General features: G+C 70.1%; 100 protein-coding genes, 1 tRNA gene, 11 pseudogenes and 1 riboswitch (1 of these 113 running past the window's edge). Of the genes and pseudogenes, 59 read left to right on the top strand and 53 right to left on the bottom strand.

Annotation, left to right across the window (positions count from 1 at the left end; translation table 11 throughout):
- On the top strand, positions 1–1676 hold the 3' portion of the coding sequence (locus tag ABT186_RS17195; RefSeq protein WP_351229894.1) for a DEAD/DEAH box helicase. The gene continues 838 nt to the left of window position 1, outside the view; only the last 1676 of its 2514 coding nucleotides appear in the window; its start codon lies off the left edge, out of view; it ends in the stop codon at positions 1674–1676.
- 19 nt (positions 1677–1695) lie between these two features.
- The gene (locus tag ABT186_RS17190; RefSeq protein ID WP_351229892.1) at positions 1696–2568 is read left to right on the top strand and encodes an acyl-CoA thioesterase; all 873 of its coding nucleotides are present in this window, start codon (positions 1696–1698) and stop codon (positions 2566–2568) included.
- Positions 2569–2614: 46 nt separating this feature from the next.
- Here ABT186_RS17190 and ABT186_RS17185 read toward each other — a convergent pair whose 3' ends face one another.
- Together ABT186_RS17185 and ABT186_RS17180 are read right to left on the bottom strand one after the other, a co-directional pair.
- Complete coding sequence (locus ABT186_RS17185; protein ID WP_351229890.1) at positions 2615–3664, bottom strand: DUF6397 family protein; 1050 nt, start codon at positions 3662–3664, stop codon at positions 2615–2617.
- Positions 3665–3800: 136 nt separating this feature from the next.
- On the bottom strand, positions 3801–4214 hold the full coding sequence (locus ABT186_RS17180) for a roadblock/LC7 domain-containing protein (protein ID WP_351229888.1): 414 nt from the start codon (positions 4212–4214) through the stop codon (positions 3801–3803).
- A gap of 94 nt (positions 4215–4308) precedes the next feature.
- Between ABT186_RS17180 and ABT186_RS17175 the strand changes: the two genes are divergently transcribed.
- Positions 4309–4737: a PPOX class F420-dependent oxidoreductase gene (locus ABT186_RS17175; RefSeq protein WP_351229886.1), complete on the top strand. Its 429-nt coding sequence runs from the start codon at positions 4309–4311 to the stop codon at positions 4735–4737.
- 4 nt (positions 4738–4741) lie between these two features.
- On the opposite strand, the gene ABT186_RS17170 is transcribed toward ABT186_RS17175, so the two are convergent.
- The 5 genes from ABT186_RS17170 to ABT186_RS17150 all read right to left on the bottom strand — a co-directional run bounded on the left by ABT186_RS17170 (position 4742) and on the right by ABT186_RS17150 (position 9752).
- Positions 4742–5347, bottom strand: a complete 606-nt coding sequence (locus ABT186_RS17170) for a GTP-binding protein (protein WP_351229884.1) — start codon at positions 5345–5347, stop codon at positions 4742–4744.
- Positions 5348–5542: 195 nt separating this feature from the next.
- Positions 5543–5956 (bottom strand): DUF742 domain-containing protein, encoded by a 414-nt coding sequence (locus ABT186_RS17165; protein WP_351229882.1) that lies wholly within the window; start codon positions 5954–5956, stop codon positions 5543–5545.
- 19 nt (positions 5957–5975) lie between these two features.
- Complete coding sequence (locus ABT186_RS17160) at positions 5976–6413, bottom strand: roadblock/LC7 domain-containing protein (protein ID WP_351229880.1); 438 nt, start codon at positions 6411–6413, stop codon at positions 5976–5978.
- The gene (locus tag ABT186_RS17155) at positions 6410–8932 is read right to left on the bottom strand and encodes a sensor histidine kinase (protein ID WP_351229878.1); all 2523 of its coding nucleotides are present in this window, start codon (positions 8930–8932) and stop codon (positions 6410–6412) included. The genes ABT186_RS17160 and ABT186_RS17155 overlap by 4 nt, the downstream gene beginning before the upstream one ends.
- Before the next feature lie 46 nt (positions 8933–8978).
- The gene (locus tag ABT186_RS17150) at positions 8979–9752 is read right to left on the bottom strand and encodes an MHYT domain-containing protein (protein ID WP_351229876.1); all 774 of its coding nucleotides are present in this window, start codon (positions 9750–9752) and stop codon (positions 8979–8981) included.
- Positions 9753–9904: 152 nt separating this feature from the next.
- Here ABT186_RS17150 and ABT186_RS17145 point away from each other — a divergent pair, with 152 nt between their 5' ends.
- Positions 9905–10504, top strand: coding sequence for a class I SAM-dependent methyltransferase (locus tag ABT186_RS17145; RefSeq protein ID WP_351229874.1), 600 nt, complete (start codon positions 9905–9907; stop codon positions 10502–10504).
- 3 nt (positions 10505–10507) lie between these two features.
- Here ABT186_RS17145 and ABT186_RS17140 read toward each other — a convergent pair whose 3' ends face one another.
- Positions 10508–11266: an alpha/beta fold hydrolase gene (locus tag ABT186_RS17140; protein ID WP_351229872.1), complete on the bottom strand. Its 759-nt coding sequence runs from the start codon at positions 11264–11266 to the stop codon at positions 10508–10510.
- 106 nt (positions 11267–11372) lie between these two features.
- Here ABT186_RS17140 and ABT186_RS17135 point away from each other — a divergent pair, with 106 nt between their 5' ends.
- The gene (locus tag ABT186_RS17135; RefSeq protein ID WP_351229870.1) at positions 11373–11906 is read left to right on the top strand and encodes a PadR family transcriptional regulator; all 534 of its coding nucleotides are present in this window, start codon (positions 11373–11375) and stop codon (positions 11904–11906) included.
- Here the strand turns inward: ABT186_RS17135 and ABT186_RS17130 are convergent.
- The gene (locus tag ABT186_RS17130; RefSeq protein WP_351925630.1) at positions 11883–12788 is read right to left on the bottom strand and encodes an oxygenase MpaB family protein; all 906 of its coding nucleotides are present in this window, start codon (positions 12786–12788) and stop codon (positions 11883–11885) included. The two genes, ABT186_RS17135 and ABT186_RS17130, sit on opposite strands and share 24 nt — an antisense overlap.
- Before the next feature lie 99 nt (positions 12789–12887).
- Here ABT186_RS17130 and ABT186_RS17125 point away from each other — a divergent pair, with 99 nt between their 5' ends.
- From ABT186_RS17125 to ABT186_RS17115, 3 genes and pseudogenes are all read left to right on the top strand, one after another.
- Positions 12888–13184, top strand: a complete 297-nt coding sequence (locus tag ABT186_RS17125; RefSeq protein WP_351229868.1) for a hypothetical protein — start codon at positions 12888–12890, stop codon at positions 13182–13184.
- Positions 13185–13315: 131 nt separating this feature from the next.
- Positions 13316–14161, top strand: a complete 846-nt coding sequence (locus tag ABT186_RS17120; protein WP_351229866.1) for a hypothetical protein — start codon at positions 13316–13318, stop codon at positions 14159–14161.
- 227 nt (positions 14162–14388) lie between these two features.
- A pseudogene (locus tag ABT186_RS17115) lies at positions 14389–14882 on the top strand (tannase/feruloyl esterase family alpha/beta hydrolase); the annotation flags it as partial.
- Positions 14883–14900: 18 nt separating this feature from the next.
- On the opposite strand, the gene ABT186_RS17110 reads toward ABT186_RS17115, so the two are convergent.
- Entirely contained in the window at positions 14901–15083 is a 183-nt protein-coding gene (locus ABT186_RS17110; protein WP_351229864.1) for a tail-anchor membrane protein, read from the bottom strand.
- Between the two features lie 247 nt (positions 15084–15330).
- Positions 15331–15498: a hypothetical protein gene (locus tag ABT186_RS17105; RefSeq protein ID WP_351925637.1), complete on the bottom strand. Its 168-nt coding sequence runs from the start codon at positions 15496–15498 to the stop codon at positions 15331–15333.
- An 84-nt stretch (positions 15499–15582) separates the two neighbouring features.
- Between ABT186_RS17105 and ABT186_RS17100 the strand changes: the two are divergent.
- A pseudogene (locus ABT186_RS17100) lies at positions 15583–15774 on the top strand (esterase-like activity of phytase family protein); the annotation flags it as partial.
- Positions 15775–15851: 77 nt separating this feature from the next.
- On the opposite strand, the gene ABT186_RS17095 reads toward ABT186_RS17100, so the two are convergent.
- Together ABT186_RS17095 and xylA are read right to left on the bottom strand one after the other, a co-directional pair.
- Positions 15852–16388 carry a hypothetical protein gene (locus ABT186_RS17095; RefSeq protein WP_351925628.1) on the bottom strand — a complete coding sequence of 179 codons (537 nt, stop codon included), beginning with the start codon at positions 16386–16388 and terminating at the stop codon, positions 15852–15854.
- Positions 16389–16520: 132 nt separating this feature from the next.
- Positions 16521–17687, bottom strand: coding sequence for a xylose isomerase (xylA, locus tag ABT186_RS17090; RefSeq protein WP_351233998.1), 1167 nt, complete (start codon positions 17685–17687; stop codon positions 16521–16523).
- A gap of 199 nt (positions 17688–17886) precedes the next feature.
- On the opposite strand from xylA, the gene xylB reads away from it, so the two are divergent.
- The 6 genes and pseudogenes from xylB (at position 17887) to exaC (ending at position 24932) form a co-directional block, all read left to right on the top strand.
- On the top strand, positions 17887–19332 hold the full coding sequence (gene xylB / locus ABT186_RS17085) for a xylulokinase (RefSeq protein WP_351234000.1): 1446 nt from the start codon (positions 17887–17889) through the stop codon (positions 19330–19332).
- A 17-nt stretch (positions 19333–19349) separates the two neighbouring features.
- Positions 19350–20558 (top strand): ROK family protein, encoded by a 1209-nt coding sequence (locus ABT186_RS17080; RefSeq protein WP_351234002.1) that lies wholly within the window; start codon positions 19350–19352, stop codon positions 20556–20558.
- 306 nt (positions 20559–20864) lie between these two features.
- Positions 20865–21074: pseudogene (locus ABT186_RS17075) on the top strand (acetamidase/formamidase family protein); the annotation flags it as partial.
- Between the two features lie 59 nt (positions 21075–21133).
- Positions 21134–21778 carry an N-acetylmuramoyl-L-alanine amidase gene (locus ABT186_RS17070; RefSeq protein WP_351234004.1) on the top strand — a complete coding sequence of 215 codons (645 nt, stop codon included), beginning with the start codon at positions 21134–21136 and terminating at the stop codon, positions 21776–21778.
- Between the two features lie 186 nt (positions 21779–21964).
- Positions 21965–23242: a GAF domain-containing protein gene (locus ABT186_RS17065; protein ID WP_351925611.1), complete on the top strand. Its 1278-nt coding sequence runs from the start codon at positions 21965–21967 to the stop codon at positions 23240–23242.
- 166 nt (positions 23243–23408) lie between these two features.
- Positions 23409–24932 carry an acetaldehyde dehydrogenase ExaC gene (gene exaC, locus ABT186_RS17060; RefSeq protein ID WP_351925609.1) on the top strand — a complete coding sequence of 508 codons (1524 nt, stop codon included), beginning with the start codon at positions 23409–23411 and terminating at the stop codon, positions 24930–24932.
- Here the strand turns inward: exaC and ABT186_RS17055 are convergent.
- Positions 24906–25771, bottom strand: a pseudogene (locus tag ABT186_RS17055) (integrase core domain-containing protein). The gene exaC and the pseudogene ABT186_RS17055 sit on opposite strands and share 27 nt — an antisense overlap.
- A 134-nt stretch (positions 25772–25905) precedes the next feature.
- A complete protein-coding gene (locus ABT186_RS17050; protein ID WP_351232941.1) occupies positions 25906–26388 on the bottom strand; it encodes an SRPBCC family protein in 483 nt (160 codons plus the stop codon).
- Between the two features lie 101 nt (positions 26389–26489).
- Here ABT186_RS17050 and ABT186_RS17045 point away from each other — a divergent pair, with 101 nt between their 5' ends.
- Positions 26490–27203 (top strand): TetR family transcriptional regulator, encoded by a 714-nt coding sequence (locus tag ABT186_RS17045; RefSeq protein ID WP_351232943.1) that lies wholly within the window; start codon positions 26490–26492, stop codon positions 27201–27203.
- A 112-nt stretch (positions 27204–27315) separates the two neighbouring features.
- Here the strand turns inward: ABT186_RS17045 and ABT186_RS17040 are convergent.
- A pseudogene (locus tag ABT186_RS17040) lies at positions 27316–27630 on the bottom strand (transposase); the annotation flags it as partial.
- A gap of 762 nt (positions 27631–28392) precedes the next feature.
- On the opposite strand from ABT186_RS17040, the gene ABT186_RS17035 reads away from it, so the two are divergent.
- From ABT186_RS17035 to ABT186_RS17000, 8 genes are all read left to right on the top strand, one after another.
- On the top strand, positions 28393–29397 hold the full coding sequence (locus ABT186_RS17035; RefSeq protein ID WP_351925607.1) for a substrate-binding domain-containing protein: 1005 nt from the start codon (positions 28393–28395) through the stop codon (positions 29395–29397).
- Positions 29398–29482: 85 nt separating this feature from the next.
- Entirely contained in the window at positions 29483–30265 is a 783-nt protein-coding gene (locus ABT186_RS17030; RefSeq protein ID WP_351232945.1) for a TIM barrel protein, read from the top strand.
- 94 nt (positions 30266–30359) lie between these two features.
- Positions 30360–31415, top strand: coding sequence for a Gfo/Idh/MocA family oxidoreductase (locus ABT186_RS17025; RefSeq protein WP_351232947.1), 1056 nt, complete (start codon positions 30360–30362; stop codon positions 31413–31415).
- Positions 31416–31995: 580 nt separating this feature from the next.
- On the top strand, positions 31996–33021 hold the full coding sequence (locus ABT186_RS17020) for a LacI family DNA-binding transcriptional regulator (RefSeq protein ID WP_351232949.1): 1026 nt from the start codon (positions 31996–31998) through the stop codon (positions 33019–33021).
- Positions 33022–33329: 308 nt separating this feature from the next.
- Entirely contained in the window at positions 33330–34058 is a 729-nt protein-coding gene (locus tag ABT186_RS17015) for a TetR-like C-terminal domain-containing protein (RefSeq protein WP_351925605.1), read from the top strand.
- A 40-nt stretch (positions 34059–34098) separates the two neighbouring features.
- Complete coding sequence (locus tag ABT186_RS17010; RefSeq protein WP_351232953.1) at positions 34099–35253, top strand: MAB_1171c family putative transporter; 1155 nt, start codon at positions 34099–34101, stop codon at positions 35251–35253.
- A 329-nt stretch (positions 35254–35582) separates the two neighbouring features.
- A complete protein-coding gene (locus ABT186_RS17005) occupies positions 35583–36023 on the top strand; it encodes a helix-turn-helix domain-containing protein (protein WP_351232955.1) in 441 nt (146 codons plus the stop codon).
- Positions 36020–36598 carry a toxin gene (locus tag ABT186_RS17000; RefSeq protein WP_351232957.1) on the top strand — a complete coding sequence of 193 codons (579 nt, stop codon included), beginning with the start codon at positions 36020–36022 and terminating at the stop codon, positions 36596–36598. Before ABT186_RS17005 ends, ABT186_RS17000 begins: the two co-directional genes overlap by 4 nt.
- Positions 36599–36608: 10 nt before the next feature.
- Here ABT186_RS17000 and ABT186_RS16995 read toward each other — a convergent pair whose 3' ends face one another.
- The 3 genes from ABT186_RS16995 to ABT186_RS16985 all read right to left on the bottom strand — a co-directional run bounded on the left by ABT186_RS16995 (position 36609) and on the right by ABT186_RS16985 (position 41504).
- Complete coding sequence (locus ABT186_RS16995) at positions 36609–40097, bottom strand: aminotransferase class I/II-fold pyridoxal phosphate-dependent enzyme (RefSeq protein WP_351925603.1); 3489 nt, start codon at positions 40095–40097, stop codon at positions 36609–36611.
- On the bottom strand, positions 40094–41035 hold the full coding sequence (locus ABT186_RS16990; RefSeq protein ID WP_351232961.1) for an NAD-dependent epimerase/dehydratase family protein: 942 nt from the start codon (positions 41033–41035) through the stop codon (positions 40094–40096). The genes ABT186_RS16995 and ABT186_RS16990 overlap by 4 nt, the downstream gene beginning before the upstream one ends.
- Before the next feature lie 157 nt (positions 41036–41192).
- On the bottom strand, positions 41193–41504 hold the full coding sequence (locus ABT186_RS16985) for a hypothetical protein (RefSeq protein WP_351925601.1): 312 nt from the start codon (positions 41502–41504) through the stop codon (positions 41193–41195).
- Between ABT186_RS16985 and ABT186_RS16980 the strand changes: the two genes are divergently transcribed.
- The 3 genes from ABT186_RS16980 to ABT186_RS16970 are packed head-to-tail and all read left to right on the top strand — an operon-like array spanning position 41503 to position 44082.
- Positions 41503–41988, top strand: coding sequence for a sigma-70 family RNA polymerase sigma factor (locus ABT186_RS16980; RefSeq protein ID WP_351925599.1), 486 nt, complete (start codon positions 41503–41505; stop codon positions 41986–41988). The two genes, ABT186_RS16985 and ABT186_RS16980, sit on opposite strands and share 2 nt — an antisense overlap.
- The gene (locus ABT186_RS16975) at positions 41985–42416 is read left to right on the top strand and encodes a hypothetical protein (protein WP_351232963.1); all 432 of its coding nucleotides are present in this window, start codon (positions 41985–41987) and stop codon (positions 42414–42416) included. Before ABT186_RS16980 ends, ABT186_RS16975 begins: the two co-directional genes overlap by 4 nt.
- Positions 42409–44082 carry a dolichyl-phosphate-mannose--protein mannosyltransferase gene (locus tag ABT186_RS16970; protein ID WP_351232965.1) on the top strand — a complete coding sequence of 558 codons (1674 nt, stop codon included), beginning with the start codon at positions 42409–42411 and terminating at the stop codon, positions 44080–44082. Before ABT186_RS16975 ends, ABT186_RS16970 begins: the two co-directional genes overlap by 8 nt.
- A gap of 324 nt (positions 44083–44406) precedes the next feature.
- Here ABT186_RS16970 and ABT186_RS16965 read toward each other — a convergent pair whose 3' ends face one another.
- Both ABT186_RS16965 and ABT186_RS16960 read right to left on the bottom strand, forming a co-directional pair.
- A complete protein-coding gene (locus ABT186_RS16965; protein WP_351230495.1) occupies positions 44407–49002 on the bottom strand; it encodes a cation-translocating P-type ATPase in 4596 nt (1531 codons plus the stop codon).
- A gap of 49 nt (positions 49003–49051) precedes the next feature.
- Positions 49052–49702 (bottom strand): hypothetical protein, encoded by a 651-nt coding sequence (locus tag ABT186_RS16960; RefSeq protein WP_351925597.1) that lies wholly within the window; start codon positions 49700–49702, stop codon positions 49052–49054.
- On the opposite strand from ABT186_RS16960, the gene ABT186_RS16955 reads away from it, so the two are divergent.
- The 3 genes from ABT186_RS16955 (at position 49692) to ABT186_RS16945 (ending at position 52383) form a co-directional block, all read left to right on the top strand.
- A complete protein-coding gene (locus tag ABT186_RS16955; protein ID WP_351230491.1) occupies positions 49692–49940 on the top strand; it encodes a hypothetical protein in 249 nt (82 codons plus the stop codon). The two genes, ABT186_RS16960 and ABT186_RS16955, sit on opposite strands and share 11 nt — an antisense overlap.
- Before the next feature lie 250 nt (positions 49941–50190).
- Positions 50191–51285, top strand: coding sequence for a PP2C family protein-serine/threonine phosphatase (locus ABT186_RS16950; RefSeq protein WP_351230489.1), 1095 nt, complete (start codon positions 50191–50193; stop codon positions 51283–51285).
- A gap of 192 nt (positions 51286–51477) precedes the next feature.
- On the top strand, positions 51478–52383 hold the full coding sequence (locus ABT186_RS16945) for a lysylphosphatidylglycerol synthase transmembrane domain-containing protein (RefSeq protein ID WP_502973225.1): 906 nt from the start codon (positions 51478–51480) through the stop codon (positions 52381–52383).
- A 243-nt stretch (positions 52384–52626) separates the two neighbouring features.
- Here the strand turns inward: ABT186_RS16945 and ABT186_RS16940 are convergent, their stop codons facing one another.
- From ABT186_RS16940 to kstD, 5 genes and pseudogenes are all read right to left on the bottom strand, one after another.
- Positions 52627–53094 carry a (2Fe-2S)-binding protein gene (locus ABT186_RS16940; protein WP_351230487.1) on the bottom strand — a complete coding sequence of 156 codons (468 nt, stop codon included), beginning with the start codon at positions 53092–53094 and terminating at the stop codon, positions 52627–52629.
- 23 nt (positions 53095–53117) lie between these two features.
- Positions 53118–55220: a xanthine dehydrogenase family protein molybdopterin-binding subunit gene (locus ABT186_RS16935; RefSeq protein ID WP_351925626.1), complete on the bottom strand. Its 2103-nt coding sequence runs from the start codon at positions 55218–55220 to the stop codon at positions 53118–53120.
- Positions 55221–55480: 260 nt separating this feature from the next.
- Positions 55481–55966, bottom strand: a pseudogene (locus ABT186_RS16930) (SDR family NAD(P)-dependent oxidoreductase); the annotation flags it as partial.
- Positions 55967–56017: 51 nt separating this feature from the next.
- Complete coding sequence (locus tag ABT186_RS16925) at positions 56018–57127, bottom strand: hypothetical protein (RefSeq protein ID WP_502973228.1); 1110 nt, start codon at positions 57125–57127, stop codon at positions 56018–56020.
- A gap of 401 nt (positions 57128–57528) precedes the next feature.
- Positions 57529–59331 carry a 3-oxosteroid 1-dehydrogenase gene (gene kstD / locus ABT186_RS16920; protein WP_351925595.1) on the bottom strand — a complete coding sequence of 601 codons (1803 nt, stop codon included), beginning with the start codon at positions 59329–59331 and terminating at the stop codon, positions 57529–57531.
- 290 nt (positions 59332–59621) lie between these two features.
- Between kstD and ABT186_RS16915 the strand changes: the two genes are divergently transcribed.
- From ABT186_RS16915 to ABT186_RS16905, 3 genes are all read left to right on the top strand, one after another.
- Entirely contained in the window at positions 59622–60008 is a 387-nt protein-coding gene (locus ABT186_RS16915; RefSeq protein WP_351230483.1) for a hypothetical protein, read from the top strand.
- A gap of 129 nt (positions 60009–60137) precedes the next feature.
- Entirely contained in the window at positions 60138–61028 is an 891-nt protein-coding gene (locus ABT186_RS16910; protein ID WP_351925593.1) for an LLM class F420-dependent oxidoreductase, read from the top strand.
- Positions 61029–61127: 99 nt separating this feature from the next.
- On the top strand, positions 61128–61694 hold the full coding sequence (locus ABT186_RS16905) for a cysteine hydrolase family protein (protein WP_351230479.1): 567 nt from the start codon (positions 61128–61130) through the stop codon (positions 61692–61694).
- Positions 61695–61830: 136 nt separating this feature from the next.
- Here ABT186_RS16905 and ABT186_RS16900 read toward each other — a convergent pair whose 3' ends face one another.
- Positions 61831–62307, bottom strand: coding sequence for a MarR family winged helix-turn-helix transcriptional regulator (locus ABT186_RS16900; RefSeq protein WP_351230477.1), 477 nt, complete (start codon positions 62305–62307; stop codon positions 61831–61833).
- 41 nt (positions 62308–62348) lie between these two features.
- Between ABT186_RS16900 and ABT186_RS16895 the strand changes: the two genes are divergently transcribed.
- Entirely contained in the window at positions 62349–63272 is a 924-nt protein-coding gene (locus ABT186_RS16895) for an alpha/beta hydrolase (RefSeq protein ID WP_351925591.1), read from the top strand.
- A gap of 141 nt (positions 63273–63413) precedes the next feature.
- Here the strand turns inward: ABT186_RS16895 and ABT186_RS16890 are convergent, their stop codons facing one another.
- Entirely contained in the window at positions 63414–65333 is a 1920-nt protein-coding gene (locus ABT186_RS16890; protein WP_351925589.1) for a protein kinase domain-containing protein, read from the bottom strand.
- Between the two features lie 475 nt (positions 65334–65808).
- Here ABT186_RS16890 and ABT186_RS16880 point away from each other — a divergent pair, with 475 nt between their 5' ends.
- A complete protein-coding gene (locus ABT186_RS16880) occupies positions 65809–67404 on the top strand; it encodes a serine/threonine-protein kinase (RefSeq protein WP_351230471.1) in 1596 nt (531 codons plus the stop codon).
- A 620-nt stretch (positions 67405–68024) separates the two neighbouring features.
- The gene (locus tag ABT186_RS16875; RefSeq protein ID WP_351925587.1) at positions 68025–68789 is read left to right on the top strand and encodes an alpha/beta fold hydrolase; all 765 of its coding nucleotides are present in this window, start codon (positions 68025–68027) and stop codon (positions 68787–68789) included.
- Here ABT186_RS16875 and ABT186_RS16870 read toward each other — a convergent pair.
- The 3 genes from ABT186_RS16870 to ABT186_RS16860 all read right to left on the bottom strand — a co-directional run bounded on the left by ABT186_RS16870 (position 68773) and on the right by ABT186_RS16860 (position 70010).
- Positions 68773–69093, bottom strand: a complete 321-nt coding sequence (locus tag ABT186_RS16870; RefSeq protein ID WP_351230467.1) for a hypothetical protein — start codon at positions 69091–69093, stop codon at positions 68773–68775. The genes ABT186_RS16875 and ABT186_RS16870 overlap by 17 nt on opposite strands.
- Positions 69090–69284 (bottom strand): LuxR C-terminal-related transcriptional regulator, encoded by a 195-nt coding sequence (locus ABT186_RS16865; RefSeq protein WP_351230497.1) that lies wholly within the window; start codon positions 69282–69284, stop codon positions 69090–69092. The genes ABT186_RS16870 and ABT186_RS16865 overlap by 4 nt, the downstream gene beginning before the upstream one ends.
- 114 nt (positions 69285–69398) lie before the next feature.
- The gene (locus tag ABT186_RS16860; RefSeq protein WP_351230465.1) at positions 69399–70010 is read right to left on the bottom strand and encodes a hypothetical protein; all 612 of its coding nucleotides are present in this window, start codon (positions 70008–70010) and stop codon (positions 69399–69401) included.
- A 292-nt stretch (positions 70011–70302) separates the two neighbouring features.
- Here ABT186_RS16860 and ABT186_RS16855 point away from each other — a divergent pair, with 292 nt between their 5' ends.
- On the top strand, positions 70303–72297 hold the full coding sequence (locus tag ABT186_RS16855) for a hypothetical protein (protein ID WP_351925585.1): 1995 nt from the start codon (positions 70303–70305) through the stop codon (positions 72295–72297).
- Between the two features lie 414 nt (positions 72298–72711).
- Positions 72712–73008 (top strand): annotated as a pseudogene (locus ABT186_RS16850) (IS5/IS1182 family transposase); the annotation flags it as partial.
- 5 nt (positions 73009–73013) lie between these two features.
- Here ABT186_RS16850 and ABT186_RS16845 read toward each other — a convergent pair.
- Both ABT186_RS16845 and ABT186_RS16840 read right to left on the bottom strand, forming a co-directional pair.
- Positions 73014–73448 carry a VOC family protein gene (locus ABT186_RS16845; protein WP_351230461.1) on the bottom strand — a complete coding sequence of 145 codons (435 nt, stop codon included), beginning with the start codon at positions 73446–73448 and terminating at the stop codon, positions 73014–73016.
- 424 nt (positions 73449–73872) lie between these two features.
- On the bottom strand, positions 73873–74085 hold the full coding sequence (locus tag ABT186_RS16840; RefSeq protein WP_351925636.1) for a hypothetical protein: 213 nt from the start codon (positions 74083–74085) through the stop codon (positions 73873–73875).
- On the opposite strand from ABT186_RS16840, the gene ABT186_RS16835 reads away from it, so the two are divergent.
- Together ABT186_RS16835 and ABT186_RS16830 are read left to right on the top strand one after the other, a co-directional pair.
- The gene (locus tag ABT186_RS16835) at positions 73984–74829 is read left to right on the top strand and encodes an alpha/beta hydrolase (RefSeq protein WP_351925624.1); all 846 of its coding nucleotides are present in this window, start codon (positions 73984–73986) and stop codon (positions 74827–74829) included. The genes ABT186_RS16840 and ABT186_RS16835 overlap by 102 nt on opposite strands.
- Before the next feature lie 905 nt (positions 74830–75734).
- Positions 75735–76490 (top strand): DsbA family protein, encoded by a 756-nt coding sequence (locus ABT186_RS16830; protein WP_351230457.1) that lies wholly within the window; start codon positions 75735–75737, stop codon positions 76488–76490.
- A 253-nt stretch (positions 76491–76743) separates the two neighbouring features.
- Here the strand turns inward: ABT186_RS16830 and ABT186_RS16825 are convergent, their stop codons facing one another.
- Positions 76744–77145, bottom strand: coding sequence for a GlcG/HbpS family heme-binding protein (locus ABT186_RS16825; protein ID WP_351925583.1), 402 nt, complete (start codon positions 77143–77145; stop codon positions 76744–76746).
- Positions 77146–77224: 79 nt separating this feature from the next.
- On the bottom strand, positions 77225–77995 hold the full coding sequence (locus ABT186_RS16820; protein WP_351925581.1) for a nuclear transport factor 2 family protein: 771 nt from the start codon (positions 77993–77995) through the stop codon (positions 77225–77227).
- Positions 77996–78036: 41 nt separating this feature from the next.
- Between ABT186_RS16820 and ABT186_RS16815 the strand changes: the two genes are divergently transcribed.
- Together ABT186_RS16815 and ABT186_RS16810 are read left to right on the top strand one after the other, a co-directional pair.
- Positions 78037–78408: an RICIN domain-containing protein gene (locus tag ABT186_RS16815; RefSeq protein WP_351925579.1), complete on the top strand. Its 372-nt coding sequence runs from the start codon at positions 78037–78039 to the stop codon at positions 78406–78408.
- Between the two features lie 278 nt (positions 78409–78686).
- The gene (locus ABT186_RS16810) at positions 78687–78920 is read left to right on the top strand and encodes a glycoside hydrolase family 95 protein (protein WP_351235822.1); all 234 of its coding nucleotides are present in this window, start codon (positions 78687–78689) and stop codon (positions 78918–78920) included.
- Positions 78921–78952: 32 nt separating this feature from the next.
- Here ABT186_RS16810 and ABT186_RS16805 read toward each other — a convergent pair whose 3' ends face one another.
- The 4 genes from ABT186_RS16805 to ABT186_RS16790 are packed head-to-tail and all read right to left on the bottom strand — an operon-like array spanning position 78953 to position 82657.
- Positions 78953–80428, bottom strand: a complete 1476-nt coding sequence (locus tag ABT186_RS16805) for a glycosyltransferase family 87 protein (protein ID WP_351925577.1) — start codon at positions 80426–80428, stop codon at positions 78953–78955.
- Positions 80425–81291, bottom strand: coding sequence for a class I SAM-dependent methyltransferase (locus tag ABT186_RS16800; RefSeq protein WP_351925575.1), 867 nt, complete (start codon positions 81289–81291; stop codon positions 80425–80427). Before ABT186_RS16800 ends, ABT186_RS16805 begins: the two co-directional genes overlap by 4 nt.
- On the bottom strand, positions 81288–81929 hold the full coding sequence (locus ABT186_RS16795; protein WP_351235816.1) for a TIGR04282 family arsenosugar biosynthesis glycosyltransferase: 642 nt from the start codon (positions 81927–81929) through the stop codon (positions 81288–81290). The genes ABT186_RS16800 and ABT186_RS16795 overlap by 4 nt, the downstream gene beginning before the upstream one ends.
- Positions 81926–82657: a glycosyltransferase family 2 protein gene (locus ABT186_RS16790; RefSeq protein ID WP_351925573.1), complete on the bottom strand. Its 732-nt coding sequence runs from the start codon at positions 82655–82657 to the stop codon at positions 81926–81928. Before ABT186_RS16790 ends, ABT186_RS16795 begins: the two co-directional genes overlap by 4 nt.
- Positions 82658–82799: 142 nt before the next feature.
- On the opposite strand from ABT186_RS16790, the gene ABT186_RS16785 reads away from it, so the two are divergent.
- Both ABT186_RS16785 and ABT186_RS16780 read left to right on the top strand, forming a co-directional pair.
- Complete coding sequence (locus tag ABT186_RS16785; protein WP_351235812.1) at positions 82800–83528, top strand: response regulator transcription factor; 729 nt, start codon at positions 82800–82802, stop codon at positions 83526–83528.
- Positions 83518–84630, top strand: a complete 1113-nt coding sequence (locus ABT186_RS16780; protein WP_351235810.1) for a sensor histidine kinase — start codon at positions 83518–83520, stop codon at positions 84628–84630. Before ABT186_RS16785 ends, ABT186_RS16780 begins: the two co-directional genes overlap by 11 nt.
- A 65-nt stretch (positions 84631–84695) precedes the next feature.
- Here ABT186_RS16780 and ABT186_RS16775 read toward each other — a convergent pair whose 3' ends face one another.
- The 4 genes from ABT186_RS16775 to ABT186_RS16760 all read right to left on the bottom strand — a co-directional run bounded on the left by ABT186_RS16775 (position 84696) and on the right by ABT186_RS16760 (position 88016).
- Positions 84696–85748 carry an NAD-dependent epimerase/dehydratase family protein gene (locus ABT186_RS16775; protein WP_351235808.1) on the bottom strand — a complete coding sequence of 351 codons (1053 nt, stop codon included), beginning with the start codon at positions 85746–85748 and terminating at the stop codon, positions 84696–84698.
- Between the two features lie 52 nt (positions 85749–85800).
- Positions 85801–86394, bottom strand: coding sequence for a hypothetical protein (locus ABT186_RS16770; RefSeq protein WP_351235806.1), 594 nt, complete (start codon positions 86392–86394; stop codon positions 85801–85803).
- Between the two features lie 75 nt (positions 86395–86469).
- Positions 86470–86883 (bottom strand): hypothetical protein, encoded by a 414-nt coding sequence (locus tag ABT186_RS16765; RefSeq protein ID WP_351235805.1) that lies wholly within the window; start codon positions 86881–86883, stop codon positions 86470–86472.
- Positions 86880–88016 (bottom strand): molybdopterin-dependent oxidoreductase, encoded by a 1137-nt coding sequence (locus ABT186_RS16760; RefSeq protein WP_351235803.1) that lies wholly within the window; start codon positions 88014–88016, stop codon positions 86880–86882. The genes ABT186_RS16765 and ABT186_RS16760 overlap by 4 nt, the downstream gene beginning before the upstream one ends.
- A gap of 531 nt (positions 88017–88547) precedes the next feature.
- On the opposite strand from ABT186_RS16760, the pseudogene ABT186_RS16755 reads away from it, so the two are divergent.
- Positions 88548–88913: pseudogene (locus ABT186_RS16755) on the top strand (phosphorylase family protein); the annotation flags it as partial.
- A gap of 51 nt (positions 88914–88964) precedes the next feature.
- On the opposite strand, the gene ABT186_RS16750 reads toward ABT186_RS16755, so the two are convergent.
- Positions 88965–90233 carry an RNA-guided endonuclease InsQ/TnpB family protein gene (locus tag ABT186_RS16750; protein WP_351235801.1) on the bottom strand — a complete coding sequence of 423 codons (1269 nt, stop codon included), beginning with the start codon at positions 90231–90233 and terminating at the stop codon, positions 88965–88967.
- Positions 90234–90532: 299 nt separating this feature from the next.
- Here ABT186_RS16750 and ABT186_RS16745 point away from each other — a divergent pair.
- A protein-coding gene (locus tag ABT186_RS16745) for an IS5 family transposase (RefSeq protein ID WP_351925623.1) occupies positions 90533–91332 on the top strand; the annotation gives its coding sequence in 2 pieces (ribosomal slippage) (positions 90533–90868 and positions 90871–91332; 798 coding nt in all).
- A gap of 39 nt (positions 91333–91371) precedes the next feature.
- Here the strand turns inward: ABT186_RS16745 and ABT186_RS16740 are convergent.
- Positions 91372–91905, bottom strand: coding sequence for a DinB family protein (locus ABT186_RS16740; RefSeq protein WP_351925571.1), 534 nt, complete (start codon positions 91903–91905; stop codon positions 91372–91374).
- A gap of 393 nt (positions 91906–92298) precedes the next feature.
- Here ABT186_RS16740 and ABT186_RS16735 point away from each other — a divergent pair.
- Positions 92299–92671: pseudogene (locus ABT186_RS16735) on the top strand (glycosyl hydrolase-related protein); the annotation flags it as partial.
- Here the strand turns inward: ABT186_RS16735 and ABT186_RS16730 are convergent.
- Both ABT186_RS16730 and ABT186_RS16725 read right to left on the bottom strand, forming a co-directional pair.
- Positions 92672–93133 (bottom strand): hypothetical protein, encoded by a 462-nt coding sequence (locus ABT186_RS16730; protein ID WP_351233725.1) that lies wholly within the window; start codon positions 93131–93133, stop codon positions 92672–92674.
- Positions 93134–93266: 133 nt separating this feature from the next.
- Positions 93267–93891, bottom strand: a pseudogene (locus ABT186_RS16725) (hypothetical protein).
- A 174-nt stretch (positions 93892–94065) separates the two neighbouring features.
- Between ABT186_RS16725 and ABT186_RS16715 the strand changes: the two are divergent.
- The gene (locus ABT186_RS16715) at positions 94066–95580 is read left to right on the top strand and encodes a helix-turn-helix domain-containing protein (RefSeq protein WP_351233719.1); all 1515 of its coding nucleotides are present in this window, start codon (positions 94066–94068) and stop codon (positions 95578–95580) included.
- Between the two features lie 520 nt (positions 95581–96100).
- Here the strand turns inward: ABT186_RS16715 and ABT186_RS16710 are convergent.
- The gene (locus tag ABT186_RS16710) at positions 96101–96727 is read right to left on the bottom strand and encodes an HIT family protein (RefSeq protein WP_351233717.1); all 627 of its coding nucleotides are present in this window, start codon (positions 96725–96727) and stop codon (positions 96101–96103) included.
- Between the two features lie 917 nt (positions 96728–97644).
- On the opposite strand from ABT186_RS16710, the gene ABT186_RS16705 reads away from it, so the two are divergent.
- Positions 97645–97959 carry a hypothetical protein gene (locus ABT186_RS16705; protein WP_351925567.1) on the top strand — a complete coding sequence of 105 codons (315 nt, stop codon included), beginning with the start codon at positions 97645–97647 and terminating at the stop codon, positions 97957–97959.
- Positions 97960–98361: 402 nt separating this feature from the next.
- Here ABT186_RS16705 and ABT186_RS16700 read toward each other — a convergent pair whose 3' ends face one another.
- The gene (locus ABT186_RS16700) at positions 98362–98664 is read right to left on the bottom strand and encodes a hypothetical protein (RefSeq protein WP_351233713.1); all 303 of its coding nucleotides are present in this window, start codon (positions 98662–98664) and stop codon (positions 98362–98364) included.
- A gap of 1030 nt (positions 98665–99694) precedes the next feature.
- A tRNA-Pro gene (locus tag ABT186_RS16695) sits at positions 99695–99768 on the bottom strand.
- 98 nt (positions 99769–99866) lie between these two features.
- Between ABT186_RS16695 and ABT186_RS16690 the strand changes: the two genes are divergently transcribed.
- Positions 99867–100391 carry a DUF309 domain-containing protein gene (locus ABT186_RS16690; protein WP_351233711.1) on the top strand — a complete coding sequence of 175 codons (525 nt, stop codon included), beginning with the start codon at positions 99867–99869 and terminating at the stop codon, positions 100389–100391.
- A 58-nt stretch (positions 100392–100449) separates the two neighbouring features.
- Complete coding sequence (gene cobF, locus ABT186_RS16685; RefSeq protein ID WP_351233709.1) at positions 100450–101220, top strand: precorrin-6A synthase (deacetylating); 771 nt, start codon at positions 100450–100452, stop codon at positions 101218–101220.
- Between the two features lie 16 nt (positions 101221–101236).
- Here the strand turns inward: cobF and ABT186_RS16680 are convergent, their stop codons facing one another.
- Positions 101237–101980 (bottom strand): cobalt-precorrin-6A reductase, encoded by a 744-nt coding sequence (locus ABT186_RS16680; RefSeq protein ID WP_351233707.1) that lies wholly within the window; start codon positions 101978–101980, stop codon positions 101237–101239.
- Positions 101981–102128: 148 nt separating this feature from the next.
- Between ABT186_RS16680 and ABT186_RS16675 the strand changes: the two genes are divergently transcribed.
- Complete coding sequence (locus ABT186_RS16675) at positions 102129–102908, top strand: HAD-IIA family hydrolase (RefSeq protein WP_351233705.1); 780 nt, start codon at positions 102129–102131, stop codon at positions 102906–102908.
- Between the two features lie 14 nt (positions 102909–102922).
- On the opposite strand, the gene ABT186_RS16670 is transcribed toward ABT186_RS16675, so the two are convergent.
- Positions 102923–103696 (bottom strand): sulfite exporter TauE/SafE family protein, encoded by a 774-nt coding sequence (locus tag ABT186_RS16670; protein ID WP_351233704.1) that lies wholly within the window; start codon positions 103694–103696, stop codon positions 102923–102925.
- Between the two features lie 138 nt (positions 103697–103834).
- Entirely contained in the window at positions 103835–105022 is a 1188-nt protein-coding gene (locus ABT186_RS16665; protein ID WP_351233702.1) for a thiolase family protein, read from the bottom strand.
- A gap of 161 nt (positions 105023–105183) precedes the next feature.
- Between ABT186_RS16665 and ABT186_RS16660 the strand changes: the two genes are divergently transcribed.
- The 7 genes and pseudogenes from ABT186_RS16660 to gnd all read left to right on the top strand — a co-directional run bounded on the left by ABT186_RS16660 (position 105184) and on the right by gnd (position 112543).
- Positions 105184–105456: a WhiB family transcriptional regulator gene (locus ABT186_RS16660; RefSeq protein WP_351233700.1), complete on the top strand. Its 273-nt coding sequence runs from the start codon at positions 105184–105186 to the stop codon at positions 105454–105456.
- 46 nt (positions 105457–105502) lie between these two features.
- A complete protein-coding gene (locus ABT186_RS16655; protein WP_351233699.1) occupies positions 105503–106159 on the top strand; it encodes an endonuclease in 657 nt (218 codons plus the stop codon).
- Positions 106160–106363: 204 nt separating this feature from the next.
- Entirely contained in the window at positions 106364–107695 is a 1332-nt protein-coding gene (locus ABT186_RS16650; RefSeq protein ID WP_351233697.1) for a jacalin-like lectin, read from the top strand.
- Between the two features lie 91 nt (positions 107696–107786).
- Positions 107787–107881, top strand: a riboswitch (TPP riboswitch).
- The gene (locus tag ABT186_RS16645; RefSeq protein WP_351925565.1) at positions 107873–109279 is read left to right on the top strand and encodes a purine-cytosine permease family protein; all 1407 of its coding nucleotides are present in this window, start codon (positions 107873–107875) and stop codon (positions 109277–109279) included. It overlaps the preceding riboswitch by 9 nt.
- Positions 109276–110127, top strand: coding sequence for a bifunctional hydroxymethylpyrimidine kinase/phosphomethylpyrimidine kinase (thiD, locus tag ABT186_RS16640; RefSeq protein WP_351925563.1), 852 nt, complete (start codon positions 109276–109278; stop codon positions 110125–110127). The genes ABT186_RS16645 and thiD overlap by 4 nt, the downstream gene beginning before the upstream one ends.
- A 47-nt stretch (positions 110128–110174) precedes the next feature.
- Positions 110175–110954 (top strand): annotated as a pseudogene (locus ABT186_RS16635) (ArsB/NhaD family transporter); the annotation flags it as partial.
- Positions 110955–111103: 149 nt separating this feature from the next.
- The gene (gene gnd / locus ABT186_RS16630; protein ID WP_351233691.1) at positions 111104–112543 is read left to right on the top strand and encodes an NADP-dependent phosphogluconate dehydrogenase; all 1440 of its coding nucleotides are present in this window, start codon (positions 111104–111106) and stop codon (positions 112541–112543) included.
- Positions 112544–112568 lie beyond the last annotated feature (25 nt).

Raw genomic sequence — 112568 nt, 5'->3', positions numbered from 1 at the left:
CCCGTTACGTGCGGCACGGCATCGGGGTCCACCACGCCGGCATGCTGCCCAAGTACCGCCGCCTGGTGGAGAAGCTGGCCCAGGCGGGTCTGCTGAAGGTCATCTGCGGCACGGACACACTGGGCGTCGGAGTCAACGTCCCTATCCGCACGGTGCTGTTCACGGCGCTGACCAAGTACGACGGGAACCGCGTACGCACTCTGCGCGCCCGTGAGTTCCACCAGATCGCGGGCCGTGCCGGGCGCGCGGGATTCGACACCGCGGGCCTGGTCGTGGCGCAGGCGCCCGAACACGTCATCGAGAACGAGAAGGCACTCACCAAGGCCGGCGACGACCCGAAGAAGCGCCGCAAGGTGGTCCGCAAGAAGGCACCGGAGGGTTTCGTCGGCTGGACGGAGAACACCTTCGAGAAGCTGATCGCCTCCGAACCCGAGCCGCTCACCTCCCGCTTCCGCGTCACCCACACGATGCTGCTGTCGGTGATCGCCCGACCGGGCAATGCCTTCGAGGCCATGCGTCATCTGCTGGAGGACAACCACGAGCCGCGCAAGCAGCAGCTGCGGCACATCCGGCGTGCCATCGCGATCTACCGCTCGCTGCTGGACGGCGGCATCGTCGAGAAGCTCGACGAGCCGGACGCCACCGGCCGCATTGTGCGTCTCACCGTCGACCTCCAGCAGGACTTCGCGCTCAACCAGCCTCTGTCGACCTTCGCGCTGGCCGCGTTCGAACTGCTCGACCCCGAGTCTCCGTCCTACGCCATCGACATGGTCTCCGTCATCGAGTCCACTTTGGACGACCCGCGTCAGATCCTGGTCGCCCAGCAGAACAAGGCCCGCGGCGAGGCCGTGGCCGCGATGAAGGCGGACGGCGTCGACTACGAGGAACGCATGGAGCGGCTCCAGGATGTGACCTACCCCAAGCCGCTGGAGGAACTGCTCTTCCACGCATACAACACGTACCGCAGGAGCCACCCCTGGGTCGGTGACCATCCGCTGTCGCCGAAGTCGGTCATCCGCGACATGTACGAACGGGCGCTGTCCTTCACTGAATTCGTCTCCTTCTACGAGCTCGCCCGCACCGAGGGCATCGTGCTGCGCTACCTGGCCAGCGCCTACAAGGCCCTCGACCACACCGTCCCGGACGACCTGAAGTCGGACGATCTGGAGGACCTGATCGCCTGGCTCGGCGAGATGGTGCGCCAGGTCGACTCCAGCCTGCTGGACGAATGGGAGCAGCTGGCCAACCCGGAGGAGATGACGGCGGAGGAGGCCCAGGAGAAGGCCGACGAGGTCAAACCCGTCACCAAGAACGCGCGCGCCTTCCGGGTCCTGGTCCGCAACGCCATGTTCCGCCGTGTGGAGCTCGCAGCCCTCGACCAGATCGAGGAACTCGGTGAGATGGACGCCGAGGCCGGCTGGGACGCCGAGGCCTGGGGCGCGGCCATGGACAAGTACTGGGACGAGTACGACGAACTCGGCACCGGCCCCGACGCCCGCGGCCCGAAGCTGCTGATGATCGAGGAGGAGCCGGAGAACGGACTGTGGCGCGTCCGGCAGACCTTCGCCGACCCGAACGGCGATCACGACTGGGGCATCAGCGCCGAGATCGACCTCGCGGCCTCCGATGCGGAGGGTCGCGCCGTCGTCCGGGTCACCGACGTCGGCCAGCTGTGAACACAGGAGAAACCCACCCATGACGAACCCAGCCGAGAGGCTCGTCGACCTGCTCGACCTGGAGCAGATCGAGGTCAACATCTTCCGTGGCCGCAGCCCCCAGGAGTCCCTGCAACGGGTCTTCGGAGGCCAGGTGGCCGGCCAGGCGCTGGTCGCCGCGGGCCGCACCACGGACGGCGAACGGCCGGTGCACTCGCTGCACGCGTACTTTCTGCGCCCGGGCATCCCGGGCGTGCCCATCGTGTACCAGGTCGAAAGGGTCCGTGACGGGATGTCCTTCACGACCCGCCGGGTCACGGCCGTGCAGCGGGGCCGCACGATCTTCAATCTGACCGCCTCCTTCCACAAGCCTGAAGAGGGGAGCTTCGAGCACCAGTTGCCGCCGGCCCGCAAGGTGCCGGACCCGGAGTCGCTGCCGACGGTGGCGCAGGAGGTCAAGGAGCATCTCGGCGCACTGCCGGAGACGCTGGAGCGGATGGCCCGCCGGCAGCCTTTCGACATCCGCTATGTGGACCGGCTGCGCTGGAGCACCGAGGAGATCAAGGACACGGAGCCGCGCAGTGCTGTCTGGATGCGAGCCGTCGGTCCGCTCGGGGATGACCCGCTCGTGCACACCTGCGCGCTCACGTACGCGAGCGACATGACGCTCCTGGACGCCGTCCGCATCCCGGTCGAACCGCTGTGGGGGCCGCGCGGTTTCGACATGGCGTCACTCGACCACGCCATGTGGTTCCACCGGCCGTTCCGCGCGGACGAGTGGTTCCTGTACGACCAGGAGTCCCCCATCGCGGTGGGCGGCCGGGGTCTGGCCCGGGGCCGCATCTACGACGTCGAGGGGCGCCTGCTCGTCTCGGTCGTCCAGGAGGGGCTGTTCCGCAGACTCGAGCGGTGACGGCGTGTGCGTTCGGCGCCCGGCCGGGCCCCCGGCGGGGCGCCGGTCATGGGTTTCTGCGGCGCAGCCACCCGAACATGCCTCGCGATCGCGTCGCCTCCTGCAGCACGGCCGGGGCCTGAAGGGCCGTCGTGGCAACAGGCCCGGACGTGGCCCTACGAACAGTGCCAGCCCTACGGATCGTGGTGTTCCCGCAGGCGGCAGAGTTCCCGCAGAGCGTCGTGGTTCCAACTGCGGTCGCCAGCTCGGGTGGCCGTTCGTCCGGGGCTCCCGGTGGAGGCTGTGGAGCGGGCCTGTGTTGGCGGGCCTCGATGAGGGCCTGCCACAGGTCGGCCCGCAGCCATCCGATCTCGTCGGGATCTTGTGCCGTCATGATCCGCGCGGCGATCCGGACCGCGGGCGAGTCGGGCGCCCCGTGCACGGACTGCGCGGGCCGCAGACGATGCAGTTGAGCGCGCTCGTAGGGATCCCGGACGATCTCCGCCACCTGCACCGGATCCAGCACAGAGGCCACCACGGCGGCCTTCGCCCATGGGTCCTCCGTCTGCCGCAACTGGAATCCGAGGTTGCGCCCACGCCAGTTACGGGGCCGCAGATCCAGCCCGGCGTCCAACTGGTCGCGCAGCCCCTCCGGCGTCCGGCCGGTGAGCAGCGGCCCGTTCTTCTCCGCGGCGGCGAACTCCCTCACCTCCTCGGCCAGATACAGCCAGACCACGGCCCTGTAGCGGTTCAGGTACCACTTCACCGGAGCCACCAGGCCCAATCGTGCGAATCGCGTGAACCGCATGGGTGTCACCCCCATCAGGGCCGCACCGTCCCTCGTGCCCACCACCCTGACCCGCTTCCGCAGGTCTTCGGGGAACCCGTCCTCGGAGCGCACTCGGTCGATCTCCCCACGAGTGACACGGCGGCCTCCCCCGCCCTCGTCGGGGATAGTCCGCACGCACCCGAGCTGTACCGCGAGATCCAACTCGCCTTTCTTGAGGTCCAGTTCCTGTGCGGCGCGGCTCAACGCCAGCGACGAACGCCGCGCCGTGGAGGCGGCGACGACGCCCGTGGTTCCGGCGATGGTGGATGTGATCGTGCGTGCCGACATGGCAGTTCTCCCCCGTGGAGTCCGTTGCGGGCGCCGTATGCGCCTGCTTCGGAAAAAACCGTAGCCGGATCGCCGGATCACGGAGCGAGCCTGTGGATAACTCTGCCCGCCCCAGCGTTCACCCAGGTCAGGACATTCAGAGGTCCACGGTCGGCGTGTGCTCTCGCTCCCGCTCGGCCACGGCCAGGTGCTCCCCGACCCGGTTGACGAGCAGCGTCATCTCGTAGGCGATCTGGCCGATGTCGGCCTCGGCGGCGCTGAGCACACACAGGCAGCTGCCGGGTCCGGCCGCCGTGACGAACAGGATCGCGTCATCGAACTCGATCATGGTCTGGCGCACATCGCCCGCACCGAAGTGGCGACCCGAGCCCTTGGCCAGGCTGTGCAGCCCCGACGAGACGGCCGCGAGATGCTCGGCGTCCTCGCGCCGCAGCCCTGTGCTCGTACCGGTCACCAGTCCGTCGTTGGACAGCACCAGCGCATGTCGTATGTGCTCCATGCGCTCGGTCAGATCGTCCAGGAGCCAGCCGAGCCCCGTGTTCTGCGCCATGATCCGTTCTCCCCGTGATCTCGCTCCCCCTGGCCGGAGGATCCGGTCAGCCAGCCTTCACCACTGCCGCCGTCCCGGCAAGCAGGATGGGGGCATGGCACAGAAGATGACCGACGAGGAATGGCGAGCCTTCGTCTCGCACGGCACCCGCACCGGCAAGCTCTCCACGGTCCGTGCTGACGGAGGTCCGCATGTGACGCCGATCTGGTTCCTGCTGGACGGCGACGACGTGGTCTTCAACACCGGAAAGGAGAGCGTGAAGGGGCGGAATCTGGCCAGGGACGGCCGGGTCGCCCTGTGCGTGGACGACGACCGTCCCCCGTACGACTTCGTCGTGCTGCAGGGACGGGCGGAGCTGTCGGAGGACCTCGACCAGGTGCGGTACTGGGCGGCCCGGCTCGGCGCCCGGTACATGGGCGAGGAACGGGCCGAGGAGTTCGGCGCCCGCAACGGCGTTCCGGGGGAACTCCTCGTCCGCGTACGGGTCGAGAAGGTGCTGGCGTACTCGGCGGTCGCCGAGTAGCGCCTCATCCCACGGAGTCGAGCAGCCGGGCGGTGTGCATCCGCCCGGCGTACTCGACGAGACGGATCAGCACCTCCTTCCCGGAGTCGCGGTCCCGGGCATCGCAGAGAACCACGGGAGTGCCCCGGTCGAGGTCGAGGGCGCGTGACACATCGTGGGCGCCGTAGGTGCGGGCTCCCGCGAAGCAGTTGACGGCCACCACGAACGGGATGCGCCGGTGCTCGAAGTAGTCCACCGCGGGAAAGCAGTCCTCGAGCCGCCGGGTGTCCGCCAGGACGACGGCACCGAGGGCGCCCTGGGAGAGTTCGTCCCACAGAAACCAGAAGCGGTCCTGGCCCGGCGTGCCGAAGAGGTAGAGCGAGAGTCCGGACCGAATGGTGATGCGTCCGAAGTCCATGGCGACGGTCGTCGTGACCTTCTGGTCCACGCCGTCGGTGTCGTCCACGGTCTGGCCGGCTTCGCTCAGCAGTTCTTCGGTGCGCAGCGGCCTGATCTCGCTGACTGCGCCCACCAGAGTGGTCTTGCCCACGCCGAATCCGCCGGCGACCAGTATCTTCAACGCCAGGGCAGTCATGTCACCCTCGGGGGCGTCCGAGTGCTCGGAGACCATCGATCACTTCTCTCGGGAGTGCCGACAACGGTCGACGTCAGTACATCCGTGCGGAGTCAGCATCATGACAACTGCGTCTCCTCTTCGAGGAGTTGGACCGCTATTTGCCCGATGTGACCAGCCCTCGCCCATTCGGTGCCCGAATGGGTGCACATAACGGCTCGGTTCCGGCCCACGGTGGTTCCGGTCCATCGTCTACAGCGCCCTGAGCCCCTCGATGACCTCGCGCAGGATCCGTTCGTCGGGCAGTTGCGCCGGCGGTACGGGGCGGCTGACCGTGACGCAGCCCAGTTCGAGGAGGTCTCCGAGGAGCACGCGGACAACACCTACGGGCAGGTCTGCGCCCGCGGCGAGTTCGGCGACGGACTGTGTCTCCGTACGGCACAGGTCGAGGATGGCGCGGTGTTCCGGGCCCAGCGAGGTGTCGTCGTCGACGTTGGGTGCCCCTGTGTCGAGCGAGACGAGGGCAATGAGGTCGAAGCGCACCCCGGTGGGGCCGGGTTTGGTGCGGCCGCCCGTCATCGCATAGGGACGGACCAGCGGTCCTGCCTCGCGGTCGTACCACTGGCTGCCCGGCCGGTACCCGGTGTCTGTCCTGTCCTCGGTCATCCGCGACCGCCTTCGGTCCTCATCCGGCGGCGGGCGGGTGTGCCGCCACACGGGGCGGTGTGTAGAGGTGCTCGCCGACACGTTTCACCATTCGCGCCATCTCGTATGCCACCAGACCGATGTCGGCCGTGACCGCGGTGAGGAGGGCCAGGCAGGAGCCGTCGCCGGCGGCGGCCACGAAGAGGAAGCCGTCGTCCATCTCCACCATGGTCTGTCGCACTCCGCCGGCGCCGAAGTGGCGGCCCGCGCCCTTGGCGAGGCTGTGGAAGCCCGAGGCGACGGCCGCGAGGTGTTCCGCATCCTCGCGGCTGAGGGCCGTGGAGGCTCCGACCGCGAGTCCGTCGTTCGAGAGCACCACCGCGTGCCGTACTTCGCTCACGCGCAGCACCAAGTCGTCCAGCAACCAGTCGAGTTCACCCGACCGCTGGACGGCCCTCATGCTCGGGTCCTGGATCATGCGGGGTCTCCTTCGCTGCTGTCTCCGACGGGGCCGGCGGCGTGACCGGGGGCGCGGCCACCGCCGCGGGCCCAGCCGTCGCGGTAGGCCGCCATGCGGTCACGTACGAGTTCGGGGGTGCGCTCTTCGTCACGCCGGGAGCGCCGAGCACTGGTCGCGGACTCCTCCGGGCGCTGTCCGCGCAGTTGCGGTGCGAGGTTCGCCTGTCGTACGCGTCGCGGGAGGTCTTCGGAGTCCTCGGAACCGTCCGCGGTGCGGTGCAGCCGCAGGGTGGCGACCGAGGGCGGCGGGTTCTCGGCCGACGTGTCGGCTTCGGCCGCGGTCTGACCGGAGGCCGGCAGCTCCGGCCGTTGCGCGGCCTGTTCGACAGGCTCCTTCTGTGCGGTGCCGGCGCCCACGCGCGCGTACTCGCGTTCCTCGTGCGGTTCGGCTTCGGCCGTACGGGGGGAACGTTCCGCCGCGTCGCTGTGCAAGAGGGCGGTCGGCAGGAGGACGACGGCGGTCGTGCCGCCGTAGGGCGAGGTCCGCAGATGCACCTTGATGCTGTGCCTGGACGCAAGCCTGCTGACCACGAAGAGGCCGAGCCGGTCGCTGTCGAACAGGTCGAGGGCCTCGGACTGTTCGATGCGCCGATTGGCCTCGGCAAGAGTCTCCTTGCCCATGCCGAGCCCCCGGTCCTCGACCTCGACGGCGTAACCGTTGCCGACGGGTTCACCGGTGATGCGCACGCGCGTGTGCGGCGGTGAGAACTGGGCCGCGTTCTCGACAATCTCGGCGAGGAGATGCGTGACGTCGGCGACGGCGGCGCCGATCACCGAGGCTTCGGGGAGTTGTCGTACCTCCACGCGCGCGTAGTCCTCGACCTCGGAGACGGCGGCCCGCACCACGTTGGTCAGTGAGACGGGCATCCGCCAGGCGCGGCCGGGTGCGGCTCCGGAGAGGATGATGAGGCTCTCGGCGTGGCGGCGCATGCGCGTGGTCAGGTGGTCGAGCCGGAAGAGGTCGCTCAGTTCGCTCGGGTCCTCGGAGCGGCGCTCCATGCTGTCGAGCAGATTGAGCTGGCGGTGCACCAGGACCTGGCTGCGCCGGGCGAGGTTGACGAACACCCCTGAGATGCCGCTGGCGAGTTCCGCGCGTTCGACGGCGGCTCGCAGGGCGGCGCGGTGCACCGTACCCAGGGCCTCCGCGACCTGGCCGGTCTCGTCCTCGGCGGGCGGCCCGGGCGGTGCTTCGGCGCGGACGTCGATCTCCTCCCCGGCGCGCAACTTGCTCATGGCCTGCGGGAGTTTGTGACGGGCGATCTCCAGGGCGCTGTTGCGCAGGCTGACCAGTTCGACGACGAGCCCGCGCCCGATGCGTACGGAGATGACGAGCGACGCGGCGACGGCGACGAGTCCCATGAGGACGGCGGCGCCGGCGGGGGTGAGCAGGCCGCGGGTGAAGGGATCGGCCCGGTCCGCGACACCGCTGCCCGCGTCGGCCTCGATGGTCCGCATGCCCTCCTGCACGCGCGCGTGGGCCGGGTTCCAGGTGGCTTCGGGGGCGGCACCGATGGCCGCGGCGCCGGGTCGACCGGCCAGCACCCGGTCCTCGATGGTGCCGACGTCGGCGTACGCGCTGCCCTTCGCGAGCCGACGCCAGGCGGCGCGTTCGGCACCGCTCAGGTCATCGACGGCGGTCTCGGTCAGGGTGCGGCGCGCGTCGACGGCACCGGAGAACAGCCTCAGGCGTTCGCCGTCGAGGGTGCCCGCAAGGCGGGCGCCGGCAAGGACCGCGTCCTCCTGGGAGAGCGACTCCCCCGCGCGGGAGAACTCGAGCAGGACGCGCGCGTCGGAGCCGAGGTCGGCGTCCTGGATGCCGGTGAGCGCGCCGCCCACCCCGAAGGCCCCGGCGATGGTCCTGGTGTACTGCCCGTACGTCTCGTCCCAGCCGACCCGGCGGGCGAGCACGTCATCGCGCAGGGACCGCAGATGTTCGGCTCCTGTGACAAAGGCTTCGAGCCGACCGGGCACTCCGGAGGGCAGATCGGCTCCGTCCGCGACGGTGTTGTGGTTGCCGAGCCGCAGTTTGGCCACGGCCTGGTCGGTGTTCTCCGCGAGTGTCTTCAGGTCGCTCTGCTGGTCGGCGGCGGGCCTGGTCGCATAGCGCACGGCGGCCGCGCGCTCGGCCTGGAGCGCGGCCACCGCGTCGGCGACCGGGGCACGGACGGTGGAGTCCACCTGCTGCAGTTGGCGCAGCCGGGCGACGTCCTGGGCGGTGCTGACGGTGGCGTAAGCCCACAGGGCGAGCAGAGAGATCACGGGCACCATCAGCAGGCAGACGATCTTCGCCCGAACGGTGCGGGGGCGTATGCGCCAGCTTCCCGCGCGCGGGGGTGTGCCGGATGGTTCCGCGCCGCCGGTCTCATCGGTCCTGGTGGGCTCGTCGGCGGGCGGGCCGGCGTGTGCGCGGCGGCCACGCAGCGGAGGCCGGGGCGGCGGCTCGGTGCCGACGTTGGGGGTCCTACGGGGTGTTCGCATGGCCTCCTCGCTCGGATGTGTCGGGACGTGCCGTCCGGGCCCGCGGTCAGCGGGCGACGCTCTCGACGGGTCGCTGGGCCGACGCGGAGGCCTCGCGTTCCCCGGCGGTCGGCGAGAGCGCGACGAACGCCGAGGTGAGGAAGAGATAGGACCCGAGGCCGACGGCGAGGGGGAAGATGAACTGCATCGCCGTGGCCCCGGGCAGGGCCGCGCCGGACGGCGTGACACGAACGCTCACCGCGAACATCGCGGTGTAGTGCATGCTGCTGACCGCTGCGCCCATGACGAGCGAGGCGACGGTGACCGCGACGGGCGACTTGATGTTGAGGCCCGCCCACAGGGCCGCGGTCGCCGCGACCACGGCGATCAGGATGGAGAGCCCTACGAGCATCGGGTCGTAGTGCACCTCCCCGTGCAGCCGAAGCGCCGCCATGCCCAGGTAGTGCATGCTCGCGACGCCGAGTCCGGTGGTGAGGCCACCGAGGAAGAGCGCCCGGGCACGGTCTGTGCTGTAGCCGACGGCGAAGACGCCGACGCCGACCACGATCATGGCGACGAGCAGGCTGAGGATGGTCATCGGCACGTCGTAGCGGATCTCGGTACCGGTGACGCTGAAACCGAGCATGGCCACGAAGTGCATGGTCCAAATGCCGGTGCCGATCGCCGAGGCCGCGGTGACGAGCCAGTTGCGACGCGACCTGCCGGTGGCGCCGAGCGCGCGGACCGTGCAGCGCAGCCCGAGGGCGGCGCCTATGCACGCCATTGCGTATGACAGCACGGGGGTCAGCCAGCCGAATGCGGCGTGGTCCAGGTGTCCCATGGCCCCGGGACGCTAGTCCGGTCAGGGGCGCGCTTCGGGGGCGCATTTCGAAAGGTGCCGGAATCTGACACAGACGGATCCTGGAATGATCGCGTCACGCTCGAACGTGTGCGCCGCCGCGTCCTTCCTGAAGGTGAGGGATTATGCGGAGCATGAGCGACGACCACACACGCGTCCGGGAGTTCTTCGGCGCACGCGCAACTGACTGGGACACCCGGTTCCCCGACGACGGCCCGGCATACGCGGCAGCCGTCTCCGCTCTCGGGCTGAGCGAGGGTGACCGCGTGCTCGACGCGGGCTGCGGCACGGGCCGGGCCCTCACGCCGCTGCGTGCGGCCGTGGGGCCCTCAGGAGTGGTTCTGGGGGCCGATCTGACCCCGGCGATGCTGGAGGCCGCCGTACGGGCCGGAAGGGGCCGCGACGGCCGGTTGCTGCTCGCCGACGTGGCCGCACTCCCTCTGCGCACGGAGTCCCTCGATGCGGTGTTCGCGGCGGGGCTGATCGCTCATCTCCCCCACCCGACGGAGAATCTGCGGGAGTTGGCGCGCGTCGTGCGGTCCGGCGGCCTGCTCGCCCTTTTCCATCCGATCGGCCGGGCGGCGCTCGCGGCCCGCCAGGGACGGCAGATCACCCCCGACGATCTGCGTGCTGAGTCCAACCTCGGTCCCCTGCTGGCCGGTTCCGGCTGGCGCATGACGTCGTACGTCGACGAGGACGCCCGTTTCCTCGTCCTGGCCGTCCGTGAAGGCTGAGCCTCAGCCGCGCCCCACCACCTCGGCGACCAGGAAATCGGGATTGTCGAACATGATGTTGTGTCCCGCGCCCGGCACGGTGACCACGCGGACGCCTGCGGCCTCCAGTCCCTCCCTGCCGTCCAGTTCGCCGCTCAGCTCACCCTGGAGGTAGACACGGTCCGCCGTCAGCGCCTCCAGCATGCGGCGCATCGTGGGGTTCGTACCGCGCACCAGGTTCGACGCCGTGCGGTGCAGGGCTCGCGGGTCGGCGAGGCGCATGGTCGCCGCCCAGGCGGGGCCGACCTTCTCCAGCACACGCGCGTGGCCGCCGTTTTCGACGTACTCATCCTCCGTGTAGCGGGCGATGCCACTGCTGCCGGCGCCGATCGGCGGGTTCGGATCGAGGTTGGCCTCCATGAGCACCAGCCTCGAGACGAGGTCGGGTCGCCGATGGGCGAGCACGATGGCCACGGAACCGCCCATGCTGTGCGCGACGAGTTCGGCGCCGGTGACCTGCGCCCGGTCCAGTGCGGCGGCCAGCGCGTCGGCGTGGCCCTCCAGGGTGTAGCCGAAGTCCGCCGGTCGGTCACTGATGCCGTGCCCCGGCAGGTCGACGAAGAGCGTTCGACGGCCGGTCAGCTCGGGCCGGGCCGCTATGTGCGCGTGGTAGACCGTAGAGGCCGCCCCCAGGCCGTGCACGTACACACGAGCGGGTTCCGCGCCGGCTGTCTCGATCCAGCGGATCAGGCTTCCGCGGCCGTCGAACTCGGCGTCCTTCATTGACTTCTCCTTCGTACTCCTGTGGCCTCCGCCGCCTTCAGGAGAATACATCGGATTCGAGGTATTACGGCTCCGATGTACAGCGAAGCTGCGGCAGAATACGGGCATGCTGGAGCTCGCCATCCTCGGTTTCCTGTACGACGCCCCGCTGCACGGCTATGAGCTGCGCAAGCGCATCACCGCGTTGACGGGGCACGTCCGGCCAGTCGCCGAGAGCACGCTGTATCCCGCGATCAAGCGACTGGAGAAGGCGGGACTGCTGGCGCGGACCACGCAGCCGGGCTCGGTGGCTGCTCCGCGTCACGTTCTGACGCTCACGGACGAGGGCAGGCAGGAGTTGCGCCGCAGGCTCGCGGAACCGGCGCAGCGCGACATCACCGACGAGAACCGGTGGTTCACAGTGCTCGCCTTCCTCAGCCACCTGGAGGACCCGGAGGCGCAGGCGGCCGTCCTGCGGCGTCGTCTCGCCTTCCTGGAGGAGCCGGCGAGCTTCTTCCTCGAGGACGACCGCCCCCTGCGCGCCGAGGAGGTGGACGACCCCTTCCGGCGCGGCATCCTCACGATCGCCCGGGCCACGAGTCGGGCCGAGCTGGCCTGGCTACGGACGACACTCGACTCACTCGGCGGGGGCGGATGCTGAGGTGCGTTCCTGCCGGACGGGGCAGCCCTTCACCCCGGGGACCGGATGGGTGCCCAGGTCGGCGATGCGGTAGCCGTTCGGGTAGCCCTTGATCTCCCAGTTCTGCCGCGCGTAGTGCGGAGCGTGGCGCGGGGGCATCAGGCGAACCAGACGGCCGCGGGCGCGGACCGCGCGGCGCACCAACGCGCGCGTGGCGGCACTCGGCGGCTCGTACCTGAACGCCTGGAGGAGCGAGTCGTCGAGGAGCGCGCGCGTCGCAAGGCGCAGAAGGGGTGCGAGCGGGCGCGGATACCAGGAGGCCATCAGGTTCAGGGTCGCGTCGGACACGCGGCGGGCCCCCGGGTCCCAGCCGAAGTGGGCCTCTTCGTAGGCGTCGAGAAAGGCCTCGAACTCCTCGTACGTCTTCGGGGTGTCCTCGATGCCCAGATGCCGGCCCAGGGTGCTGTAGTGCACGACGGAGGCGACGGTCTCGTGCTGCGACAGCCTGCGCCATCCGTAGGCGTCGATCCACCGCTTGGGCATCACCACGAAGGTGCAGAGCACGTACCGCATGTCCTCGTTGCTGATGTCGTAGCTACGGTGCATCTGGTTGATGCGGCGGATCGCGGTGCGGCCCTCGTCGCTGTCGAAGCCATGCTCGACGACGGTGTCGAGGAGTAGTGCGGTGTCGTCGTAACGCTTCTGTGTGCGGTCGGTGAGCTCGGCCGTCTCGGCGAGCAGCCGGCCGATGGAGGGGACGGCGTAGGTGCGGTACAGGGCCAGCTCAAGGGCACGGGTGTAGTCCCAGGGGAACTCGTAGGCGGCACTGAGCCGGTAGATCTCCCGGGCGTCCTTCTCAGGGTCCAGACGCCGAATCCGTTCAAGCCGTTCGAAGCGCTTCACAGTCTCGTCCCCCTTCTGCCGCCGGAACTCCAACTCTACGTTGAAGAGCAGCAGATGAACGGTCGGTGAAGGCAACCGCACAGGGGGAAGGTGGCCCACATGTTCGGCGGGATCCGAAAGTCGGTCAGCAGATTCGTCAAGTCCCTGCGCGCGGAGACGACCGCGGGCGGGGAGAAGCGCGCGCACAACCTGTTCGAGGCGGCCGCCGCCTATGTGTCGGCGTGTGCCGAGGACGACCAGGACCGGATGGACGAGGCCGTGGCATGGGTGTCGCCGGAGGCCCTGTCGTTCGGTGTGAGCGAGCTGGCGTGCCGAGCCGTCATAGCCCTTGCGCGGGAGCGCGACGAGTCGCCGGGGACGGTCGCGCGCACCCTTCTCGGCCTTCCCACAGCCTGATGCGGGCCCCACTCGGCCGTTTCGCCCCTGTCCAGCCGGAAAACTCCAGCTCCTCGCGAGATTCGCAGTCGTGACAACCGGCTTGCGCTCGCATTAGGGTGCGCCGACGAACGAACCATGGGGAGGATGGCATGGCCGGGACGGACGAGGACGCCGTCGCCGCCGAGGACGACGCGCTGTACGTGCTGACGGCGATTCTGTTGACGCCCGCGCAGTTCCCGAGCGTGCTGGGCAACGACTATCCGGAAGCCTGCGCGGCGCTCGATCTGCCGCCCGTGGTCGACGGGTACGGCCTGGTTCTCGGCCAGGACGGCGACGGTGCGCGCTGGACGGTCGTCATCGACGACGTGTCGCTGGTGGCGGTGGCGATCGCGTCGTGGGACTGCGGCATGGAGTACGAGCTGTCGCCCGACGAGCGGACGGTCGTCGCCGCGCTGCCGGGCTGGCCGCTGGCTGTGGCCGTCGCTGCACCCGGCGTGCCCGCCCCGCACGACCCCGAGCCCGAACTCACCGACCGCGAGCCGCTCTGCCCGCCGGACACCGAGACCTGGGGTCCCGCGCAACGGCGTCTGGGTGCCGACGAGATCGCACGCCAGTGGGCCATGTGGCGCGAGCAGATCAACGACGCCGCCTTCGCACCCGCAGACGCCGGTGAAGCGGCCGAGGAGTCCCCGGAGTCCGACGAGGCCGAGGGCGCCGGCAGCAAAAGGCGCAGCAGCATCCGCCGCGTCCTGGCGGAGGTGCGTGCATACGTGGACGCTCCCCCGCCGCCGGGTCGTGTCCGCTCCTGGTTCGCACCGGGTGACGCACGCACGCTGCGCGCCGACGGACCCGGCTGGTCCATGGTGGCCAGGACCGACGACATCGCGTTCGTCCTCCTGGACGAGGAGCCCGGCGAGGTTATCCCGGTGGGGCGCGGCCTGGAGTTGCCCGCGCTTCTGGAGGCACTCGACAAGGTGGCGGTACGCCCGGCCTGAGACGGCCGGGACGGGCACAGGGTATGAAGTCCGGGGCAGGTGGGACGGGGGTTGAATGGTGAGCGCCCATATGCCCCTCTGAGCCCGTGTGGCCCACACCCATGGCCGTCGGACCTCCCCCTCCCCGGTCACGCCATGGGGCAGCCCTGCGCTCCGCCCCAAACGGAGGCCTGTCATGCACCTGCCTTGAATCCTCGTGCTGTTCACCGCCGCTCTGCTGACGTCGGTACCCCGCCGGGTTCAGACCCGCGCACGACGCCGCCTGCCCCGGTGCGTCGGCCGGGTCGACGGCGGAGCAGACCCTGGCGCCCTGCCGCTCTCCGACGCGGCGTACGGCTATGAGGCGCGTCCTGGGTCCGAGCACCGTGCGGCGGCCCGCGTGGCCCTCACGGGGCGGATAGGCAAGCCGCTGATCACCTGTACCACGATTGGGACGCACTGCTGCCCAAAGCGACGGATTCCGACGTCTACGCGCGCATGGTGGAGAGCGGGCGCTGTCTGCTGCACCGCTACTACACCATCGAGGGCGGCACGCACGTCGACGGGCTGTACGACACAGCCGTCCCGAACGGCTGCGGCCGATTCTCCCTGCTACCAGGCGGCCTCCGACGCGCTCACCACGTGGGTGGAGCGGGGCGCGCAGCCGCCCGCGGACCGTACCGTCGGCAGGCCCGCGGGCGGTGATGTGATCGACTCCTGCGCACTCACGGGGGACGCGGCGGGCCGCCGGGCCCTGTCGTCAGCGGCCGAGCTCCTTGCGCGCGACCCGGCGCAGCCTGCGCCGCTGCGAGGGGTCCAGGGTGAGGTATGCGGCCGTCGGGACTCCCAGCACGATCAGGAGGACCGCCCACCAGGGCAGCCAGATCCACAGGATGAGTCCGACCAGCACTCCTCCCGCGGCGATCTTCGCGTTCTTCGACATGTGTCGCCTCCTTCGCGGCCACTGCCGCTCTCTGTTCTGAGAACGGGTGCGTGCCCTGCGCGGTTCCGGGCCATGACCCTGATACAACCCTGAGCCGCGACCCTCAGCTACCCCTGAGAACTCCCTCTCGGCGAGTGGCGTCGGCCGAACCGCGCGCGGCCGACGGCATGGACCGGAGTGCTGTACCCCCACAACCCTGGAAATGAAGTGTCAAATTTGAGGAGTCTCCGCGCCGCGCTGCCGGTCCTCACGCGCGCGTGCCGTCGGTCAGGCGCACCGGGCGGCCGTCTTCTGAGGTGCGGCTGCCGTGCTGCTTCCCCAATTCGCCGCGCGAGGACTGCCGTTGCCCGGCCTCACGGACGACGACCACGATGTCCGGCGTGTCGGCCCCCTGCGTGGGGAGGACCTGGAGCACGTCCGTGAGCTGACCGCGGAGATGCCGCCCGTGGCGCACGCGGTGCCGGTGGACCACGCCGAGCCGCTGCGGCTGCCCGGCCCGGAGCGGCTGGTCGTCGATCTGGGGCGAGGTCGGGGGCGTGCCTGGAACGATCGAGGGCGTGGCGCGCGTGGATCACGACACGCTCGCGCTCATCAGTGACAACGGCTTCGGAAGCCGGACGGTTCGGGCGCACTCGACGCGCAGGGTCGGCTGCTCGACCGCGGCGTCGAGACGACGGTGGTCGTCGTGCGCCACGCGCGCGTGCACCGTGACCGGCAGTGCACGCGCGCGTGGCGTTCGCTGTCACGGGGCGCCTGGAGCGACCTTTCTCACGGGGAGGCCGCCGGCGCTTCGAAGAGCGACTCGATGTCGCTCGGCAAGCCGCTGGGAAGCTCGCTCGGGAATCCCGACGGGAGCTTCGTCGGCAGGTTCGAGGGCAGTGCGGTGGGCAGCCCGGACGGGATGCCCAGGGACGGGGTCGACGAACGGCTCGCACTCACACTGCCATCGGTGGGCGACTTCTTCGACGAGCCTCCGCCGCTGTTCACCACCAGGACCACCGCGACAATCCCCAGTGCCACGATCACGGCCAGCACAAGGAACAGCATGTTGCGGCGCTGGCCGGGTGCGCCGGGCGGCTGCGGCGGCGGTCCGGGCGGCAGACCGTCGCCGCCGCCCGACGACCAGTGACCGCCGCCCGGCGGGGGACCGTATCCCCCGGAGCCGTAGGCCCCAGAGGACGGTCCGTAGCCCTCCGGCGGAGGGCCGTAGCCCCCGGGAGACGGTCCGTAGCCCCCGGACGGCGGACCGAACCCGCCATGGTCCGGAGGGGGCGCGTCTCCCGGCGGCTGGGGTGGCATGGCCATACCATCAAGAGTCGCCTCGAACCGGGCATGACGCGACCCCCACGCGGCAGTTGATACAGACTCATGTCGTGCATCGCATGATTCCGGAACAATTTCCGCGAAGACCGGCCACTCGGCAGAGGCCCACGGCGATCAGCCGCGGGCGCCCAGCAGGTGGTCCATGGCCAGCTGGTCCAGACGCTCGAAGGCCATCCCGGGCGCGCCGGCGGCCTCCACGTCGAACTCCTCGAAGGCGCTGCGGTCCGCGAGCAGCGCCTCGAGGCCGTCCGCGGCGGTCGGCTGGGCCAGCTGGTCCAGCCGGGAGGCACGCAAGGCCTCCTGGACCTCGGGATCTGCGCGGAAAGCGGCCGAACGCTCCTTCAGGATCAGGTAGTTGCGCATGCAGCCCGCCGCCGAAGCCCACACGCCGTCGAGGTCCTCGGTCCGCGGCGGCTTGAAGTCGAAGTGGCGCGGCCCGCTGTAACCGGCGCTCTCCAGGAGGTCCACCAGCCAGAACGCGGCACGCAGGTCACCCGCACCGAAGCGCAGGTCCTGGTCGTACTTGATGCCGGACTGGCCGTTGAGGTCGATGTGGAAGAGCTTGCCCGCCCACAGTGCCTGGGCGATGCCGTGCGGGAAGTTCAGCCCGGCCATCTGCTCGTGGCCGACCTCGGGGTTGACGCCGTACAGCTCCGGTCGCTCCAGGCGCTCGATGAAGGCCAGGGCGTGGCCGACCGTCGGCAGCAGGATGTCGCCGCGCGGCTCGTTCGGCTTGGGCTCGATGGCGAAGCGCAGGTCGTAGCCCTGGGAGGTGACGTACTCACCGAGGAGGTCGAATGCCTCCTTCATCCGGTCGAGCGCGACGCGGACGTCCTTGGCGGCACCGGACTCGGCGCCCTCCCGGCCGCCCCAGGCCACGTACGTCTTCGCGCCCAGCTCAACCGCCAGATCGATGTTCCGGATGGTCTTGCGCAGGGCGTAACGACGCACGTCACGGTCGTTGGCGGTGAACGCACCGTCCTTGAAGACGGGGTGCGTGAACAGGTTGGTGGTGGCCATCGGCACGGTCATCCCGGTCGTGTCGAGGGCCTGCCGGAAGCGCTTGATGTGCGCCTCGCGCTCGGTGTCCGAGGACCCGAAGGGGATCAGGTCGTCGTCGTGGAAGGTCACTCCGTAGGCGCCCAGCTCGGCGAGGCGTTGCACCGTCTCCACCGGGTCCAGGGCACGCCGGGTGGCGTCACCGAAGGGGTCCCTTCCCTGCCAGCCGACGGTCCACAAGCCGAAGGTGAACCTGTCCTCGGGGGTGGGCTGGTAGCTCATGCTGCGGCTCCTTGCTCGCTGAAGACTATTTCGTCATGGCGCTTAACAAATTAGTATGCGGAGGCATCTCTGGGAAGAGACGATGTGTCGTCGTACGAGACTTCGTACGGTGACGATGTGTGCACACCGGGCCGAGACGGCCCGGGACACGCCCGGAAACCGGCCAGAATCCCGCGAGCCGCGGAAGAGGGAGAGCCCGATGTCAGCAGCCGAGGGTCCGCTCGTCGTCGGGGTGGACTCGTCCACCCAGTCCACCAAGGCCCTGGTCGTCGACGCGTCGACCGGACGGGTGGTAGCGAGCGGGCAGGCACCGCACACCGTCTCGTCGGGCGCGGGCCGCGAGAGTGACCCACGACAGTGGTGGGACGCGCTGTGCGAGGCCCTGCACCAGTGCGGCGAGGCGGCCCATGAAGCCGCCGCGGTCTCGATCGGCGGCCAGCAGCACGGCCTGGTCACCCTGGACGAGCATGGCGATCCGGTGCGCCCGGCCCTGCTGTGGAACGATGTGCGCTCCGCGCCGCAGGCCCGCCGCCTGGTGGAGGAGCTGGGTGGCCCCAAGGCCTGGGCGGAACGCACGGGGAGCGTGCCGGGCCCCTCCTTCACGGTCACGAAGTGGGCCTGGCTGGCCGAGAACGAGCCGGAGGCCGTCCGCGCGACCGCGGCCGTGCGGCTGCCCCACGACTACCTCACCGAACGCCTGACAGGGCAGGGAACGACCGACCGCGGCGACGCCTCCGGCACCGGCTGGTGGGCATCCGTGACGGAGTCGTACGAGGAGGAGATCCTCGCGCACGTGGGGCTCGACCCCGCCCTGCTCCCGCGCGTGGTCCGTCCCGGCGAGGTGGCCGGCACCGTGCGCGACGCCCATGACCTTCCCTTCTCCAAGGGCACCCTGGTCGCGCCGGGCACCGGTGACAACGCGGCCGCCGCGCTGGGCCTCGGACTGCACCCCGGCACTCCGGTGCTGAGCCTCGGCACCTCCGGCACGGTGTACGCAGTCTCGAAGCGGCGCCCCGCCGACCCCACCGGGACCGTGGCCGGCTTCGCCGACGCGCACGGCGACTGGCTGCCACTGGCCTGCACCCTGAACTGCACGCTCGCCGTCGACCGGATCGCCACGCTGCTGGGCCTGGACCGCGAGGCCGTCGAACCCGGCACGGGCGTGACGCTCCTCCCCTACCTCGACGGCGAGCGCACGCCGGCGCTTCCACACGCTTCCGGGCTGCTGCACGGCCTGCGGCACGACACGACGGCCGGGCAGTTGCTGCAGGCGGCGTACGACGGCGCGGTGCACTCGCTGCTCGGCGCCCTCGACCTGGTGCTCGACCCGGACGCCGACCGCACGGCTCCGCTGCTGCTCATCGGCGGCGGCGCGCGGGGCAGGGCGTGGCAGGAGACCGTACGACGCCTCTCGGGCCGTCCCGTCCAGGTACCGGAAGCCAAGGAACTCGTCGCGCTGGGCGCCGCCGCGCAGGCCGCCGGGCTGCTGACGGGCGAGGACCCGGCCGCCGTCGCCCGGCGCTGGAACACCGCCCACGGGCCGGTGCTGGAGGCCGTGGAGCGGGACGAGGCGACGCTGGCCAGAATTGCCGGGGTACTCTCCGACGCGGCGCCGCTCCTGGAGCGGGAGCCGCACCGGCGCTGACAAGATCCGAGGGAGGCATGACCACACCGCTGCACGAAGCCCATCCGTCCAGCCCCGGCCGTCGGCTGCCGGACACCCAGCAGGGCATGCGCCGCCGCAATCTGGCGCGGGTCATGCACACCGTGAGCGCCGAGGGGCCGCTGTCGCGTGCCGCGGTGGCCTCTCGGATCGGGCTGACCCGGGCGGCGATCTCCACGCTGGTCGACGAGCTGATCCGGTCCGGACTGCTGGAGGAGCTGGGGCCGGAGCGGCCTGGCCGGGTGGGCCGCCCGGGGTCCGCGCTGGCCGTCAGCGGACACGGACCGGCCGGGATCGGTGCCGAGGTGGGCGTCGACCATCTCGCGGTGTGCGCGGTCGATCTGCGCGGTGTCGTACGGGCGCGGGCGGTACGGCACGGCACGAACCGCGGCCGCCCGCCTCAGCCGGTGCTCGGCGAACTGACCGACCTGATACGCCAGGTCGTTGCCGACGCGGAGGGGGAAGGGCTGTGGCCGGCGGGGGTCGCGGTCGCGGTGCCCGGTCTGGTCGCACGCGACGCCCGGACGGTGGTCCGCGCCCCCAACCTCGACTGGCACGACCTCGACCTCGGTGCACTCCTGCCCACGGAAATGCCGCTGACCGTGGACAACGAGGCCAACTTCGGTTCGCTCGCAGAACTCTGGCTCGGTGACGACACGCCGCACGACTTCCTGCACGTCTCCGCGGAGATCGGCATCGGTGGCGCTGTGGTCGTGGACGGGCGGTTGCTGCGCGGGACGCGCGGCTTCGCGGGCGAGCTGGGGCATGTGCCCGTGCGCCCGGAGGGGCCGGAGTGCGCCTGCGGCGGGCGTGGCTGTCTGGAGCAGTACGCCGGTGAAGAGGCGGTGCTGCGTGCGGCCGGGCTGACGCCGGGCGAGGACCGCGTCGAGCTGCTGGCCGAGCGTGCCGCGCAGGGCGACAAGGATGTACGCCGGGCGCTGCGCGGTGCCGGGACCGCGCTCGGCATCGCGCTGACCGGGGCGGTCAATCTCCTGGACCCGGAGGCGGTCGTGCTCGGCGGAGCGCTGGCCGCGCTCGCGCCGTGGCTCCTTCCCTCGCTGGAGCGGGAGTTGGCACGGCGGACGGCCGGACCTGCCTGTGCTGTGGCCGTCTCGCGGCTGGGCTCCGAGGGACCGCTGCTGGGTGCCGCGCACTCGGTGGTGCGGGCGGTGCTCGACGATCCCGCGGCGGTGGCAGCGCGGATATAGCGGGCCGACCTCCGGCCACTGTCGCTCCGGCCACCGTCCTTCCGGCCGCCCTCGCTCCAGTCGCCTCCGCCCCTCTTGGCCCCTTGCCCTGGGCCCCCCCGGACGGGTGACGGAGTTATCCACAGTCCCGTCGTTGTCCACCGAAGACATCGCGTCCTTCCTGCCCAACCGCCCAGCGCCGTACCGTGATTCACGCGGGGCGCAGTCGGCGGTCAGTGGCTGCGCATGAGTCGAATCGGGGGGTTCACATGGCGGGGGAGACTGCTCTGCGCCTTCGGCGCGAGGCGATCGGCCGGCGCGAGGTCCCGTTCCAAGTCCGACACCCACATCATCTCAACGGGTTCGGCCCGCCCGTTGGAGGGTTCGCCACCCAGACGGTCGAGTCGCTCCGGCGAACGTCTGCGACACCAACTACACGTGTGTGGCACAACCCCGCGAGGAATGGCTCCCGGACGCGAGACGCACCGGGGAATCCACGCCCAGTTGTGCGAAACGGCGGCCGCGTTGAGGCGTTGAGTACAGGACGGACACGATCGTTACATCTCAGAAGTTCACGAACGAAAGGTACTCTCGGCATGGAAGAAGCCGAATCAGAACTATCCCGACCGGAACAATCTGAATCTGAACGAGCAAGGCCCCTCACGAGCCGGCGGCAGTTACTGAAGGGGGCGGCCCTCGCCGCGGTTCCTTACGTACTGCTCCCCACGGCACCGGCCGCGGCCCGGCCCCGGACCGTCGACTACTCGTCCGCGGACTGGCTGTCGGCGGACTCTGCCAACTACACGCCCTCCTACCGGCCCCTCAGCTACCCGCTCGACTTCGTCGTCATCCACGTGACGCAGGCGAACTACACGAGCACCCTGGGCATCTTCCAGAACCCGCGGAAGAACGTGTCCGCGCACTACGTCGTGCGGTCCACCGACGGGCACATCGCACAGTGCGTCCGCGAGCACGACATCGCCTGGCATGCGGGCAACTGGGACTACAACACCCGCAGCATCGGCATCGAGCACGAAGGGTGGGTGGACCGGCCCGCGTACTTCACGGACGCCCTGTACGAGGGATCGGCCAAACTCACGGCGGCGATCTGCACCAGGTACGGCATCCCGAAGGACCGGGCACACATCATCGGGCACTACGAGGTACCGGGCACCGACCACACCGATCCGGGGCCCAACTGGGACTGGGCACGCTACATAAGACTGGTCAACGCCGCCTGACCTGACGAGGGCGACGGCCTGGCGCAGCTGGGGGCGCGGGACCGGCCGGCCGAGGCTCCAGGCCCGTAGGTCCGGGGGCGGGATCCGTCACGGTCTCGTTCGGGTCGATGACGGTCGAAACGGTTGTCGGTGCGCATCCGGAGAGTGACGATGTTCCCGTCCGCATCGCCGTCCCGGGAGGCCGCAGTGACCGATCCGTGGTTGGCCCTGGAGCCGGGGGCCGATCCCGTCGAACGGGTGCGTGAGCTGCGCCGCGCTCACGAGACGTTCACGGCGGCGGGCACGGTGCCCCGGCGGGTGCGTTCCGTGGTGGCCGATTCGTGGCGGCGTTCGGCACGCGCGGGTGTCGGGCCGGACGGCACGGCCTGCGTGGAACTGACGGATGGCGACCTCGGCTCGTACCGGGCGGAGCACCCTCTGGCCCGGGTGATGCCGTTGGTCCGCGAGCTGATGGGTCCCTTTGCGGCGGACGGCGAGCATCTGCTGGCGGTGTGCGATTCGCAGGGCAGGCTGCTGTGGGTCGAGGGGCATCCCGCGACCCGGCGGCGGGCGGACCGGATGAACTTCGTGCCAGGTGCGCGCTGGGCGGAGTCGGCGGTGGGGACGAACGCGCCGGGGACGGCCGTCGCCGTGGACCGGCCGGTGCAGGTGTTCGCGGCAGAGCACTTCATCCGGCGGGTCCAGCCGTGGACGTGTGCGGCGGCGCCGGTGCACGATCCGCGGACCGGACGGGTGCTCGGGGCACTGGACATCACCGGCGGGAACGGGCTCGCGCATCCACACAGCCTCGGATTCGTCCAGGCCGTGGCACGCGCTGCCGAGTCCCATCTGGCACTGCTGTCACCGACCGAAGCAGCGGCGGACACGCTGGAGGTGACGGCACTGGGCCGCGACGAGGCGCATCTCCTCGCCGGCGGCCGCACGATCAGGCTCAGCCGCCGGCACAGCGAGATCCTGGTGTTGCTGGCCCGACACCCGGAGGGCCTGACGGGGGACGAACTGCTGTGCGCGCTGTATGAGGACGAGTCGGTGACGCCGGTGACGCTTCGGGCAGAGCTGGCGCGACTGAGGCGGCTCCTCGGCCCGGGGCTGCTGGCCTCCCGCCCTTACCGGCTGACAGCCGCGGTCGAGTCCGATGTGGCGGCCGTGGAGCGCCGGTTGGCCTCGGGGGCGGTAGCGGCGGCCGCGGCGGCGTACCCGGGGCCGCTGCTTCCGGGTTCCCAGGCACCTGCGGTGGCCCGGTTGCGGCGCAGGCTCGCCGACGGCTTGCGGACGGCGCTCATCGCCCGCCGCGACCCCGATCTGCTGGCCGACTGGGCGCGCTCACCGTGGGGTGAGGACGACCTGGAGGTCTGGCGCGCGCTTGCGGCAGTGCGGCCGACAGCGGCCGTGAGGGCGCGTCTTGACGAGCTGGAATCGGAGTTCGCGGCACCGACGGGGTGGGGGCGTAAGGCACCCCGCTGACGCAGGGCGCGACGTGGCGGGACTCCTGGTGCAGCCTGGCAAAGGGGCCACCGTGTTGTCCCTCCGCCACAGCCCGCGCCGCAACGTACTCGCAACGTCCGCGTTCCTAGCCTCGCGCCGAGAGCTGCCCAACGGCGGGCAGCGCTTTCCCGGGAGGCAGACCCGCATGACCCGTTACGCAGCGCCCGGCACCGAGGGCGCGATCGTCTCCTACCAGGCGCGCTACGACCACTTCATCGGCGGTGAGTACGTACCGCCGATCGGCGGCCAGTACTTCGAGAATCCGTCTCCGGTGAACGGGCAGCCGTTCACGGAGATCGCGCGGGGCACCGCCGAGGACGTGGAGCGGGCGCTGGACGCGGCGCACGCCGCCGCGCCCGCCTGGGGCCGTATGTCGATGACCGAGCGCTCCGACATCCTCCGGAAGATCGCCGATCGGATGGAGGCCAACCTGGAGCAGCTGGCGGTGGCCGAGAGCTGGGAGAACGGCAAGCCCGTCCGGGAGACCCTGGCCGCGGACATCCCGCTCGCCATCGACCACTTCCGCTATTTCGCGGGCGCGATCCGCGCGCAGGAGGGTTCGCTCGGCGAGGTCGACGACGACACGGTGGCGTACCACTTCCATGAGCCGCTCGGCGTGGTCGCGCAGATCATCCCGTGGAACTTCCCCATCCTGATGGCCACGTGGAAGCTCGCACCGGCCCTCGCGGCGGGCAACGCGGTCGTCCTCAAGCCGGCCGAGCAGACCCCGGCGTCCATCCACTACTGGCTGAGCCTGGTCGCCGACCTGCTGCCGCCGGGCGTAGTGAACATCGTCAACGGGTTCGGCGTGGAGGCGGGCAAGCCCCTGGCCTCCAGCCCGCGGGTCGCGAAGGTGGCGTTCACCGGTGAGACCACGACGGGGCGGCTGATCATGCAGTACGCCTCCGAGAACATCACCCCCGTGACGCTCGAACTCGGCGGCAAGTCCCCGAACATCTTCTTCGACGACGTCTGGTCGGCGAACGACGACTTCCGCGACAAGGCACTGGAAGGCTTCACGATGTTCGCCCTCAACCAGGGCGAGGTGTGCACGTGTCCGTCGCGTGCGCTCGTGCAGCGCGGCCACTATGCCGACTTCATGGAGGCGGCCGTCGCCCGCACGGAACAGATCAGGACCGGCCACCCGCTGGACACGGACACGATGATCGGCGCCCAGGCGTCGAACGACCAGCTGGAGAAGATCCTCTCCTACCTGGACATCGGCAGGCAGGAGGGCGCGAGGATCCTGACGGGCGGGGAACGCATCGAGCACGACGGCGAGTTGAAGGGCGGCTACTACGTCCAGCCGACGATCTTCGAGGGCGACAACCGCATGCGGATCTTCCAGGAGGAGATCTTCGGCCCGGTGGTGTCGGTGACGTCGTTCGACGACTTCGACGACGCGATCAAGATCGCCAACGACACGCTGTACGGGCTCGGGGCCGGAGTGTGGACGCGGGACATCAACACCGCGTACCGCGCGGGCCGTGCCATCCAGGCGGGCCGAGTCTGGACGAACTGCTACCACGCGTACCCGGCGCACGCGGCGTTCGGCGGATACAAGGGATCGGGCATCGGCCGCGAGACCCACAAGATGATGCTGGAGCACTACCAGCAGACGAAGAATCTTCTGGTGTCGTACTCACCGAAGAAGCTGGGCTTCTTCTAGACGCAGAAAAAGGGCGCCTGACCAGGGCAGATGCCCGCCAGGCGCCCTTCTCGGCGTACATCGATTGGGGACGGGGCCGGCGGGTGGTAGCCCTTTCAGCGTCTGTCTCCGGTGGTGGTTGTAGTTGTGCAGCCAGATGGGGAACGCATCGCGGCATTCCTGCTCACTGCGGTAGGGCCTGGCGTAGGCCCATTCGTCGAGGAGGGTGCGGTTGAAGCGTTCCACTTTCCCGTTGGTCTGTGGCCGGTAGGGGCGGGTGCGTTTGTGGGCGATCCCTGTCTCGGCCAGTGTGTTGGCCCACGTGCGTGAGCGGTAGCAGGAGCCGTTGTCGGTGAGGACGTGCTGGACAGTGATTCCGGCCTGACGGCCCAGCACCTGATGGCCGCCGCCATTGGGGACGTTGCCGAGTTTCTTGATGTCGACATGCACCACCTCACTCGGTGCGGCGTCTCGTAGCGCCGGATGACACGCCCGATGGTGCGGTCGAGGTGCGACAGCATGGCGAATCCGTATCGGCTGAGCACTCTGTGCACAGTGGAGGGATTGAGAGCGAGCAGATAGGCGATGCGGGCTGGGCCCCAGCGGCGCAGAAGGCGGACTTTGATGATGCGCCGCTCAGCGCGGGTTGGCGTGCGACGCGGGCTGAGGTGCGGGCGGCTGGAGCGATCTGTCATTCCAGCAGAGCCGGTCTCCCGGTATCGGTCTGCCCACCGCTTCGCCGTGGTGGGCGAAACCTGGAAGCGTTCAGCTGCACGACGGAGTGGCCATTGATCGTCGACCACACACTGGGCCAGGCGCAGGCGGTTCGTCTCGGTCAGTGGTGCGTTGCGGTGGACCATCCGGTTCTTTCTGGCTTCGAGGATGACGATGGCCGGTAGCACGGGTGATGTCCCGCGCCACCGGCCTCGGTGTGGGCGCCGCGAACGGTGAGGTGCGGAAGTGCCCGCTCTTCAGTGGGTTCCTGTTACAGCCCTTAGTGCCGCTTGGGGCGCAAGGTGCTATCCGGGCGCAGGGTGCCGTCGCCGTCGAGGTCGTCCAGCACGGCGGGCAGGCCCTTGGTGAGCATCTTGGTGCGGACGGTGCCAAGGATTTTGGCCATGAAGAATCCTCCGGCGCCGGTGAAGCCGGTGTGGTGGTAGGTGAAGCGTGTCCCGCCGCCGTACGGTGCGAGTTGGTAGGTGACCTCCGTCACCTCGCCGCCGCCCTCGTCCTGCCAGGAGTAGCGCAGGAGCGAGGGCTCACGTGCCTCCAGCACCTCGCACAGCACGACGCCGCTCCACCCCGGCTTCGGCTTCGCGATGAACTTGAACGTCGTGCCGGCCGTGGCCGTGAAGCCCTCCGGGCGTGCGCCGGCGCCGGTGGCCGTCCATAGCGGGATCAGCTCTGGATCGGTGACCGCGCGCCAGACCTTCTGCGGCGGGTGAGGGTAGTCGCGGACGATGTGGATGGTGCTCATGGCGGGCTCCTCGGGCATGGGCGTCAAGCGCAGCACATACTTACAGTCAATGAAAACTTACAGCAACAGAAAATTTATTGCGACTGGACTAAGGTTTACCCATGAGCATGCGCACTGTGGACTGGACGGCCTTGCGCCGTCGCGACGCGGAACCCGCCGCCGAGGGACTACGGGAGCGCAAGAAGCGGCTATTGCGACGGCAGCTGTCGGACACGGCCACCGAGATGTTCATGGAACGGGGCTTTGACGCCGTGCGTGTCTCCGAGATTGCCGAAGCCTGCGGGGTGTCGGAGAAGACCGTGTTCAACTACTTCCCCACCAAGGAGTCCCTCGTCCTGGACCTGGGCGAGGCCACGTTGGACTCCCTGCGGACCACGCTGGCCGATCCAGATCTGTCGCCGGTCGAGGCCGTGCTGAAGATCTTGTCCGACGAGCTGGCGGGCATCACATCCTGGCTGACCGAACAGGACGACCTGGCCCAGGCAAAGCACATGCTTCTGCGCTTCGGCATGCTGATCAGATCCACCCCGTCCCTGCGGGCCTATCAGCGCGACATGGGTGATCAGCAGGTCGCCGTAGCCGCCGAAGTCCTGGCTCAGCGCAATGAGATGAGCCCGGACGACCCCGAACCACAGATCGCCGCAACCGCCCTACTCGCCCTGTGGCCCATCCAGTTTCAGGCACTACGCAGGCACCTGAACCGCGTCCAGACCCCCGAGCAGCTGCACGACATGGTCAGCGCCGACGTCCGACGCGCAGCCCAACTCATCGACACAGGACTGGCCTCGCTCGCCCCCGCCCGGCACAGCAAGTGAACCGGTCAGCCGGTCTCGAGTAACGCACGATGTGCCATGTGCCCGCGGTGTGCCTTCGTAACAACAACGGCCGTACCGCTCGTGCTCTGTCACCAACCTCTGTGGCCAGAACACCTAGCCGCTTTTCGGATTCGATGCCCTTGCGGGCGATGCGGTGCCGGATGCCCCGCTGGCGTAACCATCGACGCAGGTGGTCGTAGTCGTAGCCCTTGTCGGCGTGCAGCTTGCCCGACCTGCGTCGGCGGGGTCCGCGGCGGGAGCGGATCGGCGGGATGCCGCGCACGAGCGGCTCGAGGGCCTGGCTGTCGTGGAGGTTGGCGCCGGAGATGCCGATGGAGATGGGCAGTACGGTCCGCTCCATGATCAAGTGAATCTTCGAGCCTTGCTCGCTGCGATCCACCGGATTCGGGCCCGTCAGATACCCCCGTTGAGGGCCAATGCCGCGTAGTTGAGCCTCGGTCGGGTGCGTCAATGGCGCTGGTGGTTGGTGCTGATCTTGGTGGATCCACGAGGCTGTGAGCATGTAGGTGCCGTGATCGGGCTTATGGCGGAGCCCTTCTCGAGCCCACCGGCTCAACTGAGCGCAAACGCTGTGGAAGTTGGGGTATTGAAGGGCGTGGCCCCGGACGCATGAAGCGCCACAACGTTGCCTTGGATACAGTGCGCGGATGGGCGAGACGATCACCCTGGTGCGGCTCACTTGGTGCTGCGCGGCATGCTCGTCGCGATGCCGCTGTTCGGCTCGGTGACCCCGACCGTGTTCTACCTCGGAGCGCACCCGGCCCAGGCCGGTTACGGGGCGGGGGTGTCCACCGGCTAGATCGGCGCCGTCTTCGCGATCACCACGTCCTTCTCGACGGCAGGCGCGCTCCTGGCACCGCTCGTCGTGAGTCACGCGGTCCTACGGCGATCGCTTCAGGCAAGCCCCCGGACATGTTGTCGAAACGTCCTGACAAACCCATTGACATCACCAGCGAGGCACTCAACAGTGCGGACGGCTAGAACGTACTAGTAGTACGTTCTAGTTCCTGCCGAGCTGCACAGCCCCCTTGGCTGCCGCAGACGACACCTCTTCGCCGCACACGGCGCCTCCAAACCGCTCGCCCGCCTCTCCAGGCCGGGCGGGGATGCCTTCGTCAAGGCCGGAACCCGATTCCCACTCTGATCAGCACAGCGAGGTGCAAGGGACATGCACAGACACCACAGAGTCGCCACCCTGACTGCCACCGTTCTCGCCGGCGCCCTGTTCGCCACGGGTTGCTCCAGCAGCTCGGGGGGCAAGAAATCCGAGGACAGCGCCGCGGGCGTCTCGGCGGGCAAGGCGACCACGCCCCGGATGACCGTGGCTCTGGTCACTCACCAGGCGCCCGGTGACACCTTCTGGGACACCGTCCGCAAGGGCGCCGAGGCCGCCGCGGCCAAGGACAACATCAAACTGGTCTACTCGTCCGACCCGAATGCGGGCAACCAGGCCAACCTGCTGCAGAACGCGATCGATCAGAAGGTCGACGGCATCGCCGCCACCCTGGCCAAGCCGGACGCCATGAAGGACGTCGTGGCCAAGGCGGAGCAGGCCGGCATCCCCGTTGTCGGCCTCAATGCCGGGCTGAGCGACTGGAAGAAGCTCGGTCTACTGGAGTACTTCGGCCAGGACGAGAACGTGGCAGGCGAGGCATTCGGCAAGAAGCTGAACGAGGTCGGCGCCAAGCACTCCGTCTGTGTCATCCAGGAACAGGGCAACGTCGCCCTCGAACAACGCTGCGCGGGCGTGAAGAAGACCTTCTCCGGCAAGACCGAGATCCTCTACGTCAACGGCACCGACATGCCGTCGGTGAAGTCGACGGTCACTGCCAAGCTCTCGCAGGAGAAGTCCATCGACGAGGTGGTCACACTCGCCGGGGCCGGAGGCCGGCGGTGTGGTCACCGCCGGCTCAGCCTGTATGGGTCAGGCTCGGTACCGGGTCCCCTTCGTGGCGAAAGTGGCGATCGTGTCCGACGGGGCAGCAAGGCCAAGGTGCACTGCACCGCGGTCAGCGCGATCGGGGCGGAACCGACGGACGTCCCGGTCAGCCAGGGTGCCGCACCGTGCGGGCCGAGGTCGGCCGATGACGCCAGGCGTAGCAGCCCGGCCCCGCCGCGTGCGGCACCCAAGGCGACTGGAACGTTACAGCCCTCGCAGTCACCGAATCCTTGACAGAGCCCTGCGGCGGCTGGCGTACTGCTCAGAGATTCATAGAACGTTCTAGTCTCCGGATGTCCGGAGAGAGAGGAGAGCCGCGATGTACGCACTGGCGGTCTGCGCGGAGATGGTGTTCCGCAACCTGCCGATCGAGGAGCGCGCCCGGCGCCTCCACGCGGCCGGCTTCCAGGTCGAGATCTGGGACTGGACGAAGCACGACCTCGACGCCCTCGCACAGAGTGGGGCCGAGTTCGTCTCCATGACGGGGTATGTGAGCGGCAGCCTCACCGACGAGGACGGCGCCGCCGAGCTGCTGCGCACGGCCGAGGAGTCACTCAAGGCCGCCGAGCACCTGGGCTGCACCCGGCTGAACCTCCACGGAACCGGGCTGGACGGCCAGGGACTGCCCGTGGTGCCGGTGCACGGGGAACCCACCGGCGCGATGTGGATGGCCGCACAGCGCACCCTCGCCCGGATCTCCGAACTCGGCGAGAACGCCGGCGTCACCTTCACCCTGGAGAACCTCAACACCGCGGTCGACCACCCCGGCGTACCCTTCGCCAAGGCCGCCGACACCCTCGCACTGGTCGCCGCCGTGAACCGGCCGGGGCTGCGCATGAACCTGGACCTGTACCACGCCCAGATCGGCGAGGGGAACCTGATCGAGCTGGTCCGCGGTGCCCACGGCGCGGGACTCATCGGCGAGATCCAGGTGGCGGACGTACCGGGCCGCTGCGAGCCGGGCACGGGAGAGATCAACTACCCGGCCGTCGCCCGGACGCTGGCCGACATCGGCTACGAGGGCACCGTCGCCATGGAGGCGTGGGCCTCCGACGACAGCGAGTCCGCGCTGGAGCGCTTCCGCGCCGCCTTCACCCTCTGAGCAGGAGCGCCGCGGGACATCCGTCCGCCTCACCTCCACACACAACGGCAACCGCCACCACCAAAGCCACGACGCAGCAAACGGAGCACGTGCCATGACCTCCCCCCAGTCCCTCGCGGTCGGCCTCATCGGCGCCGGACGCATGGGTTCCTTCCACGCCGAGACCCTCGCCCACCGCCTGCCCGGCGTGCGGCTGGCCGCCATCGCCGACCCCGCACCCGGCGCCGCCCAGGCACTGGCCGCGCGTCTCGACTGCCCCAAGGTGTACACCGAGATCGGTGACCTGCTCGCCGACCCGGAGATCGAGGCGGTCGTGATCGTCACGCCGGCCCGCACCCACGCCGGACTGGTCGAGGCGGCGGCACGCGCGGGCAAGGGGGTCTTCTGCGAGAAGCCGATGGCCGTCACCCTGGACGAGGCCGACCGCGTCATCGCCGCCGCGCATGAGGCGGGCGTGGCCCTTCAGGTGGGCTTCAACCGCCGCTTCGACGCGGGCTTCCACGCCGCCCACGAGAAGATCACCGCCGGTGACATCGGCACCCCCCAGCTGCTGCGTTCCCTCACCCGGGACCCCAAGCTGCACGACCCGTCGCGCATCCCGCCTTGGACGATCTTCTTGGAGACGCTCATCCACGACTTCGACGCCCTGCGCTACCTCAACCCGGGAGCCGAGCCCGTCGAGGTGTTCGCGATGGCCGACGCCCTGGTCCGGCCCGACTTCAAGGACCAGGGGCTGCTCGACACCGCCGTGGTGACGATCCGATTCGACAACGGCGCCATCGCCACCGCGGAGGCCAACTTCCAGGCGGTGTACGGATATGACGTCCGCGGCGAGGTCAAGGGCTCGAACGGCATGCTCACCATGGGCGACCTCCGCCGCACCCATCTCACGGCATACGGCCCGGCCGGCGCCGCCGCCGAATGCGTCACGTACGACCAGGACCTCTTCCACGCCGCCTACGTTGCCGAGCTGGCCGAATTCACCGACAGCGTCCGCGACAAGCGCACCCCGTCGGTGACCGGCGAGGACGCGCGGGCCGCGCTGGGCATCGCACTCGCCGCGATCGGTTCGATCACCACGGGTGGCACGGTCCGGGTGGGTGACCTCCGGGTAAGCCCCCCGGCCGTGGAGCCGGCCTCATCGCGCTGAGCGCATACGTCCCTGCCCGGAGTGGCGCCGCGGCTCGCCCACGCGGCAGCTCGACGAGGCCCCGCGCTCAGGCCTACAGAGGCAGACGCATCCTGGGCCTCCACCCCGACGAAATCCACCCCTCGGCCACGACTGCCTCCCACGCGATCCCCGTCGTGGCGCGGCCGAACCGATCGCCCCTGCCCCGCGGGCCGCCCGGGGCGGGGCTGCGAGGGCCGCAAGCCGTACGTCGTCATCGGAGCGGGCCGCTGTCGCCGGAGGCCACGCCTCTGCCGTGACAGTGCCCTCGTGGCCGAGGTCCGCCAAGCGCGGGTGACGGCAAGGGGATCTCCTGGCTTGCCGGTTCGCCTGCATGCCGAATGGTCGATGGACGTGTTGAGGCCCGCCAGTGTGAACCGGAGTGCAGACGGCCCCGCGCTCTCGGCCCGCTCGGCGAGGCCGGTGAGCATGTGCGTCGGGCGGCGATGCCCATCCCTCCGGTGGCCTCGCCGGCCACGGGCACCGCTCCCCCGTCACCACGCGAGACTAGAACGTTTTACAATCGGTGCTCAGGACACAATCCCCGAACAGGGAGGACAGAGTGCCGACGCCCCCGGCGGTCCCCGACGGAAAGCGGCCGACGCTCGCCGACGTGGCGGCACGGGCCGGGGTGTCCACGGCGCTGGTCTCCATCGTGATGCGCGGCGCGAAGGGCGCCGGCGCGACCACCCGCGAGCGCGTCCAGGAGGCCGCGCGTGAGATCGGTTACCGCCCGGACGCCAGGGCGAGGCTGCTGCGCAGCCACCGTTCGCGGCTGCTCGGGGTGCAGTTCGGCCTCCAGCATCCGTTCCACACGGATCTGGTCGAGGGCATCTACGCGGCGGCCGAGCCGACCGGGTACCAGATCGCGCTGAGCGCCGTGACCGCCGGGCGCGGGGAGCAGCGCGCCGTGGAGACGCTGCTCGCCGACCGCTGCGAGGCGCTGATCCTGCTCGGCCCGCAGGCCCCCGAGGCAGGGCTGGCGGAACTCGCCGGGCAGCTGCCGGTTGTCTCCGTGGCCCGTCGGCTGCGAACGGCCGTCCCCGGCCTGGAGGTCGTACGCACCGCCGACGACAAGGGAGCCCGCCAGGCGGTGGACCACCTCGTCGCACTGGGCCACCGCGACATCGCCCACATCGACGGCGGCCGGGCACCGGGCGCGGCCGACCGGCGCCGCGGCTACCGCACCGCCATGAACCGCCACGGCCTCGGCGAACACATCCGCATCCTCCCCGGCGGGCTGACCGAGGAGGAAGGCGCCGAAGCCGCCCGGAAGCTTGCGGAGGCCCGCCCGCGCCCCACCGCCGTACTGGCCTTCAACGACCGCTGCGCGACCGGTGTCCTCGACGTCTTCCTCCGCTCCGGCATCGCGGTCCCCGACGACATCTCCGTCGTCGGCTTCGACGACAGCCACCTGGCCCGCCTGGCCCATATCGACCTGACCACCGTCGGACAGGACATCACTCTCCTCGCCTCACTCGCCGTCGGCCGGACCATCGCACGCCTGGAAGGCGACGAGATCCCCGCCGGGGAACACGTCATCGCCCCCCACCTCGTCGTCCGGGGAACGACCGCCCCGCCCCGCTGAACGCAGCCCCGGCGCGCCCCATCGAGTGGTGGTGTCGCGTCAGTCGGTCCTACGTCGGTGTGCGGGTCGATCAAGGCCAGTCGTAAGGTCTTGAGGCCCAGAGACGCCGGGTTCAGCCCGAGCCGGAATACGCGGGAGCCCTGGGCCACCGGAGATGTGCCGCTCACCGGGCATCCGACCGGACTTCTGCCGGTCGGGCGCCGCTCGATCGACCCGCTCACCACGGGTGTGGCCGGATCACAGCGTATGCCCGAGGGGCTGGGGTGACTGCGCTTATGGCCGTTGTGACTGGCAGGTACGGTTCAACCATGGAGGTTTCCGCAACAAACTCAGCCGACGACAACGTCAGGCTCCCGGCGGTCATCAAGGCCACCGCGCGCCAACTGCTGGTGAAGCTCGGCGCCGGAGGGCTGTCCCTGGACACCGTAGCCCGCGACAGCGGCCTGGCTCTCACCGACGTAGAAGCCGTCTTCCCGCATCGGGACGACCTGCTGACCGCGCTGGTCATCGACGCCTACAACGCGTCCGGCACCGCGATGGAGCAGGCCGATCAGGCCGCCACGGACGCCAATGCGTCGGCCGGCGCTCGGCTCCTGGCGGTGACCCGTGCGCTGCGGCAGTGGTCCTTCGACAACCCCGCCGAATTCACGCTGATCTACGGCTCACCCGTTCCGGACTACCACGCCCCGCAGGACACGGTCCCGCCCGCCTCCCGCACCCCCGCCGTCCTGGCCGGCATTGTTCGTTCGGCTCTGGAAGCCGGTGAACTCACCCCGCCCCGGCGGGTGGCGTCCGGGCCGCCGCTGCTCCTTCCGGAGGCCGTGGAGCTCTTCGGCGGCGTTCCCGAAGCTCCATTCTCGGACATCATCGAACGCGGCATCGTGCTGTGGAGCAATCTGATCGGGCTCCTGGTGTTCCAGGTCTTCAGCCGTACCCACGACAGTGTCCGGGACGAGTCCGCGTTCTTCGACTTCGCCATCGCCGTGGCGGCGGAAAGCATCGGACTCGTAGTTCCCTTGGGCGACAACACCGACTGAACCGTCCGCCGCGTGCGCGGCGCCTGCAGGGAATCAGGCCGTGAACACCACTAGAACCCTCTGCTTCGTCATTGCGGCACTCGCGTCCTATGCCGCGCTCGTCTACCGGCTGAGCCAAGTAAGGCGCAATTGGAGGGACAACGCCTACCGCTCACTGGTGATCACTCTGCTGCTCCAGTGCCTCACCTTCACGATGGGTGCCGTCGCCATGGGAGGCAGGAGCTTCCTGGGCGTCGGCAACCTCGCCATCCTGGTGATGCACCTGTCGGCGGTCGCCTTCTGCGTCAGCGCTCAAATCATTCTGCTGCGCTGGGCGACCGCCGACGAGGAGGCGGTACGGAAGACCCGCTACTGGCTGATCACCGGCATCGCCCTCAACGCCCTTCTGACGGCGCTCTTCTTCATGGCCGACGGCCCCGGCCGGCCGGCTTCGGACTTCGAGACCGGCAGTGGCCGGCCGCTGATCCTCGCGTACCTCCTGGTCTTCGTCGTCTCCCAGGCGGTTCCGTGCGTCACCATCTTCCAGCAGTGCGGCCCCTACGCCCGTATGACCGACAAGGCCTCGCTGCGACAGGCTCTGCGGCTGCTCTCCGTCGCCGCGGTGATCCTCTTCCTCTACTGCGTGGCCAGGACGGTCAATATCCTCACCGCGGCGTGCGGGATCGACATCGGCGTCTGGAAGGTTGCCGCTTCCGTCTTCAGCGCCGTGGGCATCGTCGCCCTCTCGCTCAGCCTGACCATGTCCTCCTGGGGGGCCTCGGCGGCCAAATTGCTGGACTGGACGAGGAGTTACCGGTCGTACCGGGCCCTGTACCCACTCTGGCGAGACCTGTACGAGTCCTCCCCGGACATCGTCCTGGAGCCGCCCGGGGCCTCGGTCTCCGACCTCAACTACCGCCTTCACCGGCGGGTCATCGAAATACGGGACGGATGGCGGGACTTGCGCCCCTACATCGACCGCACCACCAACGGCGTCGGCGGACCGGACCCGGCTGCCAGTGAGGAGTCCCGGCAGGCGTTCGCCGAAGCGGCACGAATCAGACAGGCCCTGCACGCCAAGCGCACCGGCACCATCCCCGACAACAACAAGGACGCAGGCGACTTCGAAGATCGTGATACGGACAACTTCACCGCGGAGGTCGCCTGGCTCACCAAAGTCGCATCCGCCTACAGTAAGCTCAGCAACGTGGGTTGAGAGCTCCCGCCCGGTCTGCATCCCCCGTCAGGCCGGGCGGGTTTCCCCCGTGACACCCCCGTCTCCCTGTGGTTCCCCCGTTACTTCTTGCCGGGCCGGGCAGTGTGTCCCGCCCGGCCCGGTCCGACCCGGTCCATCCCCCGAGGGCCGGGCCGGCCCGACGTCACCGGCAACCAACTTGGCCACCCCCGTAGACCAAGTTAACTGACAGCTATCGGCGAGATCCAACGTTGGCGGAGACTCGGTCAATTGTCAACTGACCGCTAATCTGCGAAGCTGTCAGTTAGCTGAGGGCAATGCCTGAGGAGGTGACGGGAGGGAGATTCACGATGTCCGAGACTGACGACCGGCCCCTGCTGGCAGTGCGTCTGGACGACCTCTTCAAGACGGTTCGTCCCAAGGGCAGGCACTGGACCAATGCCGAGGTGGCGGAGGAACTGAAGCGGGCCAACCCCGAACTCAGGGTCGGGGGTGTGTATTTGTCGCAGTTGCGGACGGGTAAACGCGCCAACCCGTCACCGGATCTACTGGCCGCCCTGGCTCGCTTCTTCGGCGTGTCGGTTGCCTACTTCTTCGACGACAAGGTCGCCGAGTCGGTTCTCAGCGAGGTCGCCGCCATAGAGGCGTTGCGGCAGTCCGGTGTCCGCGCCGTGGCGATGCGGGCGGCGGGAATGAAGAAGGAGAACCTTCAGGCCATCACAGCCATCATGGACCAGTACCGGCAGATGCAGGGCCTCCCGCCCGTGACCGACCCCGCGGACCCGGAGTGAGAGGCACCAGAAAGGGCCGGTCGACGGACCAGGACCGCCGCAGTCAGCTCAAGAAGCTCCGGAAGGCCGGCGCGCAGCGGATCGCTGAACTCGATCTGCCGAAGGTGGCCGATGTCGCCGAACTGTGCCGCTACCTCGGCGAGATCCGCAACCGTGCGATCACGTTGGTCCCCATGCAGATGCCCGCGTCCCACCCGTGCGGTATGTGGGTCGCCGCACGCGACGAGGACCTCATCTTCTACGACGCCAACACCACCAGCACGCATCAGGAGCACATCATCTTGCACGAGCTGGGCCACATCATCTGCTGCCATCGCGGGGCAGGTTGGCTGGACGAGGCGACCGCCCGCCTCCTCTTCCCCAACCTCGACCCCGACCTCGTGCGTGACATGCTCCTGCGCGCGACCTACGACGACGTCCAGGAGCAGGAGGCGGAGATCATCGCCTATCTGCTCTCCCAACGGGTGGGCAGCACCGAGCAACGGCAGGACATGCCCCTGGCCGAGAAAGCCGGAGAAGGCGCGGACTCCGGAAAAAACGCAATGCTCGGCCGGATCGAACGCACCCTGATCTGACGCGAGTCACTCACTCCCGGGCGGATGCCACCTCCTCGGCCAGAATCGACACGGCCCGTCGGATGTCGTCCTCACTGTGTTCGCTGGTGACGAAGAACCGCAGCCTCGCGAACCCCTCCTCCACAGCGGGGTGGAAGATCGGGTCGGCGATGACACCCCGGTCGAAGAGCCGGTCGGCAACGCGCAGGGTCCTCGCCGAGTCGCCGATGACACACGGCACGATCGGGGTGTTGGCACTGGTGCCCGTCACCAGACCGGCCGAGGCGGCCAGACCGAGGAACAGGCCGGCGTTCCGCCGCAGAGTGCGAACCCTGTGCGGTTCCGCGACGATCAGCTCGGTGGCGGCCAGCGCCGCGGCCGCGTTGGCCGGAGTCAGGCCGACGCTGTAGACGAAGCCGGGCAGCGTGTGACGCAGCCACCGCACCATACGGGCCGAGCCGCCGAGATAACCGCCGCAGCTGGCAAAGGCCTTGGACAGAGTTCCCATCCACAGATCCACGTCGGACCGGTCGACGCCGAAGAACTCGCCGACGCCACGGCCGCGTTCCCCCACAGTGCCGATGCTGTGCGCCTCATCGACCATCAGCAAGGCACCGTAACGCTTCTTCAGCTCGATCACGGCGGGCAGGTCGACCAGATCGCCGTCCATGCTGTAGGCGCCCTCGACGGCGATCAATACCCGTCTGAACCGGGACCGGTTGAGCCGGAGCATGTGTTCCAGCCGGCCGATGTCGTTGTGGGCGAACGGGCGTCGCGCCGCCCCGGACAAGGCGCAGCCCTGAAGGATGCTGTCGTGGGCGAGCGCATCGTGCACGACGAGGTCCCCCGCGCCGACGAGGTGCCCAATCGCGGTGACATTGGTGGCGTGGCCGCTCACCAGCGCCAGACAGTCCTCGACCCCGAGGAAGTCGGCGAGCGCCTGCTCCAGCCGGACGGTCAGGTCCCGTTCACCGGAGAGCACGCGGCTCGCGGAGACCGAGGTCCCGTAACGGTCCACCGCCTGGTGCACGGCCTCGTTGACCGCCGGATGGCCGGAGAGCCCCAGGTAGTTGTAGCTGCCGAAGGACAGGTACGCCCGGCCGCCGATCACGGTCGTGTCGCGTATGTTGCCCTGATGGACCCGGAAGTACGGGATGTCCGCACCGCTGTCGGTGATCGAGCTCAAGCGCTCCTCGAACTGCCGCACTTCCGGGAAGTCGTCGACGCACATGGTGTCGGCGCCCCAGTCTGCCCGGGTCTCCTGGGGCAGGAGCTCTCCGGGGGCCGACGGCTCCGTGAGGTGCGGATCGGCCAGCGCGATCAGCCGCTCGATGGTGAGGTCGGGCGAGAACATCTCCTCGGTGCGGAAGCCCGGTATCCGCTTGCCGATGTTGACCTCCAGCTCCTGCAACATCAGGGAGTCGAAGCCGAGATCGGTCACCAGCGCCATCCGCTCGCTCAGGTCGGCGAGTGGGAAAACGCCCGACCGCGACACCTCTTCGAGCACGATGGACGCCGAGGACGCGCCACCGGCCCGTGCCCTCGCGGGCGCCGCCTCGGGCGGGTCCAGCAGGGCGGGCCGGTCCTCCCCCACTGCCTCAAGGGCCTCGGAGGTGCCCCCGCGCTCGCGAGCCGACTCGTCCACCACCCAGTGGTGGCGCGGGGCGAGCGGACTCGGCGGCAGGGTGCACGGGGGTATTCGCTCAAGCTTCGGACGAATCCCCGAGGTGACGGCGCGCACCGCGAGCTGAGCCAACGCGGCCTTGCGTTCCTCGGCGGACAGCGACCCGGGCGCCGGCACGGAGACCTCCGGCTGTTCACCCGAGGGCACCGTGCCGACCGCCTGTCCCGGTCCGAGATCTCCGCCACGGCCCGCCGCCAGGGCGTCGGCCGCCGTGGCCAGCTTGGTGGCGGCGTCAGCGGTGTCCTCCGCCACCAGGGCAAGGCGTTCGGTGAAGGGAGCCCGGCGAGCCAGGGTGTCCGCCACCCCGGCCAGCGGCGGCTGGTCGGCTGCGATGGTGTGCGCCAGCTCCCGGGCGTAACGGGCCAGTCCGGCCCGGTCGCGGGCGCTGAGGACCAGGAGGTGCGGTCCCTCGTCCGGTGCCGGGCGGGCCGGTGCCGTGGTGCATTCCTCCACCACCACATGGACACCCGTGCCGCCGAAGCCGAAGGCGCTCACCCCCGCCCGGCGCGGCTGCCCGGACCCCGGCCATCGGGTCGGCGTCGTCGGGACGGTCAGCCGCGCGGCGTCGAGCCCGGAACGATCGGCCAGATCGAACTCCGGCTGCGGCGGTATCACTCCCCGGTGCACGGCCAGGACCGTCTTGATGAGTCCGGCCATCCCCGCGGCGTTGAGCGAGTGCCCGAGCACCGCCTTCACGGCACCGAGGAAGGCGGGTGCACCCTGCTCGCCTCGCAGTTCGCGCAGGACACCGACCTCGACAGGATCGCCTACCGTGGTCCCGGTGCCGTGCGCCTCCAGGTAGCCCACTGTGTCCGGGGTCAGGCCCGCGTCACGGTAGGCCCGGCGCAACGCTCGCAGCTGACCTGCCGCCTGGGGATGCATACCGCCCTGCACGGTCCCGTCATTGGCCGTTCCCACACCCCGGATCACCGCATAGACCCGGTCGCCGGCTGCCAGCGCATCGGCCAGCGGACGCAACACCAGGACCCCGGCGCCCTCTCCCAGGACGAAGCCGTCGGCTTCCGCCCCGAACGGCAGGCACCTACCGCTGCGCGAGATGGCGCCGATCCGGCACAGTCCCACCAACAGGTCGGGGGTGAGCAGCAGTTGGGCGCCACCCGCGAGTGCGATACGGCATCGGCCGGCACGCAGTGCGAACACGGCGTTGGCGACGGCCATGAGTCCACCGGAACACGCCGAGTCCAGTGCATAGCTCTCGCCGTGCAGATCGAAGACGGAGCTGATCGTGTTCGGCCCCATGTTGAGCAGGAGTCCGGCCACGGATGTGCCGTGCAGCCCGTCGACGGCGCGGACCGTCTCCAGCCACCGGGGGTCGGTTGCCCGAGCCCCGAACTCACCGCCGGCCAGCTGCCTCATCCGGATCTGCATGGTGCTGATCTCGCGATAGCCGCTCTCGGTGAGCGATGTGATCACCGAGGTCTCCTCGCGGTCGAAGCCCTCGGCCTCCCACCCCGCGTCCTGGATCGCCTCACGGGCGAGGTCGATCAGCAGCCGGTGCTGAGGATCCATCGCCTTGGCCCGCCGCGGTGGGATGCCGTAGTGCACCGCGTCGAAGTGGCCCACGTCCGGCAGCAGCGCCATGGTGTCCGTATAGGCCGAGTTCGCGTCACGTAAGTTGTCGCTGAGGAAGGTGGCGGTGCGCCACCGCGAGTCCGGGACGGTGGAGAACTGTGTCTGCGGGGCCGTCAGGAGCCGCCAGTACTGGTTCACATTCAGTGCCCCCGGAAACCGGCAGGCCATCCCAACGATCGCGACGTCGTCGCGCCGTGCTCCCGCTGAATCCACTATGGAATCTTTCGCTGTCACAGATGTCATCCGGCGGTGGCCAGTCGCTCACGCCACCAGTCCACGGTCGCCTTGACCTGCTCATCGACAGGGGTGGCTCGTACGGCGAATTCGGCCTCGTAATCGCTTGAGTCAACTACGAATGGTCGGTCGAACTGATAACGGACCTCCTTCAGTTCACGGATCATCGGAGAGAAAACCGCCGCGACACCCAGCACGGCAGGCGGAAGCCTGCGCACCGCGACCGGCCCCGTTTCCGACTGAGCGGCAAGGCGGTCGACCATTTCCCGGGTGGACAGCGCGGGCTCCGTCGGGACATGCCAGGCCCGTCCCCAGGCCCGCTCCTCGTCCGCGACTTCGACCAAGGCCTTGGCCACATCGGGGAGATAGGTCCAGCTGTGCGGGGCGTCCGGGTCCCCGAGCGTGGAGACCGGCTTGCCACGCAGCAGTCGTGGCATGACCCGCGCGGCCAGGTGACCGCCGTCGGTCACGCCGGGGCCGAAGAAGTCCGAGGCCCGCACCTCGACCGCCTTGATACGGCCCTGCTGATGCAGTTTCTGCGCCTGCTCCCAAACGGCGGCGCGCACCCGTCCTTTGGGGCCGGTCGCCGCGAGCGGCAGCTCCTCGGTCATGGGACCGTCCACCGGACCGTAGCCGTAGAGGTTGCCCAGCATGACCAGGACGGCCCCGGTCGCCTCGGCCGCCGCACACAGGGACGAGGCCAGCGGCGGCCATTCACTCGCCCAGCGATGGTAGGGCGGTGCGGCACAGCTGTGGATCGCCGCCGCGCCCTGCGCCGCGTCGATCAGTCGCTTGCTGTCCGTCGCGTCCAATGCGACGTGCTCGATTCCGGGTTCCGCGCTTCGGCCCGACTTGGTGACGACCCGCACTGAATGACCCTCTTCGGCCAGCAGCCGAGCAGTGGCCGCACCGGCAGGCCCAAAACCTATGACGACATGAAGGCTCACGCGCGAACACTAGCGCGAGTGCGTACTGACCTTGCGTCAGAGAAGGTCGCGGGAAACTGGATGCGCATGATCTCGGTCAACTTCACGGAACCCGAAGATCACGGCTCCCACCACGTCGGCGCCGCCGAAAGACGAACCCGAAGTGGCGTAGATCACCTCAGATCGTCTCGCTGACTTTTGGGGCCACCTGCAACCTGGGCGCGGTCCACACGTCTGTCGGGGTGGAGGCGCCTTCACTCAAGGGCTGTGCCGTGGGAAGCCGCCCGCATCCGACCTCGGCCGTCACGTCCAGGAGAACCATGACGACAGTCACGTACGCCTTCCCACCGCCATCCACGAAGAGGCGCACGGTGCGCAGCGGATGGGTGCGGCTGCTGCGCAGCGTGGCGCAGAGGCGGGAGCGGCCCGACCCTGCCTTGTCGCCGCCCTCCCCGGGCAGATCTCCTGACACGTACGCGGCGGACCGCATGCCGGGAATCGATGAGCTCTACCATGACCGCCGGCTCGAACTCGTCAGGCTCGCACTGTTGCTGGTCGATGATCTGCCCACGGCCGAGGACTTGGTGCAGGACGCGTTCGCCTCGCTCTTCCGCAAGTACGGCGCCTGGCTGAAAGGCGTGGACGACCCGGTGGCCTACATCAGGACGAGCGTGGTGAACGGCGCGCGTTCCTTGCTGCGTCGGCGCAGGACCGCTCGCGCGCATGTCCCCGAACGAGAGGGCCACGTTCCGCCGCCCGACGAGCTCATCCTGCCGCAGGAAGAGCACCGCGAAGTCCTCGACGCACTGCGCAGGCTCACCAGGCGCCAGCGCGAGGTACTCGTGCTGCGGTACTGGTCGCATCTGTCCGAGGCCCAGATCGCCGAGACGCTCGGGCTGTCCCGTGGGGCGGTCAAGTCCACGGCCAGCAGGGCGTTGGACGCCCTGGGCCGGCACCTGGGGGCAGAGCGATGAGTGGATCTGCTCCCCACCTGAGGCATGAACAGCTCGAACACCGGTTGCGGGCCGCTCTCGACGCCAAGGCCCGCAGCGTCGACGTCATCGACCTGCGGCCCGCCTTCCCGCCCTCGGAACGCGTCCGCCCGCGGATACCGGCCCGCCGCGTCGCCCTCTTCGGCCTCGGGCTCGGCCTCGTGGCCATGGCTGCGTGCGTCCTGCTCGCCGTGCTCGGACGTCAGCCGTTCGGGCCGGTGGAGCCCGCGCGTCCGTCCCAGTCCCAGAGCGGCGGCCCCTCGACGCCCGTGGCAGGGGAGCCGTCGCCGTCCCCGAGCGCCCCTTCCGGGATGCAGCCGGACAGGTCGCTCAGTCCGCGCACTTCGAGTCAATCCCCCGCACTCTCGAACCTGTTCATCCAGCGGCAGCGAGCGGGCAGCGGTGAGTGAGTCCTCGGCCTGGACGGACCGTTTGCGCCGCTTCGGTTACGTGGCGCTTCCGCGTACCGGTACGGAGGAACGCCTGGCGCCGGCCTACCCTCGGCCACCGGCCCGTCTGTGGCAGGCTCTGGGCTGTCCCGCGGATGTCGCCCACCGCGCGGCGAGGGCGACTGGCTGGCTGGGGCCGTTGCTGATTGCCGCCTTCGCCGGAGTGATCCGCTTCCGGGGACTCGGCCGGCCTCACGGTCTGATATTCGACGAGACCTACTACGCCAAGGACGCCTGGGCTCAACTCCAGCTCGGTTACGAAGGTGTCTGGCCGGACCGCAGGACGGCCGACCCGCAGATCCTCGCCGACCCACAGGTCATACCCCTGTCGGACACCGGGGCGTTCGTCGCCCACCCGCCGCTCGGCAAGTACGTCATCGCGATCGGTGAGTGGTTGTTCGGCCTCCATCCGTTCGGGTGGCGCTTCATGACAGCTGTCCTCGGCACGCTGTCCGTGCTGATGCTGTGCCGTATCGGACGGCGTCTGTTCCGCTCGACGTTCCTCGGCTGTCTGGCCGGCTTGCTGATGGCCGTGGACGGCTTGCACTACGTCATGAGCCGCACCGCACTGCTGGACGTCGTTGTCATGTTCTTCGTCCTGTCCGCGTTCGGCTTCCTGTTGATCGACCGGGACCGGGCACGGGCGCGGCTGCTCCGGGCGCTGCCCAGGGACGAAACAGGCAGCGTAAGACCCGATCAGCAAACAGGCGACCGGGGTGGCCTGGGACGGCGGCCTTGGCGGTTGGCTGCCGGCGTCTCCTTGGGGCTGGCTGCGGCGACCAAATGGAACGGTCTTTATTTCCTGCTGTGCTTCACGGTGATGACCCTGCTGTGGGACGTGGGATCACGCCGCGTCGCGGGAGCACGGCACCCCTACCGCGCGGTGCTGCGCAAGGACCTCGGCTGGTCCATGGCGTCCCTCGTCCCGGTCGCTCTGGCGACGTATATGACGACATGGACCGGATGGTTCCTGTCCGACAAGGGGTATGGCCGCCACTGGGCGGACGGCCGGGGCGGCACATGGGCGTGGATCCCCGCGCCCCTGCGCAGCCTGTGGCACTACGAACACCAGGTGTACCAGTTCAACATCGGGCTGGAGACGCCCCACCGGTATCAGTCACATCCCTGGAGCTGGCCGGTGCTCGGTCGCCCCGTACCGTTCTACTTCGAGCCGACACCCTACGGACAGCACGGCTGCGGGGCATCCGGCGGCTGTGCGCGGGAGATCATCGCTCTGGGCACCCCGATGCTGTGGTGGTCGGCCTGTTGCGCCTTGATCTACCTGCTGTACCGATGGGCGTTACGACGCGACTGGCGCGCCGGCGCCATCCTGTGCGCGGTGGCGGCGGGCTGGCTGCCGTGGTTCCTCTACCAGGACCGCACCATCTTCTCCTTCTACGCGGTCGTCTTCGTGCCCTACTTGTGCCTGGCCGTGGCGGCGATGGCCGGTGCCCTCCTCGGCCCGCCCGGAGCCGGTCGGCGACGCCGTCTGTGGGGCGCGGTGGGCGCAGGCACACTCACGCTGCTGGTCCTCTGGAACTTCATCTACTTCTTCACGCTCTACACGGGTGCGACGATCCCCTACGACTCCTGGAGCGAGCGCATGTGGCTCGACTCCTGGGCGTAGCGCTCCAGCGCGAAGATCCGGACCAGAGACAGGCCGGCCTGATGTGCGGCGGCCCCGCCCTCCCCTCGTGGGCGGGGCCGCCGTCGAGGCGCGGCGCCAGGGCAGGGCGCGAGAGCTGAAGATCGAGGACCACCACGTCGGCGGAGGCCCCCGGACCGCTCAGGGTGAAGGAGACATCGGGCCCCTTGGCCACGGTGACGATACGGAGTGGTTCGGGCATGCGACTCGTCCTCCCCGGGCCGCCCCTGCCGACAGCTCCACGCGATGCCGCACGTACGCCGCAACGCTCGCCGCCGTCAAGGCGGCACCGGGCGCGACGGCGGCTCACCCTGACGGAGGGCAACCCGGGGCGAACATGCTGAGGCGGGACAGCGCCCCGTTCAGCCAGGCGACGGGGACCGCGGCCAGGGCGGCTGTGGCCGACGGCGGCGGCGTCGGCTCCTCGGGTTTCTCGGGCTCCTCGGACGCCGGGGTCAGCCAGCCCATTGCGGCCAGGCGGTGCACGAGGGGCTTCAACGGCGAGTGGAGAAGCGTAGCGGTGGTGATGGCCGTCAGGGCGATGCCCCAGGCCACGGGGCCCAACGGGGTGGACCCGAAGAACTGGCTGATACCCGGCGTCTGGATGATGCCTACGAGCACCACGGCCGAGCCCACGGTGGCGACGAGCACCTGGAGGTCCGCGCCGCCGCTGGTGAGGGTCTGTGCGAGCTGGGTGCCGACCACCGCAGCCAACGCCACGGTGCCTGCCCGGCGTTGGGTGCCGGTGAGGCGTGCGGCCGTCCAGGCCAGCCCCGCGCCGAAGGCGGTGGTGAGCCCGCGCTGCATCATCTCCTGGGTGAGTGCGGTGCCCAGCGACTGATGGGGGCCTTCCTGGAGCAACTGTTCCGCAGTGTTCTCGGCCGGGGTGCGCACGGCGATGGCCAGGGCGGGGGCGAGGTCGGTGAGCAGGTTGACCAGCATGATCTGGCGGGCGCTCAACGGTGAGCTGCCGGCCAGTGTGCTGGCGAGCACGCTGAAGGTGACCTCCCCGAGGTTGCCGCCGATCAGAATGGCCAGCGCGGTTCTGACCGAGGTCCACATCGCCCGGCCCTCGGTCAGGGCGGTGACGATCGTCTCCAGACGGTCGTCACCGATGACCAGGTCGGCTGCGGCCGTGGCCGCGGGGGTGCCGCGCCGCCCCAGGGCGATGCCCACGTCGGCGAGGCGGATCGCCGGGGCGTCGTTGGCGCCGTCGCCGGTCATCGCCACGACGCGGCCGAGACGCTGGAATGCCTCCACGATGCGGACCTTGTGGCGCGGGGTGCACCGGGCGATCACATCCACCTTCGGCAGCAGCACGTCGAGCCTGTCGTCGTCGAGCTCGTCCAACTCGGGCCCCGTGCACACGGTTTGGTGGGGGACGCCGGTGACCGAGACCGCGATCGCCTCGGCGGTGGCGGCGTGGTCCCCGGTGAGCAGGACCGTGTGCACCCCGGCCGCGCGCAGCCGGGCCGTGGCCGACGCCGCCCCGGGGCGTACCGGATCGGCGAGGATGAGGAAACCGACGAATGCCAGGTCCTGCACCGCGTCGTCGGTGAGTTCCTCGCCCGGACGCATGGTCCGTTCGGCGACGGCGAGGACCCTGCGGCCGGCCCCGGCGAGCTCCTCCGTGGCCGTGGTGAGCGCCTTGCGCCCGACATCGTCGAGCGCGGTCTCCGCCCCGTTCAGGCGCCTGCTCCGGCAACGGGCCAGCACGACCTCGGGGGCGCCCTTGATGCTGAGCAGGGTGCAGCCCGCGGCGCGGCCGACGGTGGCGTGGAAGGCGCGAGAAGGGTCGAACGGGAGGGTGTCGGTGCGCCGCCAGCGGGGCGCGCCACGGCTGACCGACACCCGCGCCCGGCGGGCCCCCGCGTCCACCGCCCGGTCGGTCTGATGGGCCATCGGCTCGGACTGGCGGGCGGCGGGGGTGGCACGGAACGCCGCGGCAAGGATCGCCTTGTGCCGCACGCCGAGCCGGTCGACGGGGAGGGCCCGGTCCCCGTCGCTGACGGCGACCAGCTGGAGGTTGCCCTCGGTGAGGGTGCCGGTCTTGTCGAAGCACAGCACATCGGCGCGGCCCAGCGCCTCGATGGTGCGCGGGTTGCGGACCAGGGCGCCGTGCTCGGCCAGGCGGCGGGCGGAGGCCAGTTGGGCCGCGTTGACCAGGAACGGCAGCCCTTCGGGGACCGAGGCGACAGCCAGGTTGACCGCCGAGGCCAGGCTCTCGGCGAGCGGTCGTCCGTGCAGCAGCCCGGCCCCGGCGACGGCCGCCGCGGAGGCCGTCGCCACCGGCAGGCTGGCCTTGGTCAGCGCCGACAGCCGTGCCTCGACCCCGGTCACCGGGGCCGCCTCCCGAGCGGAAGCCATGGTGCGCCCGACCTCCGTGGCCGCCCCCGTGGCCACGACCACGGCGACCGCCTCCCCGGCGGAAACGGTGGTGCCCTCGTAGAGCATCGAGCGGCGATCGGTGAGCTGCGAGGCGACCACAGGGGCCGGATCCTTGGGCACGGGCAGGGACTCGCCGGTCAGTGACGACTCGTCGACCTCCAGTCCATCGGCCTGCAGCAGACGGCAGTCCGCGGGCACCACGTCCTCGGCCCGAAGGAGGACAACATCCCCCGGCACCAGGTCCTCCGCCGTGACCAGCCGTTCGCCGCCCCCGCGCCGCACCCGTGCTCCCACCGCGGAGCGGGCGGTCAACTCGGCCAGGGCGCGCTCGGTCCGGACCCGCTGAACGCCGCCGACCAGCGCCGAGGTGGCGGTGATCGAGGCGACCAGCACGGCGTCCGCACCGGATCCCACGGCGGCGGCAAGGGCGGCCCCACCGGCCAGCACCGGGGTCAGCGGATTGGCCAACTCCTCGATGAACGCCGACAGCAGGGTGGTCCGCGGCGCCGCGCCCGTCCGCGACGGGTCCTTGGACCGCGCCGCGGCCTCCTCCGCGGAGAGCCCGTCGATGCCCGTACGCAGCCGGTCCAGGACCCGCGCGGGAGGCATCAGGTGCCAGGGCACGGTCTCCACGGACGGGCTGATGGGGCGGGAGCACAGTTGCCGGGCGCGCCAGACTCCCAGGCCGAATGCGATCCCGCCCGCGGTGTTGCACGCCGCCTGTCCGCGCGAGCACGCCTCACCGGTCGATGCGCGCATCGCTGCGACCGCGCCGATGCCGCTGCCGCTCGCGGCCAGCACCGCGCCGTCGCGGTCGACCTGGCGGGCCACGCCGACGCCGGTCAGGATCACGGCGACCGAGTCCAGGTCGGTGCCGACCAGCAGGTGTGCGCCCCAGGCCGGCGGCTCCCCTTCCCGGTGGACCCCGATGCCGCAGTCCGAGGCCCCGAGCGCGCGGCGGTTCCCCGACACCAGCATCACCACTGCGCCGTCCGCCTGCAGCGCACGAACCGACGCCACCAGATGGCCCCCCGCGGGCACCATCGCGTCCACGAAGCCGAGCTCCGGATACGCCTGGTCGCCGGCAAGGACCACGCGGATCCCCGAACGGCGGGCCGCCGCAGCCAGGGCCTGTGCACCCGGAAGCGTCTGCATCGCCACCCCCGCCACGGTCACCAGACGGCGCCGGAAGGCCAGGCCCAGCACCAGTTCGCTGCCCCGCTGCCGCAGCCGGTCTGCGGCCTGCCGCCCGGTACGGCCGGTCAGATCCAGCTCCTCCAGCGGTCCGAGCGCCCAGCCTTCGCCGTCACGGTGGACCCGCGAGGGGGCCGCCGGATCGAACAGCGCGAAGAGCCGGCCGGACACCTCTTCGACCTCGGCGCCGCCGAGCAGCTCCAGATCGGTCAGTTCGTATCGGCCGCTGCGCAGCGCGTCCACGTCGAGGAGCACGGTGTCCACCTGGCCCAGGCGGCGCAGCGCGCCGCGGTCCATGGCCACGACGCCGCGCAGTGCAAGGAACCGGCCCAGGCTGGTGGCGAAGCCTTCCCGCCCGGCCTGGGGCGCCTTCGGCATGCTGGACAAGGCCACGGCGATCGCGCGTCGCGGACCGGCGTACGGCGTGGCCAGGGCACCGACCCCGGCACCGGCCGCCATGGCCCGTTCGGCGTAACGCGCCGTCGCGTCCTTGTGCGCCTGCGGCCGTTCCACCACGATCGGCTCGGCCTGCGCATCCTCGGGTCCCAGCACCAGCCGCGACTCCGCCTCCGCCCATGCGTCGAGGGCCGCGTTCGCCTCCCGCCACTGCGCCGCGCGCTGCGCGACGTCGAGCGCCAGCCCTCCGCCGCGCGTGGTCAGGCCCTGGACGATCGCATTGAGCACCGGAAGTACTGCTTCCGGACGTCGGCAGCCCCTGAGAGCCGATGTCGCCAACCCCCGCAGCCACGGGTGGTACTGGACGGCGGTGGCCAGCGCCCCCACCTCGGCCGGCAGCGGGGTCCACGGCGACAGGCGCGTAGCCGCGGTGAGCAGCAGCCCCGCGATGTCCGCTGCAAGCACGGGAAGGGTCGGCCGTCTGCGCGGCCCCTCGCACGGATGGTGCGGCTCGGGACACCAGGGGTCGGACCCGCCCGGCTCCGCGGCGTCGTCGGCCTCCTGGGCCTCCGCATGGACGATGATCCGGATCAGTTCCTGCTGCGACGGTGGCGGCGAGGCCAGTTCCACGACGACCCGATCCGCCGGGGCGTTCACTCGCGCCCACAGCACGCCGGGGTGCTCCTCGAGCGCGCGCTCCACGGCCCGGCCCACCCGCAGGCCGTCAGGACCTCGTACCCCCCGCACCTCGATGTGGCAACGCCCAGGACGCGACCACACATCCCGCCGCTGCAGCCCCAGCAGCATGATCGCCGCGTCGAAAGCCCCGCGCAGACCGCCGGCCGGCCCGCCCACCAGACCTCCGGTCAGCGGCGCCGACAGCGACGGCGGCACCGGCAGACGCACCCCGGACAGCAGCGACATCTGCGTGCCACCTCCCGAAACAGGCCGGTTCCTCGTCCCATTGCGATCATCATGACCCGCCCCGGACACACCTGCCCGGCATGCTGATCCGAACGGATTCCTGACTCGCAGGCCGATTTCGCCGCGGGTAGCTTGTGCCGCATCGAGGGGCGAATCCGGACCCACGAGCGGATGGGAGCACCATGACCACGCCCAGGACCCCTGGGACACGCCCAGGCACGCGGAACACGAAGCCGTCGCGCTCCGCCTCCAGGACGAGCTCCACGACGAACTCCACGACCAAGTCCATGACGAAGTCCATGACAAGGACGAACTCCGCGGCGAAGACGAGCTCAATGCCGAAGTCGAGCTCCACGACGAAGTCGAGCCCCACGGCCAAAACGAACTCGATGCCGAAGACAAGCCCCACAACGAAGGCCAAGACGAACTCCACGACCAAGTCGAGCCCCACGACGAAGTCGAGCCCCACGACGAAGTCGACCCCCACGGCCAAGACCAACCCCACGACGAAGTCGACCCCCACGACGAAGTCGACTCCCACGACGAAGTCGACTCGCACGGCGAAGAAGAACTCCGCGGTGAAGAACTCCACGGCGAAGACGGCGAGAACGAGGACAACGAAGCGGCCCAGCGCCGGGCCCGCCGCGAAAGCGCCGAAGAGGCACCGCGCCACGATGTCCGGCGGGCGCATGATCACCATCGCCGTCCCGCCCCTCGCCGCGGCGGCCACCAGGGCCGTCAACGCCGCGGCGGCACCCCTGGCCTCCGCCCGCGGTGTTCTGCCCGTCAAACGAGGCCTGCCCCTGTACGCCGGCCTCGGCGCGCTGGCAGTCGCGGGCGCCCTCGAGTGGCCCGTGGCGGTGGGCATCGGCATCGGCTATGCCGTCCTGCGGTACAACGGCCTGCTTGCGCCGCCCGCGGCCTCCAAAGTGAGGTAGAAACGCCGAAACGCCTACGCGTCCGGCGCACCTGCATCGCGCCGGACGCGGAAGGTGCTCTTCTGGGGACTGCAGCGGCGTGTCACCGGCCTTCCCGGCCGCTGCACACGAGCTCCCGGCGGAGTACCCGCGAGCCGATACCCGGGTGTATGCAGGAGGTATGCGCCTTCAGCCTCGCGGAGGTGCCGGCTGGTCACGGCCTTCGAGCCGGGGCCTCGTGGTCATCCCGATCGCCCTGATTGTGGCGATCATGATCGCCGACCTCCTGTCACCCGCGAACATCCACCTCGGGCCGTTGCTCGTGGTCGCACCGGCGCTCACCGCCTCGTTCGGCAGCTCCAGGCTCACCGCGCTCATCGGGGGCTTCGCCGTGGCGGCGCTCGTGGCGATCTCCGTGATGCGCAACAGCATCTTCACCTCCAACCACGAAAGCCAGCTCATCGCCCTGATCGTGATCTCCGCCTTCACCGTGATCTTCCGCCGCCTGCAGGAAAGGCACAGCGCGGAGCTGAGACAGGTACGGTCAGTGGCCGAGGCCGCACAGCAGGTCGTGCTGCAGCCCCTGCCCGAGAGGATCGGCCCCCTGCGCATCGCCAGCGCCTATCGGGCCGCGACGGACCAGGCGCGGATCGGCGGTGACCTGTACGCGGCAGTACGCACCACACGCGGGACCCGAGTCCTCATCGGAGACGTCCGAGGCAAGGGCCTGCCCGCCGTCGACGACGCGGCTCTGGTGCTCGGCGCGTTCCGGAGCGCGGCTCACCGCGAGCCGACCCTCCCCGAGCTGCGGAGCGAACTGGAGGCGACCGTGTGCTGGAGCCTGGCCCAGCCGGACAAGGACAGCCCCGGCGCGGACGAGTCATTCGTCACGACCGCCGTGGTCGACATCCCGGACGACGAACCCGAGGTCCGCATCCTCAACTGCGGGCACCCGCCACCGCTCCGGCTGCACGACGGGCATGTCACCGTCCTGGCGCCTCAGCAGTACGCAACTCCTATCGGAATGTGCCTGCCGCAGGCCCCGTGCGGAACCGTGGAGAGCTATCCGTTCGAGCCCGGCGACATGCTGGTGCTCTACACGGACGGAGTCTCCGAAGCCCGCGACACGGCCGGCAGTTTCTATCCGCTCGCCGAACGGCTCCCGGCCTGGACGGACGTGAACACGCCCACGGGACTCATCGATCGTGTCCGCAAGGACATCATCACGTTCTGTAATGGCACCTTCGTCGACGATGCCGCCCTGGTGGTCGTGGCTCGCGAGGCGGTCGCCGGCGATCAGGAACCGCCGAAGGTCAGCCGGTCCGCCCAAAGTCCCGCCGTCACGCGCCGGTCCGTCCGGCCATAGCGACTGCCCGAGCAACACGGTCGGGACACGAAGGCGGCCGCACGAGGACGGGCCCGGCCGTGTCGCCCGTCCGCCCGCACCCCTTCGGCTCCCGGACACCGTGCCGTCACACCGTGCGGGGATGTTTCCACCGTCCCCTGCCTCGCCCGTATTCGTCCGCCGCGCACGACGTGGATGTGACGCGGAAGGACGATGCCCGCCGTGTCCCTGCTCCCGCTCGACGATCTCCCCGCACCGCTCCCCGCCACCGTCCGCTCCCCGTCCGCCGCCTCTGCCGCACGCCTCGCCCGCCGGGTGCTGAGTCTGCTCCCGCTGCTGCTGATCGGGGCATGGGCGGCAGCCGACTGGCGTGCCGTCCACGACGGCACCCTCCGGCTGGCCTCCGCCGATCCCTGGTGGCTGCTCGCTGCGGTCTTCTTCACCGGCCTGGGCTGGGTGGCCGCTGCGGTTGTCCGTCAGGGAGCCGTACCGGAAAGACTTCCGCCGGGGCCGCTGCTCGCCTCACAGTTCGCCGCCGGGGCCGCGAACCACGTGCTTCCGGCGAGTATCGGCGCCCACGCCGTCACCCTCCGCTTCCTGCAGCGCCGCGGCATACCCCTCGCCCGGGCCACCGCTTCGCTCGCCCTGTACTCGCTGGTCAAACCGGTCGCGAAGACGCTGGTGCTGCTGGTGTTCCTGCTGGCGTTCCCGGAGACGCTGCGTCTCGGTCGGCTCGTCCCGGACGAGCGTGTGCTGCTCCTGGCCGGCGGGGGCGTGGCGATCGTTGCAGCCACGGCCGCTGTGCTTCTGACGGTCGTACGCCGGCTGCGCCGCCCGGTTCTCGATGGGCTGCGCACGGCCCTGACCGACGCACGGATCCTGCACACCCGGCCCAGCCGGGTCCTCGCCCTCTGGGGCGGGTCGGCCGCCGTCCCGCTGCTCCAGGCGAGCGTGATCGCCTCGGTCGGGGAGTCGCTCGGCCTGCAGTTGTCCTGGGCGCAGGTGATCTTCGCGTTCCTCGCGGCCAGTACCGCGGTCGGGGCCGTGCCCGCGCCGGGCGGCATCGGACCCGTGGACGCGGCACTGGTGTTCGCCCTGGTCGCCTACGGCACCCGATGAGCCTGGCCTCGGGGACCGTCATCGGCTACCGCGTCCTGACGGTCTGGCTGCCCCTTCTGCCCGGCACGCTGGTGCTCGCGGCTCTCGTCCATCGCAAGGTGTTGTGAGGCCAAGGTGCGGATGCGAATGGGTGTTTGACGAATGGCCGCCGGCGCGGGCGTTCCGTCCGAACCGTCTGCGGTCGCGCTCAGGTCACCAGTACCCGCACGGCCGCCCCTGTCGACAGCACCGGCCGTCCGTCGGTCACTCCTCGACGGTCCGTTCGGCCGCGGCCTTCTTGATCGCTTCGCGGATCCGGGAGTAGGTGCCGCAGCGGCAGACGTTCTCGATGCGGTCGATGTCGGCGTCCGTCGGCCGGGGCGTCCGCTTCAGCAGTGCTGCCGCGGCCATGATCTGTCCCGGCTGGCAGAAGCCGCACTGGGCGACATCGCAGTCGAGCCACGCCTGCTGTACGGGGTGCAGCGTGCCGCCGTCGGCCAGGCCCTCGATGGTGGTGACGTGACGGTCCACGCAGTCCGCGACCGGCACCGTGCAGGGCTGGATCTCCGCACCGTCGAGGTGGCTGGTGCAGGCACGGCAGACCCCTACGCCGCAGCCGTACTTGGGGCCGGTGACCCCCAGCATGTCGCGCAGTACCCAGAGCAGGGGCATGTCGGCGGGAGCCTCGACAGTGACCGGTTTCCCGTTGAGGACGAAGGAGTACGACGGCATCGGTACCTTTTCCGGACGCTCGGTCAGAAGTTGATCGGGAATCGGCGCGGGCGGCTCCCGGTCGCCCTTGCATAGGCGTTGGCGACCGCGCCCGCGGCGGCGGGGACTCCGAGTTCGCCGGCACCGCCGGGGTCCCGCCGGGAGGGCATGATGTGCGCTTCGAAGTGCAGCGGGGCGTTCCGCTGACGGGCGTAGCGGAAGTCCGCGAAGCTGCCCTCCCGGACAGCGCCGCGGTCGATGTGGAGGCCGGCCTGCAGCACGGTGGAGATCCCGTCGACCGAGGTGCCCATGAGCTGGGCCTCCAGGCCGCGCGGGTTGACGGCCGTGCCCACGTCGGCCGCCATCACCACCTTGGTCACCCGGGGGTCCTTCGGGTCGGTGGCGTCGATCTCGACCAGGCAGGCCACGCAGGAGCCGTACTCCTCGTGGACGGCCACGCCCTGGGCGTGGCCCGTCGGCATGGTCCGGCCCCAGTGCCCGGCCGTCGCGACCTTGTCCAGTACGGCCCTGACGGCTTTGCTCCTGAGGGTCTGGCGCCGGAATGCGACCGGATCCTTGCCCAGGCTCCGGGCGACCTCGTCGACGACGATCTCCTCCGCGGTCCGCATCGTCCCGGAATCCACCGACCGCCAGGCCCCGAGGGGCATGGCCAGCTCGACTCCGCCCGAGTTCCCGGAGACGCGTCCGAAGTTGTACAGGCCGGTGTCGCTGGGGAGCGGGCCACCCGCCGCGGAGGCGCGCCCGAAGACGGTCGTGGTCACACCGCCCTGGACCGCCGGGCCCTGCTCCTGGTTGGACTCGTTCACCGAGGCCATGACGTGTTCGAAGGCCACGACCCGTCCCCGTACGAGACTGGCCCGGATCCGGTGGTGGCTGGCCGGACGCATCCTGCCGTGCCGAATGTCGTCGCCACGGCTCCACATCAGCTTCACCGGCCGGCGTGCCGCTTTGGAGATCAGTGCCGCCTCGGTCGCCGCGTCGAAGTTCAGCCGACGCCCGAACGAGCCCCCGCCCCGCATGACATGGACCCGGACCGAGGACGCCGGAAGCCTGATCGCCGAGGCGATGCTGTCCCGGGCCTCCATCGGCGTCTGGGAGGAGAACCAGATCTCGGCCTGGTGGGCGCGTACGTCCGCGACCGCGGTCAGGACCTCCATCGGGGCATGGCTGACGAAAGCGAACGCGAACTCGCCCTCCACCTGCGTCGATCCGCTCGGCGGGGTGCCGAGCCGTGGCACGGCGGCCCGCAACCGGGCCCGGATCGCGGCGTCCGAGAGCGACGCAAGGGGGCCCGGGGCCCAGGTGATCCGTAGTGCGTCCCGGGCCTTGAAGGCGTGGTGGAAGGATTCGGCCACCACGGCGACACCGCTCGGGATCCTGACCACCGCGAGGACACCCGGCAGCGCGCGGGCCGCGCTGTCGTCGACGGAGACGACCTTGCCGCCGAGCGTCGGGGGCCGGGCCACGACGGCCGGCTTCGCTCCGGGTACCGCGAGGTCTCCGGCGTACTTCGCCTTGCCGGTGACGATGTCCCGCGCGTCGATCCGGGTCGTCGGCCGCCCGATCACGCGGTGCCGGGACGCGGGCTTGGGTCTGCCCGTCACGGCGCGGATCCGGGCGGCGCTCTCGGTCAGCGATCCGAAGGTGGCCGTACGTCCGTCCGGAGCGACGACCATCGTGTTGCGGGTGCGCAGTGACCATGCGGGCAGGTGCCACCGCCTGGCCGCCGCGGTGACCAGCCTGGCGCGGGCAGTGGCGGCGAGTTCGCGGGCCGGTCCGTGCAGGGAGCTGACCGAGCTCGAACCACCGGTGTACTGGTTCCCCTTGGTCCGGGCGTCGGCGAGCGGGATGTCGACGTCGACGAGCCGGGCGTCCAGTTCCTCAGCGATCATCATGGCCACGGCGGTGGTGATGCCCTGTCCGACCTCCACGCGCGGCAGCCGCACGACCACCCTGTTGGCCGCCGTGACCTCCAGGACCAGCATCTCCTCGTCGGCGCCGGTCACCAGGACGCCGGACGCGCCGCGCGCACCGTCCGCACTGGGTTCGGCACCTTCCGCCGACGACGTGTCGCAGCCGATCGGTGTCGCGACGGTCAGCGTGGTCGCCGCCAGCGAGTAGACCATGAACCGTCGACGGGACAGCCCACCGGCCCGGCCGGACGGGCGGGATGCCTCGTCCTCTTGCAGGGCGGTGCCGGCGACGGAAGTCTCGAAGCCGTCCACCAATCACTCCTCTCGGTGCGTCGCCCGCCCTCCGCCCTGATCGCGCGTCGGGGCCTGTGGGTGACCGAGGACTCGGGTTCGCTCGACTGGTATGAGGCGCCGGTCCCCGTCGGGGTTGCGTACCGAAGTGGGATTGCTGCCCACGGAGTTGAATGCGCGGGTCAACGGCAGGACTCGTGCGGGCACTGGCGCGGGGCGAGGGTGAAGTCGAAGGGCACGGCGCCCGGGTCGACGATCGTGGTGCCGCCGTCCCTGGTGAGGGTCGTGCCGTTGACGTACGAGGCGTTCGGACCGAGGAGTCGCAGTACGGCGTCGGCGATCTCCTCCGCCGCCGCGGAGCGCCGCTGCGGTACGAGGACGGTCACCGCCTCGTACGACTCCTCGACGGTGAGGCCGAGTGGCTCCCCGAACTCGTGCATCTCCTGATCGGCCATCTCGGTGCGGATCCGGCCGGGGCACACGGTGTTGGCGCGTACCCCGAGGGGCCCGAACTCCGCGGCGATGGCGGTCGTCAGCATCGCTGCACCGGCCTTGGAGGCGGTGTACGCGGCCATGCCGGACGGCGCCCGCAGTCCGGTGATGGACCCGACGGTGACGAACGCTCCACGGGCGCGGACCAGTTGGGGAAGCATGGCCCGGGCGAGCCGGAAGACCGAGGTGCGGAATCCGGCCGGCTCCGGGCCGCCGCCCGAGCGTCACTACTGCGTCGGGGCCGCCTTGCGGAGAGCCGTGATGCACGTGCCGATCGCCGCCTGGAGTTCCTCCAAGCGCTGGAGCATGTCGTCCTCGTAGAGGGCGTCGAGATCATCGGCGTCGTCGAAGGTCAGTTCCTCGAACACCTTCGTCGCCCGCTGCAGGCTGCTGTAGAACTTCGTACGGCGTTCCAGGAGGCGCAGTTCGGGGTCGGCCTCGACGGCCCGGACGACGAGTTCCTTCACCGTGTCGTACGCCTCCGTGGCCCACTGTCCGGCCTCTTCGTCGTCGTCCAGCTCATCGATGAGGGACAGATGGCGCTCGGCCTCCGCACGGAGTTCGGCCGGGGCGTCGATCGTCTGTCCGGCCGGAGTCCTGACCTGGCCGTCCTCCACGACCTGCCGGACAAAACCGATGCGGTCGGCGGTCCGGGCCTCGCCGGCCACGGCCTTCTTCAGCTCATCGGTGCGGGCGATGTCACGCGCCAGCACCGTCTGCAGGGCCGGGTCCTCCTTCAGCCGGTCGAGAAGTGCGGCCCGCGCCGTCTGTGCGGTCGCGGGGTCCGCGAGGATCGCCGCCCGCAGCGCGGTGGGGTTCTCGGCCACCTCCAGTGCCTTCGTCGGCCGGATGCCCTCGGCCTCGGCCGCCGCCGCGATCGCGGTGCCGCGCTCCGAGGACGCGCTGGAGCGGGATGCGTAGTACGAGAGCCACACGTCGGAGTCCGGCAGCTGGATCTCCTGGCCCGGGACCAGGATCTCGAAGTGCGGGACGAGACCGTCGTCGGCGGCCTTGTCCCACGCCTTGTAGTAGCGCATGACGCGCTCGGCGGAGCACCCCGCCAGCTCGGCGAACCGCCTGGCGGAGATCTTGGGGGTCTCCCCCGCCGGCTGCCCGCCGGGCCGTACGCTGCGCGCCACCTTCAGCGCGAACGCCCAGCCGCCGGTCCGCGCGTACACCCCGAACTCACGGGCGTCCCGGGCGACCACCTCTGCCACTTCGTCCCCGTCAGACACCGCGCCGACTCCGCCGGCCGCCTCGGCCCCGTCCGACGCCGCGACTCCAGCATCCACCTCGGCCCCATCGGACATCGCGAGTCCACCAGCCGCCTCAGCCATGCCGAGTACCGAGGCCCCATCGACCGCCTCAGCCATGTCGAACACCGCGGCTCCGTTGCCCGGTTCGGCTCCGTCACCCGGTTCTGCCCCGTGGCGCGCCTCGACTCCATCGGCCACTTCTGCCACCACGGGCTCCATCGAGGACAGGGCCGCGTCGCCGGCCGCTCCCGGCTCGACCCAGAACCCTTGGTCCGTGGAAGCCGCCTCGACGGCCGGCACACCGTCGGCGGACGTCTCCTCTGCAGGCCTGTCGTCATCGGGCGAACCGGCCGCTCCGGACGGGGCGATCGCTACGGTCACAGGAACTCTCCCGGGCACTCGCGGACTGTGGGAACCGAAGCGAGAAGCCTATATGAACCCGTTGCTGGGGCTTTGCACCCACTCCCCGACGGCCCGGACCCTCAGCTCCCAACCGCGAGGTCCAGCGCGGCGATGTAGCCGAAGGTCATCGCGGGACCGATCGTCGAGCCCGCACCCGCGTAGCTGTGGCCCATGACGGCGGCGCTGGCGTTCCCGGCCGCGTACAGACCGGGGATCACCGAGCCGTCCGCGCGCAGCACCCGCGCCCGGGCATCGGTGCGCATGCCGCCCTTGGTACCCAGATCACCCGGGACGATCTTGAAAGCGTAGTACGGGGCCAGCCACAGCGGCGCCAGACAGGAGTTCGGGACGACGGCAGGATCGGTGTAGTAGTGATCGTAGGTGCTGTCGCCGCGGTGGAAGTCGGTGTCGTTACCCCTCCGCGCAAGGGAGTTGAAGCGGTCGACGGTGGCACGCAGCGCGGCCGCGGGCACACCGATCTGCCCGGCCAGGGCGTCCAGGGTCCATGCCTTGTGCGCGGCGCCCGAGCCGTACCAGGCGTCGGGGAAGACAAGAGTGGGGGCGACGTCCTTGAAGAGGTACCGGTTGCGGTAGTTCTGGTCGACGATCAGCCAGGCCGGGATGTCCGGGTCGGTCGTGTTCCGGTCGTACATCGTGTGGACGACGTCGCTGTACGGGGCAGCCTCGTTGACAAAACGGGAGCCCGCGGCGTTCACCAACAGGCCGCCCGGCAGGGTGCGTTCGGCGAGGCAGAAGTACGGCTCGTCGGGCAGCGGGATCGCCGGGCCCCACCATGCGTCGTCCATCAGGTCGAGCGCGGCGCCGGCCCGCTCTCCCGCCCGGATGCCGTCGCCGGTGTTCTCCCGGGCGCCCACGGTCCACCCGGTGCCGATGGGCTGCCGCTGGTACTGCGCGCGCATGGCCGCGTTGTGCTCGAAACCGCCGGAGCCCACGATCACCCCGCGCCGGGCCCGGAGCAGTCCGGGCGTACCGTCGCGGGTCACCACGGCTCCCGTGACCGCCCCGCCTTCGGTGTACAGGTCGGTCAGCGGGGTGTTCAGCCACACGGGCACGCCCGCGGCGAGCAGCCCCGCGCGCAGTCCGGCCGCCAGCGACTGCCCCATGGTGAGGGGCTTCTGGCCGAGGAGCGCGGCCTTGGTGCCGCGCGCGAGGCACTCGACGGCGACGGCGATCCCTTTGGCGCTGACGGCGGAGAGGGTCAGCCACTTGTAGTCGGCGCTGAAGACGACCATGCCGCTCGGGACTGCCATGTAAGGCGGATTGAGGTGGGCGAGTTCGGAGCCGAGGATGTTTCCGTCGAGCTGGTCGGGTTCGATGGAGCGGCCGTTCGGCAGTCCGCCGGGCAGCTCGGGGTAGTAGTCGCTGTACCCCTCCATCCAGCGGAAGCGCAGCGGGCTGTGGGCCATGACAAAGGAGATCATCTCGGGCCCGTGGCCGAGAAATGCCTGCTGTCGCTCGACGGAGACGTCCGGGCCGACGACAGCTGCGAGGTAGGCGGCCGCCTTCGCCGGGGTGTCCGGGACGCCCGCGGCGAGGATGACCGGGTTGTTCGGGATCCAGATGCCCGCGCCGGAGCGCGCCGCCGACCCGCCGAAGGTGGCCGCCTTCTCCACCACGACGCAGCTCAGCCCCTGGTTGGCGGCCGTCAGCGCGGCGGTCATGCCTGCCGCGCCGGAGCCGATCACGATGACGTCGTACGTGCCGAGCGGAGGCAGGTCGGCGGCCCGTGCCGTGCCGGCCGCCTCCGGCAAGCCGGCCGCGAGCGCGAGTCCGGCGCCGGTCGCGCCGAGCACCTGTCGGCGTGAGGGTCCGGCCGTCGCGGAGGAATCGGTACGTCTCACGGGGTCCGCGCTGGTGGGCATGGCAGATCGCTCCAGGGTGGCGAGGGACGGTGAGGCGGTGCGGCGTTCTGCGGTGCTCTCGATGCCGTGCAGTACTCACGAAAACATTGATTTCTGATGCAGCGTCAGGAAATGTCGCGCGGAGGCCTTGTGAAGTCAAGGGGTGCGTCATGTGCGGACGAGGTGAAGGCCTGGGCCCGGGTGAGGCCGCCGACGAGACCATGCTGCCTGCCGGCGGGACCGAACCCCCTCAGGGTGAACTTCGGACCGATCGGTCCTACGCGCCATGGCCCGCCGCTACGGTGCCCCGCATGAGCGCCGACGATCTGTGCCTCGAGGACCAGTGGCCGCTGCTCCCGGCGTGGATATGGGACTGCGCCGTGTGCGTGCGGATGTACGAGGCGATGCGGCACATCCAGGGTGTCATGGCCGAGTTGCGGCTCGGCACGGAGCAGGGCGTGGACTGGGACTTCATGGACACCGTGCCCGGGACACAGATCCGGCTCGGTGAGCATCTCGCGGCGGAGCATGCGGAGCGGCTGCCCGGCTGGGACGACACCTGCGAGACATGCTCGCTGCACCGCTACGGCCTCGCCAGGGACTCCGCCACCTCGTTCCGGCCGGGCGCCGCGAAACTCGCCGCGGAACACCGGGCCCGACATGTGTTCGCGCCGCCGCGGATCGTCGGGCTGATGTGACCGTACGGGTGTGCGTCCGGCGTGGAATACGCCCTCTCGGCAGCCGGTTGGGGTCTGCTGTGATCAACGGCACCCTCGTGAGTGATCCATGGGCGGTGCGCAGCACACGGCACGGAAGGATCGGACACGATGGGCGACGAAACGAGCGCGGGCTCTGACGGCTCCCTGAAGGAGACCGTCGGACCCTACGGCATCTGGAGCATGGCACTGCGCTCCGAGGACCCGGCCAGGCGCGGCGAACTGATCGAAGCCGCCGCTGAACTTGAGGAACTCGGCTTCGGTGCCGTCTGGTTGGGCGGCAGCAGCACAGTGCGCCATGCGGCGCCGCTGATCGAGGCGACCTCGCACCTCACCGTGGCAACCGGAATCCAGAGCATCTGGGAGTATGAGGCAGCCGAGACCGCCGCGCGCTTCGTCGAACTGGACCAGGCCCGTCCCGGGCGCTTCCTGCTCGGACTCGGTGTGAGCCACGCCAAACTGACGGACCAGTACCACCGCCCGTACTCGGCCATGGTCGCCTATCTGGACGAACTCGACGCCGCCGGCGTACCCGCCGGACGCCGCGTGCTGGCCGCGCTCGGCCCCAAGATGCTGAAGCTGTCCCGCGACCGTGCCGCCGGCTCGCACCCGTACCTGGTGACGCCCGAACACACAGCCAGGGCCCGCGAGATCCTGGGCGACGCCCCGCTGCTCGCACCGGAGACGAAGGTGGTTCTGGACACGGACCCGGACAGCGCCCGGGCGAAGGCCCGTGGTTACCTCGCCTTCTACCTGGGGCTGCCGAACTACACGAACTCCCTGCGTCAGTTCGGCTTCACGGACGACGACTTCGCGGACGGCGGCAGCGACCGCCTGGTGGACGCACTGTTCGCCTGGGGAGACGACGACCGGATCCGGGAACGCATCGAGGCCTTCCATACGGCGGGCGCGGACCATGTGGCCCTGCAGGTGGTCCACGACCAGCCTCGCGACCTGCTGCCTCGCGCCGCCTGGCGCAGACTCGCGGAGCTGCTGCGCTGACGGCCGCGCGATCCAGCGCCGTTGTCAGTGGCGGAGCCTACCGTGGGAGACGACACACGCTTCGTGACGAGAACCACGTGACGACACAGAGGAGTCCCCATGACCACCCTGCCCGACCGGCCACACACGGCACTGCTCGTCATCGACGTCCAGAACGGAGTGGTGGATGGCTCGCACAACCGCGACAGCATGATCGCGAACATCAACGCCCTGATCGACAAGGCCCGCGCGGAGGACGTGCCCGTGGTCTGGGTGCAGCACTCCGACGACGGGCTCAAGCGGGACAGTGAGAGCTGGCAGTACGTGCCGGAGCTGGTGCGGCGCGACACCGAGCCGCTCGTCCACAAGACCTATGGCGACTCGTTCGAGGACACGGATCTGGAGGCCGTGCTCGCCGAGCGCGGGGTGGGCCGGCTCGTCGTCACGGGCGCCCAGACCGACGCATGCATCCGCTCGACCCTCCACGGGGCCCTCGTGCGCGGATACGACGTGACGCTGGTCGGCGACGCGCACACAACGGAGGACCTCACCGAGTACGGGGCGCCGGCTCCGGAGCAGGTGATCGCGCACACCAACCTCTACTGGAAGTGGCAGAGCGCACCCGGGCGCCACGGGGGGACCGTCGACACGGCGGAGGTGACGTTCACGACGGGCGACGCCGGCTGAGCGGACCGTCCAGTCGCGCCCGGTCCTGAGGGGCGCGACTGGACGACGGCAGACGAAAAAGGTCAGGACGCAACGTCGTAGTCGCGGGGGCGTCAACACACACTGGCCCCGGGGGCAGTCGGCTGCGCCATGCGCGTCAGCCTGTGGGCATGCCGATCTGGTCGCGTTCCAGTACAGAGCGGAGCTGCGAGAGGGTCTGCGCGACAGCCGACATCGGAGATCCGCCAAGAGTGTCTCCGAGCAGCTCGGCCAGCCGCTCGGTGAAGGTGCGGTCGGCCGCATCGACCAACTCCAAGCCGTCGTCCGTCAGAGCCAGCAGCGACGACCGGCGATCCGATGGATTCCGTTGCCGGACGACCCATCCCTGCTTCTCCAGGCGGTCGACGCCCTTGCTGGTCGCCCCGATTCCGACCGCGAACTCCGCAGCGAGGTCCGCCACCCGAGACCCGGGACGGTCACGGAGGTGGCGCAGGAACTCGAACTGCGATGTGACGATCCCGTGCCGCTCACGAAGACGGTCGTTGAGGGCGTTGTACAGACGCGTCTCGCAACGGACGAGGTCAGCGAAGAAACCCGGGAGGTCGACAGTGCCACCACTCGACTTATATGCCACGGCATATAGTGTAGCGGCAGCTACTTACGACGGGAGCGGGTATGAGCAAGGAACAGCGCGCGATGATCGATGCAATGCTGCGGCAGCCCCGACCCGAGGGCCCTCAAACGGTTGAGGAGATCCGAGCCGGATTCAGGGCGATGATGACCAAAATGATCATCCCGCACGGAATCCGCACCACGGCCACGACGCTCGGCCCACGCCCCGCACTGCTCATCGAACCGGTCGACGGCCCCCGCGCCGGGACGATCCTGTACTTCCACGGCGGCGCCTACGTGTTCGGCTCACCGGAGACCGCGCTGTCGCTGACGGGCAACCTCGTGGCCAAGACCGGGTTCAGGGCCTTCTCACCGGACTACCGGCTCGCCCCCGAGCACCCGTTCCCGGCCGCGATCGAAGACGCGCTGAGCGCCTACCGCGCACTGCTCGACAGCGGCGAGGACCCTTCCACCATCGCGTTCGCCGGGGACTCCGCCGGCGGTGGCCTCACCGTCACCACCTGCCTTGCCGCCCGCGACACGGGCCTCCCCATGCCGGCGGCGATCGTGGCGTTCTCCCCCGGACTCGACGCCACCCGGACGGGCGAGAGCATGGACAACAAGGCAGGCATCGACCCGTTCTTCACACGCGAAACCCTGGGACACACGGGGGCCATGTACCTGGCGGGGCAGGACCCGCACCACCCCATGCTCAGCCCGGCCACCCTCGCCGATCTGACCGGTTTCCCACCGATGCTCCTGCAGGCGGGCACCAACGAGGTGCTCCTGGACGACTCCACGCGCATGGCCGCGCGCGCGAGAGCCGCCGGAGTGGATGTCGTCCTTGACATCACCGCCGACGTACCCCACGTGTTCCAGTCGTTCGCCGGCGTCCTCGACGAGGCCGACGAGGCACTGGACCGCGCGGCACTCTTCCTCACCCAGCGCATCCGCACGCCGGGCACAGCGAGCACGCCGACGGGGTGAAACCGGCCGACAGCCACTCCCGACCGGGCACCACCGCTCCGCCCCGACAGGCTCATTCCGGCGGTGACTTGTCGACCAGGCTCATTCCCGCGGTGGCTGGTCGACGGCCATGACTCATCTCGCGGCCGCGGGTAGCTGCGGTCAGTTCCCGGCAGCGAGAGCGATATCGATCGCGCTGCGAATATTTCGGTCCACCCTGCGCTTGTCCACCAGTCTCCAAAACTCACAGGCGCTATGGGCGTGCCGCCCCAGGACCACCGCGACAACCGTCGCCGCCGGCCCACGAAGCTTGCGCAGCCATCGTTCGATGTAGTCCCAGCATCTTGGGTCCTGCCAATGCACTGGCCGTGATCTCCACCGCCCGGCCTGATCCCATCGGTCGAGCCAGGTGAACATGGCATCGGCAGCCGCATCGAGGAGTTCCCAGACTTCCTTCTGCGCAGAAACAGTGGCTACCTGCAACAGCCACCGGATGGGTCGATGGACGTCGAAGTTGTCCTCCGCCATCTTCCTTCCGCGCTCTGTGCCAACATGTTCGGCCATCGCCCTGACGACGGTGACGGCCTGATGAGCGTTGTCGGCAAGCGGATTGCCCAGCATGCTGATCGGCGTGTGAACCAGGATGTCCAGATACAGCTCGTAGTTGTCGGGATGGTCAGCGGCCAGGGCAATCAGTTGCGCGGCAGCGGCGCGATCACCGTCGCGCATACCCGTCCGCAGCAGACTTGCGCGGGCGGTGGGCGATGTCGAAAGTGCGTGGGTCTTGGGGTCCAGGACGGCCAGGAAAGCAGCTACGTTCTGTGGTCTGTGTTTCGGGTCTGGTTGAGTTGCTTGCCGCACCGCGGCGTACCACGGTCCACCGGGCGGGGGCAGCAGTGGGGTGTTCGGCTGCGGCATGGTTCGGGTGAGAGCCCATCCGATGACCTGGCCGAGGCTGTAGATGTCACTGGCGGCGGTGGCTTCGTGCGGATTGACGGACAGTTCCGGTGCGGCGAAGCCGAGCGTGCCGATCTCGGCACCGGTGAGGGGGCCCGTGGTTTGGCCGCGAGGGCGTCGCACGATGCCCCAGTCGGCCAGGGTCCACCGGCCGTCGAGGAAGAGGATGTTGGACGGTTTGATGTCCCGGTGCAGCCAGTCGGCCGCGTGGGCCTCGGCAAGGACAGAGGTGACGGCGTCCACCAGGCGCCGGAGCTCGGTCGGGTCCTGCAGGTCGTTCAGCCGGTCCTCGGCTGTGGCCTCGGCCATGGGCATGACGAGCCACTCAAAATTGGGGTCGAAGTCGAGCACCGGCATCACATGCGCGTGCCGTCCGAGGTGCTGCGCGATCTCCACCTCACGGCGCATGCGACGCTGTCCTGAAGTCCCCTTGGACTTGCGCCGTTTGAAGGCCACTTCTGCGCCGCTGGGCTTGTGCACGGCACGGAAGACCTGGGCCTGCCCCTCGTCGGCGAGGGGGAACCTGTCGAGGCGGTAGTCACGCCGCTCGCCCCGGGCACTCTCGCGTACGGCATGCCACGGCACGCTGGCGCTCGCGTCGCGTACCGCCGGCTCAGCCGGGGTAGCTTCCGAATGGACGAGTTCAGCCAGTGGCACATACGGGTGGCGTCGACGGAAGGTGGCGCGAACCAGGTCCGTCAGTGGTCGCATCCCAGCGACTGCGGCATCCAGATGGGTGCGGTCGAGCACCACCCCGAAGGCACGGATGCCGTCCAGGACCTGATCATCGCGTGGGCTGACGTCCGTGCCCCAGGCCAGCAGTACCCAGCGAGTGTCCCCAGGACGTCCCGTCAGGCCGGCGGAGGCGACCGTCCGTGCGATGGTGTGGTCCGACAAGGCGCCTTGCTCCTGGGACAGAGTGACCAAGTAGTCACAACCCTCGAGTTCGAAGGCGAAAGCCGGCGCCCCATCGACAGGGATGATCCTCAGGTCCCGGGGCGAGACAGTGCGTACAAGAAGGTCGAGCACGATTATTTCGAGCTGCCGCAGCCGCTCGGAAGTGGCGAGCGCGTCGTCGTTGCGCCATCGGCCGTACCTGGCCGACAGCGAGAGCTCTTCTTCCACCCGGTAGTGCCCTCGTTCGTGATCAGCCGCATTCGTTCCCCGTGGGGACGGCGGTCTTCGCCCCCATCATGGCGGCCCCAGCCGATTACAGAAACTGTTTCTCGGAAACTCGCGGGAGTTGGATTCACCGACGTCGTCGATCCAGTGGCCGTGTGTCCATCCGGCCAGTTTCCTCCGCGGTGGCCTGTTCGGCCGGCATGTCGGTGACCGCGTGGACGGTCTCGATGTTCCATTTCCTCGCGCCGATCTCGCCGCGTTTGCGCTGCATCCGCAGGGCCTGCCGGGCGTGCGGGAACAGCAGTCCATCGACGGTGACGGCCTTCAGCGGCCGCTGTTCCTCGCGGTCGTGGCCGCGCGCGGTATTGCGGCGCCTCCGTTCAGGCAGCGCGGCCGGCGGCCGTGCCGTCGCCGTTTCCTTGACTCACGGCTCGCCCTCGGCACCCGGCGCCACACCGCGTCACCTAAGCTCCTCGCCATGAACGAGGGGGAGAGCGGCAGACGCGTCGTCGACGGGCGCTTCGAGCTGGAGGCCAGGCTCGGTGGCGGCGGCATGGGCACCGTGTGGCGCGCCCGCGACCTGCTGCTGCACCGCAACGTGGCCGTCAAGGAGGTCCGGCCGGCGGACCCGGACCTCGTCGAGTACGACCCTGACGCGGCACGGATGCTGCGCGAGCGGGTCCTGCGCGAGGCCCGGGCCCTGGCCAGGGTCCAGCACCCCAACGTTGTGACGATCCATCACATCGTCGACGGCGGCGAGGGAACGTATCCGTGGCTCGTCATGGAACTGGTCGACGGTGGTTCGCTCGCGGACCGGCTGGCCCGGGGATCGGTGCCCCCCGCCGAAGCCGCCCACATCGGCCGAGGCGTGCTCGACGCCCTGCGCGCCGCCCATGCCGCAGGCGTTCAGCACCGGGACGTGAAACCCGCCAACGTCCTGCTCCGCACCGACGGCCGACCCGTGCTCACGGACTTCGGCATCGCGGCGATTCGGGAGGCCACCGCCCTGACCGCCACCGGGTCGATCATCGGCACGCCCGACTACATGGCCCCGGAACGCGTCTCCGGCGATCCCGGCGGACCCGCGGCCGACCTGTGGTCGCTGGCGATGATGCTCTACGTGGCCGTCGAGGGTCACCATCCGCTGCGCCGGGGAAATACGCTGGCCACGCTGGCCGCCGTACTCCACGAGGACGTACCGCCGCCCGTGCGCGCCGGATCCCTGACTCCCCTGCTGGAGCGCGTGCTGGTAAGGGATCCCGCGGCGCGGCCGGACGCAGAGGCCGTCGACCGGATGCTGGCGGCCGCGGCAGAGACAGGCGACGATGCCGCTCCGACGTCCTACCCGCTGGCACCGCCGCACGACGCCGCCCTCGTCCCCCAACCGCCGACGCCCGCCGCCTCCGGGCCACTGGCTCGACGACAGGGCCGCCCACGCCGCATCGCGGTCGCCTCCGTCGCGGCCGGTGCCGTGCTGGCGGGCGGACTGACCTGGGGCGCCCTGTCCGGCGGCGGCGACGGCGGTAACGCAGCGGCGTCCACGGGAACGGGCCGGGAGACCCAGCAGGACCGCCCCAGTCCCAAGCGCTCGACAACAACACCATCGACAGCCGCGACCACCAACTTGCTTACCCCCGAGGGCATTCGGATCGCGCTCAAGGCCATCGAGGACGCATCGGGAAGCGACAGCTTCGGTGACTTCACCATCTATCCGGACCACGCGCAGGCCGACATGATGGTGGCCGGCAGCCGGACCCGGTACGTCAGCTATGTCTACAGTCCCGGCAGCGGAGCGGGAATGGGCCTCTTCAAAGGCACCCTTTCCAGCAGCTTTGAGCCGGTGAGTGTGAAGAACTTCCGGTGGGACGCCGTGCCCGCCCTGTTCGCCCGAGCGGAGAGGGAACTGAAGGTCGAGAAGCCGACGGACCGTTACCTGACGATGCGGCAGCCGAACAAGGTCTTCAACACTCCTGTGGGCATGGAAGTCCACCTCAAGAACGAATACCACGAGAGCGGCTACTTGGAGGCCGATACCCAGGGCAGGGTGGAGAACGTGATGCCGGCCGGGCGATGAGCCGTGCCGGCGGACCGTTGCGTTCGCCCGCCGGTCAGAATGGCCCACCTCACGCCTGCTCTGCCTTTTCCCGGCCGGAGGAGTCCGGCTCCGACCGCCCCGTCGAGCGGCTGGCCGGCAGCTGGGAGACGCTCGTCGAATGTGTCTGCCGGACCGGTGCCGACCGCCGGCCGAGCTGGTCCACGACTACAATATCAACGGCGCGTACAGGCCCCGGTCGAGCTGGACACCGACGTGCGGGTAGGTGCCGGGGGTGTCCGCGGTGAATCGGTAGGTGAAGTTGCGTCCTGCCGCCCGCCCGGGCCTCCGAGACGAGCAACCTGGCGGGCATGCACCATACGCGGCCGCACCCGCGATGTCCGTCTGCACGAGCCCGCACCGTCCGTTTCTCCGACGGCTCCGCGATCGCCGCACGGGTAGAGGAGGTCGGCAGGAAAAGCGGTTGGGCGGGACGACATTCGGCTGTTAGCGTGCGGTAGACCGTGACGTCGCCCGAGGAGGTGAGACCCATGAACGCTGTATCTGTGTGGGTGCTCCCCCTCTTCTTCACGGTCCGGCGATTGACGTAGGTGTCGCCGGGAGCGCCTCAGCAACAAGGCACTCCCGAAAGGCAACAACCTATGCATTCTGTGCAGTTCACTGCGGAGACGACGTCGAACCGTGTCGTCGAACGCGACTTCACCGTGGGCGAGATACCCGGCGTGCTCTGGTCGCCCGCATCCGGCCCCGATCGCGCGCCCCTGGTGCTGATGGGCCATGGTGGCGGCACGCACAAGAAGTGGCCGGCGATGACGGGCCGTGCACACCTCCTCGTGACCGGCTGCGGCTTCCACGTCGCCGTCATCGACGCGCCCGGCCACGGCGACCGACCGCGCACGGCGCACGACGAGCAAGAGATCGCCGCACTGTTCAAGGCGAGGGAGGCGGGCGAGCCGGAAGGCCCGATCGTCGTCCGCTACAACGCCCACCTGGCGGAGCGCGCCGTACCCGAGTGGCAGGCGACCCTGGACGCCCTCCAGGAACTGCCGGAGATCGGCGCCGACGGGCCGGTCGGCTACTTCGGCCTGAACATGGGCACCGCGATCGGGGTGCCGCTGACGGCGGCCGATCCCAGGATCACCGCCGCGGTCTTCGGTCTCCACTGGCCCGATGCCCTGGCCGAGACGGCAAAGCAGATCACCATCCCGATCGAATTCATGCTCCAGTGGGACGACGAGCACATCCCGCGCGAGTCCGGTCTGGCGCTGTTCGACGCCTTCGCCTCGAAGGAGAAGACGCTGCACGCCAACCCAGGCAGGCACAAGGAGCTGCCCAGTTTCGAGGCCGGCAGCGCGGTCCGGTTCTTCGCCCGGCACCTTCGCCGGGTGGTCACCTCGCCGGTCTGACATGAGCGGAATCGGCGTCCGGCTTTGCCAGTCGGGCGCCGATACCGCGGCCCCGGGCCGAGGCTGCGCAATCCAGGGCGGCCGGCAGCGCTCCGGGCACCAGGGCCAGGGCCACGAACACCGCGTTGCCGGCCGCCCAGCGGCGCGGTATGTGCCGGGCGCGCAGGCAGGCCATGCATGGAGCCGTGCTCTCGGCGGTGATCGCGGCCATCACGAGTACGGCAGGCCAGGCGTCGAAGCACGGCCTCGCGGACCAGGACCACTCGGTATCGGCGACGGCGTCGGACGGCCGTAATCGGCTCACTTGGGCTCCGGGCGCAGTGGGGCGAGGGCGGCCCGGGTCGGTTCGGCCTTGTTGCCGACCTGGAGTTTGACTCGGACGAGTTCGATGTACGTGTCGACGGTGGCCTTGCTCACGCCGAACCGGGTGGCTGTCCGGGCGTGGGTGAAGCCGCGGGCGATGAGGTCGAGTGTCTGTTCCTCGCGCGGAGACAGGGCGGCCTGCTCGGATTCTGCCGGTGAATATACCTACGGAGCTGTGGTCCGGGGCACGCGAGAGCGGAGATATACGACCTGAACTGCAGGGACGAGGTTTTCTGCAGCCGCCGATCAATTTGACGGCATGGGCCGATCCAGAGCCGCACGCCCGGCGCGGATAAAGAGCTGAAGCCTCCTCTGTGTATCGTTGAAGCAAGCTGATATCTGCTCATCCATTTCCGCGACATCCTCCTGGTCCAGCGGCCCTGACGTGGACCTCGACTCATGCTCCTCCGCGCAGTTCAGCATGTCACGGAGGCTCGAGATACAGTCGCTCGCCCGAGCAGCCACCTCTTCAGGCCCCTGTAACTCGACCGCATAGGAGGCCATCAGAGCATCCCTGTATGTTTTCCTGCCCCGCAGACGGATCTCTTCCGCATGCCCTGCTTCAGGAGCATCCGGCAGGCAAGATCTGTGATGGTCAAGAGCCGCTATCCGGGCCAGCTGAGATTTTTCGGCGAATTCCTGATAAGTCATCTTCCGGTGTTCTCTTCGCCACCGATGATGCTCCAGGCGAAGATCCATTTCCTGCAGTCTCTGCTGTCTGCGGGACTGACGTTCCTCCTGTTGCTCCAGAGCTTGCTGCTTCGCACGTTCCGACCGAATGGAGAGGAACCCCGTCAGGCCGCTACCGATCAAGGTTCCGATCATTCCCATGGACGACAGGAGCAGTGAACCGGCCATACTTAATGTTCTGCGCCACCAGGCACGGAATTACTCCTTTCTGCCGCCGCAGTTGAGAGTGCAAATCGGGGCTCGGCCGGCGAACGCCACCGAAGGCGCTGCCGACTTCTCGACCCCCGCGCCTTCCACCGAAAGACGCACCGACCGGATCCGTAGCGTTCTCTCATGCCTCGAACACACCGAGCCGCGCCGACCAGGAACCCAGGTCAGTAATCCTGCCGAGGCCAGAGGCCGATCTTCGATGGCAGGATGTCCGTCGGGGAGCCGCTTCACCGAGACCACGGGGGGATGAGTGGCAGACACGGCGCTCGAGGCGCTGGACGATGTGCCGTGGGATCGGCTGGAGTCAGCACTCGAGCACCACCCGGCCAAGGAGATGCGGCACGCCTTGCGGCGCCTGGCGCTCAAGGGCGGGGCAGCGACCGAGGAAGACTGCTGTCCCCTGTTCGACTGTTTCGCGCCGGGCACCGGACGCGTGGCCTCCGTCGCGACCGCCGCGCTGCCATTCGTCGTCACCCTCGCCGACGATCCGGGCATGGGCGCCCGGACCACGCTTGTCGAACTGCTGGCTAGCCTGTCCAAGGTGGCGGCCGAAGCCGAACCGGGCCTGGTGGACCCCGGGTGGCACGAGGCCTGGCGGCGGCAGCGCCCTCGTATCCAGGCGCTGCTTGCGGACGCCCGGCCCGAGGTGCGCAGGGAAGCTCTGCCCCTTGCGGAGGGAGTCGGCGCGCTGCTTGAGCGGTGGCATGCCGAGACGGAACCGACTGTGCGACTGCCCGTGTTGCTCGCGTTGGGAACCGCCGCAGCAGGCTCCGCCGACGCCGGGCCGGTGGACCGGGTGCGAGCAGTGGTGACCGAGGTGCTGCGGACCGACGCTCCCGTCATGCGGGTCGCGGCCGTGCACGCCTGGGCTGCGTTCGATCCCCAGGCGCCGGTCCGTGAGCTGGACCTGCTGGTGAACGTCCTGTCCGACCCGTCCGTACGTCCGCTGTTCGAGGCAATCTGGTACGTGCCGGACGTCGACGGGGCCTTCACCCGTGAGGATGTGGTCTCCTGGACGGCTCACCTGTTCGAGGGTGCGCCGGCCACGGCGCTCTCCTTCGTCGTCCGGCTCATCGGTGCGGCGCGCCGGATGGGGGACATTCTGCTGTGCCGGGCCGCACTGGACGAGGCGTGGCGGCTGCTGGTGGTGCGGCCGTCCGCGGCACCCGCGCTGCTGCCACTCGCGGGCGCCCTGCTCGCTCACCCGGACGACGGCGTACGGTACCGGGCGGTCCACCTGCTCGCAGTCCTGGGCTCGCGTGCGGCTCCCTACGCCGATGGGTTGGCCGCGCTCCTGGACGACCCGGGCGAGGCGGAGTTCCTTGAGGGCACCGTCGGCGACCACGCCCGCTGGGCGCTGACCCGCATCGGCGACCCGCGCGCCTTGCCGGGGCTGGTCGAGCGGCTGTACGAGCCGTACCGGGGCCAGTACTCCCGTGGGTACGTCTTGGGCGACCCGCGCCTTCCGGAGGTCGAGGACGTGCTGACCCCGCTGCGGGCGCAGGCGGAGGCCCTGCTGCCCTCGGTGCGGAAACTGCTTTGTGACGACGGCGCGGGCGGCCCGCTGACCTGCTGCTTCCTCGAAGTCCTCACAGCGTGGGGACGGGCCGCGGCGCCCGCACTGCCGGAGGTGGCAGCCCTGCTGAACGACACCCGGTACTCACTGGCCGCCGTCGATGCACTGGTGGCGATGGGGCCGGCCGCGGCGTCCGCCGAGGCCGCTGTACGCAGGTGCACGGTCCTCGACTTCCCCGGCAACCATCGCAAGGTGGCGTGGGCCGCCTGGCGCCTCGGCGGCGACCGTGACGCGGCGCTGCGGCTTATCGGCGAGGCGGTGCTGGCCGAGGAGGAACCCTTTTACGGTCCCGTCGGCCTCCTTGGCGATTTCGGCCCGGCGGCCGCGCCTTACGCCGACCGGGTACGGCATGTCATGGAGCACGGTGGCATCTGGCTTCGGCTGCGGGCGGCGGTCACGCTGTGGTCGATCACGGGCGAGCCGGAGCCGAGCGTGTCCGTCCTGGAGGAATTCCTCCTTCCTATCGCTGATGGCGGTGACTCCTACGGCTACTTCCTCGACGCGCTGAGGGCCCTCGCCCGGATCGGCACGGTCTCTCCGGCAGCGCGTGCAGCCCTGTGTACGGTACGGGGATCCGACCGGCGGCTGTCGACGTACCGGGACTACCGGGCGTTCCTGCAGGACGAGGAGATCCGGTCCGCGATCGACGACGTCCTCGCCCTGCCGTGACCACCGGCCGACAGGCGGTGCCGAGAACCGGACCCGATGCCCCGAACTGCTGTGGGGCGGTGACGGCGGGCCGATCGAGTCCGGCAGCTCCAACTCACGCTCGCCCCTGCGGTAATCGAAGCGTCCGCGAAGGAGAAGGATGTGGTCCAGGGAAACTTGGTCGCAGAAATCGATCAGCTTCACAGCGCGGGACTTCTCGCGGGCAACGGCGCCGAGGTACAGCAACCGACCATGACCAGGAGCCACTTTGAGGGGCCTCAAGTCGACCTCTGTGACCGCCCATGACCGACGGCGCCTCCCCGGTCGCCGGCAATCGGTCGCGACGGCCCCATCGGGGCCCGTATCCGCCATCTACAGGCAACGACACCACCGCACACCCAAACCGGCCGCGACGCCACAGACAACGGCCCTCAGCACACCGTTGGCAACCGAATCCGCAGCCGGACACACGCCCCCACCCACCTAAGGGTGCGGACCCGGTCCGACACCCGACTCGTCGTCGCCGTCGGCCGGCTGGTCACCGGCAACCGCAACGACTGCAAGGCGTGGGACCCAACTGCCTGCTTGGAAGGAGGAGCACATCACCTCCCACCGCAAGGTCCGGGCCCGCGTGGAGCGCGTCTTCGCGCGGATGAGACCTGGAAGATCCTTCGCGACTGCCGTCTGACGGGCGACGGCATTCACACCGCGATGCTCGGCATCGCCGATTAGGATGCTCAGTCGAGACAGAACTCGTTGCCCTCGATGTCCCGCATCACGATGCACGACTCATTGTCGTCATCGGCAGGCAGCAGTCGCACGCGTACCGCGCCGAGCGCGACCAGCCGTGCGCACTCGGCCTCGAGCGTGGCGAGGCGCTCTTCACCCACGAGCCCGGTGCCGACCCGCACGCAAAGATGCACCCGATTCTTGACCACCTTGCCTTCGGGAACGCGCTGGAAGTACAGCCGCGGGCCCACGCCTGAGGGATCACCGCAGGCGAACGCTGAACCCTGCCGCTCAGGCGGCAGCGAGCGATCGAATTCGTCCCACGTAGCAAACCCCTCGGGTGGCGGCGGTACGACGTACCCCAACACCTCGCACCAAAAGCGAGCGACGCGCTCAGGTTCTGCGCAGTCGAAGGTGACTTGGAACTTCTTGATCGATGACACAGGCGCACCATAACAGGGGGGACTCTCTTGCTCATCTCCCAGTAGGGATCCGCAGGTTGTCGGGAGGACGGCCCCTGCTGGCCGCTGCCGTGTCGTGCGGTCGCAGGGGGTGAACCGGATCCCCCGAGCCATGGCCGCCCTCAGGAACTGGGTCATCGGCCCACGGCTCACCGGCCGCACAAGCATCGCTGGCGGCGCAGCCCACCGGTGGGACATCAAGTCGTGAGGGGGTGGTCCTCACCGCATGAGCGGTGGCAGGAATGCCCGTTGGTGAGTCCACGGACGGGACTAAGGACAGAAACGGAAGGACTCGTACCTGTTGCACCGATGATCTTTGGCTGCGTACCGTCTCAAGCGCGGATCGGGCGACCGGTCCTGTTCGTCTCGATCGAAACCCCGCCTTCGGCCAGGTGGCGCCTGCCGCTCACAGATATCTCAGCGGCAAGCGGTGCAGGACAACGGCCTGTTCCTCGGCGCGCGCGTCGCAGATGCAGGAGGCCAGAGAGTGAGGAGACAGATGCAGCCGACGTTCGTACTGGTTCATGGAGCCTTCGCGAACTCCTTTTCCTTCGCGCCTCTCCAAGCCGAACTCGGCCTTCTCGGGCACCGTTCGGTCGCTGTCGACCTGCCCGGCCACGGTTTCGGGGCGACTTACGTGCGTGCGTATCAGGCGCCGCAGGATCTCGAAGGTCTCGCCACCGCGCAGGGCTCGATCAAGGGTGTCACGCTCGCCGATAACGCCGCACACCTGATCGGGATCCTGGAGCGGGCCAAGGAGAACGGGCCGGTGATTCTCGTCTCGCACAGTCGTGGCGGTATCACGGCCACCGCTGCGGCCAATGCTCGGCCGGACCTGATCGACCGCATCGTCTATGTTGCGGCCTGGTGCCCGGTCGATCTGGACGTCAACGACTACTACGCCGAGCCGGAGATGGCCACTGTCGACGCCGCTTCGCTGGGTCTGGCGATGGCCGGGAACCCGGCCGAACTCGGCCTGCTGCGCGTCAACTTCCGCACCTCGGATCCGGACGCCCTCACGGCGCTCAAGGCGGCCTTCCTCGCCGACGGCACCGAGGAGGAGTTCCTGACCTTCCTGAACACCTTCCAGCCCGACGAAAACCTGGACGTCGGTACCTCCGCCGACCGGGCGCAGGCTGTGACCTGGGGCCGTATCCCGAGGACCTTCGTGCGTCTGGCCGACGACATGAGTTTGCCGCTCGCCCTGCAGGACCGGCTGATCCGAGAGGGCAATGCACTGACGCCGGACAACCCGTACGACGTCCGCACCCTCGAAGGCAGCCACCTGAAGTGGCTGACCGACCCGGCACCGGCGGCCCGAGTCCTGGGAGAACTCGCCGCGCTCACGGTCCAGTCCGCCTGATCATGAGCGGAGCCAAGTGAGGAGTGCTGCCACGGTGACAGCGCCGAGGTATACCTATCCGCGCTTGTCGTATCTGGTCGCAACGGCTCTGTACTGCTTCAGCGTGTTGATCGTGCGTTCCACTGTGCTACGTGCCTTGTATCGCGCGGAGTCGAAACCGGGAGGCCGCCCGCCGCGGGATCCTCTGCGCAGACGGGCGAGCTTGCTGTCGCTCGACTCCGGAATGGCATGAGGGACGTCGCGCCGCCGCACATAGGCGCGGATGATTCAGTTGCTGTACGCGCGGTCGGCGCTGACGCTGTCCGGGATACGAGGGGGTCGTCCTGGTCCCAGCCGTGGAACGCGGATCCTGTCCATCACCAGCTCGAACTGGGTGCCGTCTGCGCGCTGACCTGCAGTGATGACAGGGCAAGCGGTCGGCACCTGACCTCCGCTGCCAAATTATCGGGCTGCGGTCGTGCAGCCTCGTGAGCCGTCCGGCGCGGACGGCCCGTATCGCCGCATGAAGTGCCTGGGCGGCCCGGCCGAGGTCCGGGGTCAGCCCGGTTCTGAGGCGCGTGCAGTTGAGGCCATAGGTCAGTCTGGTGCCGGGCCGCTGCGGGGCCGTGCACTGTCGCCTTCGAGCACGCCGGTCAGATTCGGCCACTCCCCGCCGACGGCTACCTCGTGATGAATGCCTCGGCCTCGCATTGCTGACTCACCGGTCCTTGTACGCGGGCGGAAGTCCAGCCCGCCGTCATGTCATGACGACGCCGGCGGCCGACCTTACGGCGGCCCGGACGGCGAACGGTTCCCCACCCGGAACACGCGGGGAACCGATGGCAGCAGCTGAGCAGGACGGAAGAACCCGCCGCCGCGGTCCTGCCGTTGATGCCCTACTCTCCCGTTCCAGGACACAGGGGGGCATGATGCGGGTGAAGCGTGTGGGGAGACGGCTGACGGCAGCCGTGCTGACAGGGATGCTCGGTGCGGCCGTGGCGAGTTGCGGGGCTCGGCACCCGGTCGCGGCGGACCGCGGCGGGCAACAAACCCCGGACAAGGCCGCCTACACCAGGTTGGCTGGCGTGCCCGAGCAGGTGGAACCGGACGGCACGAGCATCTTGGTGGGCGACCCCCAGGCGCGGATGACCGTGCATCTCTACGAAGACCCGCGCTGCCCGTACTGCCAGCAGTTCGAGACCTCGGGCGGCGGCCCGGTCCTGACCAAGTGGACCCTGCGGCGCAAGGTGAAAGTCGAGTACACGATGGCGTCGTTCCTGGACGGACGGCTGGGAGGAAACGGGTCGAAGAAGGCGGTCAACGCGCTGCGAGCAGCGCTGGAGGAGGGGAAGTTCGCCGAGTACCACGCCGTCCTCTACCAGAACCAGCCTTCCGAGGAGGAGGACGGTTTCACCGACGCGCGCCTGCTGCAGCTGGCGAGCAAGGTGAAGGGGCTCCGGAGCCCGTCCTTCGACACCGCGGTGAAGTCCATGAAGTACCGGGACTTCGTGGATTCCTCCGAGAAGGTGTTCGCCGCCGCTGGGCATTACAACGGGCATGCCGGGCCGGGCACGCCCACCGCCGAAATAGACGGGTACCGGATCCCCGTCAAGTACGGCGCGATCCTCTACAAAGCGGATCTCTTCGACGAGTACCTCTCGCGCGTAAACGATGCGACGTGAGCGGCGATCTATCGAGGGCTTCATGCCCCCGCGCTCCAGAGCGCGCTCGTACACCGGGAAGCGCGCCCCCGGATCACCCATGTCACGGCCGGTGATCCGCCCGCCGACCATGCGCCCCAGCAGCTACTCCTGGTCGACGCAGTTCTCGGCCAGGAAGTCGTGGTCGTGCGCCACAACTTCGACCACGAAGGCGTCGTCGATCACTGTCGGCTCCTTCTGCGGTTGTCCCCTGCGATCTGCTTGTTCGTCGCGCTCACACCAGTAGCGCCGCGATGCTCTTCAGCGCCTGCGCCGCGAGGCGGTCGTCGGTGGCTCCGTCCGCGCCGCCCACCCCGATGCCGCCGATGACCTCGCCGTCGTCCATGACGATCGGATGTCCGCCGGGGATGGCCAGCAGCTGGCTGTCGATGAGGTGGGGGTCCTTGGCGAACTCTGCGAACTTGGCGGTCGGCATGTGCATCAGTGCCGCCGTGTAGGCCTTGCGGCGCGACGTCTCGACGCCCATCGGTCCGGCGCCGTCGTCCTGGAGCAGCACCTTGACCACACCGCTGCTGTTGACCACGGTGACGCACGCCCGTATGCCGTCGGCACGCGCGGCCTCCAGAACGGCTTCGGCGGCACGGTGGGCGAGGTCGTAGCTCAGTGGTTCTCTCATGTCGTCCCTCTCTCGTGTTTCGTCGGGCGTGGCAGCGTGTGCGGCAGGCCGATTCCGGCCCGCCGCACACGGTCCAGGGTCAGAACATGGTGTTGTCGTTGGCCGACTTCTCCGGGACCGGCTGGATGACGTCCCAGTGCTCGACGACCTTGCCGTCGCGTACCCGGTACAGGTCGAGAATGGCGAAGCCGGGGTCGTCGGCGGCGAACTTGTAGTGGGAGTGGAAGGCGACGTAGTCGCCTTCGGCGATGACCCGCTTGACGCTGACGCTGAAGCCCGGGTTCGCGGCGAAGGTCGACGCGAAGAACGCCTTGGCGGCCGCGATGCCGTTGGGCGACTGCGGGTTGTGCTGGTAGTACGGGTCGGAGGCGTACCGGTCGAAGGCGGTGACGTCCCGGCCGGCGGTCACCTCGTGGAACAGGGCTGACGCGACCCGCTTGCTCGCGGAGGTGGACACGCGCGGGTCCGGCCACCGCAGGCGCGGGGTGCTCAGCGTGGAGAGCATGTCGTTGCCGCTGGCGGTGGTGTCCGGGACCTGCTCGATCACGTCCCAGTGTTCGGCGATCTTGCCGTCCTGGATCCGGAAGATGTCGACGATCGCCTGACCCTTGGTGCCGGGATCCGTCACGGAGTTGGAGTGCAGCATGACCAGGTTGCCGTCGGCGATGGCCCGCTCGATGGTGACGTGCAGGTCCGGGTGGGCGGCCCGCAGGCCGGTCACGAAGTGACACAGCGCATCGAGGCCGTCGGGAGAGTTGGGGTTGTGCTGGATGTAGTCGGGTCGGACGTATCTGTCGATGACGGCGAGGTTGCCGTGGTTGAACAGCTGGTCGTAGAAGTGGACCACCATGGCCTTGTTCGCAGCGGTCTGGCGGTTGCCGCCGTCCGCCCATGTGGCAGGGACCGGCTGGGGCGAGGCCGCCGCGGCGGAGACGGCCCCGCCCGACAACACACCGGCCGCGGCCATGGCGACCAGAGCCCGACGGCTCCTACCGGCTGGTCAACGTCAAGAGTGGGAAAGTCCTGGACAGCCCGGGCAGTTCCGCCCAGGGCGCGGCCCTGGATCAGTGGACCGACACCAGCAGCGACAACCGGTGGTGGAAGCTGGTTCCCTCGACGACCAGCGGCTACTACCGGCTCGTCAACGTCCGCAATGGCTGGTGCGCGGACGTCAAGGACGCCTCCACCGCGGACGGCGCCACGATCATCCAGTGGCCGTCCACCGGCGGGACCAACCAGGACTGGCAGATAGTCGCCCTGTGAGGGCTGGTCGGCCAGGGGCGGCCGGTACGCCGGTTGCCCCCTGGCCGCCCTGCGCCACAACAGCCGCAGACGAAGAGCCCCGCCACCTCCCCTACGGGCACCTGCCGGTTGCTGCGCGACCAGGTGAGCGCCCTGGTTGCCGCCCACAGCCCCGCCGAACCGCTATCCACCCGCATTCACCGGAGTGCATCGCGAACCTCCCGAGCGCACCTCTCGGCCGCAGACGCTTCCTCACCGCCGCCGCCCTGGCCGCCGGCGCCGCGGCACTGCCCGGTCTCGTGTTCGCCCCGCGGGCCGCCGCAGCCGTCCCACCCCAGGTCACGCTCCCCGACCGGGGCATCCGGGACAACGCCACCACCTCCGCCTGGACCGACGGCTTCCTGACCGGCAACGGCGAGTACGGCGCCGTCTACCACGGGGCTCCGACCCCGGAGAAGCTGATCGTCAACCATCACCGGTTCGTGCTGCCCAACGGCACCCGCAACACCGCGCCTCCAGGCTCGATGCCTTAGTTGGGGAGACCCGTTCGGGTCTGGGGCATCGACTACGGCCGTATGAGAACGAGTTCGTCACGTAGATCGCCCGCACGTCTTGCCCTCACACCTCTCAGGCAGGCGCCCAGTGCCACTGTGACGGCGGCGGCGCCGTAGGCCCAGGCCTGCAAGGGGAACCCGTGCAACAGTTGCCCGGCAAGGTACAGGACCGTGCCGGCGAGCGTGATGGCCAGCCACTCCCAGCGGCCGTCCAGGGCTACGAGGGCTACGACGAGGAGGGAGTACCAGGGGTAGTTGGGCGAGAACAGCAGCAGAGTCATGCCGGTCAGCAGGAGGGCACCGCGCCAGGGGCGTGCCGGGTCGCCGCGCCACCACACGAACAGGGCCGTCAGCGCGAGCAGGACGATGGCCACGATTTCGGCGGCTGAGTCCGGCAGGAACAGCCGCAGCAAGGCAAAACGGCGGACATCGCCAGGTTCGTATCCTTCTTCGTTCAGGTAGCCGGGGAGATAGCCGAGGACTCCGGTGCCGGAGGCCATGACGTAGGGCAGGTAGGCGAGCGCGACCACGGCAACGGCAGCCGCCGTCACCGTCCCGATGCGTCTCGCGCCGCGCTGCCCGGACAGGGCGCCGGGCAGGGCCAGCGCGGGCAGCAGCTTGACCGCGATGGCCGCGCCGAGCAGGGCACCGCGGCGCGCCCCCGCGGTGGCGGTGCCGAGAGCCAGCACGGTGAGCAGGACACCGAGGGTGTCGATGTGCGCGTTGTTGACGGCCTCGAAGGGGACGGCCGGGCACCAGCCCCACAACGCGGCCCGGCCCGCGGCGCGTTGCGGGTCCCCTCGTCGACGCAGGACGACGAGCAGGGCCGCGGTGGTGCCGAACGCCAGCACCGCGCCGCCCACTTGAATCGGCTTGTGACGACTGCCCGGTGGCGAAAGGACGTGGACGCCCAGGAACCAGCCCTCGGCGACGGGCGGGTAGATCGTCGGAACGGTCGGGCGGTTGATGCGGACACACACTCCGCCGTCGGTGCGCCTCAGTCCCCAGCCGTCGCAGGATCCACTGGTGGGGAACAGCCAGTTGTCCCGCAGATGGGCCAGTTGGGGCGCGGCCGGCGGATAGGCATAGGGCGAGATACCGGCAGCCTGCACGCGCCCGTCCCAGGCGTAGCGGTACATGTCGTCGCTGGTGCGGGGCGATGCCGCCAGGCCGGCCAGGGCGACGGCGGCTGAGCCCGCGAGCACGAGGAACGTCGCGGCGCGCGCGGGGGCCTTGCGTACGGCCCAGACCCCGGCGGCGAACAGTGTCCAGGCGATGGCGTATCCGACGAGCAGGCGGCCCGGGTCGCTCTGGTTGTCGCCGGCCCGGGTGGTGGCGACGACTGCGGTGGCGAGCGCGGCGAGCAGCACCACCGTTACCGCTGTAAACGTACGACCGGCGCGGCGGCTCACCGGTACGGCGGGGTGGTCGGGCACCGGCTCGGCGGACCGAGGAGCCGACCAACGCGTCGAGGCGGTGTCGGTCATGAGGGAGGGCGCCTCTCGGTGATCCGGGCCTGTGCGTCGGGGTGCTCCGCGTGCGGGCGGCGCAGTTCGACGAACGGGCGGCCCTCGGCCGTCCACCGGCCGGTCTGGATCCAGCCGGCGGAGCGTGCGGCGTACAGCAGCGCGGTGGTACCCAGCCTGGCCCAGGAGAAGGGCTGGCCGTGGTGACCGTGGGCGTCCTCGACGCGGACGGTGAGGCGCTCGTCCACGTCCTGCGGGGCGGCCTCGGCCAGCAGGAGCCCGCCGGGCGCGGCCAGTTCGCGCAGGCGGCGCAGCAGGGCGACGGGATCGCCGTCGATGCCGATGTTGCCGTCCATCAGCAGCACGGTGCCCCAGCGGCCTTCGCCCGGTAGGCGGTCGAAGACGGACCGCTGTACGGCGGCACCACCACTGCGCCGGGTCCGTGACACGGCGGCCCGGCTGACGTCCACGCCCAACGCCGGTACGCCACGGGCGGCGAGTGCGGCCACCAGGCGTCCCGGCCCGCACCCCACATCCAGGACGGAGCCCGTACATCGGCGCAGCACGGTGGTGTCCGCCGCGTCGGCAGGTGCACACCAACGCTCCACGTCCAGCGGCAGCGCTTGCTCCTCGCCAAAGCCGTCGGGACGACCAGGGTGTGACAGGCGGCGCAGGAACAGCGGGCCGCGTCCGGTGCGCAGAGCGTGGGCGTAGGGATCGTCGGTCCACGGGGCGCCCGGTGTCACGGGCATGGTGTGGTCGGCGGGCCTCGGCAGGTGTTTCCTGGCTGCGCCTGCCGTCGCGGGCTTCGACCGGAGTTCGGTCGCAACCGCATCCGGCCACTCGGCCACGACAGTGTCCGTGCCGACTGCAGTCCCGCTCATCGGGCCACCTCCGCCAGCGAGTTGAGGACGGCGGCGAAGCTGGAGCCCCGTGCACAGCGGGCGGCGACCTCGACGGCGTCGGCAGCGGTGTCCACATCGCGCAGTACCGGCAGGTCGGCCACGGCCAGTCCTGCCTCGGTCAGGCGATTGCGCTGGATCGCGCCCGTCCGGTCCGTCGACATCGGCACCCCACGGACCAGGGCGCCGGCCCGGGCGGGATCGGCGAGGCCGAGCGCCCAGAAGCCGCCGTCCGCGGCCGGACCGAACCAGGCGTCGTGGCCGTCCCGGCCGACGTCGGCGATCATGTCGGCGGTCATGTGGGGGGTGTCCATGCCGACCAGGAGTGTCGGTCCGTCGCAGTGCGCGAAGGCGGCGGCGATCCGCTCGTCCAGGCCGCCGGAGCTCTGGGCTACGACGTCGTAGCCGGGTGGCAGCCAGGCGCCGGGTGTGCCGTCGAGGGCGAGGACGCGGCGGCGTGCGGGGGCCTTGAGCACGGTGTGGAGGGTGTCGGCGAGGGCGGCCTCGGCGAGGGCGGCCGCCTCCTGCGGTGTGTAGGGCGGGGTGAGCCGGGTCTTGACCCGGCCGGGCACGGGTTCCTTGGCGATCACCAGCAGGGTCACCGGGGTTCGGGCGCTCATCGTCCGCCTCCCTGCACGCCGACGCCGACGACCTCGGTGGCGGTGACTGGCGCCTCGGCGAGCACGGCGCGCATGTCACGCACGGCCTGCCAGGTGCCCCGCCAGGTGCCGGTGACCTTGGAGCGGCCGGTTCGCGGGTGGTAGGACACGTCCATCTCCGTCACTCGCCAGCCGGCGTCGGCGCCGCGCACGACCATCTGGAGCGGGTAGCCCGAGCGCCGGTCGGTCAGGTCCAGGGCGAGCAGGGCCTCGCGGCGGGCGGCGCGCATCGGGCCGAGGTCGTGCAGGCGCACTCCGGTGCGCCTGCGGATGAGCCGGGCCAGCTCGAGGTTGGCCAGGCGGGCGTGCGGAGGCCATGCCTTGGGGGTGGTGGGGCGCCGTCGGCCCAGCACGAGGTCCGCGGTGCCGTTGAGGACGGGTGCGGCGATGCTCGGCAGCAGGGTGGGGTCGAGGGAGGCGTCGCAGTCGCAGAAGCAGACGACGTCGGCCGTGGCGGCGGTCAGGCCCGCGTGACAGGCGGCGCCGAACCCGCGCACCGGCTCGGACACCACGTGGGCGCCGAGTGCACGGGCGATGTCCGCCGAGCCGTCGGTGGAGCCGTTGTCGACCACGATGGCGCGCCAGCCGGACGGGATCCGGTCGAGCACCCAGGGCAGGGCCTCGGCCTCGTTCAGACAGGGCAGCACCACGTCGACCTGGGGAGGAGAAGAGGGGGAAGTCTCGATCACCCCACTCACCCTACGAACGAAGAAAGGACATAACGGACTTGGTGTCCTTACGGATCTCTGACGTCGGCGGCACTCCTTACGGATCTCTGACGTCCGCTGCCGCTCCTGCTGACAGCAGAGGGACAGTGCGAGACTCGACACTGTGAAACGCGTACTCGTCGTGGACGACGACCCGACCGTCTCCGAGGTCGTCTCCGGATACCTGACCCGGGCGGGCTTCGCCGTCGACGTGGCCGCCGACGGCCCGTCCGCCGTGGCCGGCGCCACCGCTCAGCCGCCGGACCTGGTGGTACTGGACCTCATGCTGCCCGGCATGGACGGACTGGAGGTCTGCCGCCGCATCCGAGAAGCCGGACCACTGCCCGTGATCATGCTGACGGCGCGAGGCGACGAGGAAGACCGCATCCTCGGCCTGGAGGTCGGAGCGGACGACTATGTCACCAAGCCCTTCAGCCCCAGGGAGCTGGTCCTGCGGGTGGAGTCCGTGCTGCGCCGTGCGGGAGCGCTGATGGCCGCGCAGGGCGCACCGGCCGCACCGGCCGCGAGCGGACTGCGGTCCGGGCCTCTCGCTCTGGACCCCACAGCTCGCCGGGCCACCCGCGAGGGGAATGAACTGGCGCTGACCATCAGGGAGTTCGATCTGCTGGAGTTCTTCCTGCGCAATCCCGGGCGGGCCATCAGCCGAGAGGAACTGATGCGCCGCGTGTGGGGCTGGGACTTCGGTGACCTGTCCACCGTCACCGTCCACGTACGGCGGCTGCGCGAGAAGATCGAGAACGACCCGGCCAGCCCCCGGCTGATCAGCACCGTGTGGGGGGTCGGCTACCGCTTCGACGTACCCGGGACGAACGGGGCGGACCATGCTGCGTGACACCTTCCTGATCGCCCTGTACGCGGCGATCGGCGCGGGCGTCGCCGGACTGCTCGGTGTGGCCGCCCTGAGGCTGCTGCGCAAACGCTCGGTCGCGCTGTCACTGACCGTGGTCGCCGCCGTTGCCGTGGCCGCGATGCTCGCCGGGACGATGCTCGTGTCGTGGGCGATGCTGCTGTCGGATCACGACCTGTGGGTCGTCACCATGGTGTGCTCCATCGCAGCGGTCGTCTCCCTCGCGGTGGCGCTCGTCCTCGGCCGCAGCGTCGTCAAGGGCAGCCAGGCCCTCGCCGAGGCCACCCGCGCCCTCGGTGACGAGGGCCGCTTCACCCCGCCCAGGACCGCGCCCACGGCCGAACTGGCCCAACTTGTCCGCGAGTTGGACGCCACCAGCGCGAAGCTGGCCGCATCCAGGGAGCGTGAGCGCGCCCTGGAGGAGTCCCGACGGGAACTGGTCGCCTGGATCTCCCACGACCTGCGCACCCCGCTCGCCGGGCTCCAGGCGATGACCGAGGCGCTGGAGGACGGCATGGTGGACGATCCCAGCGTCTACCACGCCCGGATCCGCACGGAGGTCGGGCGGCTCAGCGAGATGGTCAGCGATCTGTTCGAGCTCTCCCGCATCCAGGCCGGCGTGCTCGCCCTGAACACCGCCCGCATGTCGGTCTACGATCTCGTCGGCGACGCGATCGCGGGCGCCGACGCCCTCGCCAAGGAGCACGGCGTACGGATCGTCGGCGACGGAGTCGAGCCGGTACCGATCGAGGTCGACGGCCGCGAGATGTCCCGCGTCCTGGCCAACCTCCTCGTCAACGCCATCCACCGCACGCCCAACGACGGAACGGTGGCGGTCTCCGCCCGGCAGGAGGCCGACAGCGTCGTCGTCTCGGTGACCGACAGTTGCGGCGGCATCCCGCCCGAGGACCTGCCCCGCGTCTTCGACACCGGCTGGCGCGGCACCGACGCCCGCACCCCGCCCGCCGGCGCGGGCTTGGGTCTTGCCATCGTCCGGGGCATCGTCGAGGCCCACCGCGGCCAGGCCGCCGTCCACAACGTGCCCGGCGGCTGCCGCTTCGAGGTCCGCCTGCCGTCAGCCGCCTGAACCCCTTTGGGGAAGGGCCGCCCCGTGAGAGCACGGGGGCGGCCCTTCCACATTGGCAGGAAGGCTCAGCCGGCCCGCAGCGGGGCCACCGCGAACTCCGCCATTCCCTCGGCGAAGCCCACCTCCGGTTTCCAGCCCAGTTCGTCGCGCAGCCTGCGCGAGGAGGCGGTGATGTGGCGGACGTCGCCGAGCCGGTACTCCCCGGTGACGACCGGTGCCCGCCCGCCGTGTGCCACGGCCAGGGCGGCGGCCATCTCCCCCACCGTGTGCGGCTCGCCGCTGCCGACGTTGTACGCCCGCAAGCCACCCTCCGGCAGACCGGACAGCCCGCTCAAAGCCGCGAGGTTGGCCCCCGCGACATCCCGCACGTGCACGAAGTCCCGGCGCTGACCGCCGTCCTCGAACACACGGGGTGTCTCGCCACGCGCCAGCGCGGACCGGAACAGGGAGGCGACTCCCGCGTACGGGGTGTCGCGCGGCATACCGGGTCCGTACACGTTGTGGTAGCGAAGCGCCGCCACCCGCCCATCCGTTGCCCTTGCCCACGACGCAGCCAGGTGCTCCTGGGCGAGCTTGGTGGCCGCGTAGACGTTGCGCGGATCGGTCGGCGCGTCCTCCCCCACCAGGCCGGCGGACAGGGGCTCGCCACAATCTGGGCAGGGTGGTTCGAAACGCCCCGCGTCCAGCGCGGCGATCCGTCGCGGCCCCGGCCGTACGACGCCGTGCTGTGCACACTCGTAGCGGCCCTCGCCGTAGACGACCATGGAACTCGCCAGCACGAGTCGGCGTACCCGGGACTCGGCCATGCCTGCCAGCAGTACGGCCGTGCCCAGGTCGTTGCAGCCTACGTAGTCGGGCGCGTCCGCGAAGTCCTTGCCGAGCCCGACCATCGCCGCCTGATGACAGACGGCGTCCACGCCACGCAGAGCGTCCAGCACCGCTCCCCTGTCGCGGACGTCCGCGTGGCGCCAGTCGACATCATCAGGGACGGGCGGCGGCGTGTGGTGGGCGGCGGGCAGGAGCGCGTCGAGCACGCGTACCTCGTGCCCGGCGCCGGTGAAAGCGCTGACGATGTGCGAGCCGATGAAGCCCGCACCTCCGGTGACCAGGATCAACATGCTTCGACGCTATGCCTGGATGCGCGTATGTGGATGCCGGGGCGGGGATCCGTCAGGGGTTCGTAAGCCTTCCGGACCGCCGGGACGCGGCCACGCTCAGCAGACCGAAGCCCACGGCGAACGCGAGCATGGTGAACACGCCGCGGGGCCAGAAGATGTGACTGTCGAGGAACGACCAGCATGCCCCGAGCACCACCACGGCCCCGGGCAGCACGCGGACGCCGTGGCGCCGCAGCAGTACCGCGCCGGCGGCGAGAGCGGCGACCGTCAGCGCGTACACCCCTGCCCGGCCCAACTCGTCACCGGTCGAGAACAGCCACCCCACCGCCCCATGCACCCCGTGGCCCGCCACCGTACCGGCGGAGATACCGGCCACCGCGTCCAGCCCTGAGTAGTAGGCCGCGTAACCGACACACCCGGCCCAGACCAGCACAGTGAGTGCGCCGTCGAGGTCACGCGCCGGTCTGCCCCACAGCGGCACCAGCAGGCCGAGCGCCAGCAGAGGGAAGGCGGGCAACAAGGCGACGTGCAGCCCCGCCCAGTGAGCGGCCGTCGACGCGGTCAGATGCCGTGGATGGACCAGGCCCGCCACAGCCAGAAGCAGGGGCGGCGCCGTTACGAGGGCCACCGTACGAAGAGTTCGCATGGCGCCACCGTAGGAATGCCCCGGGCTCGGCGTGGCCGTGCCGGCGGTGCGTAAGACACCCGTAAGACGCCGTCGTCACGAAGGTGGACGTCGTCGGCTGCGACGGACCTCCTTCGACACCACCAGCAGAGCCGTGACCGTGGCCACGGCCACCAGCGTCAGCAACCAGTTGCGCGGGTAGTCGAGCGGCAACACCGTCGAGTTGGCCCGCGGCCCCGGTCGAAGCAGCACCGGCAGCGCCACTGCGGTCAGGGCACCCGCCACGAGCAGCGCCCCACGGATCGGCCCCCTCACCCCGCCACGGACCAGCACCAGCCCGACGAGCAGCACCACCGGTGCGATCAGCGCGTCGTGCAACACGACCGCCCCGCCGAGCCACTGCAGCACACCCAGCAGATCCTGCTGCCTGTCCAGCAGCAGGGACGCGCCGACGCCCATCAGCGCCAGCCCGCCGGCGCCGGCCAGCAGTCGCAGCACGTTGACCCTCATGACAGCACCTCCAGTCGGCCGACCCACTTGGTCTGCAGCACGCCCGGACGGTTCGGGGCGATCAGGCGCACCGGATAGCCGTGATCAGGCGACAGTTCCTCGCCGTTGAGGCGCAGCGCGAGCAGGGTCAGCGGGTCCCGGGCGTGCTCGTGGCCCATCTCGGAGACCCGGTAACCACCCCGGGTCTGCAACGACACCACCCGTACCCGCGCGTGGACCGGGGTGCCCGCCCGCTCCAGCAGGTCCACGACGCGCACGCCCGTCCAGTGCGCCGACTTGCTCCACCCCTCCACGCAGGCGATCGGCAGCTCGACCTCGTGCTGGGGCAGTGCGCGCAATTCGTCCAAGGTGAGTGTGAAGGGCCGCGGTCCGGCGACGGTCAGGCGGTAGCGCTCCGCGTGGACAAGGCCGACGCCGGCCGCGGCGGCGGTCCGGTTGACCGGCAGGCCCTCGGGACCATGGTCAGGGTGGCGGGGTGCGAGGAGGGTGAGGTCCTTCAACGGGGTGAAGGACTGTCCGACCGTGGTGACGGTGACCGCGCCGACCGCCGCCGCCACCGCGGCGAGCAGGGAGCGCCGGTCAGGGGCGTCCTCGGCGGGCAGGGCCAGCGTGCCCGGCGAGCGACGGCTCCAATGCGCCGCGATCTCGGGTGCCTTGACCGCGATGTGCAGGACCAGCGCTCCTACCACCACCCAGGCCACGGCGTAGTGCACCTCCACGAAGGAGAAGGGCCACGGGTACCACTGGGCGGTGTTCAGCAGACCGGTCGCCAGCTCGAAGAGGGCCGCCGCGACCAGGACGGCCACCGACACCCGCTCCAGGGCGTGCCGCACCGAGCGCACCGGTGGCCACTCGAACAGCCGGGGATACACCGTCCACAACTTGGCCAGCAGCAACGGGATCGCCGCGATGCCGGAAGCGACGTGGAGCCCCTGCGTGAACCGGTAGCCCCACACCGGGCGGCTCGGCAGGTCGTCGGCGAGCCATCCTGGCGGGTGCTGCATGAAGTGGCTGATCAAGCCGGTGCAGAAGCACAAGGCGAACGCCAGGCCGAGCCACCGCCCGATCGAGGTCGCCGTGCGGGCGTCGTGCAGTCTGCCCTTGAACACCGGCGGAAAGAAGCGCGATCTCATGCCTTCCATCCCACCTGAGGGAAGGCTGCCACGGAACGTCCGACCTCCTTACGGAACAGGGACGTCTACCGGCCACGGGGCATGCGCAGCACCCACGGGACCCCACCCGTCGCCGTCCTGACCACTGCGTGCGTCGGCGCATTCCCCCGTGTTCGGCATTCAACGCGCACTGGACCACCGAGAGGACCAACGGACCGCGTCCTCCGCTTCTTGCGGGACTCATCGAAACACTCGACACGCCGTCCAGCACCTCGAAGTCCTCCACATGGGGCTTCCAGGTACGCCTACTGCGAGGCAGTCGGGTCGGTGCACAGCCTTGCGTGAGCAGCACAGCCGCAGCGTGAGGACGCACATGCGTTGCTGCCCAGCCAGGGCCAGCCACGTGTCCGCGAAGTCGGCCTCCGACTCCTCACCCGCAGCTTCGACGAGGGAGCGTGCCATCCAGGAACCCCCGGGCCGCCGTGGCCTTCGCCCCCAACGCCCGTCCTCCCCGCAGCCGTCCTGATAGCCCGGAACACGTCAGTGCGTACAAGCGACTCCCTCTTCCTCGGCGAGATAGCCGGCCGGCGGGTCGCCTTCCTCCCCCGCCACGGCCGCGCCCACCATCTGCCACCGCACCGGATCAACTACCGCGCCAACCTGTTGGCGCTGCGCTCCGTCGGCGTACGGCAGGTGCTCGGCCCGTTCGCGGTGGGCAGGCTGCGCCCGGAGTACGGGCCGGGCACGCTACTGATCCCCGACCAGCTGGTGGACCGCACGAAGACCCGGGTGCAGACGTACTTCGACGGGCTGCCGCTGCCGGACGGCACCGTGCCGAACGTGGTCCACGTGTCCCTGGCCGACCCCTACTGCCCCGTCGGAAGGATGGTCGCGCTCAAGGCGGCGCGCGGACGGGACGGATCAGTCACCTTCTCGGCCGTGAACGGCCGAGCTTGTGCACTCGGTCGTTCACACCTCGTCGCGCTCCCGACTGTCCCCTACGACAGGACGGTCACGGGTCGCATCCACCCAGCCCCCACCAGATGTCAGGGGGAGGGTGCGGGTGCGGTGACGAACACCCACGCCGAGCGTGCGCGATCGCGCACGTTGACCCCGGCGACGACGTCGGCCGGGCGTGGGGGCACCTCCCGCTCGAGCGAAGCCGAGAGTGGGGGAGAGCCCGCACCGACGACAGCGGAAATGATCCCGGTCGGGCCGGTTGGCCCGCTCTGCGTGGCCGCAGCGCGGGCAGCGCTGCGAGGTATGGGCCGCGTCCACTTCGAGGAAGGGCACCCCGGACTTGCGTGCCTTGTAGGCCAGGTGGTGTCCGAACTGGTGGAAGGGCCAGGAGGAGAGGGTGCCCCGCTGGTCGCGGCGTAGCCGTACCCGCTCGCGGATCCCGCCGAGTGCCTCGACGGCGATCCCGCGACCGGTGCGTTGCGCGACGGACACGATCTCCTTGCTGATGCGGTGGTTCACATGCGTGCCATGACGCTTCTCCTTTTGCGCGCGGCGCGTGAGGCGGCGGGTGGCCGAGCGGGTCTGCCTGGCCTGCAGTTCGGCGCGCTTACGGGCTTGCCAGCGACGGTATCGGCCCAGCCGACGCCCCTGGTAGTTGGTGCCGTCACTGGTGGTGGCCAGGTTCACGATGCCCCGGTCCACCCCGATCCAGTCGGCCGGGTCGTACGGGTCGGGATCGGGCAGGTCGCAGGTAGCGATCAGAAACCACTTCCCGCCCCGCCGGACCAGATCGCTCTCGCCCTTGCGGTACTGCACGAGAGTCTTGAGCTGATCGGCGGAGCAGGCGAACCGGATGCCCTTCATCCGCCCGTCCACGGTCCAGATCGACACGGTGCGCGCGTCGTACTGCCAGGACAGGCAGCGGTCGTCGAACGGCTGGGCCGCCTCCGGACGGAAGCTGACGGGGGTGCCGACGGCCTTGCGGTACCGCTGGGAGGCGGGCGAACCCAGGTTCCCGGCCTGCAGGTTGGCCTTCAGCGTCGCGTAGGCGTCGACGACCTTCTTCACCGCCCGCACCGCCGGCTGCGCCGACAGCCCGAACGTCACCTTCAGGTCCGCATACACCTCTTTCTGCAGGCCATTGCGGTCCTTCAACTTCTTGGCGAAGGCAACGTGCGACGCGTAGGTGGCGGCCCGGTTGCAGGCGCGCAAGGTCGCCTCGAGCGCCGACGCCTGCTCGGGCGTCGGCAGCAGCTTCACCTGGACCACCAGCTTCATGACGTCGGACCGTAGTACGACGACCGCACGCGCGACCGACACTTCCTCAGCGATCACCAGTCCCGGTGACCCGTGGGATGGTTGTTCGCATTCCCCGGCTCCGCCAGGCGGCCGTGCGGGCGCTCCGCGCCCGTGGGAGAGTGGATGCGACGACGCTCCGCGTCGCCGGGACGGGGAGGCCATTCCTCCCCGGCGTGAACGCCGGGGCATCCTCGCCAGAACCAGGTGAAGAGCGGTCCGGACGGCGCTAAGACGTCATCTCATTTGGCTGACTCGGTAGGCTGTCGCTCGTGGTGGGGATCGTTGAGCGGCTGGTGCCGGACGAGTTGTGGGAACTGTTCCAGCGAGTGGTGCCGGAGGCTCCCTCGCGGCCTCAGGGTGGTGGACGGCGTCGGCACGGTGACCGCGAGGTGCTGGCTGCGATCGTGTTTGTGGCCACGTCGGGCTGCACGTGGCAGCAGTTGCCGTCAGCGTCGTTCGGGCCGTCGGGGGCGACGGCCCACCGGCGTTTCACCGAGTGGACGAAGGCCAGGGTGTGGGCCAAGCTCCACCGCCTGGTCCTCGACGAACTCGGCTCCCGCGGCGAGTTGGACTGGTCGCGCTGTGCGATCGACTCGGTGAACATGCGGGCCCTCAAAAGGGGGATCTGACAGGTCCGAATCCTGTCGACCGGGGCAAGTACGGCTCGAAGATCCACTTGATCACCGAGCGGACCGGTCTGCCCCTCTCCGCCGGAATCTCGGGGGCGAACCTGCACGACAGCCAGGCCCTGATCCCACTGGTGAAGGGCATACCGCCGATCCGCTCCCGCCGTGGACGCCGACGACGCAAACCGGGAAAGCTCCACGCCGACAAGGGCTACGACTACTCCCACCTGCGGCGATGGTTACGTGAGCGGGGCATCACCCACCGCATCGCACGCAAGGGCATCGAGTCCTCAACCCGCCTGGGCCGCCACCGCTGGACCATAGAACGCACGATGTCCTGGCTCGCCGGATGCCGTCGACTGCACCGCCGCTACGAGCGCAAAGCCGAGCACTTCCTCGCCTTCACCAGCATCGCCTGCACCCTCATCTGCTACCGCAGACTCACCAAATGAGATGACGTCTAAGGGCCGCGCCCGGAGGTGTGAGGGGACTCAGCTCTGCGTACTGCCGTCGATGAGCTCGCGGATGACGTCCGCGTGGCCGTTGTGTTGGGCGTATTCCCTGATCATGTGCATCATGATGCAACGCACGTCGAGATCCCCAAATCGGTGGTGCGTGCAAACATCATCCAGTGAAGCCCCGGCGAAGATCTCGCGGCTGCGCTCGCAGGCGGCCAGGTAGCGCGCGACGTCCTCAGGCAGTGTCGCGCCGTCGTCCAACAGGAAGTCACCGTCCCTGCGCTTCGGCCAACCGAAGGGCGCGGGTTCCTCGCTCTGCTTGATGACGTTAATAAACCAGACAAACTCGACCTTAGTGAGGTGTCGCACCAATCCGTGCAGGGTGGTGAGGGACGGAACGACACGCCGGGCAGCCTGTTCCTCGGTCAACCCATCGAGCTTCCTCAGCAACTCGGCGCGATGGTAGTCGAGCCACCCGGCCAAGGCCTCACGTTCAGACGCGATGGTGCGCAGGTCGACGGGCTTGAGCGGCGAAGCGAAGGTCTGCGGTCCAGAGGCGTCATTCATGGGTGCATTGTCGCAGGCGAGGTCAACGCCCGATCCTGATGGGGACATCCTGCTGTACAGCAGAGAAGTACAGCAACCACAGCAACCGACCATGACCCACAGCAACCCTCAGGAGCCGAACGACTGCCTGTATGACCTCCGTTGACCGATCTCTGTAAAGCTACGGATCAGAAGGTCGCCACACGTCCCGAGGATGAGTACCGCGTGCCACAGCCGTGCCGGATACAGAGGTCAGCCGCGGTCAGCAAGGGGCGCTAACAGCGCCGAACCGGACCGCCCGGATGCCCGCAGCATGCTCAAGCACGCCCTGGCGGCCGCGGTCTCGGACGGCGGGGAGCAGGCGGCGTGTACCGTGGCGGACACGCCGCCGGAGCTGCCGCCCATCACGGTGATGACCTCGCGCAGCACCGGTTCACGTACGCGCTGCGGCCGGACGCGGACATCACGCACGCGGTCGCCGAGAGGCTCGCCCTGAACCTGCCGTTGCCGGTGGCCGGGGCGCAGGTCGTGGAGCCGCTGGTCCACGTAGACCGACCACCCGGCCGTGACTGTCGAGTCGGTGAAGCCGACGGAGGACCGCAGCGGGGATGTGGTGGTGCGACTGTACGAGTCCCGGGGCGGCCGGGCGCGGGCCACCCACACGCCCGGGTTCCCGGTGGGCCGGGCCGAGGTGACGGAGCTGCTGGAACGGCCGCTGCGCGAAAGCAACTTGGCCTTCGAGCTGCGACCGTTCCAGGTCCTCACGCTACGGCTGCGACCGGAGTGACTACTTGCGTCCCACGCCCTTCTCGCCGATGTGGAAGATCCTGTGGCTGCCGCGGGTCATGTCGACGACCAGCTTGGTGGTGGTGCCGCTGCCCCAAGTGAAGGTGACGACGGCCTCCGTGTAGTTGCCGGCGGTGCCGTTGTCGGTGACCTTCCAGGCGAGCGGGACGTTCTGGGCGCGCAGGACGCCGTCGGCGTGCTCCCGGTCCTCCCAGGCCGCCAGCTCCTTCTGGAAGGCGGGGGTGAGGTAGTGGCTGCGCAGGGCCTTTCCGAGGTTGCCCCTGTCCTCGTCGAGCACCGCGTCGATGTAGGTGCCGTAGAAGTCGGCGATGCGAGTGATGTTGTCGGACGTCTTGCCGCTGACGCTGCGCGGGGCGCCGACGGAGGCCTGGGCCGTGGCGCCGAGGCCGAGGGCGACGGCGAGGACGCCGGCGGTCAGGACGGCGCGGGTCTTGCTGCTCATGTGTGTTCCTCGTCTTCCGAGTCGTGCCGAATCACGCCGAATGGCGCTGTCGGTGGTCGATGGGCCGCCCTCCCCACCCCCGTGGCGGAGGGTAGCCCCGGTCATGCGGTCCTGCCGTCATGCCGTCATGCCGTCAGTGGAGTTTGTTCACGGCCGTGACGGTCGTTCTTCTTGAAGACCTTCACCGGCGCGTCCCCGAAGCCGCCCAGTTGCCCCCGGTCGACGACCGTGACGGTCCTGCCGTCACGGTCGACGGAGAGCAGACGGATGCCGGAGGCTCCCCAGGAGACCACCGTGTGCAGGCCGCAGGCGTGGGCGCTCTCCTCGACGGGCAGCGTGCCGAAGTCCTTCAGCGTGGCCTCGGTCTCCGGGTCGGCCTTCTCGAGGCGTGCCGTACAGGACTTGATGTCCTTGTCCAGCCGCGAGAAGCGCCCCTTCGCCGCAGCCGTCGCGGACAACTGCACGCTGACCTGACGGGCGTTCGTGTCGAGGTCGGTACGGAACTCCCGGTACCAGGTGTCCGAGCCGTCACTGCCCAGCGCCATGCTCAGGCAGCGGTCCTGTTCCACCGCCTCCGGTATGTCGGCGGTGACCTAGCCGGCCGTCCAGGACGGGCTCGGGTGCGCCGGGAGATCGGCCGCCGCGAGGAAGTCGGGCGCCTTGGCCGCGGCGTTCGCCGGCGTGGAGAGCGTCGCGCAGAGGGCGAGGCCCGTGACGGCGAGTGCGAGGAGCGTGCCTGCTCGGGTGCGCTTGGGCATGGGTGTCCCCCGTGGATGAGTGCATGGGTGTCGTCTGTCGCCCGCCGCCGGCTGGTCGGTCCGGCCCTGGTCGGTGCGACACCAAGAGCATCGGCCGTCACGGTGGCCCGGCGCAACGCCGGACGCCCGTCCGGCGACGGTGGAACCGTCCCAGCCCATCTGACGTGCAGGTATATGGACCGCCTGGGATACGGGGACACGTGGGAGGACGGGGGAACGGTGTCGACCGGGGACGACGTCGAGCAGTTCGCGGCGCTGCTGCGCCGGCTCAAGGACCGCACGGACCGGAGCTACGGCTCCCTGGCCCGGCGCCTCAACATGAACACCTCCACGCTGCACCGCTACTGCGCGGGCGAGGCGGTCCCGCAGGACTACGCCCCGGTGGAGCGCCTGGCCGCCTTCTGCGGGGCGACACCGGAGGAACGTCTCGAACTGCACCGCCTGTGGCTGCTCGCGGTGACGGCACGACAGCGGCCGAGGGCGGGTGAGGGGGCGGCGGAGCCGACAAGGGCCGAGGAGGCAGCGGAGCCGACAAAGGCCAAGGGGGCGCTGGAGCCGACAGGCGGCGAGCGGGCTTCGGGTCCGGACAGCCGGACGGCGCGGGGCGCGGGTGGCGGCGCGGACGGCATCGGTGGTGACGGGGGCAGCACGAGCGGTGCGCCGCCGCGACTCGACGCGGGCGCACCCGACGCCGGGCTGCCCGCTCCCGGCGCTCCCGGATCGGGCAGTCCCGAGCCGACGGCCCAGTGGGAGGCGGCCTGCTCGACCGGACGGCCCTGGTACCGCCGTCGCCGCACCGTCGTCGGCGCCGCCGCGGCGACCGTGCTGCTGGTGACGCTGGGCAGTCTGTCCGCGCTGTCGGCCGACCGGTCTCACGACAACTCCGCCAAGGCCCCCGGTCAGTCCCGTACGACAGGAACCGGTACGTCACACCACCCCTCGGCCCCTGCGACCAGTCCCTCCCCCAGCCGTTCGTCGGCCTCGCCATCCGCAGGAGTACGGGCTTCGGGGATCCCCGAGAAGAGGGGCGGACCGTCGGCGGACACGAAGAGCGATGCCTCCGTGCCGCTCGCCTGGACCGCCGACTCGCAGATCTGGGAGGGCGGTTGCATGCACGACTACGTCATCGAGAAAGAGCCGATCCAGGTGCCCCCGCCGCCGGTGCAGCAGGACGCCGGGGTGTGGGCGGCGACGCAGGGGGCGGTGCACGGGCGGCAGACGATGGTGCAGATCTCGGTGCAGGGGAAGTCGTCCACGGCCGTGGTCCTGGAGGCCCTCCGGGTCCGTATCGTCAGCCGCGGCACCCCGGTCACCGGCAAGGCGTACAACACGGGCCAGGGCTGCGGCGGCGACATGAGGCCCCGTGACTTCTCCGTGAACCTGGACGTCAACCGCCCGATCGCCCACGCGCGCCCCGGCGACGACACCGGAAAGCCCATCCCCGCGGTGCAGTTCCCCTACCGCGTCTCCGCCGAGGACCCGGAGGTGCTGCTGGTCACCGCGACGACCGAGGCCTACGACTGCAACTGGTACCTGGAACTCGACTGGTCCTCCCAGGGCCGCACCGGCACGGTCCGCATCGACGACCACGGCCGCCCGTTCCGCACCAGTAGCATCAAGGGCCTGCCCCACTACTGGTACGGCGCGAACGGCCACGGTGTGCGTCAGTGGGTGCCTGTCGGCTCTTGAGGTGCGCCGCATGGCCGGCGACGCCCCGGCCTGCCCTGGTGGCTTCGTGCTCTCCAGGCGGGAGGACGAAAACCGGCGCGCCTGTCGTGCGCTGTGGAGGTGTGCCGGTCGGCATGTCTGGTGGAACTGGGCAGACCAGCCGGACGAGCCCCTGGAGGTATGCCCGGCGCCAGAGCTGTTCCGCTGACATCCAGCACTGACATCAACGACTACGAACAGCCGCAGCTGTCGGCGGTCGCCCACGACCCCAGTGCGCGAAGGAAGGCCCCGCCTTGCCAGGAATGGACCGAACTCCTCATGCTGTGCTCACAGCGGCGTCGGAGGTCGACGACGGCCGCAGCGGTGAGTGAACTGGCGACGGCCCCGCGGCGAAGTCCGGGCCGTGCGAGGTCAACCGGCGCCAACCACCAACGACAGATGCCCACGACATCTGAGCTGGTCAGAGCCGTGGGCTTCGTCAGTCCCGCTGGTCAGCGGAAGGGCCGATCAGTAGACCGGCTCATGAGATCGTGCGGAAGGCTCAGGCGTGCATCTGTTCGTCGGTGGCCGAGCGACGGCCTCCGTACGAGGTGACCAATGCGTCGGCGACGGCCGCCGCGTCTGCGTCGGCTACGTCCGCCGGGTACTCCGGCAGAAGGTCGTCCCAGACGGGCATCCACGACCCATACAGCTGGGCCTGACCCTCGGGCCGAGCGAAGAGCCAGATGTGCAGGTGTGCAGCTCCGTCCCCGATCCGGTAGACGTGGGCTCGGGAGATATGCGGTAGCGCCTGCACATGGCGGACGATGTGAGTGGTGAGCACCCCGAGTTCGGCGGCCATTTCGTCGGGCAGATCCGCCATGTCGTAGTGGTCGCGGGAGTACAGCATCAGCACCAGCGGCACACCGACGCCCGTGACCCGGGCCAGTCGCCAGCGTTCGTTGAACCAGATGCCTTCGTCTCGGGCGCGGCACGGGTCGCAGTTCGCCGGGTCCTCGCCGTGCCGTTCCGGCTCGGGCAGAACGGGCGGGCGCAGCGGCGCGACGCGAAGTCCCTCAGGTTCGAACGGGCTTATCTCCCAGCTGGTCATCCGCGCCAACGGAAGCCGAAGCTCACCATCCGCGGCCGCACGTGCGTGGTCGTAGAACTCATCAGGTCGCAAGGCCATGATCGGAGACTAGCGTAGCCCATAGGCGCCTGACCGTGCCGAACGCGTGCCAGATCGTGCGGGGAGACACGAGGAACAGCGGATACTCAACTCCGCAGATGGTACGCGCCTGCACCGCTGTAGCGCAGGTCAGCTCCACCACTACTGAATAGATCACCTGAGATTCCCAAGCTCAGAGCTTCAGTCACCGGATACGCGGTGGCCACCGAGCACGTCGTTCTGTACCTTGCCCCCATGACCGACAACCGAAGGGGCAATGCCGCGTAGGCGCCCGTCAGCCCTGCGGGGCGACCTTCCTGCCCGCCGGCCGAAGCAGCGACGGTACCCGTCCATTGAACGCCTCTCTGGATCTTGCACTGCTGACCTGCGGCGGCTTGAACGGACCCGTTTCTGGCCCGAAGCCACGGAAGAAGCGTTCTGGCACTGGAAGGCCCTGGCCCACGGCCCTCTCAGACAGCTTGCGGACCCACTCGAAGGTCCTGACTGCGGCATTCTTGAGTGCGGGTGTTACGGCGTCGACTTCCGCGGCCACCTTGAAGCCGTGATTCACGCACTGCCGAGGAGGAGCGCGCGTGAGTTGCGCGCCCTGGTACGGGCCCTGGACAGGAAGATCCTGGCCAGGGCCAAGGTCATCCCGGCTGACAGCCTGGACGCGCCATGGTGGCGAGGTCAGCTCCAGGACCATGGACGGCCGTCTCAGTTTCCTTCTCATTCGGCCCCGTTCACGGCCGTTCAGGAGAGACTCACAGCGCTCCCAACACCGGCTACCAGCCGCTCAAGAGCGCAGGTGAACGCCCCTGCACACAGCCCACCGCCCCACCAATACAGTTGGAAAGCGTGTCGGTCTCGCGCGGCCGAGCGGTGAGGCGTTGCGACCTCCTGTCGATAACGCTCGCCACCCTGACCATGATTGGCCAATGACCGAGTTCAGTTGGCCGGACCGCTCCCTGGTGCCGGCCTCGGATGTCATAGATCAGAGCTTGCCAGCAACAGTCTCCGCACTACCCCTTGGCTCTCACATCAGCGGACGAGTCATCGGCCGACAGCCGTTCGGCGTCTTCCTCCTCCTCGATGGCGTGCCGAATGCAGTCGGCTCTGCCGAGATCACCGCAATGCCTCACCGCATGGAACTGCCTGCCTTGGGCGCCACCGTCGCCGGTGAGGTGATCTGGCACGCGGACCACAACCGTCAGGTGAAGATCCGCCTCGATGAATGGCACGTGCCCGGCTGATCACCCCTGGTCGCCGCAGCTCTGCACCACCACCGCACCAGAACGAGCGGGGGGCGGCGGGGAAGGCAACCCGTGGACGATCATGTCTGGGGCAGCGAATCCTGGGTGAAGCTCGGGGCGTCTCTGGGCCGTCCGAGGCCGCTCGGCAGTGGCCAACGACGACCAATGACGACCACTCGGGCGGACCCGAGCGCGGCCCCGACCAGCGAAAAACCCAGCTCACCAAGATCCCCGACAAGACCCGGGGCAAGAAGAAGTAGGCCCGCACGGTCAAGCCCCTACCTGCGGACTCTCCGCGAGTAGGGGGCTTTTCGCTGTGCTGGGGTCGTCTCCGAGCCGTGAGTTGTGCGATCAGGCCGCCGCGCGTCAGGACCTGGGAAGGCCCGGTTCCGGCTGTGGAGGTCAGGTCAGGGCGGGCACGAAGCCGCCACGGGCGATGCCCGAGCCCAACAGGAAGGACCAATCGAGTGTCTCAGGCAGTTGGTCCATGGACAGGATTACTGCTCCACGGGCCTTCTCGGCATCCGCGCACCAGCCGGCCATGTCGCCCGGTGCGATGTTTCCTTCGGCTCCGTCGAGCACCGGGGCGGCAAGGGCAGGGACGATGAGGCCATGCTCGCCCGGTCCGTCCACGACACACAGGGTGAGTCTGGGGACGATGCTCCACCCCTCGCACAGGGGCACCGCCCCGTCGGCCGCGGTCACGGGTGGAAGGACGTCGTGGACAGGCGCGTCAGCCAACACGAGCACGGGCGTGGCACCACGAACGAACAGAGTTTTCTCAGGCTCCAGAAGCACGGGAACACTCTCGCAGGCCGGGAACCACAGATCGGCAGCGGGCCGACCATGACCGGTAATCCTGAGAGGGGCTTCAGGTGGTCCACTGGATGTCCCGGATACCGTCGTCCAGGTCGATGGTGAACGTCGCGAGCCCGGCCGTTTCACGGGAACGGCCGGGCTGATCAGTTGAACCACTCCGGGTCTGATGGAGGCTCGATTCCCTGAGAGGAACGAGTCTTGGCACGTCCGTCCCCCTACCCTGCTGACCTTCGCGAGCGTGCAGTGCGCATGGTTGCGGAGATCCGTCATAGGGCTCTCTCGGTCGGCTGGCAGCGGGGCTTTGCAGGCGGGGCTTGTTCCTACGCTGGGTCTTTCGTAGCCGCGACTATCGGGGGACAAGTGAGCACACAATCCGCCCCTTCTACCGTCTCTACCGACGATTCGGCCGGCGACTGTCGAGTCACGCCATGGGCCGCACAGCCCATGACAGCCCATGACAGCCCATGACAGCCACGCAGGGTGTGCGCCGACACACACGAGCGACCGGTCGAGCGACGCTCCATACAGCACGCTATCGCCGCATACCGCCACCATCCCGTCCACAAGCGGACACACGCGATGTCAGCACCCCAGCCGCATCCCCTCCAACCTGCACAGATCCCGGCCGTCGCGTTCAAGATCTTGATGCACTGCCCATCCAGACATGGAGCCCTCGCAGCCAAGGGGACACCAAAGCCGCGCAGGCGGTCGCCGGGAGCAGCAGGCCCCCGCTGTGGGAGCACGGTCATCTCGACCTGATCGGGCGATAGGCGGTCAACGTCGTTTGACACCGACGACGGCAACTGGGAGCGATGCGAGCATGGGGAGCGGCAGAGGGCTCCCGGACTGCTCCCACTCACACGTCAGGGGCCCTCCGAAGAGAGCCCCTGACCTGCGGAAACATCCGACATCGCTGTCGGGACGACAGGATTTGAACCTGCGACCCCTTGACCCCCAGTCAAGTGCGCTACCAAGCTGCGCCACGTCCCGGTGCGCCCCCGCGGTGTTCCGCGTGATCGCGCGAACAGAACTTTACCTCACAGCAGGCACTGCACCGACGGGGGCGAGGGGCGCGCGACAATCGGGGTATGAGCGACTCATCGGAGACCGGGGCCGGCCTGGAGCGCGACCGGGACCCGGAGGGACGGGCCCGGAGCGCGCGGCCACGGGACGGGCTGGGGCGGCCCTTGCCGTACGGATCGGAGGGCGTGGCGCGCCAGCCCGAGGGTGTCCTGCGCAGCCCGGAGGACACCGTCGCCGAGGCTCAGGCCCTGCTGGACGCCGGGAAGCCGTTCCACGCGCACGAGGTCTTCGAGGACGCCTGGAAGTCCGGGCCCGACGAGGAGCGCGCCCTGTGGCGCGGGCTGGCCCAGCTCGCGGTCGGCCTCACGCACGCGGCCCGCGGCAACGCGACGGGCGGCGCCCGGCTGTTGCGGCGCGGCGCCGGGGCCGTCGAGGAGTGGATGGCCGCGGCCGGGCAGGACCGGCCCTACGGCATGGAGGTGGCGGAAGTGGTCGTCTGGGCAAGGGAGTTGGCCTCGGTCGTGGAGCGGAACGCGAACATCGTCGACGCGCGGGCCTGGGCGCCCCGGCTGTGTGGGAAGCAGCCCTAGGGCAGCCCGCATTGGGGGCGTGCGTGGACCGTCGGTGCCGTACGGCAGACTCGGGGGCGTGCGAAAGATTCATGTCATCGGCATCGGGGCGGGCGACCCCGACCAGCTGACCCTGCAGGCGGTCAAGGCGCTGAAGAGCACGGACGTGTTCTTCATCCTCGACAAGGGCGAGGAGAAGTCGGACCTGGTGCAGTTGCGCCGTGACATTCTGGACGCGCACCTGCCGGAGGGGACGTATCGCCTGGTGGAGGCGCGCGACCCCGAGCGCGACCGGGCCGCGGGCGGCGCCGCGTACTCCCCCGCTGTCGGCGACTGGCGCTCGGCACGTTCCGCGATCTACGAGCGGCTCATCGTGGAGGAGCTGGGCGAGGACGAGAGCGGTGCGTTCCTGGTGTGGGGCGACCCGGCGTTGTACGACAGCACGCTGGGCATCCTGGAGGAGGTCCTGGAGCGGGGCGCGGTGACGTTCTCGTACGACGTCGTGCCGGGCATCAGCAGCGTCTCGGCGCTGGTGGCGAAGCATCGCACGGGGCTCAACCGGGTGGCCCGGCCCGTCCAGATCACCACGGGTCGACGCCTTGCGGAGGGCTTCCCGGAGGGAGTCGACGACGTGGTCGTGATGCTCGACGCCCACCGGACCTTCCGGCAGTACGCGGACCAGGACATCGACATCTACTGGGGCGCGTACATCGGCACGCCGGACGAGATACTCGTCTCCGGCCCCCTCGCCGAGACGGCCGAGCGCATCGAACGGCTGCGTTCGGAGGCCCGGGAGCGCAAGGGCTGGATCATGGACACGTATCTGCTGCGCAGGCATCCCCGGAGCTAGGGCCGGTCGTCGCTCCTCAAGAGCCGAGGCCCAGCCCGGACAGCGCTGCGGCCACGTCGGTCACCGCGGTCACGCCCTCGGGCAGGGGCGGACGACGTACGACGACCACCGGAAGTCCACGATCCCGTGCCGCCGTGAGTTTGGCCGCCGTCGCCGCTCCCCCGCTGTCCTTCGTCACCAGCACATCGATCCGGTGCTCACGCAACAGCGCGGTCTCACCCTCGACCGTGAACGGACCCCGGGCCAACAGCACCTCCACGTCCGGGGGCATGGGCGGCTCGGGCGGTTCCACCGACCGTACGACGAAGTGGAGATCCGCCAGGTGCGCGAAGGCCGCGAGGCCCAGTCGGCCGGTGGTGAGGAAGACGCGTCGGCCGAGCTGTGGGAGCAGGGCCGCTGCGTCGGTGAGCGAGGCCGCCTCGTGCCAGCGGTCGCCGGGGCCCGCGCTCCAGCCGGGCCTGTGCAGCACCACGGCGGGGACACCGGTGGCCGCCGCGGCCTGGGCCGCGTTCGCCGTGATGCGGGCGGCGAAGGGGTGGGTGGCGTCGACCACCGCGTCCACCCGGTGCTCGCGCAGCCAGGCGGTCAGCCCCTCCGCGCCGCCGAAACCCCCGATGCGGACATCCCCGTCGAGCGTCCCCGGCAGGGACACCCGTCCGGCCAGGGACGTGGTCACCCGCACACCGGGACGCGCCGCGAGCGACGCGGCCAGTTCACGCGCCTCGGTGGTGCCGCCGAGGACCAGGATGTGCGGGGGCATGGATTCGAGGGTACGGGCGACCACCAGCGCCCGTAATGTGGGGCCGCCGTCGTCTGTTCGTAGCGGCGGGGTTGCGTCAAAAGTCCGGTCACACCTTTGCCGCACGCCTTGCCGCGCTCGGGGAGCCACCCCTCGCTATCGTCCTGACATGGATTCGGTGCGTGCCGTCCTCATCGACATCGACGGAGTCCTCACCGTCTCGTGGCAACCGCTGCCGGGGGCGGTCGAGGCGCTGCGGGAGATCCGTGACTGCGGCCTGGCCGTCGCGCTGCTCACCAACACGACGTCCCGCACCCGCACGTCGATCGCCCAGACCCTCTCCTCGGCCGGTTTCCCCGTGGCCGCCGGGGACATCCTCACCGCACCCGCCGTCACCGCCGCGTACCTCGCGGAGCACTTCCCCGGCGCCCGGTGCTCCCTGCTCAACAGTGGTGACATCCGGGAGGACCTGGCAGGTGTCCGTCTCGTGGACGACGAGGACACCGTCCCGGACGTCGTGATCCTCGGCGGCGCCGGGCCCGAGTTCGACTACACGGCACTCAACCGCGCCTTCGGCCATCTCCAGCAGGGCGCGCGGCTGGTCGCCGTGCACCGCAACCTGTACTGGCGCACCGACCGCGGGCTGCAGCTGGACTCCGGGGCGTTCCTGCTCGGGCTGGAGAAGGCCGCGCGGACGGAGGCCGAGGTCACGGGCAAACCGTCGCCCGCGTTCTTCGAGTCGGCGCTCGCCCATGTCGGGGTCCGTGCCGGCCAGGCGCTGATGGTCGGCGACGACATCGAGTCCGACGTGCTCGCGGCCCAGCGCGCCGGGATCACCGGGGTCCTCGTCAGGACCGGCAAGTACCTGCCGGAGACGCACCGGGCCGCGAGCGGCGAGCCCGACCACGTCCTCGACTCCTTCGCGGACCTCCCGGCGTTGCTCCGGTAGTCCGGCGGCCGGGCTCAGCGCAGCAGCAGCTGCACGGCGCCCACCACCGTCGCCGCGATCACCAGTTGCTCGAACAGGCGCTGGTTGATCCGGTTCACCGCCCACTTGCCGATGTACGCGCCCGGTACCACGAACACCGCGAGCGCCGCGTCCAGCAGCAGGGAGCGGCCGTCGATGAGGCCGAGGCCCGCGCTGAAGGGCACCTTGGAGACGTTGACGATCAGGAAGAAGAAGGCCGAGGTGCCGAGGAAGCCGAGTTTGCGGAAGCCGGCGGAGAGCAGGTACATGGACATCACCGGGCCGCCCGCGTTGGCCACCATCGTGGTGAAGCCGCCGAGGACGCCGTAGGAACGGGCCTTGATCCGGCCGGAGCGTGTGGTCACCGAGTCGGGTACCTCCTCCCGGCCGGCGGTCCGGCGGCGCCACACCGTCACCGCCGCCATCAGGAGCAGGATCGCGCCGATCGACGTCCGTACGACCCCGTCGTCGGCCCACACCAGGAACAGTGTGCCGAGGACGACGCCCGCGGCGACCGCCGGGAACAGGCGCCACAGGGTGGGCCAGTGGGCGTGCCGCCGGTAGGTGAGGACGGCGAGTACGTCGCCGACGATGAGGAGGGGCAGCAGGACGCCGGTCGAGGCGCGGGCGGGCAGGACGGCGGCGAAGATGGCGAGGCTGACCGTGTTGGCGCCGCTCACGGCGGTCTTGGAGAAGCCGACGAGCAACGCCGCGGCGGCCAGCGCGGCGAACCCCCACAGGGATATGTCCCAGAGCGTCATCGTGTTCATGCGGGGACCGATGCTATGTCCTTACATCTGCTCGTGTAAGGACCGTCTCGCCAGATGGCCACCGCGCGGCCTCGCGCCACGGACGCTGGAGCCGCCGGTTCCCGAACGCCCCTGACCTGTGCGCCCCTCGACGTACGTCTAGTGCCGCTCCACGAGCACCGTGCTGCCCTGTCCGACGCCCACACACATGGTCGCGAGACCGCGGGCCGCGCCGGTGCGGCGCATGCGGTGAAGGAGGGTGGTCAGGATGCGCGCGCCCGAGCAGCCGAGCGGATGGCCGAGTGCGATGGCGCCGCCGGTCGGGTTGACCAGATCGGGGTCGATGCCGAGGTGGTCGACGCAGGCGAGAGCCTGGGCGGCGAACGCCTCGTTGAACTCGGCCTCCTCGATGTCGCCGATCGTCCAGCCGACGCGCGCGAGGGCCTTCTCGGTGGCGGGGACGGGGCCGATGCCCATGACGTCCGGGTGGACGCCGGCCGAGGCACCGGCGACGTACCGGCCGAGGGATTCGAGGCCCAGTTCGTTCAGTACTTCCTCGCTGACCAGGAGGAGTCCGGCCGCGCCGTCGTTCATGGGCGAGGCGTTGCCCGCGGTGACGGTGCCGCCCTCGCGGAACACCGGCTTGAGGCGCGCGAGTTTCTCGTACGACGTGTCCTCGCGCACGCCTTCGTCGGCGGTGACCACGACCCCGTCCGGGCAGGTCACAGGAAGGAGTTCATCGTCGAAGAATCCGTTCTTGCGGGCCTCGGCGGCCCGTCGGTGGCTGCGCAGCGCGAAGTCGTCCTGGCGTTCGCGCGGGATGCCGTACCGCTCGGCGACCCCCTCCGCGGTCTCTCCCATGGACAGCAGACCGTGGAGCTCCTTCATCGCCGGGTTGACCAGGCGCCAGCCGAGGCGGGTGTCGGCGGTCTCCATGCGGTGCGGCAGGGCCTCGTCGGGGCGGGGCAGCACGAAGGGGGCGCGGCTCATGGACTCCGAGCCGCCCGCGAGCACGATGTCGGCCTCACCCGCAGCGATGGTGCGGGCGGCCGTCGTCACCGCCTCCAGGCCGGAGGCGCACAGCCGGTTGACCGTGGCGCCCGGCACGGACGCGGGCAGTCCGGCCAGCAGGGCGGCCATGCGGGCGACGTTGCGGTTGTCCTCGCCGGCCTGGTTGGCGGCGCCCCAGTAGACGTCGTCGATACGGGCCGGGTCGAGGGCGGGGATGTCGGCGACCACTCCGCGGATCACCGTCGCGGCGAGATCGTCGGGTCGTACGGAGGACAGGGCGCCGCGCAGCTTGCCGATGGGGGTGCGGCGGGCTGCCGCGAAGTGGACGGTACGCACGACGGAACTCCTGACCGGCGCCAAATTAATTAGCACTGCTAGTTTCGACTTACGGGTTGGACTATAGACCCGGGTCGGCCCTCTGGGAAGATCCGCGGCTCCCGTGCACAGGGCTGCCGTTGCCGGGTTTCACCCCATCCGTCCTGGGGACCCGGGCGCGCATGGAGTGGTTGCGGTACGCGGCATGCGTGGGTGAGGACCCGGAGCTGTTCTTTCCGGTCGGGACGACGGGGCCGGCCATCGAGGAGACCGCCGCCGCCAAGCGCGTCTGCCGCCGCTGTCCCGTCACGGCCGAGTGCCTGGACTGGGCATTGAACAGCGGACAGACGGCGGGCGTGTGGGGCGGCACCGGCGAGCAGGAACGTGCCGAGTTGCTCCGGGCCGCCAGAGAGCGACCGTCTCATCCACCGAGGGCGGAGCGGAGTACGCCATGACCGACGCCCTGGAGCCGGAGGCTCGAACGACCCTTGCGAGCCCGTCATGACCCGCCAGGAGAACGCGGCCCGCGTCATCGGGGAACTCGTCGCCGAGCACGGACGCACCTACGCCGAGGAGGCGGGCATCCGGCTCACGGACAACCCGCAGCCGCTCTACCGGCTGCTGCTCATGGCCCTGCTGCTCAGCGCCCGCATCCGCACGTCCATCGCGCTCGCCACGGTGCGGGAGCTGTACGAGGCGGGCCTGAGGGATGCCCGCCGCATGGCCGAGGCCGGCTGGCAGGAACGCGTCGACGCGCTGGGCCGGGGCGGCTACCGGCGCTACGACGAGCGCACGGCGACCCAGCTCGGCAACGGCGCGGAGCTGCTGACGGAGCGTTGGGGAGGAGACCTGCGGCGGATGCGGAAGGAGGCCGACGGGGACGTCCAGGCGCTGCGCCGGCTGCTGCAGGAGATACCGGGGATGGGCCCGGCCGGTGCGGACATCTTCCTGCGTGAGGTGCAGCGGGTCTGGCCGGAGGTGGCGCCCCGCCTGGACGCAAAGGCCCTGTCCGGGGCGGAGCGGCTCGGGCTGCCGAAGGACCCCGCACAACTGGTGGAACTCGCCGGGGGCACCGAACCGGCGGTGCTGGCCTCCGCGCTGGTGCGCGCGGCCCTGGACACCAAGGTGGCGGAGAGCGTTCTGGAACACGCGGCGTGAAACCCCCTCCGCGCACCGCTGCCGCACGGCCGCCGCACGGCAGCGGTCGCCACTGATCGCCGACGTCGCGGCGACCAGTGGATGAAGTTTTCGCCGGAACGGCAGAAAGCGCATTCATCCACAGACTTTGTCGCTACGTTTTGACATGCGCGTAACACCCTGCTCCCCCTCGCCCCCCTCCACACCCCCCAGGAGCCGTCTTTCATGCGCAGACTCTTCGCCACTCTCGCGGCGGCGGCCGCCGCGTTCGGCGGACTCACGGCCATCGCCCCCACGGCGGCGGCGGCCGACTCGGGCACCTTCAACGTGCTCAGCTACAACGTCGCAGGCCTCCCCGAGGGCCTCTCCAGCGCCCCGACGCCCCGGCAGTCGAGCACGACGGCGATCGGCGAGCGGCTCGGTCCGTACGACATCGTCCATGTCCAGGAGGACTTCAACTACCACGCCTACCTGTACGCCGCGGACTCCCACCCCTACCGCACGCCCACCAGCGGCGGCGCCGGCATCGGCAGCGGCCTGAACACGCTGTCCGACACCCCTTACGACACCGACGACTTCGAGCGCGTGCACTGGAACTCGTGCCAGGTCGACTCCGGCGACTGCCTCACGCCCAAGGGCTTCACGTTCATGCGGGAGCGGCTCGCCGAGGGCGTCTACGTCGACTTCTACAACCTGCACACCAACGCCGGCACGAACGACGGCGACCTGGCCTCGCGCGCCGACAACCTCAGCCAGCTCACGGCCTACATCAAGACCCACTCGGCGGGCAACGCCGTCGTCGTCATGGGCGACACCAACACCCGCTACACACGCTCCGGCGACACGATCGCCGAGTTCGCCGCCGCCAACGGTCTCACCGACACCTGGGTCCAGCTCATCCGCGGCGGAACCCCACCGGCCAAGGGCAGTGACGCGCTGGTCTGCGACGAGAACGCGATCACCAACTCCTGTGAGGTCGTCGACAAGATCCTCTACCGGGGCAGCAAGCTCGTCTCGCTGGGCGCCACCTCGTACAACAACGAGCACGCCAAGTTCCTGACGAGCGACGGCAAGATGCTCTCCGACCACGACCCGATCACCGCGTCGTTCAACTGGTCGCGCAACTCCGCCTTCCAGCTCAGCGACCAGTTCGGCGGGCCGCACGGCGACTACTACAACGACATCGACAGCGTCCCGGCAGGCGCCCGCGCCACCGGCATCTCGCTGCGCAGCGGCTCCCGCGTCGACCAGATCGGCGTGACGCTGAGCGACGGCACCACGCTCGCCCACGGAGGCACCGGCGGCACCGCGTCGTCGCTGACGCTGGGCAGCGGCGAGTACGTGACGAGCGCGCAGCTGTGCGAAGGTCAGTACAGCGGGCATACGCGGATCTTCTACGCGAAGTTCACCACCAATCTCGGCAACAGCCTGGCGGGCGGCACCACGACGTCCGACTGTGTGACCCGCACGGCGCCCTCCGGCTGGCAGATCGCCGGATTCCACGGGCGCTCCGGTGACGAGGTGGACAAGATCGGCTTCATCTACACCAAGCGCTGACGCACCACGGCGACAGAGGAAGGGCCGCTGCCGGATCCGATGGCGGCCCTTCCGTATGGGTGCCGCCGGGGCTCGGGTTAGTCTTTCCGCCGTACCGGACACGGGGTGCCCCACCCGAGGGCTGAGATCACACCCGTTGAACCTGAACCAGTTCGTACTGGCGGAGGGATGTCTTCCATGCCATTGGCGCATGTGCCCGGCGGGCTGCCCGCCGACGGCCGGCGAACCGTCTTCGACGGACGGATGCCCACCGCTCCCGGGGACCTCCGGGTCGAGGGACACGGCATAGAACCGGTCCCCGAGAGCAATCGCTACGGTGGCGCGGGCCGGCTGTTCACAGTGTGGTTCGCCCCCAATCTGACCATGACCGGTGTGTTCACGGGGACCATCGGCATCGCGCTCGGCCTCGACTTCACCACCGCGCTCGCCGCCGTCGTCCTGGGCACGGTGCTCGGCGCGCTGCCCACCGCCTGTCTGAGCACCTGGGGAAGCCGCACCGGAGCCGGTCAACTCCCGCTCGCCCGGCTCGCGTTCGGGCCGGGAGTGGTGCTGCCCGGAGTGCTGCAGTGGCTGTCGTCGGTCGCCTGGGACGCGCTGATCGGACTGTTCGGCGGGGACGCGCTGGCACGGCTCGCCGGCTGGCCGTTCTGGCTGGGCGTCCTGGCCGTGATGCTGGCACAGGGAGCGCTCGGGGTCCTCGGGTACGAGGCGATCCACCGGCTCCAGATCGTCATGACCTTTGTGCTCGCGGCGGCGTTCGCGCTGATCGCGCTGCGGATGGCCGACGGCGTCCACCCCGCCGCGACGGGCAGCGCGCACGGCGCCGACCGGGCGGGTGCGTTCGTGCTCACCAGCACCATCGCGCTCAGCCTGGCCCTGTCCTGGGCCCCGTACGCCAGCGACTTCAGCCGCTATCTGCCGCGCACCACCTCCCGGTCCCGGATGTTCTGGTGCACGCTGCTGGGTCTCGTGGTGTCGTTCGTGGCCGTCCAGACCCTCGGGCTGTGGGGCGCGTCCGTGCTCACCGACCAGACCGCCGCGGGAGTGGACAGGCTGCTGGGCGGGGGCACGGCGAGCGCCTTCGGACTGCTGGCCGTGGCGCTCGCGGCGCTGTGCAGCAACGCGATGAACGACTACAGCGGCTCCCTGGCGCTGCAGACCGTCGGCGTGCGCGTGCCGCGCCCCGCGGCCGCCGCCCTCGCCGCCGTGCTCGGCTTCCCCCTGGTGCTGTGGATGCACGCGGCCGACACGACCGCCCGCTTCCAGAACGTGCTGCTGTTCGTGGGGTACTGGATCCCGGGGTTCGTGGCGATCGTGGTCGTCGACTGGCTCGTACGGGCCCGTGCGCGCGGCGGCACGGCGATCGACCTCGCCGCGGAAACCGCCCGGCCGCGGTCCATGTGGCCCCCGCTGCTGGCGTTCACCGGCGCCTTCGCCGCGGCGGTGCCCTTCATGGACACCGGCCTGTACGTCGGCCCCGTCGCCCGCGCGCTGCACGGCGCCGACATCTCGTACTACGTGGCGTTCCTGGTGGCGCTCGCGCTGTACGCCCCGCTGCGCACCCGAGAGGAGGCCCGCGCATGACCGCGCCGCCGCGTGTCCTGACGATCGCCGGCTCCGACTCCGGCGGAGGCGCCGGAATCCAGGCCGACCTGAAGACCATGCTGGCACTCGGCGCCCATGGGATGAGCGTGGTCACCGCGGTCACGGCGCAGAACTCCCTCGGTGTGCAGGGTGCCTGGGAGCTGCCCGTGGAGGCGGTACGCGCCCAGTACCGCAGCGTCGTCGACGACATCGGCGTCCAGGCGGTCAAGACGGGGATGCTCGCCTCGCCCGCGCTGGTCACCGCGGTGGCCGAGCTGCTCGCCGACGGGGCGGCCCCGGTCGTGGTGGACCCGGTGAGCGTCTCCAAACACGGGGACCAGCTGCTCGCCGACGACGCGCTGGACGCCGTACGGACCCGGCTGCTGCCGCTGGCGACGGTCGCCACGCCCAACCTGGACGAGGTCGCGGAGCTGACCAGCATCGCGGTGACCGACGAGCCGGGCCTGCGCCATGCGGCGACGAAGCTGCTGTCGTACGGGCCCCGATGGGTGCTCGTGAAGGGCGGACATCTGCCCGGCGAAGCAGTGGATCTGCTGACCGACGGCCGAGAGGAGCACTGGCTGCGCGCTCCGCGTCACGACAACCGGCACACCCACGGCACGGGCTGCACCCTCGCCTCGGCCATCGCGGTGGGGCTCGCCCGGGGCCTCGCGGTGCCGGAGGCCGTGCGGCAGGCGAAGGAGTACGTCACGGCGGCGATCGCGGCCGGGTTCGCGCTGGGCGCCGGGATCGGGCCGGTGGACCACGGGTGGGCGTCGCGTACGGGCCTGACCGCTTCAGTGCGTCTTCCGGGTGCACCCGGGGGCGAGGGGAGCAGAACGACCTGACGTGATGGGAGCGTACCGCCGATCGCGCTCCGGAAGGACCGAGCCGCCTGATGGCACTGCCGTGGCTGGTGGCCGTTGCCGCCGAGTACGTCGTCCTCCGGCGCTTCTTCCGCCGCGACCCGGCTGCCGCAGCCACGGCACGCGACCCCGGCGAGCCGCCGCGGCTCCCACTGTTCGCGGTGGTGACGGTCGCCTGTCCCACTGTTCGCGGTGGTGACGGTCGCCTGCTCGCTCGCCGGCTTCGCGCTCGCCTCGGCGCTCGGCAGCCGGGCCTGGCGGCGAAGTCGGCTGCCTCTGCCCGCCTCGATCCGGCGTGGTCGGCGCCGGCCGGAGCGCTGGTCCTGGCCGACCGCGGGCTCGTCCCGCGCCGGGCCACGCCGCTCAGGGTGGTGCGCGCGGCGCCGTCCTTCCTGGTCTTCGTCCTGGCGCTGGGCGTCGTGGTGCGCGCGGTCGTCGACAACGGGCTCGCGAACGCCCTCGGCCATGTGATCCCGGACGGGACCTCGCTGCCCACCCCGCTGGGGTTGGCGGCCCTGACGGCCGCGCCGGCCAACCTGATCAACAACCTGGCGGCGGCCCTGGTCCTGCTACCACTGGCCCTCCCGTCCGGGCCCGGCGGTGCTCGCCGTCCTGCTCGGCGTGAACATCGGCCCCATCCTCACCTACGCCGGCTCCCTGGCCACGCTGCTGTGGCGCCGTATCGTGCACCAGCACGACCACGGCGTCGCCCTCGGGGAGTTCACCCGGCTCGGAGTGATCGCAGTGCCGGCGCGCGGACGGGAGCGGTGCCGGCGCTGTGGGCCTCTCTCCAGGTCATCGCGGCGTGAGACACCGGGGCCCGCGCGTCGTCGGGGCGTGAGACACCGAGGCCCGCCGTCCGTACTTGACCGGTACAGCGGCACGAGCCGTGCCGAGCGACATCCGCCGCACCCGCCGGACACGCGGGCCCGGTGGATCCGGATCCAAGGAGCACAGCATGCAGGCGACCGCGCAGATCGGTGTCACGGGGCTCGCGGTGATGGGCCGCAACCTGGCCCGGAACTTCGCGCGGCACGGGTACACCGTCGCCGTGCACAACCGCACCCCGGCCAGAACCAAGGCGCTGGTCGCGGAGTTCGGGCACGAGGGCGCCTTCGTGGCCGCCGAGACAGCCGAGGAGTTCGTGGCGGCGCTGGAGCGCCCCCGCCGTCTCATGATCATGGTGCAGGCAGGCGCGGCGACCGACGCCGTGATCGAGGAGTTCGCGCCGCTCCTGGAGCCCGGGGACATGATCATCGACGGGGGCAACGCCCATTTCGCCGACACCCGCCGCCGTGAGCGGTCGCTGCGTGAACAAGGCATCCACTTCGTGGGCGTGGGCGTCTCGGGCGGCGAGGAGGGCGCGCTGCACGGGCCGAGCATCATGCCCGGCGGCTCACCGGAGTCGTACGCCTCGCTCGGTCCGATGTTTGAGAAGATCAGCGCGAAGGTCGAGGGCGAGCCGTGCACGACGCACGTCGGCACGGACGGCGCCGGGCACTTCGTGAAGATGGTGCACAACGGCATCGAGTACGCCGACATGCAGCTCATCGGCGAGGCCTACGACCTGCTGCGCCAGGTGGCCGGGTTCTCCCCTGCCGCGATCGCCGAGATCTTCCGCCGGTGGAACAAGGGGCGCCTGGACTCGTATCTGATCGAGATCACGGCCGAGGTGCTGGCGCACACCGACGCGGCGACCGGCAGGCCCTTCGTGGACGTGGTCGAGGACGCCGCCGGGCAGAAGGGCACCGGGCGCTGGACCGTGCAGACCGCGCTGGAGCTGGGCTCGCCGGTGACCGCCATCGCCCAGGCCACCTTCGCCCGCGCTGCTTCCGGCCAGTCCGCGCTGCGCGGCGCCTACCGAGGTCTGCCCGGCGGCACCAGCTGGGACCTGACCCCGTACGAGGCCGAGCGGTTCACCGCGCAGGTGGAGCAGGCCCTGTACGCGTCGAAGGTGATCGCCTACGACCAGGGCTGGAAGATGATCCTCGACGCCGCCGAGGAGTTCGGCTGGGACATCGACCTCGGCGCGGTCGCGAAGATCTGGCGCGGCGGGTGCATCATCCGCGCGGCCTTCCTCGACCGTATCCGCGCCGCGTACGCCGCCGATCCGGGCCTGGTCAGCCTGCTGTCCGACGCGGGCTTCGCGGCCGAGATCGCGGACGCGCAGGTGCCGTGGCGCGAGGTGATCGCCACGGCGGCGCGCCGGGGCGTACCGGTGCCCGCCTTCTCCGCGGCGCTGTCGTACTACGACTCGCTGCGCGCCGACCGTCTGCCGGCCGCGCTCACCCAGGGCCAGCGCGACTACTTCGGCGCCCACACCTACCGGCGCGTGGACCGCGAGGGCAGCTTCCACACGCTGTGGGGCACGCCGGACCGCGCCGAGACGGAGGGCTGAGACCCGCGGCCGGGCTCCCGGCGAC

It is taken from the genome of Streptomyces sp. NPDC001634 (assembly GCF_040298185.1).
Lineage (GTDB): Bacteria > Actinomycetota > Actinomycetes > Streptomycetales > Streptomycetaceae > Streptomyces.
The sequence above is the reverse complement of the archived record's forward strand: the minus strand, read 5'-3'. Positions and strand labels throughout refer to the sequence as shown.

Bases quoted from the DNA above. Each gene is read 5' to 3' on its own strand.
- ABT186_RS16675 (WP_351233705.1), top strand. From the start codon at position 102,129: ATGGATTCGGTGCGTGCCGTCCTCATCGACATCGACGGAGTCCTCACC.
- ABT186_RS17005 (WP_351232955.1), top strand. From the start codon at position 35,583: ATGTCCGAGACTGACGACCGGCCCCTGCTGGCAGTGCGTCTGGACGAC.
- gnd (WP_351233691.1), top strand. From the start codon at position 111,104: ATGCAGGCGACCGCGCAGATCGGTGTCACGGGGCTCGCGGTGATGGGC.
- ABT186_RS17135 (WP_351229870.1), top strand. From the start codon at position 11,373: ATGCTGGAGCTCGCCATCCTCGGTTTCCTGTACGACGCCCCGCTGCAC.
- ABT186_RS17145 (WP_351229874.1), top strand. From the start codon at position 9,905: ATGAGCGACGACCACACACGCGTCCGGGAGTTCTTCGGCGCACGCGCA.
- ABT186_RS17120 (WP_351229866.1), top strand. From the start codon at position 13,316: ATGGCCGGGACGGACGAGGACGCCGTCGCCGCCGAGGACGACGCGCTG.
- ABT186_RS16935 (WP_351925626.1), bottom strand. From the start codon at position 55,220: ATGGTCTACTCGCTGGCGGCGACCACGCTGACCGTCGCGACACCGATC.
- ABT186_RS16765 (WP_351235805.1), bottom strand. From the start codon at position 86,883: ATGAGGGTCAACGTGCTGCGACTGCTGGCCGGCGCCGGCGGGCTGGCG.
- ABT186_RS16825 (WP_351925583.1), bottom strand. From the start codon at position 77,145: ATGAGAGAACCACTGAGCTACGACCTCGCCCACCGTGCCGCCGAAGCC.
- ABT186_RS16740 (WP_351925571.1), bottom strand. From the start codon at position 91,905: ATGAATGACGCCTCTGGACCGCAGACCTTCGCTTCGCCGCTCAAGCCC.
- ABT186_RS17035 (WP_351925607.1), top strand. From the start codon at position 28,393: ATGCACAGACACCACAGAGTCGCCACCCTGACTGCCACCGTTCTCGCC.
- ABT186_RS17025 (WP_351232947.1), top strand. From the start codon at position 30,360: ATGACCTCCCCCCAGTCCCTCGCGGTCGGCCTCATCGGCGCCGGACGC.
- ABT186_RS16860 (WP_351230465.1), bottom strand. From the start codon at position 70,010: ATGGCCGGTTCACTGCTCCTGTCGTCCATGGGAATGATCGGAACCTTG.
- ABT186_RS16800 (WP_351925575.1), bottom strand. From the start codon at position 81,291: ATGAGCGGGACTGCAGTCGGCACGGACACTGTCGTGGCCGAGTGGCCG.
- ABT186_RS17150 (WP_351229876.1), bottom strand. From the start codon at position 9,752: ATGGGACACCTGGACCACGCCGCATTCGGCTGGCTGACCCCCGTGCTG.
- ABT186_RS16940 (WP_351230487.1), bottom strand. From the start codon at position 53,094: ATGCCGTCGTACTCCTTCGTCCTCAACGGGAAACCGGTCACTGTCGAG.
- ABT186_RS17160 (WP_351229880.1), bottom strand. From the start codon at position 6,413: ATGATCCAGGACCCGAGCATGAGGGCCGTCCAGCGGTCGGGTGAACTC.
- ABT186_RS16650 (WP_351233697.1), top strand. From the start codon at position 106,364: ATGCGCAGACTCTTCGCCACTCTCGCGGCGGCGGCCGCCGCGTTCGGC.
- ABT186_RS16975 (WP_351232963.1), top strand. From the start codon at position 41,985: ATGAGTGGATCTGCTCCCCACCTGAGGCATGAACAGCTCGAACACCGG.
- kstD (WP_351925595.1), bottom strand. From the start codon at position 59,331: ATGCCCACCAGCGCGGACCCCGTGAGACGTACCGATTCCTCCGCGACG.
- ABT186_RS16690 (WP_351233711.1), top strand. From the start codon at position 99,867: ATGAGCGACTCATCGGAGACCGGGGCCGGCCTGGAGCGCGACCGGGAC.
- thiD (WP_351925563.1), top strand. From the start codon at position 109,276: ATGACCGCGCCGCCGCGTGTCCTGACGATCGCCGGCTCCGACTCCGGC.
- ABT186_RS16770 (WP_351235806.1), bottom strand. From the start codon at position 86,394: ATGCGAACTCTTCGTACGGTGGCCCTCGTAACGGCGCCGCCCCTGCTT.
- ABT186_RS16645 (WP_351925565.1), top strand. From the start codon at position 107,873: ATGCCATTGGCGCATGTGCCCGGCGGGCTGCCCGCCGACGGCCGGCGA.
- ABT186_RS16680 (WP_351233707.1), bottom strand. From the start codon at position 101,980: ATGCCCCCGCACATCCTGGTCCTCGGCGGCACCACCGAGGCGCGTGAA.
- ABT186_RS16660 (WP_351233700.1), top strand. From the start codon at position 105,184: ATGGAGTGGTTGCGGTACGCGGCATGCGTGGGTGAGGACCCGGAGCTG.
- ABT186_RS17015 (WP_351925605.1), top strand. From the start codon at position 33,330: ATGGAGGTTTCCGCAACAAACTCAGCCGACGACAACGTCAGGCTCCCG.
- ABT186_RS17140 (WP_351229872.1), bottom strand. From the start codon at position 11,266: ATGAAGGACGCCGAGTTCGACGGCCGCGGAAGCCTGATCCGCTGGATC.
- ABT186_RS17030 (WP_351232945.1), top strand. From the start codon at position 29,483: ATGTACGCACTGGCGGTCTGCGCGGAGATGGTGTTCCGCAACCTGCCG.
- ABT186_RS16805 (WP_351925577.1), bottom strand. From the start codon at position 80,428: ATGACCGACACCGCCTCGACGCGTTGGTCGGCTCCTCGGTCCGCCGAG.
- xylB (WP_351234000.1), top strand. From the start codon at position 17,887: ATGTCAGCAGCCGAGGGTCCGCTCGTCGTCGGGGTGGACTCGTCCACC.
- ABT186_RS16780 (WP_351235810.1), top strand. From the start codon at position 83,518: ATGCTGCGTGACACCTTCCTGATCGCCCTGTACGCGGCGATCGGCGCG.
- exaC (WP_351925609.1), top strand. From the start codon at position 23,409: ATGACCCGTTACGCAGCGCCCGGCACCGAGGGCGCGATCGTCTCCTAC.
- ABT186_RS16670 (WP_351233704.1), bottom strand. From the start codon at position 103,696: ATGAACACGATGACGCTCTGGGACATATCCCTGTGGGGGTTCGCCGCG.
- ABT186_RS16915 (WP_351230483.1), top strand. From the start codon at position 59,622: ATGAGCGCCGACGATCTGTGCCTCGAGGACCAGTGGCCGCTGCTCCCG.
- xylA (WP_351233998.1), bottom strand. From the start codon at position 17,687: ATGAGCTACCAGCCCACCCCCGAGGACAGGTTCACCTTCGGCTTGTGG.
- ABT186_RS17080 (WP_351234002.1), top strand. From the start codon at position 19,350: ATGACCACACCGCTGCACGAAGCCCATCCGTCCAGCCCCGGCCGTCGG.
- ABT186_RS16655 (WP_351233699.1), top strand. From the start codon at position 105,503: ATGACCCGCCAGGAGAACGCGGCCCGCGTCATCGGGGAACTCGTCGCC.
- ABT186_RS16875 (WP_351925587.1), top strand. From the start codon at position 68,025: ATGCATTCTGTGCAGTTCACTGCGGAGACGACGTCGAACCGTGTCGTC.
- ABT186_RS16910 (WP_351925593.1), top strand. From the start codon at position 60,138: ATGGGCGACGAAACGAGCGCGGGCTCTGACGGCTCCCTGAAGGAGACC.
- ABT186_RS16905 (WP_351230479.1), top strand. From the start codon at position 61,128: ATGACCACCCTGCCCGACCGGCCACACACGGCACTGCTCGTCATCGAC.
- ABT186_RS16830 (WP_351230457.1), top strand. From the start codon at position 75,735: ATGATGCGGGTGAAGCGTGTGGGGAGACGGCTGACGGCAGCCGTGCTG.
- ABT186_RS17110 (WP_351229864.1), bottom strand. From the start codon at position 15,083: ATGTCGAAGAACGCGAAGATCGCCGCGGGAGGAGTGCTGGTCGGACTC.
- ABT186_RS16985 (WP_351925601.1), bottom strand. From the start codon at position 41,504: ATGCGGTCCGCCGCGTACGTGTCAGGAGATCTGCCCGGGGAGGGCGGC.
- ABT186_RS16945 (WP_502973225.1), top strand. From the start codon at position 51,478: ATGCCCGCCGTGTCCCTGCTCCCGCTCGACGATCTCCCCGCACCGCTC.
- ABT186_RS16995 (WP_351925603.1), bottom strand. From the start codon at position 40,097: ATGACATCTGTGACAGCGAAAGATTCCATAGTGGATTCAGCGGGAGCA.
- ABT186_RS16950 (WP_351230489.1), top strand. From the start codon at position 50,191: ATGATCGCCGACCTCCTGTCACCCGCGAACATCCACCTCGGGCCGTTG.
- ABT186_RS17185 (WP_351229890.1), bottom strand. From the start codon at position 3,664: ATGTCGGCACGCACGATCACATCCACCATCGCCGGAACCACGGGCGTC.
- ABT186_RS16965 (WP_351230495.1), bottom strand. From the start codon at position 49,002: ATGTCGCTGCTGTCCGGGGTGCGTCTGCCGGTGCCGCCGTCGCTGTCG.
- ABT186_RS16895 (WP_351925591.1), top strand. From the start codon at position 62,349: ATGAGCAAGGAACAGCGCGCGATGATCGATGCAATGCTGCGGCAGCCC.
- ABT186_RS17155 (WP_351229878.1), bottom strand. From the start codon at position 8,932: ATGCGAACACCCCGTAGGACCCCCAACGTCGGCACCGAGCCGCCGCCC.
- ABT186_RS17050 (WP_351232941.1), bottom strand. From the start codon at position 26,388: ATGAGCACCATCCACATCGTCCGCGACTACCCTCACCCGCCGCAGAAG.
- ABT186_RS16775 (WP_351235808.1), bottom strand. From the start codon at position 85,748: ATGTTGATCCTGGTCACCGGAGGTGCGGGCTTCATCGGCTCGCACATC.
- ABT186_RS17070 (WP_351234004.1), top strand. From the start codon at position 21,134: ATGGAAGAAGCCGAATCAGAACTATCCCGACCGGAACAATCTGAATCT.
- ABT186_RS17095 (WP_351925628.1), bottom strand. From the start codon at position 16,388: ATGGCCATGCCACCCCAGCCGCCGGGAGACGCGCCCCCTCCGGACCAT.
- ABT186_RS17170 (WP_351229884.1), bottom strand. From the start codon at position 5,347: ATGGTCTCCGAGCACTCGGACGCCCCCGAGGGTGACATGACTGCCCTG.
- ABT186_RS16715 (WP_351233719.1), top strand. From the start codon at position 94,066: ATGGACCGCCTGGGATACGGGGACACGTGGGAGGACGGGGGAACGGTG.
- ABT186_RS17190 (WP_351229892.1), top strand. From the start codon at position 1,696: ATGACGAACCCAGCCGAGAGGCTCGTCGACCTGCTCGACCTGGAGCAG.
- ABT186_RS16795 (WP_351235816.1), bottom strand. From the start codon at position 81,929: ATGAGCGCCCGAACCCCGGTGACCCTGCTGGTGATCGCCAAGGAACCC.
- ABT186_RS16710 (WP_351233717.1), bottom strand. From the start codon at position 96,727: ATGGCCTTGCGACCTGATGAGTTCTACGACCACGCACGTGCGGCCGCG.
- ABT186_RS17180 (WP_351229888.1), bottom strand. From the start codon at position 4,214: ATGGCGCAGAACACGGGGCTCGGCTGGCTCCTGGACGATCTGACCGAG.
- ABT186_RS16705 (WP_351925567.1), top strand. From the start codon at position 97,645: ATGACCGAGTTCAGTTGGCCGGACCGCTCCCTGGTGCCGGCCTCGGAT.
- ABT186_RS16730 (WP_351233725.1), bottom strand. From the start codon at position 93,133: ATGAGCAGCAAGACCCGCGCCGTCCTGACCGCCGGCGTCCTCGCCGTC.
- ABT186_RS16955 (WP_351230491.1), top strand. From the start codon at position 49,692: ATGATCACCATCGCCGTCCCGCCCCTCGCCGCGGCGGCCACCAGGGCC.
- ABT186_RS17165 (WP_351229882.1), bottom strand. From the start codon at position 5,956: ATGACCGAGGACAGGACAGACACCGGGTACCGGCCGGGCAGCCAGTGG.
- ABT186_RS16750 (WP_351235801.1), bottom strand. From the start codon at position 90,233: ATGAAGCTGGTGGTCCAGGTGAAGCTGCTGCCGACGCCCGAGCAGGCG.
- ABT186_RS16980 (WP_351925599.1), top strand. From the start codon at position 41,503: ATGCCGGGAATCGATGAGCTCTACCATGACCGCCGGCTCGAACTCGTC.
- ABT186_RS16820 (WP_351925581.1), bottom strand. From the start codon at position 77,995: ATGGTGGTCCACTTCTACGACCAGCTGTTCAACCACGGCAACCTCGCC.
- ABT186_RS16760 (WP_351235803.1), bottom strand. From the start codon at position 88,016: ATGAGATCGCGCTTCTTTCCGCCGGTGTTCAAGGGCAGACTGCACGAC.
- ABT186_RS16880 (WP_351230471.1), top strand. From the start codon at position 65,809: ATGAACGAGGGGGAGAGCGGCAGACGCGTCGTCGACGGGCGCTTCGAG.
- ABT186_RS16960 (WP_351925597.1), bottom strand. From the start codon at position 49,702: ATGGTGATCATGCGCCCGCCGGACATCGTGGCGCGGTGCCTCTTCGGC.
- ABT186_RS17045 (WP_351232943.1), top strand. From the start codon at position 26,490: ATGAGCATGCGCACTGTGGACTGGACGGCCTTGCGCCGTCGCGACGCG.
- ABT186_RS16925 (WP_502973228.1), bottom strand. From the start codon at position 57,127: ATGGCTGAGGCGGCTGGTGGACTCGCGATGTCCGATGGGGCCGAGGTG.
- ABT186_RS16815 (WP_351925579.1), top strand. From the start codon at position 78,037: ATGTGGCAGGGACCGGCTGGGGCGAGGCCGCCGCGGCGGAGACGGCCC.
- ABT186_RS17175 (WP_351229886.1), top strand. From the start codon at position 4,309: ATGGCACAGAAGATGACCGACGAGGAATGGCGAGCCTTCGTCTCGCAC.
- ABT186_RS17125 (WP_351229868.1), top strand. From the start codon at position 12,888: ATGTTCGGCGGGATCCGAAAGTCGGTCAGCAGATTCGTCAAGTCCCTG.